The organism is Hydrogenovibrio crunogenus (genome assembly GCF_004786015.1).
GTDB lineage: Bacteria > Pseudomonadota > Gammaproteobacteria > Thiomicrospirales > Thiomicrospiraceae > Hydrogenovibrio > Hydrogenovibrio crunogenus.
This window is the reverse complement of the sequence record NZ_CP032096.1, coordinates 749,731-865,073: the sequence shown is the minus strand read 5'-3', so window position 1 is coordinate 865,073 and position 115,343 is coordinate 749,731. Positions and strand designations below refer to the sequence as shown.

Below are 115,343 nucleotides of genomic sequence, written 5' to 3'. Positions count from 1 at the left end.
ATGATGTGAGGGAATTATTTAGGGAGATTAATCTAAGACCATCCTTACTGATTCAAAAAAGTTCCCATTACTTCTCTGAAACCTTTGATTCCATCTATCGAAGCCTTGAAAAAAACACTCATGAACGTTCAAAATCATCCAAGAGCTCAAAGCCCATCAAACCTAGAACAAAAGATGAGGTTGATAAATTATGGAATGAAGTGCAGTGTTTCCTGTAAAAGATAGTGCCATGCTCAAAAAACGCATTGCTAAAGATGTGCCTTGTATACGCTGTGGCAAGAAAAAATATAAAAACCGCAAAAACACTGAATTGGGCCCCGTCTGTAATTCATGTTCAATTTATTTTCGGGAACCTAAAAAGTGTAGCTCTTGTGAAACTAAAAAACGTGATGTTTCTAATCGCAATCTAAATAATGGCTCAACCGCTGTACTTTGCCAAAGCTGTTATGGAAGATCTGAACAGGTTGCTTGTTCATTATGCACTAGACGCCAACATGAGTTTTTTTATGACTTATCTAGAAAACATATCTGCAAGAACTGCTTAACCTTGCCTCCTAGATACTGCAAGTATTGCTCCGTGGAAATACCCGCTGGCTCAGGACATATTTGTCGAGACTGCAGCTTTAGTCGAACTTTACAACGAAGAATGAATTATTTAAGCCCTCTTTTAAATGGAGAATTTCAAAGAATATTCAACGAATTTAGCCAATGGTTAATTGCTCGAAAAGGCATTAACTATACTGCTATAAAAATTGGATATTACTTCCAATTCATACATGAGTTAAATGACCTTGCTAACAGCCTAACTACATTCCCAACCTATACAGACATAGTTAACAGACTTTCAGTGGCTAGAACACGCCAATTTTTACTTGTAACAGTATTTTTGTCTGAGATTAAAGTCATTAAAATTGATTCTAAGATTAGAGATGAATTTTCTAATCTTGATATGATTGATAGGTACTTAAACTACTTTAAGCAAAATTCAAATTTTGGCCGAATGATTAATCGCTACTACAACCAACTAGAATTAAAACTAAAAGATGGGAGGACAAGCATTCGATCAATAAGATTAGCCTTGACGCCTGCCATGAATTTTCTAAAAAATTGTGTGCATTATAGTCTTAACAAACCATCACAGGACGTTCTTCGAGGGTTCCTTTGGGCTTCACCAGGCCAAAGAGCAGCTATTACTGGATTTATTAATTTCTTAAACAATTCTTACGGCAACGACATCTCTTTAGACTCAATACCAAAAACCATTACTTTTGAACGTCCTTACTTGAGCACAAAAATGCTAAAACAACGTTTTATTGACATACTAAGAGAATCAAAAGTGCGTGAGATACCCGACGAACAATTGCTTAGAACTTCCATTGCATATCTACATGGAGTTGAAATACCCGAATTCGTAAGGCTTTCTCGTCATGATATTTTGAAGAATAAGACTGGAGAATATTATTTACGACTTGCGAATGAAAATTTCTATATTATCCAACCGCTTACCCACAAAAAACACCCATAATTAAAGCTCAGTTTTTTATCAAATACAAAACTAAATGATAATATTGAGTACAAAAGTGTCATTTTCTACAAACTTAATTAATAACTTGGTTTACTAACTGATGAAATTGACAAGATTTCTCCAAAAATAAATGAGAAAGTTGCCGTGCCTGCAAGAAAAATTCCCTTGAACTATCGTAACATTACTGGTTACGTCCATAGCAATATAAGCGATGCCTATACCTATTTCGAATCAAGCTTAGAGCGTGACGCTCTCTTAATGTGCGAATTCAAGATGTTCTATTTCATCCGTTAGACATTGTTCATTGCACAGTTTGTGATTTTGATTTAAGGGAGACTTTATACAAAACTCCATCTTCTGCTGAATATGAAATGAATGCGGTTCATTTCATAATCAACGTAAATAGCTATGGAAAAGCAGGCCAGGTAGAATTTCAATATTCCAACCTGTATTTTGAAGGAATTAAACGTTGACTCTCACTATTGATTTGCAGCCCAAAAGGAGAAAAATTATTCCTTTATCTTAGAGCCCAACTTGATCTATATCAGCCTTACCACCGTGAACTAAGGGGCCTGTAAACCAAATTGTGTAAACGCTCATAGTTTAAAATTCCCCGAAAAGGAAAATCACTATGAGCAACATCGACCAAGAAAAACTCAAAGCCATGGCCGCTGAGCTGGCCAAGGATATCAAAACTCAGAGCGACTTGTCTGACCTCTCAGCCAGTCTGCTTAAAATGACCGTTGAAGCCGCCCTCGGTGCTGAAATGGAAGAGCACCTGGGCTATCCCAAGCACCACAGTTCCGACAGCGACAACAGCCGAAACGGCTATTCATTTAAAACCCTCAAAGGCGACCATGGCGAAGTGGAAATCGCCATCCCTCGGGATCGCCAGAGTGAGTTTAACCCCACCATTATCAAAAAAGGCGAAACCCGCCTGACCAGCATGGATGACCAGATACTGGCGCTTTATGCCAAAGGCATGACCACCCGAGACATTGTGGCAACGTTCAAAGAGATGTATGGCGCTGATGTCTCGCCAACACTGATCTCCAAGGTCACCGAAGCGGTCATGGAAAAAGTCACCCTCTGGCGTTCTCGTCCGTTGGACGAAGTCTATCCGCTGCTGTATCTCGATGGTATTGTCATCAAGGTCCGCCAGGACAAACAGGTGGTGCGAAAAACCATGTATGTAGCGCTTGGCGTCAATACCGACGGCCAAAAAGAATGCCTGGGCCTGTGGCTGTCTGAGACCGAGTCATCCAAGTTCTGGTTGAGCGTTTTAAACGACCTTGAAGCCCGAGGCGTCAAGGACATACTGGTCGCAAGCGTTGATGGCCTGACGGGCTTTCCTGAGGCCATCAATACCGTCTACCCTCAGGCAGATGTTCAACTTTGCATTGTGCACATGGTGCGCAATTCCCTGCGTTATGTTGGCTACAAAGAGCGCAAACAGGTCGCCAACGACCTCAAACAGGTTTACCAGTCAGTGACCGAAGAAGAAGCTCTGTTGGCGCTTGAGCAGTTCGAGACCAAATGGGATGACAAATTCCCCAATATCGGTCGTTCCTGGCGCAACAACTGGGACAATGTGGCCACGCTGTTCCAGTACCCTCAGGCGATCCGCAAGGTGATCTATACGACGAATGCGATTGAATCTTTGAACTCGGTGATTCGCAAAGCCACCAAGAATCGCAAGATCTTCAGCCATGATAACTCGGCCTTTAAAATCATTTTTCTGGCCATTGAATCGGCCTCAAAAAAATGGACCATGCCGATTCGAGACTGGAAATTAGCCATGAACCAGTTTATGATTCTGCATGAAGAACGCTTGAAACCTTATGTTTGATCAACCGAGCGTTTACACAGAATTATTTACAGGCTCTGAACTAATTGGACGACATGTAGAACCTGAACTGGATTGATTGCTCTAACAATACCTTCTAGTTTTGAAACATTACCAACGATTATTGACATCTTATACCTCATACTTGCCTTGACTTACAGGCTATTAAAATTCATAAGTACATAATACGCCCACAAAAAATAACTAACTACTGTACCAATGGACAATACAACCGATGATTGTCCAAATAAAATACTAAACACATTGATTGCAAAGTATCGCTATCCCTTTAATTCTGGCGTTTTCTTGCATATTTACAGATTAACTTTAATTTCCATATTTAATACCCCGTAATATACAACTCCATATTTTCTTCACATTTGAAAGAAAAACACTTTTGACAAGTTAATAAAACCTATCGCTTATTTGTGTAAAAGCTTCTAATTAAAAACGTTGATAAACTCTTTACTCAGTCATTATTGAAATTGAAAATGGGTTAAATGGAAGACAAATAAACAATATTGTTATAATTCTTATATACAATGAATTGATATTAAAAATAAGATATATAAAAGATGCCTAGCAATACACCTTTAGTGAACATGCCTATTTTAGACAATATGGATGGCCAGCCTTTTAATGAACAAGACTGGATGTCTGTACTACAAGCTGTGGAAGATTCATACTCACAGTCTTTAGAGTACCAAACACAGGTTGAGCAGCAGAACGACGAATTACAAAAAGCACATCAGTTCATTTCAGATATTATTTCGGCCATGTCTGACGTACTTATCGTAACCAATAAAGAATTAATGATTACGCAGGTTAATGACTCCTTTTTAACCATGACCGGCTACGATGAACAGGATGTAATTGGTAAACCCGTTAGAGATTTTCTAACGTCCAAAGACGTTCCAGAAATGGAGCCAATCTTAGCCTCAGAACAGATTCATGACAAATTAATGACTTTAAAAGGTCGTAACCAAGAACTGTCCATAACAATAAATTGTAATTGCCAAATAGACAAAGCCAAAGCATTTGATGGACGAGTCATTGTTGGCCGTCCTATTGGCGAGATTTTAGAAGCTTATGATGCGTTAAAAAAAGCACATGAAGAGCTGGCTTTAACAAAAGAAAAAATGATTCATTCTGAAAAAATGGCGGCTTTAGGACGCCTAGTTTCTGGCGTTGCGCATGAACTTAACACCCCTATCAGTGTTATTCAGGGTAATTTGTGGTCTTTACAACAATACTTTCAAGATGTTGAAAGCATTGTGCATCAAAATCAGAGTGTTCAAAACCAACTCGATACGACAGAACGTGAAACCTTTAATGAAATCATCAATGATTGTCCCGCCATATTTGAAGATAACAACAAAGCGCTAGACCAAATCTCTAGCATTGTTAAAGATTTAAAATCTTTTAGTCACCCAAACGGAGAAAAACAAGTTTTATTTAGTATTAATGATTCCGTAAACACAGCCATAAAATGGGTGGAAAGAGATACCGCGAATCAGCACAATATTAAAATTGAGTTTCAACCAAGCCAAGATATTGACTACCTGGCAATGGGCTCCACCAATCAATTTCAACAAGTCATTATTAACTTACTGCAAAATGCTGTTGATGAATTACAAAATTTAAATATTAAAGATAAACAAATTAACGTAAAAGTCACTGAATCAGACTCTGGAATATCTGTTCAAGTTCGTGATAACGGTAACGGCATACCAGAAGGTATGCTACCTAATATTTTTGACCCATTCTTTACCACGAAAGATGTAGGCAAAGGAACTGGATTAGGGTTAAGCATGAGTCATCAAATTATTGAAAACATGCATGGATCACTAACAGCCTGGAACAAGGTTGAAGGTGGTGCTGTCTTTGAAATTAAACTCCAAAAAAGTGCCCCAACATTATGAATATTCTTTGGATGCAGTCAGGCGGATGTAGTGGTTGTACGCTCTCTTTTTTAGGTTTAGAAGAGATGGATTTACTTAGCTGGTCACAAGAAATGGACTTAAACTGGCTATGGCATCCTTCTTTAACTGAACACTCGTCCGACGAAACACAAGCCATTTTACAGGATGTAATTAGCGGCAAAATTCCTCTCGATATCTTCTGCCTAGAAGGTTCCGTAGTTATGGGTCCGAATAATACTGGCCGTTATCACATGATTTCAGGTATGAATATTCCTGGTAAAGATTTAATTGAACAACTCGCCAAACAAGCCCAATACGTTTTAGCAGTAGGTACTTGTGCGGCTTACGGAGGAATAACCGCTTCTGGCGATAATATTATTGATGCAACAGGTCTGCAATATAATCAAAATATCTCTGGCAGTCTTTTACCAAGCGATTTTCTTTCTCATGCTGGCTTACCGGTCATCAATATCTCAGGCTGCCCTATTCACCCTGCTTGGGTAGCTGAAACAATACAATTAATTACATTAGGAAAATTGAAATCCACTGATTTAGATCCATTAAGTCGTCCTAGGTTTTATGCTGATAAACTGGTTCATCACGGTTGTAGTAGAAATGAATTTTATGAGTTCAAAGCAAGTTCAGTTAAATCGTCAGACTTAGGCTGCATGATGGAAAATATGGGGTGTGTTGGAACCGTTGCACACGCCGATTGCAATGAACGACCTTGGAATGGTTCTGGATCTTGTACTAGCGGTGGCTATCCATGTATTGACTGTACCTCTCCTGACTTTGGACATCTTAATCATTCTTATCAAGAAACCCCCAAAGTTGGAAACATCCCCGTTGGACTACCTACAGATATGCCTAAAGCTTGGTTTATTGCCTTATCTACTTTAGCAAAATCAGCAACTCCAAAAAGATTAAAAGAAAATGCAACGGAAGATCACATTGTTGTTAGCCCACAAATTAAAAGGAAAAAACTGTGAGCCGAATTATTGTTGGTCCATTTAACCGAGTTGAAGGTGACTTAGAAGTTCAATTAGAAATGGAAGGAAATCAAGTCGCCTCTGCCTTTATAAAACCAACTCTTTTCCGAGGGTTTGAAACCATGCTTGTTGGAAGAAATCCAAACGACACGCTAATTTATGCTCCAAGAATTTGTGGCATTTGTTCGGTTTCACAATCGGTTGCCGCAGCCAAATCTCTCTCCCAAATCTATGGCATAACACCAACCGATAATGGCCAAAAAGCCATTAATTTGATGCTTGCAAATGAAAATGCGGCTGACTTATTAACCCATTTTTATCTTTTTTTTATGCCCGACTTTGCTCGAGAAACTTACCGTGATACACCTTGGTTTAATAAAGTAGAGGAACGCTTTAAATCAGTAACAGGTAAAGCGGCAAGCAAAGCCGTTGAGGCAAGAGCCAACTGGTTAAAAATGATGGGCGTTTTAGCGGGCCACTGGCCACATACCTTAGCCATTCAACCTGGCGGCACGAGTCGCGCTATTTCAGAAAATGAAACCACTAAGTTACATTTAATGGCTCGTAAACTTAGACGTTTTTTAGAAGAACATTTAATAGGCGATAAACTTGAAACCTTTTTAAACCTTGAAAATGAAGGCGACTTTAATCAATGGCTTAATAATAAAAATGTCGCCCAGTCTGACTTTGGCCTTTTCTGTGAAGTGGCTAAATACCTTAACTTAGAAACATTAGGAAAAAGCCCTGGCAGATTAATGAGTTATGGCAGTTTTAGTCATGAAGAACATTTATCCTTTTTACCAGGCCTGTATATTGACGGAAAAATAAGTGACATAAATCCCAGCGCTATTACCGAAGATATTAGCCATTCTCACTACCAAGGAGCACCATCTGCAAGCCCTTGGAATTCTACAACTCAACCAGATATAGATAAACCAAACACTTACAGTTGGTGCAAGGCCCCGCGTTTAGATCAAAAGGTCATTGAAGTAGGCTCGCTGGCAAGACAAGTCGTTAATAAAACGCCTTTAATTGATGATTTAATGAAGCAATATGGCAGCACGGTTTACACTCGAATTGTGGCACGTGTTTACGAGTTAGTGAAAATTATTACCCTAGCCGAAAGTTGGCTCGATACAGGATTTACAAATGAAAAAGCATTTTGCCTGCAACCTCAAGGCATTCAATCTAACCGAGGAATTGGTCTGGTAGAAGCCGCAAGAGGAAGTCTAGGTCATTGGCTAGAGCTTGAAAATGATGTCATTAAAAATTTTCAAGTGATTGCACCAACCACTTGGAACTTTTCACCTCGTGATCAAAATGGAATACCTGGCCCCTTAGAACAAGCTTTAGTAGGCGCTTTAAAACGTCAAGATGAAACCAGCCCAGTATCTGTTCAGCATATCGTGCGATCATTTGATCCGTGCATGGTTTGCACGGTGCATTAAGCCCGTTGTAACAACAATAAAAACTAATGAAATTTATGACTTACGGCTTTTATAAACGTGTCTAAAAATGCCTCCATATAAGAAGGTAAAAAACGTTTTTTTAAATACGCATAATAGGTAGAAGAATAACCAACTTCTGCCCCTAGCCGATAGGTCTTAAAATGTTTAGCATCCAGGTCTTCTAATGCCATTTCAGCAATGATTCCTATGCCAAAACCATTCTTTACATAGGTTTTAATCACATCCGCATCTGAAGCCACAATATCAAACTCAAATCCTGGCTGAACCTCTCTTAATGCATGTAATACCTTATCACTGTGGGTAAAGCCTTTTATATACGACAAAATAGGATAATTCACACAACTTTCAATAGATAGATTCCTTTTCCATATAGGATGATTATGTGGCGCAATCATAACGTGTTCCCACTCATAGGCTTTTTGAGAAACCAAGTCATCCTGTTTAGAAATTAACTCTGAACAAATCGCAATATCAATTTGATCTCTCTGCAAAAACGAATATAGATTTTCTGGCGAACTCTCTTCAATATGCAATTTAGTTTGCGGATGTTTTGTTTTGTAATTCATTAATACATTTGGAAGAATATAACGTGCTTGAGTATGCGTGGTACCTAAACGAATACTACCCTCCATATTTGGATTAAATGAGTCAGATAACATTTTAATATTGCGTTCAGCCAAACAAATCATTTTTGCCTGTTCAAGAACTTGTTCTCCTGCCTGAGTAAATTCCGCCAATCTGTTCGCTTTTCTAATAAAAATGGGAAAACCCAATTCTTCTTCAAGTAGCTTTAACTGGCGACTACCTGCTGATTGAACGATATTTAATTTTTCAGAAGCTATCGATAAATTCAATCCGTTTTTATACAGCTCAATTAACAGCTTTACTTGATTTATAGTCACAACTTAAACCCTTTAGGTATCTTTTTATATTATTTATCATCTGAACCATCTAATAAAGTGATGGTTACATCTATATTCATCAATCACGCGTGAGCAAATTACCCATAAAATCCTCTCTACATTAAAGAGGAATATAAAATGATTTTTACAATTTATCACGCAACACCCTATAAAAAGTGGCTTATACCTATTTTTTTAATCACTCTATTTTTAAGCATTTGGCTATACACAGGTAACCAAGGCAAACTGCTTCTTACGGGCTTTTTAATTGGTTTGGTCTTTATACACTTTCACTTTGGCTTTACAGGTTACTGGCAAGATTTTTGGTTACACAAAAAAACCTTAGGCACTCGATCTCATTTATGGCTTTTGGCCTTAGGTTCTTTACTGTTTTTTCCTGCATTAAATCTTTTGCCCCAATTTGGGTTTAATGTTGCAGGAGCCATTAGACCAATAGGCATTAATGTTGCACTTGGCGCATTTATGTTTGGTATAGGCATGACCATAGCAAGTAGCTGTTCATCAGGCACGATTCGCTTACTTGGCGAATTTAAAATACGCTATTACTGGGTTTTCTTATGGATGATTATTGGTGGTACTTTTGCCGCCTCACACATAGAAAAATGGTTAAACCTTCAAACTTGGGGCGTATTCTCTTTTGCGACCAATATACCTTGGGGATTAGGACTTTTCGCTAACTTAAGTATTATCTCATTACTTTACTACGGCTTAGTTCAGTATGAAAAACATCACCACAATATTGTATCACCAATATTTAAAACCCAAAATACGTTGAAACAACTCAAGATATCTCCCGTATTTTGGGCTTCATTTTTATTGGTTATATTAAATTTTATTGTTTTACTCTTGTCCTCTCACCCGTGGTCTATTAGCTGGATTTTTCCTAAATTAGGCATTATCGCTATTCAAGAAACGGGGCTACCCATTGAATGGGATTTTTGGGAGTTCACGGCGATTAATGACGCTGCATTATCAAAGAACTGGACAAATGACAGCATCTTATTAACCACACTAGGAATGTTTCTTGGTGTGGCGAGCTATCACCTTTCAAAAAACTTAACGCAAGTTAAATCAAACGTTAAAACGCAGGGCGTTCGCAGCATTCGCTTTACAAATATTTTAATCCCAATCATTGCGGGTTCCCTAATGGGATATGGAGCAACTGTATCTTTTGGTTGTAACATTGGCGGTTTCTTTAGCGCCATTATTTCTGGTAGTTTGCACGGTTGGCTATGGCTTGTTAGTGCCTTTTTAGGCATGGGGTTTACAGTATTTATTAAACGCACGGTCCTTACAAAATGAACGTATTTACAAAATTATTATAAATCTTTGCAAGACCACCCCAGAACTTAGCCAGCTTTAATAGTTGGCACCTTTAAAACGAGCCTAAACGTTTGCAATGCAGTCACCTTTAGGCCTTATAAATAAACCATTAAAAAGTAAACTCTCGTAGTTATTTAAGTATTAGGCTTCCAAATTTGCCGCACTGGAATCCTTCTTAATAAAAATATGCGGCAATATTCAAAGGAGAATAAAGATGAGTAAAGTAGTTAATGAAGTCATCTCAGCAAATGCTGATTATGTGGCTAACTTCGGTGATAAAGGCAATCTTCCAATGCCTCCAGGCCGACAGTTTGCAATTCTTACCTGTATGGATGCTCGCTTAGACCCTGCTAAATATGCAGGCCTTGCAGAAGGAGATGCTCATGTAATTCGTAATGCGGGTGGTAGAGCCAGTGATGATGCAATACGATCCTTGGTAATATCATATAAGTTACTTGGCACTAAAGAATGGTTTGTTATTCATCATACGGATTGTGGGATGGAAACATTCAATAATGAAATTATGGGTGACCTATTGTCAAGCAGCCTAAAAACCGCAAGCGTAGATGCGTCTGGCTGGCATGATTGCAATGCAGGTGGCGGAACAACAGATGGCAAGTACATCGAGTGGCTTACCATTAGTGATCAAGCGAAAAGCGTCTTGGCGGATGTTCAACGAATTAGAAACAACTCAATGGTTCCCGGTGATATTCCTATCTATGGCTATATTTATGATTGTAAATCAGGAAGTCTTGTAGAAGTTCCTGAGGCAACCGAAGCCGGAAAGCCTGTTTAAAAATCGAACAAGTAACATTCACTCAAAGTGTCAAAAACTACCCTCCGTCACTATGGTAGTTTTTGACGTGTCATTCTTTACAATATTAATAGATCGTCAATATTGACAAAAGAGACCTTTTTTCGAGTCAAGATATAATTAAGAATGGTTAAAATTTCTTTCTATCTCAAACTTTACACATATAAAGGATCTTCCATAAAAAAGGGCTTGTAAAACGCCCTTTCTGTTTAAGCGTAATAAACTACACTTTTTCTGTCCAAGTATTTTCCGTTGATGATTGGCCTCTTAATGGCATTATCCACATCTGATATAAAGAGGTAAAAAGCATAATCGCAGATGCTAGGCTATATCCAAAACCGCCAATAATAACAAAGTAGGCAAAGTTTGGATTCATTTTGGTTAACCACCAAGAAGCGATATCTAAAATCAAGAAAGCAAACGGTATAAAAATAATAATGGCTTTAGTAATTCGATTAAAACCAACCGCCATTGAAAAAATTAACCCAACAAAAAAGAAGATAAACGAAATACCAAATAAATGAATATGTGAAACACGGGTTAAAGATGTGTAATCAGCCCCATGATCAACAGCAGCCACTTTTTCAAGCTCGTCAAATTTAGTGATATTAGGGATTGTTGGTATATGAGCATGACACATGGCACATTTAGCATCAACAATGGGTTTTATTGTTGTTTGCCATTCTGTTTTTTCTGCGCCGTTTCGTGCCCATTTAATCATGGTTAAGCGTTCTTCTGGTGTAGCGTGTTCTTTCATAGAACCATTCAATTTACTTTCTAATTTAGAGCCATCGCGGTTTCCATAATAACTGTACACAATATCATCAACAGATAAACCAAACTTACCGTCAGCCATACCATGGGTCAGCATAATTTGAGCACCTGCCATCATTAAGCCTAAACCAACAACAAATATATACCCTGTAAACAAAGCCTTAACAGGCATTGATAAACTTGGTAAATTTAACCATGAATTCTCTTTCATAAAATATACACCCTAAATAAAATTAAAAAACACCACTAGCCAAGCAACATTTTGCTACCTACAAAAACCGATACCAGGCCTGCTAAAGTAAAAATATTGCGAACATTCTTTTGACTCGTAAGTAATTTTTCATTAATCGCGGCAATAAATAATCCAAAGACCATGAACACTACAAAAACGCCTGCAGAAAAGCTAACAACCATCCATAAACTCACAACTTGACCAGATAGTGCTGCCAAAGTAATTAACATACCTCTTACTCCGCCAATCCCCATTAAAGCACCAATAGAGATCGCTGATGCCAGCATGGTTTTGTCTTTAGCTTGAGTATCATGTTTATGTTTGTTACCAAACCAAATATGTACATGTTCTTTATCACCGTGCATATGTTTATTAAGGTGAATCCTATTGGTAAAAACCATAAATAACAAATACGCGCCAATCCCTAAAATAACACTGGATGCAATTACATCGCCATAACCTAAAATGGTTTCAGATACTTCAAAAGTTTGTAAAATCTTAGCGAAAATAAATAACGATAAACCATGTGCAATAGCAAAACTGGCGGTTATCATTAGGGTTTTTTTACGGTTTTTACCAATCGCAAAATCCGCAATTGCCGTTAAATGGTCAGGCCCAAAAGCGTGTAAAATTCCGTAGTAAAAAATAACTAATAAACCAAATTCCATATCAATATTCCTTTATTTAACAAATTCTGGGCAGTTGTTCGCCAACGAGCATATCGACAACACGTTTACCGCCAAAGTCTGACTGCATCACCACTCGGCCAGCATGATCTTCTACAATTTCAGCCACAATACAGCTGTTTTGTCCTGCTGGATGTTTGCTCATGATTTCAACGGCCTTATCGGCATATTCAGCGGGTACCACAGCAGCCAACTTGCCTTCATTTGCTAAGTAAAGAGGGTCTAAACCTAAGACTTCACAAACGCCTCTTACCTCGGTTTTCATCGGTATTTGAGCTTCTTGAATAAGAACCCCCAAATTAACACCTTGAGCATACTCATTCAGTACTGTCGCTAATCCACCTCGGGTAACATCTCGCATGGCTTTAATTGGAATACCTTCCGCTAACAACGTCTGAATCAAACCATTTAAGGGCTGACAATCCGAAGTAATCGTTGTTTGTAAATCCAATTCACCACGAGCGGCTAAGATAGCTACGCCATGGTCACCGATATCACCATTAATAATGACTTTATCGCCCACTTCTATATTGGGAATTCGAATATTTAAGGAATTATTTACGACACCAACACCAGCCGTATTAATAAACAGTTTATCGCAACTGCCCCTGTCTACCACTTTGGTGTCACCTGTTACAATTTTTACTTTAGCTTGCTCTGCGGCTTCAGCCATATCGGCGATGACTTCAATTAATTCTTTAAAAAGCAGCCCTTCTTCGAGAATTAGTCCACAGGTTAAATACAATGGAATAGCACCTGAAACCGAAATATCGTTAACCGTTCCATTTACCGCTAAATGTCCAATACTACTACCAGGAAACTGCAAGGGCGTGACTACATAAGAGTCCGTCGTTAACGCAATAGAGTGATTAGGATAGGCCGATAAATCAAAAATCGCTTGATCTTCTAATGGGCCTTGGTTTGGTTGACCAAAGAATCCTAAAATAACTTGATCAATCAGCTTCTGCATTGCTTTACCACCACTTCCGTGTGCAAGCGTAATAATTTCAGATCCCATTTTTTCTATTAAGCTATTTTTTTTGTCTTCAATATCACTCATCTGCCAACCTCCGATAACGGAATTTCAATCTGCCCATAGTGATAGTGCGCTGCACACGCGCCTTCTGTTGAAACCATTAATGCGCCAATTGGCGTTTCTGGCGTACATGCTTTACCAAACAATTTACATTCATTCGGTTTAATCACACCTGTTACCACTTCTCCACACTGTGCGGAATCTGGGTCGGCAATTTTGAGTTTAGGTAGCTCATATTTCAGTTCAGCATCATATTGAGCATATTTAGGTTTTATACGCACACCAGAATGATCAATAGAACCTAAGCCCCGCCATTCAAAAAACTCTCTTAACTCAAAGACTTCTGCAATAGACTGTAAGGCCACTTTATTGCCTTCTGGTGGCACAATGCGTTTATATTGATTTTCTACCTCACAACGCTTCTCTAATAGCTGTTTAACGAGCATATATACCGATTGTAAGATGTCTAAAGGTTCAAAACCTGCATTCACCAATGGTCGGTGATAATCTCTCGCTATAAATTCATACGGCTGTGTGCCAATCACCATACTGACATGACCAGGCCCTAAAAATCCGTCTAAACGCATATCTGGCGAATCTAACATGGCTTTAATGGTTGGAATAATGGTTATGTGATTACAAAATAAAGCAAAGTTATTAATATTTTCTTTGTCTGCTTGCAAAATAGTTAAAGCGGTACTTGGCATGGTGGTTTCAAACCCTAAACCAAAAAACACAACTTCTTTATCTGGGTTATCTTTTGCTATTTGCAAAGCATCAAGCGGAGAATAGACCATTCGAATATCAGAGCCTTCTGCCTTAGCTTGCAATAAACTTTTTTTAGACCCTGGTACACGCATTGCGTCACCAAACGTTGTAAAAATAACATTGTCTCTTTCTGCAATAGAAACACAATCATCCACCACGCCCATGGGTAAAACACATACAGGGCAACCTGGGCCATGAACAAACTCAATTTCATCAGGTAAAAACTGGGTTAAACCATAGCGAAAAATTGAATGTGTATGTCCGCCACACACTTCCATAAACTGCAGAGGTTCTTTTTTAGATACGCCCAATTCTTTAACCAAGGCGCTGATTTTTTTGGCGATTTGACGAGCCTGTTCACCATCTCGAAATTCATCTACATATTTCATTATTTGTTTACCTGACTTTGTCGATCATTCGCAAGTAGTGAATGAACTAAATCCCATAAAATGTGATAGGTTGTTAAGTGGCTTTCTTGAATTCGATGAATACTACTTGAGCCAACAATTAAGTTAATATCCACAAACCGACTTTGAGCCATATCACCACCATCCATTCCAGAAAACGCAATGGTATGTAACCCTAATTCTTTGGCTTTTTTAAAACCATGCATTAAGTTTTCTGAACAACCACTTGTTGAAAAACCAATTAATACATCCCCTTCTCTTGAATGTGCAATAAGCTGTCTAACAAACGCATTTTTATAGCCTAAATCATTACTTGCCGCAGTCACCATTGTGGAATCTGCACCTAAATTTATAGCGGGTAATGCTGGTCTTCCTGCGGTAACTGGGTGTAAAAACTCAACCGCTAAATGAGAGGCATCGCAATTTGAACCTCCATTACCCATCGTTAACATTTTTCCTTTTTGACGGTATACATGGGCAATCAGTTTAGAAGCCTCTAACAGTGCCGTTTCATTCTCTTTAAAATAAGTCTTTTTAACGTCTAAACTTTCATTTACTTTTTCTTGAATTGACGTAATGAGTACCGAATCTTCAACTTCAAAATTACCAGGCCTGGTAATTTCATTTTGTGAATCTTGCAAAGTTTCTTTGCTACTTTCCTTTGGTTCTGCAAAAGGGTATAGCGCTTTAAGAATATCGGTTTCTTGAGACATCGTTCTATACTCTTAGAGATTCTTGGCTTTTATGCATCGCTTCTAACTCTTCTTGTACCTCGCCGAGCTCTTCAAGAATGGCCAATGTTTTTTTCGCTTCTTCTTCATCAATTCGGCTCATAGCAAAGCCAACATGAATCAATGCCCAGTAACCAATACAGCTTTCTACTGGCTGACCAGTTTCTACAACGCACGCAACATTCACCTCTCGCTTAACGCCTGAAACTTCAACCAAAGCCAACTGATTTTCTGAATCGGTAATTTCAATAATTTGTCCTGGAATACCTAAACACATGTTGTTCTCTCTTCTTTAAAGTAACCGTTAAACTGCAATAGCTTCTTGCTTGCCTTTAACTGAGGCCTTAGCTGTCTCTTCTATTCCAAAACGTTCCATTTTTTGTCTTAAACCAACACGAGATAACCCTAATTCTTCAGCCACTTTGGTTTTATTCCAACGAAGTCGAATTAAAGACTCTCTAATAATTTTTTCTTCTAGCTGTGCAACTTTGTCTTTTAATGAACCATTTACACCCGAAATCCAGTTCATTTCCATTTCCATTTCTTCTGGAACAGCCTGTAAAACTCTTGGCGTTAAAAACTCTGCTCTTAGTGGCTCATTGGCAGGCGTTAACATAAATGTTCTACCAATCTCATTTTGCAGTTCACGAATATTGCCAGGCCAGCGATAATCCATAAGACATTTCATGGTCTCTTCGGTAAAGCCGTGATTGTCGCGTCCATACTGTTGGCATAATTGCTCTAAGTAGCTTTTAGCTAATAATGGAATATCTTCTTTACGTTCATTTAATGAAGGTAAATTAATAACGTACCCCACTAAACGGTAATACAAATCTTCTCTAAAGCGACCCGCTTTAACTTCTTCTTCTAAATTACGATTGGTTGCTGCAACAATACGAATATTTACTTTTCTCGGTTTTGATTGACCAACAGGGCGTATTTCTCCCTCTTGAAGTACACGCAATAATTTCACTTGAAAAGCGGGGGAAACCTCGCCGATTTCATCTAAGAAAAGCGTTCCACCATTTGCTTGCTCAATTAAACCAACATGGTCCATATAAGCACCTGTAAATGCGCCTTTTTTATACCCAAACAGTTCACTTTCAAGCAACTGATCCGGCAAGGCTCCGCAGTTTTCGGCTAAAAAAGGTTTATTTGCTCTATGTGAGTTGTAATGTAAAGCTCTAGCAAACAACTCTTTACCCGTTCCTGACTTACCTGTTATTAAAATTGGCATGTCATAGTTAGTGACTTGGCAAAGTTTATCTATCGCTTTATCAAGCACGCCTCCCGTTGAACGAATAATGTCATCACAAGAATAGACTTGAGTCAGTTCTTCACGCTTACTTTCATTCTCTTTTTCTAATAAGGTCGGCGCTACTTTCAATTCAACAGAAAGTAACCGGTTTTCTCGTTGTAACTCGTAAAGCTCAATGGCGTTTTGAACCACCATGAGTAGTTGTTCTGGTTGCCATGGTTTTTCAATATATTGATAAATTCCAGCATCATTAATACCTGAAATAGTATCTTCAAGACTTGAATAACCAGAGATAAGCATACGAATCACTTCTGGCCATTTTTCTTTGACTCTAACAAGAAGTTCAACACCAGTTTCACCAGGCATTCTGTGGTCACTTATGACAACTTGAATATATTCTGCTCGTAAAATCTCTTCCGCGTCTTCAGCAGAGGTTGCTGTAAACACTTGATAATGACGTTTTAAAGTACGCTTAATAGTTTCAACCGACTTCATATCGTCATCGACAACGAGAACACTTGGCTTTTCTTGTAACATTTTAGGCCTCAATAGCTTGTTCTAAAGCATTCATTTGCGCTTTCATTTTTGATTTTTCTGCTTGCAAACGAGCTTTGCGTTTATTTAATAACCAGTTAACCCAGTCATCCATTCCTTCACCGCTCTTAGCTGATACTTGAATCACTTCAATTTCAGGATTCACTTTTTGTGCATAACGAATACACGCATCCACATCAAAGTCTAAATAAGGCAGTAAATCCACCTTATTCAATAACATTACGCTCGAAGCTGCAAACATATCTGGATATTTAATTGGTTTATCTTCACCTTCGGTGACAGAAAGAATCGCCACCTTATGATCTTCACCCAAATCAAAAGCAGATGGACACACTAAATTACCTACATTTTCAATAAACAATACACTGTAATTATCAAGGCCTAAATGTTCTGTAGCATGGCCAACCATATGAGCATCTAAGTGACATCCTTTGCCCGTATTAACTTGAATAGCGGGAACCCCTGTTTCTCTAATACGATCAGCGTCATTAGCCGTTTGCTGATCACCTTCAATCACCGCTAAAGGCAATTTATCTTTTAGGCGTAACATAGTGTCTGTTAACAACGTTGTTTTTCCTGAACCAGGGCTTGAAACAAGGTTTAGGGCAAAAATACCTTTATGCGCAAAACTATGGCGATTTTGGTGAGCATACTCGTCATTTTTAGACAGAATGTTTTGCTCAATTTCTACCATTCTGCTTTGACTCATTCCTGGAGCATGGGCATGCGCTGGACCTGCCCCGTAATTTAAATCACCATTTTCTTCTTGTGCATGGGTATGTTCATGACTATGTTCGTGATTATGATCATGTGAATGGTCATGATTGTGTGAATGATCATGATGATGAGCATGACTACCTTCAATTGAAACTTCGCCTTCACCGCATCCGCAAACTGTACACATAACTAATCTACCTCTAATTCTTTAATTTTAAGCTCTTCGCCACCCGTCACTTGAAGCATATGGCTTCCACATAAAGGGCAATCATCATATCTATTTACAATATCAACAGTGGTTGAACATCCAAGACACCACGCTTGACCCGCTATATCATTAATAATAAGTTCTGAGTCATGAGCAAGTGTATTTTTGGTAACCACTTCCCAGCCAAACAATAACGCCTGTTTTTCAACACCCGAAAAAGCCCCGATGTCTAACCAAACTTTTTTAACTTTTTTAAAACTTTGAACACTAGATTGCTCTTCTAATGTGAGCAAAATCCCTTCACAAATCGACATCTCATGCATAGCTTTTTTCCTCAATTTCAATGGGTACACATGGGTCAATTAATTGTGCAATCAAACGAGCATTTTTATTCCATTGTGGCCCTGCATCGAGTTGAGATAACCACTTATGTGCAACCCCATTAGAATGAAAATTCCATTCTGTTGGCGCACAAATCGCATAGTCTTTTACAATATTGGTTTGCTTATCAATTTTAGCTAAATGCATTAAACGGCCTCTTGCCGTTTCTACCCAACTTAATACAGCCTTTTCATTCTTAAGAACACCAAACAGATTACTATCAGACAAGGTGTTGTTATCAAATAAATCTACCTTTAATTCTTTAAAGATGTTTTGAGCATCAATGGCTTTGGCTAATACTCGGGCAAAAAAAGCATTTGTTTTTTCAATTTTTTCTATCCAAGCATGTCTGTTTTTTACTCTTGTAAAAACCGAATTTTCCATAGCAACACCGTCTAAACTTGGTTTAGCCACCCATATAGTCCAATCATTAGCATTTAGAATACTTTGCATAACCGTTTGATTTTCATAAAAAGAAACTACGTCAAATGCAATATTATTTAATTCATTATTATTCCAAATTTGTGCAAGTGGCCCTGTGTTATTAAGCAAAAATTTTAGTTCGTCATCAAAATCGACCTCAAAAACATCCATTTTTAATAAGTCATTAAATTGCACACGAATCTGTTTTAACAGCAATTCAAACTCTTTTGGTGTAGCACTTCTTTTTGCCGTTGCTGTCCAATGACCAACGCCTTTTAACGCTAAAGACAATTGTGCTGTCGTTAATATTCCCTGAGTATTAAAAAGTTGCGCGATGGATAGGTAGTGCTCTTTTAACACTTCAATACACACCAATTTTTTAAAGCTTCTTTTTTCACTCTCGGTAATGTCAAATAACGCTAAAGTAGATGCAAATTTTTGAGCTTCTCCGCACAAACTATATGCTAATCCCACAAATTCATTTACTTGTGCAGGGCTTTTCCCTGTAAATATTTTTTGTAACTTAAACGGCCTTCTTGATTCAATAGCCAAAGGAGAGCGTTCAATATTCACATGGCCTTGCATGATTATTCTCGGTTCTCTATTTCAGGGTTATCTTGACCTTTTAAACCAAACATCCCTCTTCTTGACACAGGCGTGTCTAATTTTTCTTGCACTGTTTTTGTTGGTTTAGGTTTAGGCTTATCGACAATTTGAATTTGACCATCTTGCGATTCCGCAATCATCGCTTGTCCCATTCTGATTTTTTTAATGGCTTGTTGTTGATTGGTTTGCTCTTTAGCCTCTTCATTAAAAATCAATTTAAAACACTCTAAAGCAAAATCAACAGCGACTTTATGGCTCTCTAGCGCGTGCATGTCAGACATTAAGGAGCAAGTATAAAAATAGCCAACCTCAGGTTGGTAATTCACAATAAACTCATATTGACCAGACGGAAACTTTAACGTAACACATTCAGAAACTTTGGCGGTAAATTGCGTTTTATGAGCATCATTACCTTCTTTATCTACTAACTTAAATACTGCATTAATAAACCAAGGGGTTACAATAACACCTAAATAACGGCCATCGGCAAGCTGTTGTAATACGGGTATTTCAATTAAAATGGTTGAGTTGCAAATGGGAATTGCTTTCATACTTTTCTGATAAACAGAGTCGTAATGCTTTTGCATTAAATTTACCCATTCATTAGCATCAAATCCATTTTGCATAACTAATCCTTAATAACCATAAACTGGTCTTTTTCGCCATCACATTCAGGACAACGCCACTCTGCTGGCAACTGAGTAAATGGTGTTCCTGGTTGCACCTGCCAATAATCATCACCTTGTGCAGGGTCATATACATACCAACAGATTTTGCATTCCATCTTGGTTTCATCGGTTATTTGTGAATCATCACCAAGATAAGAACCCTCAAAGCTTTTACTTATCATTTGTCTTTACCGACTCAACCATTTCAGTTATACGCCCGCTACTCTCTCTAATATCTTCTATTGAGGCTTGAGTGACGATTGGAACATCTACAACTTCAAGAGTATTTAAAATTAATTTATCTTCTGAATTAAAATATTGAACCCACCATACATGTTTTAAATTTGTTGAAGTCACTCGGCAGCTACCATAACCTCGGCTTAAAAAAACCGTTGGTCCTTCACCAAGGTATTCGCCTAACATATCCAAATCTTCTGGAGACTGAGGTAACAGTGTTAGATTAACAACATGTGCTTCATCGCCAACAAGGTATGCAAAAGATTTATCGCTCAACTCGGTTAATAGAGACGGCGCATTAATTGTGCCTGCAGGCTGCTCTTTAGGAAGCGTAATAATTGAATTTGCCTTTGCAAAAGTATCATTTCTAATGGCAACAGGAACCGTTCCAACTTCAATAGCTTGAATAATATTGCCATCTTCATGCCCTGCAATACGCCAAACACCGGCTAAAACCGTTTCTTGAATTCTTAACTGACGATTCTCTTCATTAAAAATAACAGCAACTTCACCCTCACCTAAAAACTTATTTATAAACTGAATGTCTTTTTCTTCAAACGTTGCAAAATCAAAACGAACAGCATCATCACCTTCTTTAAAATGAGTAAGCGCATTCATTAACTGATTCATTAGGTCTTCAACAACAGGGTAGGATTCGATATTATCGTCCATAATAATTGGGGCATTAAAGACACTCATATCATTTGGCATTTTCATATAATCTAGCTGCATGCCATCTTCTTCACTAGGCTGTGTGCCTGGCCCTACAACACTGACTGGTATACTTAAATCTGTGTACTGACTCATATCATTAGTTCCTTTAATTGACTTCTACACTAATACCAATTGATGGCGCATAAGACGGTTCTTTCTCTAAAATAATAGGAATCTCACGCATATAATCCGACCAATCTTGAATACGGGTCATCATGTCGATATATTTCCCATTTTTTAAAAAAATAAGAGCAGGCCACATATTAAAACCATATTTTTTAGATAACTCTTGTTCATCGTCCTCTGAAACAACAGCAACGCTAAATTGGTTCTTAAATGCTTTTTCAAGCTCTGGTAAAACAACAATAACGTCATTTGATTCAGGGTATCTTTTTGGATCACCGCCAAAATAAATAACAGAAACTTTTTGATTGTTTACAAATTCATCGTAGTTATCGCTATTTAAAACAGGGTAACCATAATCGCTTGTGATTTGTTTAATTAAACTTCTAGGCATAGTCTTTACTCTTATTTGTTCTTTAAAAAATCTGGCAATTCAGGCTCTCGACCAACAAGATCAGCAAAATATGCATCTACATCACCACCATTTAACGCTGCAAACATAGCCTTTCTTGCCTGAAGCACCGATTCTAATAAGTCTGGCTCAATAACTTCTCGAGCCGCCCCCATAAAGACTAAAACCCAGTCGCCTGCTTTTTGTGTCCCTATCAGGGATAAATCAACAGTTTCATCTCTATTTTCTTCATCATTACGACAAACAGCGACCAATTCATCACACGATAAAATTTTCATTGGAACACCAATACACATTACGACTTACTCTCAAAAAGTTTACGCCCATCAATCGGTACGCTTTTAACATTGCTAATACCTTGGTGTAACGGCTGGTCTCTTAACTTAAATTGATCATCAACAAGCACGCGTTCATCACCAACACGTAAAGCCACGTCTTCAGCAGGTCGCTCCTGTTCATACTTTGTTTTATCTAATTCTTTCTGCACAAGACTTAACTCAGGTTCTGGGCGCTTAATAACATCTACCCCCCAGCTTTTAACAATCTCAACAGCTATTTCAATACAGTTTTCCAATTGCGCTTCTACTTTAGGCGTTAAAGACCCACCAAAGTCTTCAATCAATTCTGGCTGCACCCCAATAAGTGCTATATTTTTTGGATAATTTTCCATCAATTTTGCTGTTGATAGAACTTCTTGAAATCCTGTTTGGTGCAAACTGACTTTTTTACACCCCATAAAATTAGGCACTTTATCATCACGAATCACCTTAACTTCGCCCGGCTCAAGTCCATAATCAATTGCATCAAATACAATTAAATTATCAGCATCTTGAACATGGTGAACTAAATAAATACCTTGGGTACCACCATCCATAAGCTCTACAGAGTCATCAAATTCATATAGTGCATCCATAGCTTCTACACAACGAATTCCAAAACCTTCGTCAGCCCAAAGCAAGTTTCCTATTCCGAGTATTAAAGTTTTCACTTTTATTCCAATATGTATACTTAGTTTTCACAATGATACGAATTAGTCTTTTTTTATTCCAATCAAAAGTTACTATACCCACATAAACAAAACTAAAACCTAAGTACAATTATAGAAATACAAAATTACGAATACTTAGTTACCGTTTAAAACAATAATTGGAAATAACTATCTCAATTTATTTTTGCCATTTTTACCATTTTTTAACCTATCTTATTGTTTTTTATAACTAAATAGACTTTTGGCACTTCCACTGCTGGATTACCTCCAGATTTTCAGATTTCATTCTGGAATTAATTCATGAGATGTCAGCACAAAAATAAACCGTGACTGGCATTCTAAAAAAATACTAGAGGATTACTTATGTCATCATCTGTTGAAACATTTTACGAAGTCATGCGCCGACAAGGAATTACACGTCGTAGCTTTTTAAAATATTGCAGCTTGACTGCCGCAGCGCTAGGCCTTGGACCAGCCTATGCAAACAAAATTGCCACAGCAATGGAAACCAAACCTCGTACTCCTGTTATTTGGTTGCACGGGTTAGAATGTACCTGTTGTTCTGAGTCATTTATTAGAGCAGCTCATCCTTTAGCTAAAGATGTTGTGTTATCAATGATCTCTTTAGATTATGACGATACGTTAATGGCCTCTGCCGGTCATCAAGCTGAAGCGATTCTGAGCGAAATCAAAGAAAAATATAAAGGCAATTACATTTTAGCAGTTGAAGGTAACCCACCTCTTAACCAAGATGGAATGTCTTGTATCATTGGCGGTAAACCTTTTTCTGAACAGTTAAAATGGATGGCTGAAGATGCCAAAGCAATCATCTCTTGGGGTTCATGTGCTTCGTGGGGTTGCGTACAGGCCGCTAAACCAAATCCTACACAAGCAACCCCAGTACACAAATTTTTAGGTGCAGGCTATGACAAACCTATTATTAAAGTACCTGGTTGCCCACCTATTGCAGAAGTTATGACAGGTGTTATTACCTACATGCTTACATTTGACCAGATTCCAGAACTTGACCGACAAGGTCGTCCTAAAATGTTTTATTCACAACGAATCCATGACAAATGCTATCGCCGCCCTCACTTTGACGCAGGTCAATTTGTAGAAGAATGGGATGATGAAGGTGCTCGTAAAGGTTACTGCTTATATAAAGTAGGCTGTAAAGGCCCTACAACATATAACGCATGCTCTACTGTACGCTGGAATGAGGGAACATCTTTCCCTATCCAAGCTGGTCATGGTTGTATTGGTTGTTCAGAAGATGGCTTCTGGGATAAAGGCTCTTTCTATTCTCGTGACACTGAAATGAATGCATTTGGTATTGAATCTACTGCCGACAAAATTGGTACCGCCGCTGTAGGTGTTGTTGGTGCCGCCGTTGTTGCACACGCTGCAATGAGTGCAGTCAAAGCTTCTCAGAAAAAGGGAGATGAATAAGCATGTCTATTTTAAAAACACCAAATAATTATGAAATGAATAACGGTGGACGCCGAGTAGTGGTTGACCCTGTTACTCGTATCGAAGGGCATATGCGCTGTGAAGTAAACGTTGATGAAAACAACGTTATTCAAAATGCCGTATCAACAGGCACTATGTGGCGTGGTTTAGAAGTTATATTAAGAGGTCGCGACCCTCGTGATGCATGGGCATTTGTAGAACGTATCTGTGGCGTATGCACAGGTTGTCATGCACTTGCTTCTGTTCGCGCCGTTGAAGATGCTCTAGATATAGAAATCCCTCAAAACGCCGTCTTAATTCGTGAAATCATGGCAAAAACATTACAAATTCACGATCACATCGTTCACTTTTATCACCTGCATGCACTTGACTGGGTTAACCCTGTAAATGCACTTAAAGCAGACCCTAAAGCAACGTCTGAGCTACAAAAAATTGTATCGCCATCACACCCAATGTCTAGCCCTGGCTACTTTAAAGACATTCAAACTCGTATTCAAAAATTTGTTGAATCTGGTCAACTGGGTATTTTTAAAAATGGTTACTGGGATAGTACAGCTTATAAATTATCGCCAGAAGCAGATTTAATGGCGGTTACTCACTATTTAGAAGCGTTAGATTTCCAGAAAGAAATTGTTAAAATTCACGCTATTTTTGGTGGTAAAAACCCACACCCTAACTATATGGTTGGTGGTGTTCCTTGTGCAATAAACATGGATGGAGATATGTCTGCAGGTGCGCCAATTAATATGGAACGCCTTAATTTTGTGGAAGCAAGAATTCAAGAAGGACGTAAATTCAACACAAACGTATATGTACCTGATGTTATTGCTATTGCCGCTTTCTATAAAGATTGGCTATATGGTGGCGGGCTTTCTGCTACCGATGTAATGGATTATGGCGCTTATCCTAAAGCGTATGGTGATAAATCAACTGATCAGCTACCTGGTGGTGCAATCATTGGTGGTGATTGGTCTACTGTTCACCCTGTCGATCCAAAAGATCCAGAACAAGTTCAAGAGTTTGTCACTCACTCTTGGTATAGCTACCCCGATGAAACCAAAGGATTACATCCTTGGGATGGTATTACTGAACCTAATTATGAACTTGGCGGAAATACCGTTGGTACAAAAACGGATATTAAAGAACTGGATGAATCTGCTAAATATTCATGGATCAAATCTCCTCGTTGGAGAGGCCATGCTGTTGAGGTTGGGCCTCTTGCTCGTTATATCTTGGCATACGCACAAGGTGTTGAGTACGTTACGAATCAAATTACAACGTCATTAGATCGTTTTAATGCTGTATGTCGTATTCTTGATCCAAACCATACTGACATCACTGATCTAAAAGTCTTTTTAGGTTCAACCATCGGAAGAACTTTAGCCCGAGCTTTAGAATCAGAATACTGTGGCGATATGATGCTTGATGATTTCAACCAACTTATTAGCAATATTAAAAATGGCGATTCATCTACAGCAAATACCGAGAAATGGGATCCTGTCACTTGGCCTAAGTTTGCTAAAGGGGTTGGAACGGTTGCCGCTCCACGTGGAGCACTGGCTCACTGGATTGTTATTGAAGATGGCAAAATCAAAAACTATCAAGCCGTTGTTCCAACAACATGGAACGGCTCTCCTCGTGATCCAGAAGGTAATATTGGGGCATTTGAAGCCTCTCTAATGGGCACTCCAATGGCTAATCCAGAACAGCCAGTTGAGATCCTTAGAACCTTGCATAGTTTTGACCCTTGTTTAGCTTGTTCAACTCACGTTATGAGTGAAGACGGCCAAGACATGGCAACAGTAACGGTTAGATAAAACGGATTGCTCTCTTAGGCAACTAAGAGAGCATAAAGGAGAATAAAATGTCTCATGAAAACTTAACAGGAGTTGAAAAGGTTTATGTCTATGAAGCTCCTGTACGACTATGGCACTGGATTAATATGCTTGCCATTCTTGTACTTGCGGTAACAGGTTACTTTATTGGTAATCCTTTACCAACTCTTAGCGGTGAAGCGTCGGACCATTATGTAATGGGAACCATCCGCTTTCTTCACTTCTCTGCAGCTTATATATTTGCCGTTGGCTTCTTAGGAAGAATCTATTGGGCGATTGTCGGTAATTCTCACGCTAGAGAATTATTCTACATCCCTATTTGGCGCGCATCATGGTGGGCCGGCTTTATTGACGAACTCAAATGGTATGCATTCTTAAAGAAAGAACCAACAAAACATGAAGGACACAACCCAATGGCGCAGTTTGCTATGTTCTTTATTTTTGTTTTAGGTTCAATCATGATGATTTTTACTGGCTTTGCTCTGTATTCAGAAGGTGCAGGCTTAGGCAGTTGGCAGGACACTCTTTTTGGCTGGGTAATTCCACTATTTGGTCAAAGCCAAGATGTCCATTCATGGCACAGACTTGGATTATGGATAATCACTGTTTTTGTCATTGCTCACGTTTACGTTGCCATTCGTGAAGATATCATGTCTCGTCAATCAATGGTTAGCACCATGATTAGCGGTTGGCGTTTCTTCAAAGATAAAAGATAGTCCCACATAATTAAAAATTAATAGTAGTACCCTCCCTCAGTCTTACCTCGTAGTTACTGCGAGGTTTTTTTATGTTTGATTTCAAATATTGGTATTAAAGATTTTACCAGGCCTGTAAAAAACAAACCTCCTCTTAAAAAACTTACTTAACGGCTTGGCCTATTGCTATTGACTGATCATTAGCAGGCAACATTCGATGTTTTAAAACAGCAATCTCTTTTGGCATTGCGTGTTCAATTAAATAAATTAACCAACTGTTTTGGCAAACCCCACCACTAAATACAACCGAATCAAAATCATATTCATTTTTTAGTTTACTAATCATACTCACGATTCCATTAGCAAAACCAATATGAAAACGACAAGCAATATCCTCTAACAAAACGCCCTGCTCAATATCAACTAAAACCGCTTTAAAAATAGAACCAACAGAAAGCAGGTAATTTAATTCCTGTTCACTTTCGCGACTATTACTCACAATCTCACATAAATAACCCAAGTCTTTATTTTTAAGAACGCCTTCTTTTGAAACATAAGCCTCAAATTCCGTCGCTGCTTGGCCTTCATAACTCACTTGTTCAAAACAGATATTACATAAAGCTGAAACGGCATCAAATAAACGGCCCGCTGATGAAGACATTGGTGAATTAATAGACTGTTTAAACATCTGTTCCAATAAATCAATCGGCTTGTTTTTGAGTTTTGCCAAACTTTGTGCCGATTTATATTCATTCAATAAAACATCTAACCCAGCAAAATCTTTTAAATCTCTTAAATAAGCATATAAATTTCGCCAAGGCTCTTTATTTGCTTTATCGCCACCCAATAACGGCTTAGCTTGAAGTGAAGCCACTCTGTTAACGGCATGATAATTACCATACAAAAACTCACCACCCCAAAAATGGTTTTCTTCACCGTACCCCAAACCATCAAGAATAACACCCAAGTAATTTGCACCAGAATCAGGTATACCATTTTCAACCATACAGGCATTAAAATGCGCGTGGTGATGTTGAACAGGATTGTTTTTTAAACCATGATTTCGACTAAAATCATCCATAAATCCACTTGAAAAATAACCTGGATGCAAATCCGTTTGAATTTTTTCAGGCCTTAATTGATACAGCTTAGTCAAATCATCCAACGCTTCTTTGTATGCGGTTTGTACATCAAAATTAGCTAAGTCTCCCAAATAATGAGACAGAATAATTTGCCCGTGATGCCTAATGGCTATTGAATTTTTTAAATCACCACCCGCTGAAATCGTAGCAGTATCTACTTCAAATCCTTTAGGTAAATTCACTTTAAAAGGCGAAAACCCTCTAGACTGCCGCAACACCAAAAAGTCATCATCTGGCGTAATTAAAACAACCGAATCTTCTAAACGTCTTACAATCGGACGATTATGAGTCAATAAATGATCTGCCAAATCTAATAAAGCCTTTTCATGTTCTTGCAAATAAGCTTGCGGCATGCCAGAACGGTTTGCAGAAGTAAAAACCAATACTCCATGCCCCGATTCTTTTTGCCACTTTTGCATTAATAAAATATGCAATGGATTACTCGGTAACATAAAACCAAGTTTTGATTGATTAGGAGCAATGGATTCTGAAAGGGAATATGGTGAAGTATTTTTGGTTAACTTAGGCATTAAAACAATGGGCGACTGTACCGAACTTAACCAAGTTTTAGCGCTGTTTCCAACATCACAATAATGGCCAACACTTTCAATATCTGCCGCCATTAAAGCAAATGGCTTAGCTGGACGATATTTACGTTCACGCAATAAATTGCAAGCTTTATCATTCATAGCATCACACACCAAGTGATAACCACCTAAGCCTTTTACAGCTAAAATCTTGCCTTGTTTTAAAAATAAGCAGGCCTGGTCAAACATTGAATCAGAATCTAAATCCTCAAATGACCAGGCCTGGTAATTTTGATTTTCTTTTATTTCGCCGTGTTTAGCCAAATACAATTTAGGCCCACAATCAGGGCAAGCATTGGGTTGTGCATGAAAACGTCTATCCGCAGGATTGTTATATTCAGCCAAGCATGCATCACACATTTCAAAATCAGCCATAGATGTCTGTGCTCGATCATAAGGCATGTTTTTAATAATGGAATATCTTGGCCCGCAAAGTGTGCAGTTGGTAAACGCATAACCATAACGTCTGTTTTTGGGATCATTTATCTCAGAACGACATAAATCACAAGTGGCCGCATCAGGCAATACAACAGTATTCATCACGCCTGTTTTACTTTCTACAATATCAAAACCACTTACCGTGTTTAGCTTTTCAATTTGTTGAGGGCTAACAATATTCGTTACGGCTACCGTTTCAACACTTGCCAAAGCCGGAGCATTTTTTTTAATCTCATCAACAAAGCGCTGTAACTGTACATTATGTATTTTGATATCAATCAAAACACCTTCCGAATCATTTAATACCCAACCCGTCGCTTCAAACTGTTTTGCTAACTGCCAAATAAACGGCCTAAATCCTACACCTTGAACACAGCCAGTTACTCGAATATTGCAAAAAGCAAACATCTAATAAGGCCTAACTATTGAACCGTTTGATGTTGCATATTTTCTATCAAACCAATCACTTCTTTAGCCTTGGCATTTTCTTTTAACGTTGTTGGTAACGCTTGAATAAGTTGGCTAGCCAAGTCGATAAGATTCATTTTTACCGCAATAGCTATTTCAATCAATTTTACTTCTTGATCTAGCGGGTATTTAGAGCTGTAAATTCCCACAATACTTTGCGCTTCTTCATACTGTTCTGAAGCCAGTAATATCTCAATTTGTTTTTCTAAAACATGAATACGATGTTGTTGCTCTGTTAAAACATAAGGCTCTAATAATTTATCTATTTGCACCTTAGACAACACACCCTTAGCTTGCGCCACCAGTTCTTTTTTATGAAACAGTTTTAAATCAGGAATCGACTCAACCTTACAGTCATCTAAAACTTGATCGACCTCTTTATCATCAATATCAATAACCGCAATATTAAGACGCTCTTCATATTCCTTGGCAACAGTTTCTAACAATGCATTCACTTCCTGACAAGGCTCGCACCAACTTGCCGTAAAAAAAACGGCTATTGGATTATGCAAAGAACTATCAATAACGGCTAGCTTAAAATCAGATGCTGGAATTTGTTTAATGCTCATAAAAAAACCTTAAAAAGTAAAAGAGCCTTAACTAAAAAGGCACCATATTAATACAACAAAATACCCTTAAATTTTAACAGAAACAGCATTTAAAAGCGCTGCTTTCCCAGCAAATAATTAATTAATTTTTAAGGATTTTTACCTCTCAAAACGACTGCTTCATAAAACAAATTTTAAGCCCTTAATTTTTTTCTAAAATTAATAAATACCAACACAATTTCAAGTTGTTTTTTTTAAAAAATAAGTAAACTCATGGCGTTTAGCTTAAGCACAATATTCCTCCTACCAAAGTTGCAAATTAACAAAGATTTTTGTTTTCGATTTGTCACTGATTTGTCACACAAAAAAATACAGAAATTTCTTCAAATAAAATTTGACACTTACAAAGCCCCTCTACACAATAAGCAAATTATATTTTGGCCACATAGCTCAGTCGGTAGAGCAAGCTTCAAAGCTTTTGGATGGTTAGGATTTATTTCAATAAGCTTATCTACAAAATACTTCGCCTCAACCATATTCCCTTTTTTCAACAAATCATGACAAAACTCAGTTAGATATTTCACTCGCTTTTTAGGGTTCTTAGTATTTCTAAAATTGTCTTCACTCTGAAGTTCTATTTTTTCAGACATAAATAACAACCTTTATTTACATTATGAGAATAGATGTCTTTAGTTAAATTACTAAAACTCTGTCATTAATTTTTACAACCGTTGAGCCAATGGCTTTGTACACTTAAAAACTCAAACCTGCACTAAAAGCTCTAACAATGCACTTTCGACTTCAAGAGGCTTTTCTTTCTTAACGTCTATACATTCTTTTTATGTCACATCATTTAGCTTTAATTTCATCATAATATTAACTTTTTTAATAAATCCCGCTTATTGCGATGCCTTACTTGAATAACCTATAAGTTCAAAAAGAATTTTATCCTCCCAAGTCCTTGAGCCTTTACGATGCTCAAAAATCACCGATTTTTTAATAAAACTAGGTAACTCTTTTCTCTGAGAAGTTTTTCGTTTTTCACCCTCTATCGTAGATGTGCTTTTAACACGACGACGAAACTTACCCTGATATTCAACAACTTTAGACAGAAACTCATATAGCTGGCTCGACGAAACGGTATTATCATAAGTTTCAAAAATTAACCCGCTAAAACCTTTTTCATTAGGCTTCCTCTGAATTTCAAAGAAAAATAATACCGTTCCATCAGGCATTGTCATTTTAACTAACAAGGCAACTCTCGTTATAACTTGGTTATACTGGTTTTTACAATAGACAGCCCAGCTACTGTTATTTTTTTGCCCAATTAATTTGGTTGGAAATGACACAAAAGCAGGCATTAAATTCAAGTTTGTGAGTGAATCTAAGAATTCTAATTCTTTAATTTTTTGGCTCGCGAATAAAGACAGGAGAGCATTTTTTACCGTATCAAGAATTTCAAGTTGGTTAACGTATTCAGTCGTATCGCCGCCTCTTTCAGATTGCTTTAATTGCCCAATCCCTTCAGAGTTCTTACTACTATTTAACTCTCCAGAAGAAAGACCTCTTAGTTTTTGCCCATCAGCTCTATTCTTATTTCTTCGCTTTATATCGCTCTGCGTTGTCTCTACAAAATCTTCAACATCTGGCGATTTACCTAAAATCATCACTTCACTTAAAATATGAGCACCAGCGGCGTTAACGTTTGGATCGGTACCAGGAATTATTGGCACATCCTGAAAGTTACCAATAGCACCTCCAGCTGTAAAGCCACCACCATTATTCTCACCAGTACCCTGGATTGGATCGTCTTCTAGTCCTGTATAAATCGTTTCCATAAGTACTTGATTAATCTTATGCGTTGTTGGCAAAGAACATCCTCTTACTCTTAACATCAAGAAAGTTTGGTCATCAATCCAAATTCCATCGCCACTCAACCGCATACTCTCAGGGTGATAAGGAAGAACATCCGGATGGCGGTCAGGATAATTACGTCCTGACGGGTCTTTATTAGCTTTAGTTAAGCTATTTCTTAGAACTCTGAGTCGTTCTTTAGTAACAGCATTGCCGTGGGCATACCCTAAAAATGCTAGGTTTGTTTGATGCTTTCTAGACTTCATATATAGGTCATATTCACCGAGCTTATTTTCACCTGATTCGTCCAAATCAATATAATCAGCTAACGCATCATCTAAGTTAAGGTTTACAACCTTGTTTCTCAGCTGTTGCTCTCGTGGGGTATAACAACTAGTTAAAAACTCAATGGAAGGAATTAAAACAGTACATTCATCATTCGAAATTAGTTTTGTTAATTTAGATTTAGACATTTGACCTAAATATACAGCTTGTCTTTTAAGGTCTCTTGTTTCCTCTTCATTCAAGTTATCACTACTTTTAAGTTTAGTATTTATTTTTGACTTGGTACCAAATGCCAATGAATAGGCAAATGGGGGTATTTGATAGTAGTCTGTCGATGGGTCTTTTTCGGAAAATTCGATTGAGGAAGGCGGAGAGTTAATAAAATCAAAATCAAAAACTACAGAGCGTTCATAAGTCTTAGAATATTGCGCCCAAAAACCTTCAACACGTCGTTGACCTAACCATACGGTACCGAGTCGAACAATATCCGCTTGAGCTAATGGGATTTTGTAAACTGTTTCATATTCATCAAGTCGATTATCTACAATGCTTCTCAATGAGACTAGGAAATGTGGAGCCGTGCTTAAATTGTGGCTTACATGTACAGAACCAAACCCCCAGACAACTCTTAATTGTTGGTCATTTGGAAAAGAAGCTATAGGAGGGTAATTCAAGATGCCGCCTTATATGAAAAATAAGGAACGGAACCAGCATGATTTTTATCAACAAAGCTTTGGTAGCGTCTTTTATGAAAAAGTAGCAGGTTTAGTGATAACTGACAGCATGTGTTTACCCTCTTATTTTTAATAATTTAAGCATTTGAATCTACTGCTGATTGACTAGCAGAACTGGAACTACTGTCACCCGGGCCTGAACTTACCTCTTTATTGGTAAGACTCGATGGTGCATTAGCATCCTGACCATCCGGTACGCCACCAGAACCACCTTCACCGCCAGCCCAGCGAATGACATTCTCTGGTAGCCATGTTACCAAACGCAGGCATTCCTAACAAAAAAATAATAAATTATGCGTACAAAATAAACTAATAAGTATGAGTTTTTATTTGAGAGTGATTGTTAGCGTTTTATCAGCTCGAGAGTATCTTAGTTTTGATTAGTTTTATACTGTCCCGAATGAACAAGAGCTCAATGAATGTGCGTGTTTGAGATCTCTACGAAGGTGAATTGTGCTTCTGTTGTCAATGTCATTGACAACACCTGATTGTTTAATAAGAAATTCATCAGAGTCAGTAAATTCAGTTTTTTTCATTAACGTCATTTCAACCAAGTCTGTAGAAGTACAGTCATTTAGTAATCTCTAAATATTGTGGTAAATTATCAGGCGCATAGCGTTCATTCATGATAGCGCTATTTAAAGCAACGTAACCGTTTTGCTCTGAACGACCGTAGCCACCATGAATATGCCCGAAAAGGTGAGCTTTCAGGGTATCTAATTCATTAATGCGTTTTAACAAAAATGGACAGCCAACAGATGAGATGCGAGGATCTTCTTTATTCTCTGCATATAAATCATCTAATATCCCTTTAGCGGGTCCATGGGTAATCAATACATCTACATCATCTGGAATTTTGGGCCACAACGTTTCAGCTTCGTGCTGATGAAGCTGAAAACCCCAATCATGAAACCAAGGTGTGTAAGGGCTTCCCCAAAATTTTATGCCATCAATCTCTACTGATTCGTTAATCAACAAATGCATACCTTTTGGAAAGAATTTATCTCTTTGCTCAGGCTTATTTTGAAATTCTTCACAAAGAATATCGTGATTTCCAGGCACCAGAATCTTGTGTTTAAATGGCAATGAGTCGAACCACTCAATAAAGTTTTTTAACTCATTCTCACAGAGTGAATGCGCCATAAAATCGCCACTATGAACCAGTACATCAATATCACCAAACTTATTTATTAAAAGGTCTAAACCTGTCGCTTGTGCTTGGTTTGAGCATGTAGGCGACCATAAAAGATTAGGTTGACATCCATGCGTGTCGCTAATGTGTGCAATCTTCATTTCCTTCACTCCTCAATCATTCGCTTCCAACTTCGTCTAACTCTAAAACATGTAACCCGGTTGCTGAGTTGGAATATTGAATGCCGTTGTCAGTCATTATGCCTTTTGCTTCATGAATATGTCCAAATAAGTGCGCTTTAAGGTTGTCTAATTGATCAATCCGCTCTGCTAGACTTGGGCAACCCAACCTTTGAGTTCTGTCATACTTCTCGACTAGATCTAAAGTTTTAAATTTAGGTCCATGTGTAATCAGAACATCCACATCATCTGGAATTTTTTGCCAAATCGTTTCACCTTCTCCCGGATAAAACGTAAAACTTCCTCCGAATGGAGAAGGCGTCCAGGGAGAGCCATAAAACGTCACGCCATCAATTTCAATCAGCTCATCTTGTAAATAATCAATCCCTGTTAAATCGAATTCCTTACTCACATTTGAAGAATGAAAGAACGTATCGTCATGATTACCTGCAATTAAAATTTTATGTTTGGCAGGCATCGATTTAAACCACTCAAGAAAAAATTCGGTTTCTTCTTTAATTCCGTAATCTGAAAAATCTCCAGAGTGGATTAACACATCAATCCTTTCAATGGCTTCTATGGCCTCTGTTAGATTTCTATGTCTTCCATGACTGTCACTAATATGTACAATTTTCATTATTAAATAACCCTAAAATGTCCTCAGCCTGAACAATGGTTAATGCTTCACCCAAATGTCCAGTATCTATCCAGACCTGATTACCCCATATTACAGGTGTTTTTACTGGAGTATGTCCATGCACTGTGGCAATCACCTCTTTTACAAACTTTGGTTCATCTTGAAACTCTGGTACCCAGTAACAATCCCGTTCAACACTCCAAACCGATTCAATCGCTAGTCGATTCCAAATGGCTTCTTCCTGCACTTTTTTGTTTTGGATGAGTCCATCAATAAATGCCGCCCAAGAATCAAACCTTCCAGGCACTTCTGCATGAACAAGTCCTATCTCTCCAAGCTCTGTTTCCAGCGTTATCGCATAAGGCAGTTGTGACAGGTTTTGATGAATACGTTGCTTTGCAACTTCGCTTGAAAGCTTATCAAACCACTTACCACCATTATTACGATGATCTTTTATCGCATCGGATTGTGTTCTTACAGCGCTCATATAAAGCGGCTTGGCAAATGGTAAATCAAAGCGCTCGATAAGCATTTGCTCGTGATTACCCCTGATTGAATAAAACCAAGGTTTTTCATAAAGCATTGTTAGCACTGCTAAGCTATTTTTACCACGATCAATTAAATCACCTAGTGCAAATAAACGGTCTTTTGATTCATCAAAGTTGACACTTTCTAATGCCTTAAACAATCGTTTTTTATGGCCGTGAATATCACCAATAATAAAGTCGCGACCCATCCTATTTTTATTTATTTTTTGATGAATGCTTATGTTTACTTGATTGTCCATTTAAATTAATCCACACACAAAATCCAAAAAATTTTACTCGTAACGTCAATACTCCTGACCAATAAACTTCTACTTTTATTTAATAGCAATACTATTTATTTATCACACTAAAGACTTAAACCAATCCATCAAACGCTGGAATTTGTTTTTTCTTGGTGCTCTTCTTCGCAGCTTATTAGTGAGTTCATTGATTCGCTTATCTAAACTTAAAAATTTATACGAAAACTCTTCGAACTGCTTGTGATAAAACTCATATAAATTATTCATACTCTCTTCAATCGCCGACATTGACTCATTTAATGTCTGTAACTGTTCTTGTTGATGAGTGTCTATTGATTCAAGCACCTTATGATTTTGATCCAGTGAATGCCCCATGAATGAAATTAAAAACAGAAGCGATTGATCATTTTCAAATTCGTATAATCTTTTCATCATTTCATCTCTATATGGATGTTTATCAATCATGTTTTTAATATGATATTGAAGATAATTTTGTGCTGTTTTGCGGTTACTGCGCATCATTTTCCAATATTGTTTTTGTGTATTCATGTTTCTTACGCCTAAAAATTATTGCTCTTCCAGCTTCAATACTTCAAAAAAGCCTTGGTTCTGAAGAGATTTAAAAAACTGTTCTACCTGAATTCTTTGCATTATTGGAAACGTTTTAAGAGCCTTTGCAAAATTTTGTCTGTCACCTAATTTTTCCATGACATTTTTATGTAAAACAGGAATTTCAAAACTTTCTAATAAACTTATTCTTGATGATAATTCAGGGATTCCAAAAAACGCATTTTTAACTAAATATAGTTCATCAGCGTGTTTAACCAAATTCCCCTCTAATACTAATTCAGCTTGTTTAACTGCAACTTCTGTTTTGAAAATGTTGTAAAAAATAACCAAACGATAACCTAGACTTTTACAAGCTAAACCGATTAATTCTCCAACTTGTTCAAGTGTTTCACTTGCACCAGCAGGGGTATTAATTACAATATGTTCAACATCTGTCTGCTCAATAATTTCAAAAAGATCAGCAATTAAATCTTCGGCTGATTCCTGACCTGAAATAGGCGCCATTACCACTTCAGCGTAATCATCATTCTCAAACCTAGGGGCAACATCTGGCTGACCACCCGACTGATTTGCATCAGCTTCTACTAGTAGTAAAGGCATTTTCTTTACTGATAAAATACTGGCAATAATCATTGCCAATAAACTCTTTCCACACCCACCTTTATCACCGTGACTTATATAGATCGTTTTACTCATAATTAATTCCTTTTTTAGAAAAACCTGTATCTTTACTAAACTTCATTTGTTTTGAAATCTTTGATTTGCCTTCTTTCGCAAAAGCATCAAAAATAACAAAATCATCCCTTTTTTCTCGATAAACCATTTTGTATAAATCTGAACCATCTTCTAAATCAAGTAAGAAGCTCTGTTTTGAATCAATAACCTTTAGCAGCGCTTCTAAACTTTGACTCAATCTCGTAACCGCTAAATCTGATTCATATACTTGCTGCCATTCCTGCATAGCGACTCGTTTTACAAGTGGCTTGTTAACCTCTCTATTCTTCTTCGAATAACTAATATGTTTACTCTCTACCTTGTTTTCAGCTCGCCTCAATGCGCCACGTAAAGCGAAATATCCGATGCCAAAACAATCTGCGAGCTGTCTTGTTGTAAAAGGGCCTGAACTCCCTTCTTTTCTAGTTCGCAACAAACTTTTTAAAGTTGAAAAGTTATTTATAACAATCGATTGAATCGAAGCACCGACTTCTAACTCTCGTTTAAACTTTTGCTTGAGTTCATTCAATTCTTCATAAAACCCCATATCCTCTCCTTTAACTCACGTAACCAATTTATCAATATCGTTTCTAACAGTTAGATAATCCATTTTGCAAAATCGAAAAAAAACAAATTAAGTTGTACAATCAATTCACTGTGAAAAGCTTGTACGCTTAATGTGCCCATTAATTACCGACCTTATGTTCTAGCTGAGTGCATTAGATATGCCACTTGTGTTTTTTTAGCGTGACAAACCGACTTCAATTTCACATTGTTTATCCTTATTCCTGTCATTTATCGCTTCCATATCATCACTAGAAGCACATACTCCAAAACCACCACTGCCATTAACTTTACGGCCATAAAACTTTTCATTCGTATCCTGTGCACCGTGTCCCATCAATGCTGCAATCTCTATTGGCTTTAATCCAGCAAGTTTTGCATTTGCTGCAAACTGATGGCGTCCTGAATATAAAGTGATTCGTTGACCTTTTTTAATGATTTTCTGTTGTTCTAATCGTGTATTTATTTGACCTAATAAAAACCTGCAAGCTCGTAGCTCAAGGTCAACTTGACGTCTATATTCTTCGTTTATCGGTTCAAGGTCTTCTGCACCATTAAGACCAACCTTTAGTTGATTGAAGTGTTCAAAAACTTCACCCACTGAAGAAACTGCTTCTTTAAACAAAGACATGTATTCATCTTGAACATCATCCATCACAACGACTCGATACTCCCCAAACGAACGATTTTGAGTTGCTTTGGCATTTCTGATATTAATTCCGCAACCTTTACCACCTGCTAATTCGAATACAAATTCTGAATAAGCCCATTCCACAGGTCTTAGCCCAAAGTAAGCGGATGCTTTTAATATATTTAATGTAAGATTTGCGGCTCTTGAGCGAGAGTTTTCTAATTCAAATCGAACGTGGCGCCAAACTTTAGGATTCATACTCTTTAATTTCTGGGCGGAAGTTCTTTTTCCGTGTTTTTTGCGGACTTCTTTTTTAGAAACATTTGACCGGAAACCCTGAGAAAAAATATTGCTATCCAATTCAATACCTTCCTGTTCACACCAAAAACTGAGCGCAGATTTATATTGCCTCCGTGTAGAGGGAGACCAATCCGAAGTATGATTCTCAATCCAGTCAAAAAAAGCTGAAATACTTTTATGTAAATCCTTTCCCGTCTCATTTTCAAAACGTTTCTTAATCGATTCTGCTCGCTCCAGATACGCTTTCTCAGTTCGCTTCATCATTGTAAAAACACCTTAAAATACTCGTTACATATATATTTCTTTAAATACCCTTTCGCTAATAAAATCCCATTGGAACAGTCTTATCTTGAATAATTTCTAGGTCATCAACGATCAGGTAACTACGCTTATTTTGATATGCATTAACGTAAGAATTTTTCAGACTTTTTTTGACCTGTCGAACTGATCTTTGATCTTTAATCAAGACATCAATAACCTCTTCACTTAATTTAGTATCAAAAAAACTACCCCAATCACTACCTTCTAAAATCGATACATGAATGTTTTGAATAATGGATTTCATGTGTTCGATAGTTGGCAAAGGAACTTCAAAGACATTTAAACGTGAAAGTAATGCTGGATGAATTCCTTCAGTGCTATTTCCAGAGGCCATAAAAATCAAAGCAGATGCATCAAATAAAACCGCACTTGTAAAAGCTTGATCGACAAACTGACTTGCAGAACGCTCTTCTAATAAGTCATAAAGAGCATTGAGCGGATTCCCGTTATTTCCACTGTGATTCACCTTTTCCAACTCATCCATAAAAAAAATAAAATTGGCATTTTCTGAACGCATCATCCCTTGAACAATGAGACCAGGTGCTGAATCAGACCATTGTGGTTCTGACCCTGCTAATGCAATTGCTCCACCAAGCTGTCCCGCATTGCACTTTTCTAAATCAACCCCAAACACCTCACTCAGTGCGAATACAAATTCTGTTTTACCAATCCCTGGCTCACCCCAAATATAAAGAGGATCAATTTGAATGTTCTTATTCCCTAGAGTTTTTAATGTCAGGTGGTTTTCAATATGCATAATCACTTCGATAAAATTTGGAAAACGTTTCTTAAGTTTATTAAGCTCTTTCAAAAGCTGTTGAGTCACTTTTGCCACTTTTTTATAGTGCTTCCCTTCGTAATAGAACTCCTTAATCTTTGCAAAGTTATCTTTTGCTCCCCTATTGCCAGACTCTTTTTTCATAAATTCGAAACTACTGTTAGAACTGATTATTGCAAACTTACCCTTTGAAGCTAATTGATTAGCTAATTCTTGTAATCTGTCATTTGTTGTACAGCCAGCTCTACCCCAAACCATTTCTGTTTCCATCATTTTCTCCTGTTACCAAACCCTCAAAAAAACTTACAAAACCAAATCTTATAAAGTCTTTTTGTTAATAGTTGGGTATATACTGTGATTTTCTTGAGTGCATGTCAATTATTTTTTAGTATCCACCCTACTATTTAAAATATAATTCAGTATGATTGCCACACATAGCAAAAGTTAATATCAATAAATTAGATTGAGAAACCAAATGAAACTAAAAGATTGTGTCACTGCTTTTACTGGAATCAACACCTCAAAAATCTCTAAAGATTCCTTTACAGATGGAGTTGAGATGGGACTCATAACGGGACAATCAATCAATGAATATGGAGAGTTTGAATCGGAACTGGCTCAGACAACATGGATAGTTCCAGGTTCTGCTGAGAAGTTCTTGTTACTCGATAACGACATCGTGATACAAATACGAGGAAATGTTTTTAAGGCAGGGTTATTTAAGCAAAGTGAAGCGGATACAAAGCAAAGCTATATTGCGAGCTCTAACTTTGTCATCATGAGAGTAAATACAGATTTCCTGCAACCTGAAATTCTGGTGTCTTACTTCAACTCCTCCTTTTTTAAGGAGAATGTCATTGCAGCAACGCGTTCTAACACGATGCTGATCACGTTAAAAAAACTGCTAGAGCATCCAATTGCAATTCCTTGTCAATCCGATCAAAAAGCGCTGGTTTCTATGTTTTATCGTTATGCTGATCTACAGAAGAAAACACTGGAATTATTCAATCAACAAAAAGTGGTTGCAGAAACCAAGCTATTCGATGTGTTGCAACGCTCGAATAAGGATACAAAGTAAATGGATAACAACTTTTCAAAAAACTTTAAGCAAGCGATTCAAAACCAAGACCCTTGTGAAATCGTGTATGTTTTACTGCAAATCAAGCTTGCCCTAGTCTCATTAAACGAACTTGATGAGACGAGCGTGGAATTAGGTTTAACTGAATTAATAAAAGGTCGTCATAACAATCGTTCTCATACCGAAATGGCAACACTGAAAGCAACTGAGACAAAAAATAGACTAAAAGATGAAGTGCATCGTTTTGCTAAAAGCAATGATTTATATACCGATTTATTCGATAACTTAGATGCAAAAATGATTGTTTCTTTAACAACGATTGCACTGACGACAGATAATCTTTCTTTAGAACTCAGAAAATTTATGGATGACAACCCAAGACGAACAGGGGTCAACTTTACGCCTGTCGTTATTAGGCGGTTAATGCAGTCTGTTTTGCTAAACCTAACTTCAGATAAAGAACAAACGAGCCTACTTGACCCTCTCTCTAGAACAGGAGACTTGGTATTTTCGTGGCCACCACTCCCCTTTTCTAAAATCGGTTTAAATTCTGACACTCAGCTTGAGAGAGAGGTAGCCAAATTATTTTGGAATGTAGTCATGCTTGATCAACATGACTTGCAATCTAATGAACCAAATATTGTTCAACAAACGGTGACTACAACACCTGTCAAACTTCTTCAAAATCACAAGCCAAAAAAAGAAAAATATGATGCCGTTTTAAGCTCAATTGCATCGTCGACTGGAACCGTTAATCACGACACGAGAAAAGCAAAAACACATTCAACAGCCTGGGTTGAGGCTATATTAGAAATCTTGAATGATAATGGCGTGGCGGTCTTGTTGATTGAAGATGGTTTTTTCCATCGAACCACTTTTGATTATGAATTTCGCGAACAGCTTGTTAAAAAAGATTTAGTTGAAATGATTATTGCTTTGCCAGCTAACTTGTATTTTAAAAACGCACATTTTAATGCCAGTATTTTAGTCATCAATAAAAACAAACCTGTCCATGCTAAAAATAAAGTAAAACTGTTTCATCTACATGAACTAAAGAATCTTAAGCTTGATGAAATAGAAAAATTAGCTGCGTTTACCAGTCATGCTGAAGCACATCATTCTAAAAAATTACCGCCTAACCTGATCAATGAGATTGCGAGCCTGTAAATAATTCTGTGTAAACGCTCGGTTGATCAAACATAAGGTTTCAAGCGTTCTTCATGCAGAATCATAAACTGGTTCATGGCTAATTTCCAGTCTCGAATCGGCATGGTCCATTTTTTTGAGGCCGATTCAATGGCCAGAAAAATGATTTTAAAGGCCGAGTTATCATGGCTGAAGATCTTGCGATTCTTGGTGGCTTTGCGAATCACCGAGTTCAAAGATTCAATCGCATTCGTCGTATAGATCACCTTGCGGATCGCCTGAGGGTACTGGAACAGCGTGGCCACATTGTCCCAGTTGTTGCGCCAGGAACGACCGATATTGGGGAATTTGTCATCCCATTTGGTCTCGAACTGCTCAAGCGCCAACAGAGCTTCTTCTTCGGTCACTGACTGGTAAACCTGTTTGAGGTCGTTGGCGACCTGTTTGCGCTCTTTGTAGCCAACATAACGCAGGGAATTGCGCACCATGTGCACAATGCAAAGTTGAACATCTGCCTGAGGGTAGACGGTATTGATGGCCTCAGGAAAGCCCGTCAGGCCATCAACGCTTGCGACCAGTATGTCCTTGACGCCTCGGGCTTCAAGGTCGTTTAAAACGCTCAACCAGAACTTGGATGACTCGGTCTCAGACAGCCACAGGCCCAGGCATTCTTTTTGGCCGTCGGTATTGACGCCAAGCGCTACATACATGGTTTTTCGCACCACCTGTTTGTCCTGGCGGACCTTGATGACAATACCATCGAGATACAGCAGCGGATAGACTTCGTCCAACGGACGAGAACGCCAGAGGGTGACTTTTTCCATGACCGCTTCGGTGACCTTGGAGATCAGTGTTGGCGAGACATCAGCGCCATACATCTCTTTGAACGTTGCCACAATGTCTCGGGTGGTCATGCCTTTGGCATAAAGCGCCAGTATCTGGTCATCCATGCTGGTCAGGCGGGTTTCGCCTTTTTTGATAATGGTGGGGTTAAACTCACTCTGGCGATCCCGAGGGATGGCGATTTCCACTTCGCCATGGTCGCCTTTGAGGGTTTTAAATGAATAGCCGTTTCGGCTGTTGTCGCTGTCGGAACTGTGGTGCTTGGGATAGCCCAGGTGCTCTTCCATTTCAGCACCGAGGGCGGCTTCAACGGTCATTTTAAGCAGACTGGCTGAGAGGTCAGACAAGTCGCTCTGAGTTTTGATATCCTTGGCCAGCTCAGCGGCCATGGCTTTGAGTTTTTCTTGGTCGATGTTGCTCATAGTGATTTTCCTTTTCGGGGAATTTTAAACTATGAGCGTTTACACAATTTGGTTTACAGGCCCTGAGATTGCTTCAATAACCGTTTCAACACAACAAATCAGCCAGAACAGTTTTAGTTTACGCCCTTTTGATTATCTCCAAATACAATCGACTTCAGGGACATTAAACCTAAATGCAGAAATTGATAAACTTGATACAATTAGACAGGAATGGCAATCTTTAGAACAAGACTTTAGACAATCCATAGAGTAAATCAATTTAGTATTACCAAATATTGATAGTTTGATAGTTGGTGGTATGAACCTGTAAAAATCTTTTTTTGGCCTAAGACTCAATTTAAAAGCTCTGCTTCTAAACAGAGAGCTCTCTAATTCAAATCAGATTGCTCTAATCTAAACTTAGTGTCAATCTTATCAACACTAAAATCCACATACCAATCAATAACTGACTTTATTAACTCTTGTCCAAGCATGGCTGTAGTTGATGATTCATCAATAAACTTATCCAATGATTTTTCAACATCCTCAGATGTTTTTTCTACAAAGCCATGAATAACACTATTTCGTTGTTTTCTCCAATCATCAAGCTTTCCGAAAAGGGAAATATCTTTAGATTCTTTAGTTAGCTGCTTTTCAGTTCTTAAAATTAACCCCTTTAAACTAACATTATTCAGTTTGATACTTTTTGACCTTAAATAACGGTTTAATAAATGACTAATCACACTTTCTTGCAATGCAATAGCTTCTAAATAAAAGTGTGATTTGATGGCATCTTGAGATCGCTGTTGTGCTGCCAAATAAGAGGCATGAATAGCCTTTAATTCCTGAGTAGCTTGCTCGAATGAAGAGCCATTTTGATAAGAATGATGCAAAGCTTCAATAAGAGAATATCCATTTTCATCAAAGCTATCAAGATCAACCTGCTTCATTAACTGCCAATAATCATTGTGGAGTTTTTCAATAAATGCCTTTACCAAAACCCATTCTGGCTTTATCCAACTGTAGTAAAAAGAAGACTCTGAGTTTCTTGGCAAACCTAGCAAAGAATGTCCAATTTCAGATATCCAAATTTCTAATACATTTGCATTAATAAGACCAGCTATATGAATAAGGGTTCTTTTTTTATCCGGGTAGACGGGGGCATATTCAAGATTCCAATCAATTAATTTTTGACTATGAACCCAAAGCTTCATATCTTCCTTACTGCCTTTAGATGCTAAAAGCTCCATCAATAGGGAAGCAATAGTTTCTGGAGATGGGACTTCTTTTTTACTTAAACCGTCATAAATAAAAAGCGTGCTAAGAAAAACTACAAAGTGGTTTAAATCAAGTTGACCTTGATCATTTATAAATTCGTAACGATTTATATCCTCAAGCAACAGTTCTTGCTCCCTTAGAAACCTTGGATCCAATCTGTTTATTTCGCTCATTCCGGCGCACCATCAATAAACGTCTTAATATAATCCAACATCTGATCTAGCACTCTTTGAGAAACGGTCTTTCGCTTCAAGATGGTCGGCTTTTGATTCATCGTTTTAACGACATCATCTCGATATGGAAGTTTTTCAGTAAATAGATAACTGGAAATCAACTTTTGAACCTTTTCAAGATCAAGGTTCTCTTCTTCACAAATCCGTTTGATCTCAGCAGAGTCTTGTTCTTTCCAAAACTGTTTAAACCGTTCCTCAACCTGACCACCGTTTTGCACCTCTGGCAAATTTTCATGAATGAACTTTTCAATCAGTTCTTTTTTGGAACGCATCTGCACATCCCCAGAGAGCATATCCATAATGTTTTTCTTACGGGCTTCATGCTCTTCTTTGGGTGCGTCTTTAAGCTGGCCGAGTAGTTTTAGAATGTAGGTGACATTGATTTCATCTCGGTGAATGAGCTCCAACTCAAAGTCCACATCATTCAGAATCGAGACCTTCTCTTTTTGGTTGTTACTTTTTACCTTGTCATACAGGTCAAGATATTTACTGCCGTAATCGGTATATTCTTGCTCTTCGATGGCCACATCATCAAACTCAAAATCAGTAAAGGTGACGAGCACGTTATAAACACGCATCAATTCGCGGTACGCCTTAATAAAAGCAAACTCGTCTTCTTCGCTTTGTAAGGCATTAACACTATCCACATCAGGGGCAATGGCCTTAAGCTGTTCTAACGCCTCATTGAACTGTTTTACATAGTTTTCATAAGGCTCCATGATAATAGTGTCTTTGGCGTTCTTATCTGAGAACAAACTAATCGCATCATCCGTGGCTTGCTTTAAGTTTCTAAAGCAAACAATATTACCCTGAGACTTCTTCTCACCCATGGTGCGGTTGGTACGAGAGAAGGCTTGAATCAATCCATGGTATTTGAGGTTTTTGTCAACGTAGAGCGTATTGAGTGGCGGAGAGTCAAACCCGGTTAAAAACATATTGACCACCAGAAGAATATCGACCTCTTTGTCTCTAACGCGTTTAGCAAGTTCGTTATAGTAGTTGTAAAACGATTTACTGTCCTTAGTAGTGTACTTGGTGCCAAACATCGCATTGTAATCACCAATGTAAGACTCCAACTTATCACGACTGTGTTGATTGACCTTCTTACCGGTCATATCGGTGGTTTCTTCAGTGATAAAGTCGTCTGCACCTTTATCTTCTTCATTCGCCGCGTAACTGAAGATAGTACCCACTTTTAGATTATGCTCTCCCGCCAGCTTTTTCTGTTGGAAGATATCGTAATACGTCGTTAGCACCTCCACAGAACTCACACACAACATCCCTGTAAATTCTTTCGCGTGGGTTTTCCGCTCATGGTTTGCAATAATGTAATCCACCACCGCTTCAATGCGCTGCGGCGACTCCATTACTTCTTTGGTATCGATGTCTTCGACTTCAATATCTCGAATCGTGTCATGCTGCTTAAAAGTATTAATGTACTCCACTGCAAACTTCAGCACGTTCTCATCTCGAATCGCGTCGGTAATCACGTATTTATGTAAACACTCACCAAACAAGTCCTTGGTCGTGCGTTTGCCATGCTGATTCTTGGCGACGTTCTCGACAAAGATCGGTGTCCCGGTAAAACCGAACATTTGATAATGATTGAAGTACTCGGTAATGCGCTTATGGGTATCCCCGAACTGACTGCGGTGACATTCATCAAAGATAAAGATAATGTGTTTATCTTTCAGAGGCTCCATCGCGGCTTTATACCGCTCTTTCATAATCGCGGTATTCAGCTTTTGAATCGTGGTGACGATCAGCTTGGTGTCATCACCCAGCTGCTTCACCAGTTTTTGGGTATTGTCGGTACTGTCCACACTGCCTTCACTGAACGCATTGAATTCTTTGGCGGTTTGATAATCCAAGTCTTTACGGTCTACACAGAATACCACCTTATCGACTTTGGGTAAGTTGGTCAGGATTTGAGCGGCCTTGAAGGAAGTTAACGTTTTACCCGAACCCGTTGTGTGCCAGATATAGCCGTTATGCACCGAGTTTTTCACTTTATCAATAATCGCTTCCACCGCGTAGTATTGATAAGGGCGTAACGCCATCAGGATTTTAAAGGTGTGGTTTAAGACGATGTATTTGGTAATCATCTTCGAGAGATGACACTTTTCCAAAAAGGTTTTGGCAAATTGTTCGAGCTGAGTGATTTGGTTATTGTCTTTGTCTGACCAGAAGAAAGTTTGCTTAAAAGACTGTTTTTTATTATTCGCGTAATACTTGGTATTCACGCCATTACTGATCACAAACAACTGAATGTATTGAAATAAGCCCGCACCCGATCCATAAGAGTGTTTGTCATAGCGTTTAGTCTGGTTAAAGGCCTCTTTAAGCTCTAAGCCTCGGCGTTTTAACTCAACCTGCACCAAGGGCAAACCGTTAATCAGAATCGTCACGTCATAACGGTTTTGGTATTCACCTTCCATGGTGATTTGGTTCGTCACTTGGTACTGGTTCTGGCACCACTCTATTTGGTCAATGAATTCCAAATAAAAGGGAGAGCCGTCATCACGAGTCAGGTTGAATTTATCGCGCAGGGTTTGCGCACGCTCGTATACATTGCCTTTGTTAAGGTGATTAACAATCTTCTTGAACTCAGTATCCGAAAACGTGGTTTTATTATGTTTTTCTAACTGGTGCTTGAGGTTGGTGAGCAGGCTGGCTTCATCTTTAATCACAACACGTTCATAGCCCTGGCTGACTAACTGCGCAATTAAATTATTCTCCAACTGCGCTTCAGACTGAAGCTGGCCCGAAAAATAAAAACCCTGTGAATCTGCTACTTTATTTGTCATACATCGCTTTCAATACACTTAAAATTTATTTATAAAACAGATTTACCAGGCCTGGTGACTATTCAGTCAAACCTACCTACTCATCTAAAAATGGCACTAAATTTGGAAAAATATAAGGCAACGCCCTTTCTGGTAACCTTAATTTTAAAGGTGCAAACTTGCTCTCATCATAAAGTAATCCGACCTCTACCAAACGCTTTGCAATGGTTCTGGCCTTGCGTTCAGAGCAGCCCAATAAGGCTGGCAAATCTGCCTTACGAATTTCACCGTCCACCAACAGCGTTGGAATAAGCTTCAGCATATCCACCGGCACGGTTAAACCAAACTGAGAAGCATTTTGGCTCAACATCACAAACTGCTTTAAACGCTCATGCAACTCCGGCAACTTTAGCATAGCGGCCATATAACTCACCTGATCCGTCGCCATCAAAATCATAAAACGGATAAACTCAATCAGCCCCGTTTCAGTCCGCTGCCCTCGACCATCCAAAGTCCCCTGCCTTATCTGATCGGCGCGTGCCAACCATTTTTTATAATCCGGGTTATGACGGGCTAAGCCGCGCGAAAGCGACCACAAGCCATACGTCTCGGGAAAAACCTGGTTTAACATACCATCCGTCATCAACCGCCCGGTGCGGCCATTACCGTCTAAAAACGGGTGAATAAACATAAAACGATGATGGGCCGCAAAAGTTTTAATAATTTTCTGATACATCAAATCATTCGGCATAAACCGATAATGTTGGTTAAAAACCCGAAATAACCCTTCTAAATCTTCGGCTGGTGGCGCAAGGTGTTGACCCACTTCAACCTGTGTTTGGCGAATCTGTCCTGGATAAATCGGATGCTTGGCTCCCTGCGCATCTAATACAACACGATGTTCATCTAGAATATGTTTAGAACCATAAAAAACAGAATGAACCTCTAAAATATTTTGCAAACAAGAAAAGTCATGGGACGAAGCATAAACAAACTCTTGCGCCTCACCATAAGCCAACGCCAAATGTTGTTTGCTCTTCTCCGCATCTTGTTGAGAAAAATCATTAATCATCGCTTTATAAATATCAACAGGATGCGTGCCTTCACTCTCTATCTGGTTTGAATAATAGTTATTTACCAAAAACGTGATACGCTTAATTTCACTTAAAATATTGACATGCAACCCCGCTGACAGACCTGCACACGCCATCACCAAATCATCTGCCTGCTTATAAAGCGCAGGTGTTTGAGCGTGTTCACTTGAAGGTAAGTAAGGCGTTAATCTCTGCATTTTGCCGTTTTCTCATTTTATCTAACTACTTATATTTCAATAGATTAAACCACATAAATGAAATAATATAAAATTATTTTGCCGATTGTTTTGCCGTTTAGTTTACCGATTGATCCAAACTCTTTTACGAAACCACCAGGCCTGGTGCTTATAAATAAACACCGACTGATGAAGTATTAAAGCACTTAACTAAAGGGAAGCATCCCCTTTTCCCTTCATAGTGATTTGGTTCGTCACTTGATACTGGTTCTGGCACCACTCTATTTGTTCGATGAACTCTAAGAAGAATGTTGTGCCGTCATCACGGGTTAGGTTGAACTTATCACCGAGGGTTTGCGCACGCTCTTATACGTTGGCTTTGTTTAGGTGATTAACAATTTTGGCAAATTCATTATCGGTAAAAGTGGTTTTATTATGCTTTTCTAATTGGGTTTTAAGGTTCGCCAATAAAGAAGCTTCATCCTTAATCACCACGTGGCTATAGCCCTGATTGGCTAACTGCTGCATTAAATTTTCTTCTAACTGCGCTTCAGACTGAAGCTGGCCAGAAAAATAAAATCCTTGTTGGTCTTCTACTTTATTTGTCATACATCACTTTTAAATACTTTTAAGAATCTCTTCACAAAAATAAACCTACCAGGCCTGGTCAATTATTAACCTACATTAATCAAATGGGTAGTATTTCATTATCCTAAGTCATTTCTCTAAAAAGGTTACTGTAAGTGCGACTAAAGCTAATAAAAAAGGAAAGAAATAATCAGTAAAGTAACTTCTGGCAACAAGAGTCAACAAACTTGCCTTGACAGCTTCCCACCAAATTTCTTTTAAAGAAACGATTAAATCTTTTGAAATAAAACCTCCCATTTGGTCTTTTTCTGCAGCCACCATAATTACCCAAGAAAATTTGCCTGCCTTCCTTACTCCAAGATTCTCATAAATTTCAAATCCTTTACCTGCAGGATATGTTCTATCTCTAAGACTAACAATTTTGGGATAGGCATAACGGTTTAGCTGGTTGAAAAACTCAGTGCTAATTTTAAATTCGGGTTCTTGCAAGAGGTACACTACATACCTATAAAAAAAATACAGTGTGATTACCGCCAAGGCATAAACAACTGCTTCCGGGCGGCCAAAAGTAGCACTGATACCAAGTACTTGAAAAGAATGAATGTCAGCTTGAGCAAAAGACAAAAATAATAGAATGGCGCTAGAGATCATCAAATTTCTTCTCTGCCTTAAGAGTCCTGGAGATAAATCATGTGCTTGTTTCACTATAGCTCCCTACTGCTTGAGCGCTTCTTTCTAATTGACTTGTATGTTTTAACTCTAATTTTTTTACACAAACATCTTCTGTAATAAGCCTTTTTTAAAGGCTTTGGTTTGTTCTAGGATTGACCAGGCCTGGTCGATTTTGTGGTCGATTTCGGTTAGGAAATTGGCTATTTTTTGTTGTTCTTCCAATATCGGTATTTGAAGATTAATTTTCTTCAAAATACTAAAATGTCGCTTGTAACCTTCTGCTGAAATATTGTTATACATCAAGTTATAGAATAAGTACCTTAAATCATCATTTGAGCAGGCATCTAAAACTTTAGTGCCGTCAGCACCAACAATAAAATCAAAATCTATAAATTTCACAACAGTCGTATGATCACCGTAAACAATCAAGCTATTCGTTTTTAATAACTTTTCTTCATAATCACTATAGCCTGCAATATTTTTCTGCCCTTGGTCAACAACAGGATATTTTCCCAAATCTTGAATTTCATTGCTTTTAATTTGAAATTTCTTAGTACTAACTGGACTTAATACATCAGTAAACGGCCTATGTTCCCACTCAGGATAGTCATTGCCTTGGTTGTCTTTAAAGCGGATTTGTTGGGTGAATATTTGTTGCATGACGCCTTTTTTGTATTCGGTGAGCAGGCGGTGTTTTTCGGTGAGCTGTTCGATTTTTTTATCGACCGAACTTAAAAAATCAGCGATTTTTTGTTGTTCTGGTAACTGTGGAAAATTTATTTCTAATGACCTGATTTGTCCCAATGCAATAAATTTCTGTGTTCCACCAACATTATTTACATAAAACTGCCTTGCAATATTGCTACCTGACAAATAATGAATAAGGAAATCATTTTTCAACTTTTCTTTTTCTTTAAGCAATGCAACATTTTTTATAGCAAAACCATCCTCTTTAAGTAACACGGGATTACCAATTGTGCCAATCATTCCAAATAAAATATCTCCAACTGAAACCCCTGAACGCTTGTTAATTGAAATGTAGTCTTCTCTGGAAATCAAATTAACATCATTTAAGTCTAAGGTTCCATCAGCCTTTAAGTTTTTGGAGGTTACCAATGGAAAACCTGAATCATAAAATTTAGGAGAATCATGTGTACCATCTCTCACATCAGATAATTCTCCTAATAGCCCTTGAAATAGATTTACTCCGTTAAAATCAGGAAACCTCAATTCTGGCTCCGCTTTGCTACGCACAGTCTTCGATTCAGGCACATTCTTAATATCACTCATTAAAACGGTGCCTCTATGCCAAGCTGTTTGCAGTAGTCGGCAATCACCGCGTCGGTTTGTTGCATTTCTTTATCAATGACTTTGATTTGTTGGGTTACCGCAGCTAAATCAACCGGTTCTTCTTCTTCAAAGGTATCCACATATCGCGGAATATTGAGGTTGTAGTCGTTCTCTTTGATTTCTGCCAGGCCTGCTACGTAGCTGTATTTATCAATCGTTTCACGGTTGTGATAGGTGGTGACGATTTTGTCGATGTCTTCCGGTCTTAGTCGGTTTTGGTTCTTGGCTTTTTCAAAGCCATTGGACGCATCAATAAACAGAATATCGTCTGGATTAGTTCGGCATTTCTTAAACACTAAAATACAGGTGGGGATTGAGGTGCCGTAGAAGATATTGGCAGGCAGACCTATCACGGCATCCAGATAATTACGGTCTTCAATTAGGTATTGGCGAATATGCCCTTCTGCCGCGCCTCTGAATAATACGCCATGCGGCAACACCACCGCCATGGTGCCGTTATCGGCCAGGTGGTGCACCATGTGCTGCACAAAGGCAAAGTCGGCTTTGGTTTTTGGGGCAAGCTTGCCGTATTGTGAAAAGCGGTCGTCACTTAAAAACAAAGGATTGGCAGACCAGTGAGCCGAGAAAGGCGGATTGGCGACAATGGCTTCAAACTGTTGGCCTAAGTGATGCGGGTGTTCCAGCGTATCGTCCTGGCTGATGTCGAACTGTTTGTAGTTCACATCGTGCAGAATCATGTTCATGCGCGCCAAGTTATAGGTAGTCCGGTTGAGTTCTTGCCCATAAAAATGCCCGACTTCTTTCACTTCTTTGGAAACACGTAACAACAAAGACCCCGAACCGCAGGTTGGGTCATACACCGATTTCAGATAGTTTTTATCGTCAGTGACAATCTTAGCGAGAATGCTAGAAACCGTTTGCGGGGTATAGAACTCACCGGCTTTTTTACCGGCGCCGCTGGCAAACTGCCCAATCAGGTATTCGTAAGAATCACCTAATACATCGGCATTGGCGTTTTCGAGCTGGAAATCGACTTGATCTAAATGCGAGAGGATTTTAGAGACCAGTTCGTTCTTTTGCTTTTCGGTTTTACCCAATTTGGTGGAGTTTAAGTCGAGATCTTCAAACAGTTTATTAAAGTCGTCTTCGGACTCCGTGCCCATAGTGGACTGTTCGATGTTATTAAGCGTGTTTTGCAGCTCACCCAAGATAAAGTTATCGGTCGATTCGCCTTCAATGGCCGAACCTTTCTTAGCTACGGCGGAAAAGAGTTCAGAGGGTTTTAACACATAGCCCAGCTTTTCAATGGTCTCTTGCGCGACCGCTTCAACAATCTCTTTGCCTTCTTCGGTGGTTTCATCGATAGAGGCATAATCAAAATCGTCTTCTAGGCTGTTGGCGTAAAGGCAGAGCTTTTCTGAGAGGTATTTGTAAAAGATAAACCCTAAGATGTAATCCCGAAATTCATCGGCATCCATCTTGCCACGCAAGGCGTTGGCGATATTCCAGAGCTGTTGTTCAAGTAGTCTTTTTTCTTCTTCTGACATGCTGGCCTTTTTTAAAAAGCCTTGCGGCTTATTAATTCAATTTCAAATATATTCAATGCGGTTTACTTTACGCATTTTAACCACTAATTTGTATTTTTTATTCTCACCGAGAAATTAAATTTTAATTTTTTCCTGGCATCATATCAAACGCCTGCCGTGCTAGGGCTTTATTTAGAGCTAATCTACTGACATCAATTTTTTTTGTTTTTTCATCATCAATGTAAAAAAACTATATCTTTTAAAAAATTAATTTAGACAATGAAATAAAAGAGCAAAAGTTCTTTATATATTTTATATAACTTATTTATACATCTTATATACATATAACTCATATAAAAAAGGAGATTTAAAATGAGTGAAGTATTTTTAAAGATTATTAAGGGTAAACGATTATCGGATATGAGCAATCAAAAAAAGTTAGTGGCTAGTAAAAAAAATTCTAACCTCAGTTCATATTCCCCGTTAAATACGATGTTGTACATTCTTCGTAGCCAACATTCGCAAACCAATAAAACTGATTTATTAGACTATGGAAAACTTAACCGACCCTTATGGGCTAAGAATTTCAGTGAATTCTGGGATGAATGTGATAAAAAAGAAAGAAAAGGCAGTGTCTTATTCCGCCATATCATTGTATTTTTGCCTCAAAAAATCACTTTAGAAGAATCTAAAAACGTTGCTAAAGTGTTTTCTCATCATTTAGCAGATTGTTTTTTTGGAACGCCCATACCAGTTATATGGGCTTTGCATGCAGGCGAAAATAGAAGATATAAACACATTCATATTCAATTTCATGATCGACCATCAAATGGCGGAACGAACAAAGATAATCACTTCAAGAAAACTAACCCCAAGGTTCCTTCTATAAACGAAAAAAGTTCACAATTTTTAGATAGAATTAAACTTAAATGGCTTGAATTCATTGACCAATACTACCCTGAGAGGCAAAAGCTCAAATTCAAGGGCAAATACCTAAAAGAACTTAATGAACCTGCAAAAGCACCTACAGAATTCCAAACGGCTCCGAGTAACAACCAACTTAAAAATAGTGAAACGTTAAGAAACTCATATGAGTTTGAACAGAGCCTGTAAATAATTCTGTGTAAACGCTCGGTTGATCAAACATAAGGTTTCAAGCGTTCTTCATGCAGAATCATAAACTGGTTCATGGCTAATTTCCAGTCTCGAATCGGCATGGTCCATTTTTTTGAGGCCGATTCAATGGCCAGAAAAATGATTTTAAAGGCCGAGTTATCATGGCTGAAGATCTTGCGATTCTTGGTGGCTTTGCGAATCACCGAGTTCAAAGATTCAATCGCATTCGTCGTATAGATCACCTTGCGGATCGCCTGAGGGTACTGGAACAGCGTGGCCACATTGTCCCAGTTGTTGCGCCAGGAACGACCGATATTGGGGAATTTGTCATCCCATTTGGTCTCGAACTGCTCAAGCGCCAACAGAGCTTCTTCTTCGGTCACTGACTGGTAAACCTGTTTGAGGTCGTTGGCGACCTGTTTGCGCTCTTTGTAGCCAACATAACGCAGGGAATTGCGCACCATGTGCACAATGCAAAGTTGAACATCTGCCTGAGGGTAGACGGTATTGATGGCCTCAGGAAAGCCCGTCAGGCCATCAACGCTTGCGACCAGTATGTCCTTGACGCCTCGGGCTTCAAGGTCGTTTAAAACGCTCAACCAGAACTTGGATGACTCGGTCTCAGACAGCCACAGGCCCAGGCATTCTTTTTGGCCGTCGGTATTGACGCCAAGCGCTACATACATGGTTTTTCGCACCACCTGTTTGTCCTGGCGGACCTTGATGACAATACCATCGAGATACAGCAGCGGATAGACTTCGTCCAACGGACGAGAACGCCAGAGGGTGACTTTTTCCATGACCGCTTCGGTGACCTTGGAGATCAGTGTTGGCGAGACATCAGCGCCATACATCTCTTTGAACGTTGCCACAATGTCTCGGGTGGTCATGCCTTTGGCATAAAGCGCCAGTATCTGGTCATCCATGCTGGTCAGGCGGGTTTCGCCTTTTTTGATAATGGTGGGGTTAAACTCACTCTGGCGATCCCGAGGGATGGCGATTTCCACTTCGCCATGGTCGCCTTTGAGGGTTTTAAATGAATAGCCGTTTCGGCTGTTGTCGCTGTCGGAACTGTGGTGCTTGGGATAGCCCAGGTGCTCTTCCATTTCAGCACCGAGGGCGGCTTCAACGGTCATTTTAAGCAGACTGGCTGAGAGGTCAGACAAGTCGCTCTGAGTTTTGATATCCTTGGCCAGCTCAGCGGCCATGGCTTTGAGTTTTTCTTGGTCGATGTTGCTCATAGTGATTTTCCTTTTCGGGGAATTTTAAACTATGAGCGTTTACACAATTTGGTTTACAGGCCCTTTGAACATGGCATGCCTGCTATAAATTTGAAGTCACTTTTCCATGATTTCATTGATAGCCATCCTGATTTAGGCGATGATAAAATAATCTACCTTCAGAAATGGCATGACCATCCTTTTGATGAAAATCGTAACTTTCCAAATAATTTTCATTAAGGCGGGAAAATTATCAAATAAACACTTATTTGATAAACCTCAACGAATCCACATAATCTCCCCACTTAACCATCATTTCATAACGCTCTTCAAGTCGCTCACTACGGTCATAAGCGGCTTGAACCTTTGATTTAACATTATGGTCTAGCTGAATCTCAATCAATTCACCCTCAAGCCTTAGCTTATCTCTTGCAAGGGTACTAAAAGTCGTTCTATAACCATGAAATACATGCTCATCTTTATCAATGCCATAATAACGCAACCGCTTATTTAATGAGTTCTCACTGATCATTGAGCCAACACTCATGCCACTGAACAAATAAAATCCATCTGTCATTTCAAGGGCATCTTCTATGATCTGAATTGCTGAGTCACAAAGTGGCACTATCATTTCACGATGATTCTTAGTTTTTGGAATAGAGAGCAGCCGGTTTTTTAAATCGACATCACCAGGCTTTATTAAGCGCATGCTTTCTGATCTTAAAAAAATGTAGGCTTGAAGTTGTAAAGCAAGCTTTATAGCGGGAACCCGCATAAATTCACCAGCATCTACTTTTTGGAGCAAATCTTTAAAAGGTTCTTCAGTTGTGATTGCAGGATGGTGCTTAACATTAGGTGCCTTGGTTGCACCGCTTAATATAAGTGCCGGATTCGTTTCACAGAGCAAATTAAGCGCACCATATTTAAAGATACCACTTAGTAATTGCTGAATACGTCTAGCAAGCTCTAAATGACCTCGCTTTTCGATTCTTTTTAAGATTGGGAGTATATCTTTAGGCTTAACATGATTAATTGGCATATTGCCAATAACAGGATTGATGTAATTCTCAATTCTGCTTCTAATGAGATCGTAATTTTTTTGAGACTTATACCCTTTCCACTCGAGCCACTTTAAAGCAACTTCACTGACCAGGTTATCCTTTTGAGAAGAATATTCTTCTCCCTTCCTAAAAGCATCTCGTGATTCCCGGGCCTGGTCAATATCCACTTTTGGAAATTCACCAAGAGATTTCATTGATTCTTTGCCGTCCGGCTTTTTGTATCGGTACCGCCAAAACTTTTTGCCATTAGGTTTGACCTCGATATAAAGCCCATCGTAATCAAGTTCACGATACGTTTTATCCGCAGCTTTCAGCCTTTTTACTTTTGTATTGTTAAGCATTTACGATACCCGTTATCAATTTTTGCGATACCCGTTAGAATACCCGAAAAAAAATTTTAGACAACAGATTAATAAGAATTAAAAAAAATGATAAAGAATTATAGAAAGTGCTTGAAGCCGCTCTATTCAAGGGTTTTTAGACGAAAAAAAAGGACATCAAATGATGTCCTTTTAAGAATATGGCGGTGGACTAGGGATTCGAACCCCAGGTAGGCTACTAACCTACAACGGTTTTCAAGACCGCCGCCTTCAACCACTCAGCCAGTCCACCGGAACAGGTGCGTATTATAGAGACCTCCCGCATAATTGCAAGCATTTCCCGGTTTTTTTACAAAAAAATTTCGAAAACAAAACTTTTCATTTTTCAATTGAATCATTCACTGAAACCCGTTTTTTCATTAAGGGCTTAGGAATCAAAAACTTACCATTTAAACGAAAAAACCACCAGGCCTGGTGGTTTTTTAAAGGAGGGTAAAGTGAACCTTGATAAAAAGGTTACAAAACTTCCACGCCACCTAAGTATGGTCGTAAAGCGGTTGGCACCGTAATCGAGCCATCCGCATTCTGATAGTTTTCCAACACAGCAACCAATGTACGCCCGACCGCCAAGCCTGAGCCATTTAAGGTGTGCGCTAGCTGAGGTTTATCTTGCCCTTTTCTAAAACGCGCCTTTAAGCGACGCGCCTGAAAATCTTCAAAGTTGGAGCACGAAGAAATTTCACGGTACGCTTGTTGGCCTGGCAACCAGACTTCCAAGTCATAGGTTTTTGCCGCTGAGAAGCCAATATCCCCCGTACACAAAGACATCACGCGATAAGGTAGCTCTAACTTCTGCAAAATCGATTCCGCTTGTTGTGTCAGGCCTTCCAGCGCTTCGTATGACTGATCGGGATGTACAATCTGAACCATTTCGACTTTTTCAAATTGATGCTGACGAATCAAGCCTTTGGTATCTCGACCGTAAGACCCAGCTTCTGAACGGAAACAAGGGGTATGAGCCGTAAATTTAAGCGGTAAAGAATCTTCATCGATGATTTCATCACGGAACAGATTGGTCACCGGCACTTCCGCCGTCGGGATTAAATATAAATCACGGTCAGAGGTGTCATGCTCTTCATGTTTATCAATCTTATATAAATCCGCTTCAAACTTAGGCAACTGCCCTGTACCGTGCAAACTGTCCTGATTCACTAGAAACGGCACATAAACTTCTTCATAACCGGCTTCCGTGTGTGAATCCAGCATCAATTGTGTCAAGGCACGTTGCAGCTTGGCCATCGGCCCTTTTAAAACAGAAAAACGGGAAGAAGCAATCTTGACCGCAGCATCATTGTCATACCAGCCCCGCGCTTCAGCCAAATCGACATGGTCTTTGATATCAAAGTCAAATGTCTTTGGCTCGCCCCATTGGCGAACTTCAACGTTATCGTCTTCAGAGTTACCAACTGGCGTCGAATCATGCGGTAGATTTGGAATACCAGCATAAATCAATTCGATTTCGGCTTGAATGGCATCCGATGCAAGTTTGGCTTCTTCCAACTGATCCCCCAGGTTAGCGACCTCATCCAATAGAGGTTGGATGTCTTCTCCAGCCGCTTTGGCTTTACCAATGCCTTTGGAACGGCTGTTACGCTCTGCTTGCAATTCCTGGGTTTTGACTTGCCAGTCTTTACGCTTGGCTTCCAGCTCATCGATTTGTGCCGTGTCCAGCACAAAGCCTCGCGTTTTCAGTTTGGCGGCGACCGTTTCTAAATCGGTTCTTAGCAATTTTGAATCTAACATGAATACATCTCTTTAAATAATAACTCTGTACTTGGAAGCCTAATGCACCCAAGATTTAAAAATAGGGTTTATTTTACGGACTGAAAAACTGTTTACCAGTCCAAATGCCTAACCAAACCGCAAATAATCCAGTCAGTACACTCACACCGATGTTCAGCATGGCTTTGGTGATTTCACCGGTCTGCAAAAAGGAGTAGGTTTCAAACGAAAACGTTGAAAAGGTGGTAAAGGCACCTAAAAACCCAACAATCAAGAAGGATCGCATTTCCACCGAGGCATGGAACTTATCGATCATCAAAATCATCAACAAGCCGATGGCGAAAGAACCAAGCGAGTTTACCACAAGAGTTCCCCAGGCAAAGTCTCGCCCCCACCAAGCATAAACCTGATTTGACACGACAAAACGCGCCATAGCGCCCAACGCGCCGCCAAAGCCTACGGCAACCAATTGTAATACGTGAAAGGACTGCATCAGTCTTGTCTCCGTTTGAGTGGTGAGGCCGCATCCATTTGCGCTAAACGCTGCATTTTATCGGCAATCTTAATTTCCAACCCACGGTTAACGGGTTGATAATATTCTCTTTCCAACATTTCTTCTGGGAAATAACTTTCTCCGGCCGCATAGGCTTCCGGCTCGTCATGAGCATAGCGGTAACCTTCTCCATAACTCAAATTCTGCATGAGCTTAGTCGGCGCATTTCGTAAGTGTAAGGGGACTTCATAAGAGCCATGCTCTTTAATATCTTTCAGGGCGGCTTTATAGCCCATATACACGGCATTCGATTTCGGCGCCACGGCCAGATAAACGGCAGCTTGCGCCAACGCCAAATCACCTTCTGGCGAACCCAAACGTTCGTAAGCTTCCGCAGCATTGACTGTGACATCCAACGCTCGAATATCCGCATTACCAATGTCTTCACTGGCCATACGGATCAGACGGCGAGCTAGGTAACGAGCATCGACCCCGCCATCCAACATGCGTGTTAACCAATATAGGGCCGCATTCGCATCCGAACCACGAATGGATTTATGCAATGCTGAGATCTGATCATAAAAGGCTTCGCCCCCTTTATCAAATCGTCGCACCCCGCCTTGAATCACTTCACGACAATTTTCAACCGTTAAAACCACCAGGCCTGGCGGATTTTCACCCGTCTCGGCATCCGGATCATTGCTCGGAATGACTTCGGCAAAATCGACTGCTTGTTCCAGTAAGTTTAATAAACGACGCGCGTCGCCGTCGGAAAACTGAATCAATGCAGCTTGCGCATCGGGTTCGATTCTCAATGGTTGCGACAGTTCTTGATTTAGCAACGCTGTCGCACGGTTCAACACCTGCTGCAAATCGTCTTCATCCAAAGAGCGAAGCACGTACACTCTGGCGCGTGATAACAAGGCGTTGTTTAATTCAAATGACGGGTTTTCAGTGGTGGCTCCGATAAAGATAAAGGTGCCATCTTCTACAAAAGGTAAAAACGCGTCTTGCTGGGCTTTATTAAAGCGATGCACTTCGTCCACAAACAACAAAGAACCTTGCTGAAACTGTTGACGATGTAATTTGGCTTGTTCCACCGCAGCACGCACTTCTTTAACACCATCCAATACTGCGGACAAATTCAGGAACTGTAAATCCGACTGCTTGGCAATCAATCTGGCCAACGTGGTTTTACCCGTGCCTGGCGGTCCCCAAAAAATCATAGAATGCATCCGCCCCGATTCAAACATCTTGGACAAGGCGCGCCCTTTACCCAGCAAATGCGTTTGCCCGACAAAGTCGTCTAGGCTTTGTGGACGCAGTCGATCCGATAAAGGTTGGTAAGCTTGGTACTCCATGCGTTCTCTCTAAGGCAAGGCTTGACCAATCACATCCACCCCTTTTGGTGGATGGAAGTCGAATTGTTGGTCACGAACCGGTTGGTTTTGCTTAATGTCGTTGAACACCACTTTAGTGACATTATCCGCATTTTGATACATCCAAATCTGCACCATTTTACCGTTGGCAATGGCCACTTCCAGGCTTTGAAAAAAGGTCCCTTCTTTCGGGGTTAAGTTATACCAACTCACACCATCTTTGACGGAACCTGGAATAATATTGAAACGTTCAGACAACGGCTCTCTGTAAAGCAACCAACTCAACGGAAAATCGGCTTCCACATTAGCTAAAGCTCTTACGGTTGCTTGATCCAAATCGACATCATAGACCCAGACATTACGACCATCGGCAATAATTTTCTGAGGCTCAGGTTTTTCATAGACCCAGAGTAATTGCCCTGGGCGTTTCATGGCAAAATAACCGGTTGAGCGGTTCAAGGCAAACAAACTTTCATCAGGTTGGGTTTGTTCAAACTTGGCACTGAATGTATCCAAATTAGCGACAAATGCATTCAAATCCGACAGTTTCGCGCGCTCATTCGCAGAAACGATGATGGGTACAATAAGCATGCAAGCCATACTCAAGCGTAAAATACTCTGTTTTAACAGTGCTTTCAAAAGCATATAAAGTTTCCTAAAATTTGGTTGATGGGGGGTGTCTGCCGAAGTTTTTTTAATCCGATACTTTAGGCGCGAGGACATCTCGGTTACCATTCGCTTTCATTGGCGACACTACCCCGGCGGATTCCATCGCTTCAACGATTCTGGCCGCGCGGTTATAACCGATTTTAAACTGTCGTTGAACCAACGAGACTGACACGCGTTGATTGTCAATCACGAATGCCACCACTTGATCGTAAAGCATATCTTGTTCGGCATCTTCTTCCAACGTTTTATTGTTGTCCATCTGATTGGCTTGTGTCACGCTTTCCAAATATTGCGGCTCGCCTTGTGATTTCACAAACTCCGCGACAGCATGGACTTCTTCGTCCGTCATAAACGCGCCATGAACACGCTTAGGATTCCCTGTTCCAGGTGGCATAAAGAGCATATCCCCCATTCCAAGCAGTTGCTCTGCGCCGCCCTGATCTAAAATGGTTCTTGAATCAATTTTAGTGTTGACCATAAAAGAAATACGCGTTGGAATATTCGCTTTAATCAAGCCGGTAATCACATTCACCGAGGGGCGCTGAGTCGCCAAAATCAAATGAATTCCGGCGGCACGGGCTTTTTGTGCAATACGGGCAATCAATTGCTCGACTTCTTTCCCGACTACCATAATCATATCGGCAAATTCGTCGACCACCACAACAATATACGGTAAGGGTTCTAACGTGGGAGGTTGCTCGCCTAACTCATGGCCAAAGTTCGCTGGCTGCTGGTAAAGCGGATCAATCAAAGGCTCCCCTTTATCAATTGCCGCTTTCACTTTCGCGTTATAGCCTGCAATGTTACGCACACCCAACTTCGCCATCAATTGATAACGGCGATCCATTTCATAGACACTCCAGCGCAAGGCATTCGCCGCTTCAGACATATCCGTCACCACTGGCGTTAACAAATGCGGAATGTCTTCATAAACCGATAATTCCAACATTTTTGGATCAACCATAATCAAGCGGACTTCTTCCGGAGTGCTTTTATAAAGCAAACTTAGAATCATGCTGTTGACCCCGACCGACTTCCCGGAACCGGTTGTCCCTGCCACCAACAGATGCGGCATCTTAGCAATATCAGCCACCACGGCTTTACCGGCAATGTCTTTTCCAAGTGCAACAGTCAACGGAGATTTCGACTTTTGGAATTCATCAGACGAAATCACTTCTCGGAAACTGACCACTTCTCGCTCATCATTCGGAATCTCGATACCGACCACTGATTTCCCGGGAATGACATCCACGACACGCACCGATTTAACCGATAAAACGCGCGCCAAATCTTTTGCCAAGTTATTGATTTGGCTGACTTTTACTCCAGGTGCGGGCAACACTTCAAAACGTGTCACCACGGGCCCCGGCTGAACCGCTTCCACTTTTACTGTCACGCCAAATTCTTTTAAACGCTGCTCTAGCAGTAACGACAAGGCGGTCAATTCATCTTCCGAAAACCCTTCTTCATACTCAGGGACCGGATTCAATAATTCTACGCTCGGAAGTTCTCCCGATTCCATAACAGGAACCAAGCTATTGGAAGCGGCCCGCTTACCGACTTTAACATCGGGTGTTGATTTATCTTTTTCAGCATTGGGTGCTTTTTGTTCCAATGCGATACGTGGCTCAACTTTGGCTTCGGTTTCAACTGCGCTTGAATCATTCTTGAGTTTATTCTTGGACTTCATTTTTTCTGCCAACGCTTCAAGCACTTTGGTTTTGCGCTTAGCCTGGGATTCTTCTGACGTTGATGTCGTTAAGATTGCAGGTGCCGACTTTTCTTCTCTTCGCTGAGATGATGGTAAACCCGCACTTTGAGTCTCGTGATCGTTTTTAAAATTATTAAGTTGCGCGACCAGTACATTAATCAATTTCCAAATCATCATGCCACTGTAGTCGATAATGGTAATCCAGGAAAAGCTGGTCAATAGACTGAAGGCGATGGCGAAAACCACTAACAAAAACAATGTGGCGCCCAATAAATCAACCATATCTACCAAAGCGTTACTGATTTCATATCCCAGCACGCCACCACCAGAATATGGCAGGTGGATCAGAAAATTGTTAGGTTCTAAATAGAGTGAAGAAAGCCCTGAACCGGCCATAATCAATAACAAAAGCCCCAACATGCTCAAAGCAAAATGCACATAATCCATTTCTGAGCCCGCTCGAATTTTCAATGTCACCATTCCTGCAAACAGCAGTCCGAATGGGATTAAGAATCCAAACAGACCAAAAAGATACAAAATAAAGGAAGAAACCCAGGCACCTGTTTGACCGCCGTAGTTCTTGACCTCTTGCCCTTCGTTGACCGTATCAAACCCTGGATCTGCCGGGTGGTAGCTGAACAGTACAATGAACAGAAAAAAAGCCAGGCCAATACAAGCAAGCAAAATAGCATCTTTAATGACCCAATGAAATCTGGGCTGATCGCCCCCCTCAGTCAGATCTGCTTCATGGGTGCTTGAGGAAGGTTTTGAGGGCTTAAAAGACATATTTAAATTATAGACCTTAGTGTATTCAACTCTTTGAGTAAATTTAATAGAATCTTTTATAAAAGAAAACCGTCTAAAAAGACAGTCATAATGATTCAATCATCCTTATTCCTTCGCAAATATAATTATGCAAAGCGCCATAAAAAACTGCTAGAATTTTAGCATATTTCAAAAATACCCGTTCATTCTATTCCTGAGCACAGTGACAGACAATTCAGGATTGTATTTGTCTTCACAACAATGGCAAGTTAAAGTGTCTCAACTAAAAGAATGCAACGCGGTGTTTTAAGAACACTCTTGATGACACCCAAAATTCAAACCGTTATCTGAACACTGAGTAGTCAGGTACACGATCAAACAAGAAAAAGGACAGAATGTTATGTCAACAAAGCATTGTAAACTCTTAATTCTCGGGTCTGGACCAGCTGGTTATACCGCAGCCGTTTATGCAGCACGTGCTAACCTGGAACCTGTGATGGTAACAGGGATGCAACAAGGCGGGCAACTTACCACCACCACTGAAGTGGATAATTGGCCGGGAGATGTTGAAGGATTAACAGGACCAGACTTAATGGTACGCATGCAAAAGCATGCCGAACGATTTGGAACTGAAATCTTGTTTGACCACATTCACACTGCGGAATTGAATCAACGTCCATTCAAATTAATAGGTGATTCCGGTGAATACACATGCGACGCATTGATTATCGCAACCGGCGCTTCAGCAAAATACTTAGGGCTTGAATCAGAAGAAGCATTTAAAGGAAAAGGGGTTTCCGCCTGCGCAACGTGTGATGGATTCTTTTACCGTAACCAGAAAGTCGCCGTCGTCGGCGGTGGAAACACGGCTGTGGAAGAAGCACTGTATCTTTCAAATATTGCCTCAGAAGTCACGGTTATCCACCGCAGAGATTCTTTCAGCTCTGAAAAAATTCTTTCTAAACAGTTGTTGGAAAAAGCCGAAAACGGCAACATCAACATTGAGTTCAACAGCGCTTTAGAAGAAGTGCTTGGCGATAAGATGGGCGTTACAGGACTGCGCATCAAAAACAACCAAACCAACGAAAGCAAAGAAATTGATGTGGCTGGTGTCTTTATCGCAATTGGTCACACGCCTAACACAGGGATTTTCGATGGCCAACTGGATATGGATCACGGCTATTTGAAAGTGCAAAGTGGTTTACAAGGTAATGCAACACAAACCTCTATTCCTGGTATCTTTGCTGCAGGTGATGTAATGGACCAAGTCTATAAACAAGCCATCACTTCAGCCGGCGCAGGCTGTATGGCAGCACTGGACGCAGAAAAATTCTTGGATCAACTTGAAGCGCAAGGCTAACCCTTTCCTTCAACATAGATCACTCTTCTAAAACTAGCCAGGCCTGGCTAGTTTTAGGCCTTACTACAGTTATCACTGTTAATTTTTGAGGATAATATGAAAAAAACAATATTGGCAACATTTCTTGTCACAGCTCTTTATGGTACGCATGTTTTTGCAGCTGACCCAAAACTGGAAACCGTTGATCAGAAAGCAAGCTACACACTGGGAACAGATTTAGCTAAAAACTTTGAAAAACAGGGAGTTACCATTGATATTCCTGCGCTTGTCTTGGGTATGAAAGATGTGATGCAAAAGCGCGAGCTACGCTTAACGGATAAAGAGATGCAAGAGGCCGTTAACCAAGTAAAAGAACAAGTCATGCAAAAACAAGCTGAAGCGCGTAAAAAGCAAGCAGAACAAAATGCTCAAAAAGGTGAAGCTTTCCTGAAACAAAACAAAAAGAATGATGATGTTCATGTCACCAAAAGTGGCCTTCAATATAAAGTGATCAAAGAAGGAAAAGGAACCCCTCCAACAGCAGACGATAAAATCACGGCACATTATCGCGGAACATTAATCGACGGGACAGAGTTTGATAGTTCTTACAGCCGAGGGATTCCGCTTGAATTCCAAATGGGAGATGTCATTACGGGCTGGGGCGAAGCACTTAAAAGAATGAAGCCCGGCGCTAAGTGGGAAATTTATGTACCGCCTTCTTTAGGGTACGGATCAAAAGGCGCTGGTGATGTCATCGGACCGAATGAAACACTGATATTTACTATTGAATTGATCAAAGTGGATAAAAACACGGATCAGTAGAAATAAAAAAGCCCAAGTACCATCCATGTACTTGGGCTGTATTATTTAATACTAAGGGAGGATTAGTTGAAGACTCAACTGCAGCTAGTATAATCACTAACATTACATTTTCCTAATATAAAATTCATCTATTCATATAGATAAAATTTATCTCTGGACACCCCCTGCTATTATTATTTAAAACTCCGTATGAATATCGACTACCGCCATCACGTCAAACGCGGGCTCTTCATAAGGATGGGCATCAAAAAACGCCGACAAAACCGCTTTCATTTTAGAAGGTTCCACCACCATTTCCACTCGATATTCTTCAACCTTTTCCAACTGATTCTGTTCACCAATATAAGGCTGACTTCCCGGTAAAGCTCGAAATTGCCCCTCCCCTTTTATTTGCCAACTACAACAGTCATAATCGCCGATACGACCCGCACCAGCTTCAAATACAGCCGACTTAACCGATTCAACGTGAGATTCCGGAACAAAAAAACAGAATTTATACATATTTATCCTTAAAACCTACTAGAATAAATGCCATTTCATCCACAAAGATTACGTTAGACGGAGGCATTACATGAAAAACATCCTAATTACCTACTCCATTATACTGGCTCTTGGCATCAGTTCGATGGTAACCGGCATTCATTATCTTGCTAACATTGCAGGGTTTATTTCTGCGGTTGGGTTTATGGTGGTGTTTTTCAAAGACCAACCGACCGATTTAACAGAAGAAGAGGCACAACATGCCGCAAAAATGAGACGCTATTGGTATATAGTTTTTGGGACAGGTATCCTCTTCAGCTTACTTTTTGGAAGCTTTTGGAACAGCGAAATGGGAAATATGGTTTAAGCCATTGTTTTCTTTCTAAAATAAAAAGCCCCTATAAAGGGGCTTTTTTAATATTAGGGTTCAACCAACGGATTTAGAACAGATCAATCTCACCTTCTTCCATTGAATCCGAAGAGACTCGTCTCATACGTTTCGATTCAATCTCTTCACGCTCTTGGTGAATGGTGTTTCTAAAACTCTCTAAGCGTGCCTTATGTTCAGCGACAGATTTCACCGGATCATTTTTGCTTTCTTCGATAAAGTGATTAATTTTGTGAGAGAAACCACTTAAGTTCTCAAGGTGATTAAGAACCTGTTCAACCAACTGACGAACAATATCTTCAAATTGCAATGAACGCATCGCATTGGACACACTGACTTCAATTTCAGAAATAATGCCTGAAACATCCCCCAGTTTATTAGAAATACCACTATTCATATCTTCAAGATCCGTAACAAGTACTGTTACCTGTTCCTGAGACGTATTGGCTTCCTGCATATCTTTTGCAGCGGTATCACTGACTAACTGACGGACATGATCAACCGTTTGTTTTGCTTTTTCCGCTTGCTTACGAATCTGCTCATTCAGTAAGTTGGAATTCAAAGACAGCTTTCTTACTTCATCAGCAACCACTGCAAAGCCTCGCCCGGCTTCACCTGCTCGGGCTGCTTCAATAGCCGCGTTCAATGCCAGCAAGTTGGTTTGATCCGCAATCCCTTTGACGTCTTCCAGCAAAATAAAGATAGATTCAATCTGCTCGACCATATCATCGATTTTACCGACAGTTTCATTACTGCGTTGACTGGAGCTTTTTAACAGTGAAATCAAATAGCTTAAGACTTCTTTAATTTCAGAAGAGAATTTTTGGATACTCATCCCTTCTCCGCTGCCACCAAGATTATCCAGTAACGAAACAACCAGCTGATATTCAGCTTGCGTTTGACTGTGCAACCCAGAGAAACTGTTGTTCAAGGTTTCAATCGCTTCTGCAACCAATTCCTTAACCTGCAATAACTCACCACGAACAACTTCCACTTCTTGATCAACGACGGCATCAATATCATTCATGATGACCTGTAATGCATCATCAATCACTTCGGCATCAAAGTCGTTTGCATGGGAAGCAACTGACGGGGTCGTAACTTGCTGAGGCTGCTTTTCTAACCTGGCAATTCTTGCCACGGTCAGTGTCCATGTCACCGACACCAAAACCGCCACAATGGCGCCAATAAATGGAATCTCAACAAACGTCAGCCCGACACCTACGATGGTAACTAGCCAAGCACCCCAATATTGCTTCATAATCTGCAACATGTATCTTTTCCCCAATCAAAATATTTTGAATATACAAAGCATATTACATGCCAAGAAAATTCTATAAAAAAGTGTTTGAGTCATTATATAAAACTTATTGAAAGATTAGGATGTGTTTCCATTAAACACACGTATAAGGCAAGGGTTTAAGCTCTCTAAAAACAGGAAGCTTAAACGCAAAGATATTTAAACAACTCAACTCAAAGGCGAGATTATTTTTTAATGAGTGACAGAATTTTTTCAGGGATTGATCCCAAGGGTAAAACATAATCAGCCGCACCGAGCTTAACAGCCTCTCCAGGCATCCCCCAAACAACACAGGTTTTTTCATCTTGCGCAATCGTCGGAACACCAATCTCTTGCAACTCTTTCATTCCCTTAGCACCATCGGCTCCCATTCCTGTCAATAGCACGCCGACCGCATTTTTGCCAACACTTTGCACAACGGTACGAAACATCACATCTACCGACGGCTTGTGACGGTTTACTGGCGGGCCGTCATTTAAACGGCAGATATAGCCAGAAGATGTCCGCTCAACCAATAAATGTTTATCGCCCGGTGCAATATAAACATGCCCCGCCAAAATAGGTTGACGATCCTCTGCCTGCGTCACTTCCATTTCTGAAATGCTATTCATTCGTTGCGCAAAAGGCAAACTAAACGACGCCGGAATGTGCTGTGTAATAACGATAGCAGGGGTTGTTGATGGCAAGCGCATCAAGACTTCTTTAATGGCTTCTGTACCACCGGTTGAAGCCCCTAACGCAATCACTTTATGTGAGGGTTTGGAAAAATCCGAAGGGGCTTTTTTGGGAACAATGGCATCCGTTGTAAATTTCTCAACAACTTTAGAAACCAAAGACCCAGGCTTGGACAACACTTTGGGCTTGCTTTCCTTGTTAGCGACATAACGTGCATATTGTCTTTCAAGCTGCCATTTGGACACCTTGGAAGCGGTTTTTACTTTGCGGCAGATTTCATCGGTATAGTCTTCAAAGGTATGTTGTAAATCAATCTTAGGTTTTGCAACAAAGTCAACCGCGCCCAAATCAAGTGCTTCAAACGTGATATCCGCCCCTTTCTCGGTCAAGGTCGAAATCATCACCACCGGCAAAGGATGCAATCGCATTAAATTTTTTAAAAACGTCACGCCATCCATACGAGGCATTTCGACATCCAGTGTCAATACATCCGGATGAAGTTGCTTCACTTTTTCTCTTGCATCATAAGGGTCAGATGCCGTGCCGACCACTTCAATCTCTGGGTCTGACTTCAACATCTCTTGTAACATTTGTCGAACTAAAGCAGAATCATCAACGATTAATACCTTCACCTTTGACATCTTCCCCCCTTCTTTACATTCATCACACTCTTTTGCAGAGCGTTTGTGTGTTTATCTTATTTTTTTATAAATCGTTTGACCAAGAAGCTCAAACCGATCGCAGACTTTATAAAGTGACTCCGAATGCCCAATAAACAAATGCCCATTATCCGGCAGTAAATTAGCATAGCGGTCAAATAACCTTGCTTGGGTTTCTTTATCAAAATAAATCACGACATTTCGACAAAAAATAACATCTATGGCATCTTTGATTGGCCATTCATTCATTAAATTGATTTGGCCGAAGTCAATAATCTGCTGTAGTTCAGGTTTAACCCTGACATACCCTTCCATCGAGCCACTTCCCTTTAAAAACCAACGTTTTTTGCGTGCCTCGGAAACGCCTTTCAGGCGATCCATTTTATAAACACCTGTACGTCCCGTTTCAACAACATTGGTATCCAAGTCTGTCGCTAATACACGGGCATCCCATCCTGCAGGAACAGTCTCTTTTAATACAATCGCTAAAGAGTAAGGTTCTTCGCCAGTGGAGCAGCCTGCTGACCAAATTCGAATTTTTTTACTACCTTTATTGCGCTCTATAATGGCCGGAATAACGGTATTTGCGAGGTATTCAAAGTGATGATCTTCTCTAAAAAAGAAGGTTAAGTTAGTGGTGATAGCGTTAATCAGGTGAACGAATTCTGACTCACCCTGCTCTTCAACAAAGTTTAAATACTGTTTGAAGGAGTTCAGTTCCAAAAAACGAATGCGTTTCGCTAACCGGTTGTAAACTAAGTTTTTCTTAGAATCGTTTAAATCGATCCCTGCGAAGTCATATACAAGTGTCTTAACTCTCGTGAAATCTTGCTCTGTAAAGTCAAATTCTCTTTCACTCACCCGGGGTTTCCTTCCATTATCAACACGACTGTGCTATCAATAATTATAATTGCTTCACTTAACGGTTACAGTTTATTATTTAATTTTGTGAAACGCAATTATAACCGGACCGATACGCTATGGCACTTACTCCAACAGGGGCCTCTCCAAATTTAACGCTAAATGCGACCTCTGCACAAGCGTTAAAACTCGCCATTGGCAGTACCTATACTGTTAATATTACAAAAGTGGATGGAAATCAGGTTAACTTTACTTTAGCCGGCAAACCTTTAACCGCCACCACTCAACAACCGTTAACCGAAGGAAAACCTTTAACGGTTAAGGTCACACAAACGCAACCGAATCTTGTTTTACAAATCCAACCGAAATCCTTACCTGTGGACACTGCCGCAAAAAATCAGGCTTTGATGCAGTCAGCCTTTCGCCAATTGCTGCCTAATCAAATCCCGATTGCACAAGGAGTACAACAATTAACCTCATTAACGAATACGGGGTTGTTACCTTCAGCCATACAATCACAGCTTTCATCTTTACTGGAACAATTATTCAAACCCAGCGCCCAAACTTCAGCCAAAGAATTGAAAAGACAACTCCTATCAAGTGGTCTTTTCCTAGAAAGCAGTTTGTCAAAATCCGGCAAACCACATCCTGGCGACTTTAAAGCCAAACTCTTGCAACTGCTTCAAATGGTGAATCAAACCCCTTCAAACAAACAACCGGAACTGAGCAGACTGTCAACTCTTCTCAATCAAACCTTAAACCGCTTAACACTGCAACAATTACAAACCATCGAAAGCGCTCACTTGACGAACATTCAATTGCCTCTCGCACCCAACGATCATTTACAAGAGATTTCGATTGATATTCGAAAGCAAAAGAAAGCGACACCGCCTCTTTGGGAAGTAATTATGAATTTACAGCTTCCTGCTGGCGAGCTTTCAAGCAAATTGGTGATTCAAGAAGATGTGGTTTCAATCATGCTCTGGGCGGACAATACAACCTTAGAAAACACTGTCTCTGACAAACTGCCTAAGTTAAAAGAGCAATTTCATGAAGCGTTGATTCCTTTAAAGCACATAATGATGTCAAAAGAAAAACCGACCAATACCACACAAGCAGAAAAAGTCGCTTTAATTGACATTCATATTTAATCAACCTATTTGGCTAATTAATTGCTTATCGGTACTTAATTTTACGTCTATTTTTTAAATAAAATATCCAAAAATAGACTGGATTAAACTAGACGTTTTAGAGTAAATAAGGTAACTTAATGCAAATATTAATGAACATACTGAATATTATAACTGTGGGGCTGAATAGATGAGTGCTGAAGTGGAGGCGATTCAAGAGCAAATTGAGCAGAATGAAGGCTCAGATGATCAAATCTTAAGCTTTATCCTTGGCGGCGAAGAATACGGCGTTGATATTTTGAGAGTACAAGAAATCAAAGGCTGGGAGCGCACCACCACCATTCCAAATGCACCAGATTACGTCAAAGGTGTCATCAACCTGCGGGGCGCAGTGGTTCCTGTTGTCGACCTAAGAATTCGATTTGGACTTCAAGACATTACCTATGACGAAAGCACGGTTGTCATTATTTTACGTGCGACCGACGCGTCATCCAACACGCAAAAAATTATCGGAGTTGTCGTAGATGGCGTATCTGATGTGCATGCCATTGACTTAAGCAGCCTACAGGCCTCACCAGAAATCAATGGCACGATTCATACCGAGTATGTAAAAGGCCTTGCGACAGTAACAGATAAAATGGTCATCGTATTGCATGTTGACGAACTCGTCTCATCAGGCATCTTAAGTGAAATCAAAAAAAGCCTGAATATTGACGAATAATTGTATAATGACGACAAATTTAATTTAAGTTTTAAAGAGATAGTGAGAGGGTAACAATGTCCAAAATTCTTGCAGTAGACGATTCAAAGTCAATGCGCCAAATGGTGAGTATGTCACTAAAATCTGCCGGTCACGATGTGACAGAAGCGGAAGATGGAGCAATGGCATTAGATATTGCTAAAAAAGAACAGTTTGACTTAATCGTAACCGATATTAACATGCCTAATATGAATGGCATCGAACTCATTCAAGCCGTTCGTACTACTCTACCGAACTACAAATTCACTCCTATTTTATGTTTAACAACCGAATCGTCCGGAGACATGAAAACAAAAGGGAAAGAAGCAGGAGCGACGGGATGGATTGTAAAACCATTCAGCCCAGAAAAATTGCTATCCGTCATTAATCGTGTTTTGTAAAACACCTCACCTAAATGCATAGAGGTTCTTATGAGTGAAAATACGATCGAATTACCTGAAAACCTGACCATTCATCATATTGAAGAAGAGTTTGGTAATTTAAAAATCGCTTTTCAGTCCGATGCCGAGACTTATAAGTTAGTGGCTGGAAATGTTGAATCCATTGATACCTCCGGTTTACAAGCTTTACTCTCACTTATCAAAAGTGCCATGGCGAACCAGAAAAAAATTCAATGGGAATCGCCAACAGATACTTTAAAAATGGGGGCTGAAAAACTCGGCCTCACCGAGAAACTCGGCCTCACCTCTTAGTCATCAAAAAAGCCACTGTTTTCAGTGGCTTTTTTATTCATAACGCCAAAACAATGACAAAAGAGACGCCTCGCAATACCACGCTAGATCAAAAAGTTGCCATTACATTGGAATATGACGGTGAGTCTGCCCCTAAAGTAACGGCAAAAGGATCTGGTACCCTGGCCGAACAAATCATTAAGGTTGCAAAAGAAAATAATATTCCGATTACCGAAGATCACGAACTGGTACAACTTCTCGCTCAGGTAGAATTAGATCAAGAGATACCGGAGCTACTCTATGAAGCAGTTGTGCAGGTATTAATCTTTGCATACCAACTCTCTGAGAAAGAAATCCCATCCCCCTCTAGAGAGTTAGAAACCAACGAATCATCTAATGAATAAAAACAAAAAACGACCAGGCCTGGTCGTTTTAGAATGCTTTAACTATAAAACTTACAAAGCTTTAGGTTTGACCTGAAAACATACTGTCCACATCAATAAGAACAATCACATCACCATTGTAATGTGCAATCCCTTGCAAGTATCGAGACGCTCCCTCTTTGGTCGCTGACATTGGTTCGAATTGGGATTCTGGAATATCTTTTACTTCCATCACACAATCGACCATCATTCCAACAATATTATCAGTATCCAGTTCGACAATGATAATACGTGATAAATCATCAACGGGTTTCGTCGGTAATCCATAGGTAAGACGGGTATCCACAACCGTGACAATGACGCCACGAACATTAATAACACCGAGTACACTAGGTGCGGAACCTTCCACTTTACGAATCGCACCGACTCTTAAAACTTCTCGAATTTTCTTAACATTGATTCCGTAGACTTCAGAATCTAAGTTAAACATCACGCAACGAATACTGGGACCAACATACTTTTCATCATCTTCATCCGTGATGACCCCGTCTAACAAATTATTAGTTGACTGCATATTCGATTCAGAGTCCATTTCTACTCTCCGTTTTAATATTGAAAGCGTTGAATCACGCCCGGTAAATCTAAGATCAAGGCAATGTTTCCGTTACCCGTAATGGTCGCCCCTGCATATCCTTCAAGATGCTTCATCATAACGCCTAACGGTTTAATGACAACTTCTTCCTGGCCGTTTACCTGCTCAACCACCAGACCGGCCCTTTGATTTCCGATCGAAACGATAATGACTTTATCGCCCTCATAGTTTTCTTTTACCTGGTCAGGCGCCAGCCAATCTGATAAGAATAGTAAAGGAATGCTTTTCTCTCGTAAGCGAACCATCATTTGACCGTCAATTCGATTGATCTGAGACGCATCATAATCAAATATTTCTTGCACGCTGGTCAAAGGGATTGCATAACTATCGTCTTCAAAAGAGACCATTAGTGTCGGCAATATTGCCAAAGTTAAAGGCACTCGTATTTTAATTTGTGTGCCTTCTCCTAAAACAGAGTTAATATCAATACTGCCGTTCAGCTTGGTAATCATGCTTTTAACCACGTCCATCCCGACACCACGTCCGGAAATATCACTGATCTGATCGGCTGTTGAAAACCCAGCGGACATGATTAATTCAAAAGCAGCCTTATCATCCAGCTGATTCGCTGAGACTTCATCCATCATGCCTTTTTCAACGGCTTTACGACGCAAAACATCAGGGTCCATTCCTTTACCATCATCTGTAATCGACAACAGAATATGATCCCCTTCCTGCTCGGCTGCTAGAATAACCGTACCTTTACGTGGTTTCCCGGCTTGCTCACGCACATCCGGCATCTCAACCCCGTGGTCAACCGAGTTTCGAACCAAATGAACAAGCGGATCCGCTAAGGCTTCCACTAAATTCTTATCTAAATCGGTTTCTTCCCCTTTCAGCTCAAGCTCAATTTCCTTCCCAAGTTTACGGGCAAGGTCTCGAACAACTCGAGGGAAACGCCCAAACACTTTTTTAACAGGCTGCATACGAGTTTTCATCACCGATGCTTGCAAATCGGTTGTCACATGATCCAAATTCCCCACAGCATTTGATAATGCCTCTTCTGGACCTTCACTCGACCTTAACGTCAGCAAGCGATTTCGAACGAGAACCAACTCCCCAACTAAATTCATAATTTCGTCGAGTCGTCGAGTATCAACGCGTACGGTCGACTCTGCCGTAGCTGCCTTAGCAGCTTCCGGCTTAGGTACTTCAGGCTTTGATTCTTTTTTAGGCGCTGGCGGAGGGGTTGGTTTAGCTGGCTCGGGAGCAGGTGGTGTTGGAGGCGCTGCTTCCTGAGGTTCTTGCATACCTTCCAACATATCTCTTTGATTTAAAAGTGCTTCAAACTCATCATCCGTAATATCACCATCAGGGTCCACATCATCTGGCAACGCTAATTTGACTTCTTCTGCGTCTGGCTCATTAGAATCCGAGCTGGTTAACGCGTCACGTTGATTTAACAGGGCTTCAAATTCATCATCTGAAATTTCACCATCAGGATCGACACCTTCCGGCAATTCCAACTTAGGATGAGCTACTGCTTCTTCTTGAGCAGGTTCAGAAGTATCTTGTGGAGCTGCACCCCCTTTCCAAAGTGCATCCAATTCGGACAACAATCCGTCATCAGCATCTTCCAGTTCACGGGCACCGTCGTTAAGCTGTTGAATATAATCGGAAATAGCATCAAAGGCGCGCATAATGACATCTGCAGCCGTTGAATCATATTCAACATCACCGTTTCGAATTTTATCGAACACATTTTCAGCACGATGACACACTTCAATTAACGGTGTGACGCCTAAAAACCCGGCTCCCCCTTTAATCGTGTGAAACCCTCTGAAAATGGCATTCAATAAATCCGAATCCGATGGAGAGTTTTCTAGTTCAACAAGCTGTTCATCAAGCTGTTCAACCAACTCTGACGCTTCGACTAAAAAGTCCTGTAAAATTTCCTCATCCACAATGTGAACCCTCTTAAAGCTTTATCGTGTGGCTGCAATGTGTCAAAAACCCACCACTCAAATCATCTATTTTTAACTGCTAAACATTAAGCAATGACCATGCCACCAAACAATCCACAAAAGCCTCTAAATCCCTAAATCTCCTAAAAGGTCATCCACCTCATCTTGAGAACTAACCGCATTCTGTTGACTGGATTTTGTCACATTAGGTCCAATTCCTTTCATTTCTTGTGCTTTACGTTCCTCTTCCGAATCGGAAGGATCGGGAATATCATCAATATGAATGCCTGATTTATCAATCAGTTCCATCAGACTCTGCTCAAGGCTGGTCACCAGCATGATGACACGGTTTAGCACTTGGCCGGTAAGATCTTGAAACGATTGAGCCATCATGATTTCAGTTACTTCGGATTGAGCTTTAGAGATTAACTCTTTCTGAGAATCATCTGTCGCTTGTGATTCCAACGTTTCCAATAAAGCGATGGCATTTTCTGCCGCTGACAGTGTTTTATTGCTTGCTTCTTCGGTCGTTTCAATTACATATTCTAATCGTTCTGTGGCATCCGGCAATCCATGTTTTGTATGCTGAAGCAACAAAGAATCTGTGCCAAACTGTTCTAATGTATCATGTAAATTTTGAGCAATTTGCTCAACTTGCTCCAATAAATTGTCATCTCTAGTCGCGATAATCTCATCCAAGGCTTGGGATGCTTTATCGTAATCTTCTTTTTCCATGGCCTTCAATAAAGTTTTTATTTGTTTTATTTTTATATTTTTCACAGTTCCCCCTCACTCAAAAAAAAAGCCTTATGCACTAGTAAGTGCATAAGGCTTTTTCAACTTCTTCTTATCAAAAACTTGCAAATCAAGCACCCGCTGCTTTTTTTCGCTCTTCAACACGCTCAAAAATCTTTTGAATTTTACCATTCAGTGTTGCTGCAGTGAACGGCTTAACAATGTAACCATCAACCCCAGCTTCAGCGGCCTCTAATATTTGGCTTCGCTTTGCTTCTGCCGTAATCAGCAAGAAAGGCGTTTCTTTCAGTTTTTCATCAGCTCTCACATGACGAAGTAAATCAATCCCTGTCATTTGCGGCATATTCCAATCACTGACAATAAAATCATACTTACCACTTTGAATCATCGGCCAGGCTGTTGACCCATCATCCGCTTCATCAAACTTGCTAAACCCTAACTCTTTCAATAGGTTTTTGACAATTCTTCTCATCGTCGAAAAATCATCCACTACCAAAATATTCATATCTCTATCGATTTGCATCTTTTTTCCTCAAATCTACTTTAAATCCAATCTCTAAGTCTTGATTTCAAACGTTTTATCGCTTGACTGTGAATCTGGCTCACACGAGACTCACTGACTTCTAAAACTTCACCAATTTCTTTTAAATTCAGCTCTTCATCATAATAAAGTGCCATTACCAGCTGTTCTTTCTCTGGCAAGTCTTTAATTTGTTCTGCCAACGCACCCTGAAAATCGGACTCTACCAATTCTGTAATAGGCGTTTTAATTGTCCCGACCATTCGGTCTTCTGCCAGCTCATCATGGTCTGGCTCGTCAATGGATAACAATTGCGCTGAATTGGTATCCTGAAGAATATGGTAATACTCTTCAAGCGAAACCTCCATGACCTCAGCAATTTCTTCATCACGAGCCTCACGTCCCTTTTCCGATTCCACTTTTAAAATCGCTTCAGACACTTCTCTGGACTTTCGATAAACCGATCGCGGCGTCCAGTCCCCTTTACGAATCTCATCCAGCATCGCCCCACGAATTCGGATTCCAGCATAGGTCTCAAAACTCGCACCTTGAGTCGCATCAAATTTTTGAGATGACTCAATCAGCCCTATAATGCCAGATTGAATGAGATCATCCACCATAACACTATCTGGTAATCGTCCTTTCAGGTGATAAGCAATGCGTTTTACTAAAGGCAAGAAAGCCTCTATATTCATTGCTGCACCCGATGTTTGTTTATGGACATTGGCGTAAGCTTCCGTGCCAGTCATAAAGAGTACATTCCCTATCTAGTCAGACGTTGTCTGAAATAAGCTTTCTACAAAAAACTGTAAATATCCCGTTACTCCGCTTGGAATGGGCCAGTCTTCAATTTTTTGTGCAACTTCTCGGAAGGCTTTTGCAGATTCACTCATTGGCTTCCCAATGGTAACAGGTGACTGTTTTTGAATCGCCTCTCTTAGATCATGGTCAAATGGAATGGTTCCTAAATAATCAATTGTAACATCTAAGAACTGTTCACAAACTTGGGAGAACTTATCATAAAGCATTCTACCGTGTTTCTCCGAACGCGCCATATTCGCAAGTAACTTAAAGTTAGTTAATTTATACTCACGACTTAAGACTTTAATCAAAGCATAGGCATCTGTCATTGAAGCAGGTTCGTCTGTAACCACTACCACCACTTCTTGTGACGCTCGACAAAAACTGACCACACTATCAGCAATCCCCGCAGCCGTATCGATAATTAAAACATCCAGAATTCCATCTAACTCAGAAAACGCGTTAATTATTCCAGCATTTTCCATCGGGGTCAATTGAGCCATTCTTTTTACACCCGAAGCAGCAGGAATGATTTTCAAGCCTCCCGGAGCATCCACCATGACTTCTCTTAATGTTTTTTCCCCATCCAGAACATGCGATAAATTATACTTGGTTTGCAGACCTAACATAATATCAACGTTTGCCAACCCCATATCAGCATCCATCAACAAAACGCGATTTCCCATTTTACTTAAGGAGACCCCTAAATTAACTGATACATTGGTTTTGCCAACGCCGCCTTTACCACTGGCAACGGCAATTACTCTGACAGGTTTTTTCTTACGCTCTGGTTTCACTTTTGATTCACCATTTTTATTGGTTTGCATTGCTCTTAATCCAGCTGCTTGATCATTGAGCATCTGAAATCTCCTTCCCCATTCCCATGCGGAATGCTTCATCTTCTTTTAAATGCTGGTTTTGATGCCCAAGTACCATTGCTTTATCCAGTAAATCTCTTGCTTTTACAGGCTCTAAGTCTTCTGGCACTCTTTGCCCTCCTGATAAATAAGATAACGGTAACTGGTTTTCAATCAATACCGTTAAAATATTGCCTAGTTGTAATGCTTCGTCAACTTTTGTCAATATGCAGCCCTTCAGCCCAACTTGTTCAAATGACCGCACAATATCTTTCATCACACTGAGCTGCGTTGCTGCAGACATCACCAAATAGTTCCGGATATGATTTAATCCTGCCTTCTGTTTGGTCAGCTGCTGTGTCAATAAAATATCTTTCTGACTGATACCAGCGGTATCAATCAAAATAAGCTTTTTAGTCGCTAAAGAACTTAACAGGCTATACATTTCACCTTCTGAGTTCACAACATGAACGGGCACGCCCATCAAGTCGGCAAATGTTTTCAATTGAGCCTGTGCGCCAATTTTGTAACAATCCGTTGTCACCAGTGCAATTTGGTTTGAACTGTTTCGCATCACAAAGCGACTGGCCATCTTGGCAATCGTCGTGGTTTTTCCCACACCGGTCGGTCCAACTAAAGCAACAATCCCACCGGATTCAATAATATCTTTTTCATCAACAGGTAACATGGCCTCAATCGAAGCCAAAACTTCTGACCAGGCCTGGTCGTTATTTGCATTAATATCCGACACTAATCGCTGAGCAAGATCCCAACCAATACCAAGCTTCACCAATCGTTTAATCAGGTGAATTTTATTTGGGTCCTGTGTTTCTGTCTGATTCCACGCCAAGCCTGAAAGCTGATTTTCTAACATCTGCTTAACGGCTTTCAGCTCATCCGCCATTTTGGCAATTTCAGTGTTGCTCTGTACCGCAGCACCGGCACTATATTGCATATCAGGCTCTGGCGACTGATAGCTTGAACGTGCCTGTCCCTGCGCAGGAACCTCTTCTTTAAACTGCTGCGCTTCAGGATCAATTGCCGCCACCACTTCGACGCCGTCATCCGTGTTACGGGTTGACATAATCACCGCATCGTCGCCCAATTCGTCTCTTACCAGGATCATTGCTTTTCGCATATTGGGCGCAAGATATCTTTTGAGCTTCATCTATCCCCCTTGCCCCACATTCGCGACCACACTGATGCGACGGTTTTCTGGCACTTCTGAATAGGCTAAAATATGCAAATTCGCTAAGCTAAACCTAAACAATCTTGCTAACTGCGCTCGAATCTGAGGCGCGACCAATAAAACCGCTGATTGTCCCGTCATTTCTACTTTCTGCGCTTCTTCTTTTAACGTCGTATGCAACCTTTCAGCTAACCCTGGCTCAATGGCCAATTGTCCCTCAGGTGCTCCTTGTGAAGCTTGAAGCAACAACTGTTCCAATCCTGGCTCTAATGTAATCACTTTCAATTCATCATTTGAACCGACAATCCCTTGAACAATAGACCGGCCTAATGCGGCTCGAACATGCATTGTTAACTCCATTGGGTCTTGAGTTGAGGACGCTCGCTCTGTCAATGTCTCTAAAATGGTTCGCAAGTCTCGAATAGACACTTTTTCCATTAACAAGTTTTGTAGCACTTTCACAACAACCGCTAAAGACATGCGATCAGGCACCAACTCATCCACCAATTTAGGTGAATTCTGCTTCAGCTTATCAAGTAGTTTTTGCGCCTCATCATGCCCCAATAGTTCAGAAGCATAGTCTTGAATGATTTGACTGATATGCGTAGCAACAACCGTACTGGAATCAACCACTGTGTAACCAAGTGCTTGTGCTTGTTCTCGATCAGACGGGTCAATCCAAACCGCGTCAAGACCAAACGTAGGATCTTTGGTCTGTGTCCCCGCTATTTCACCAAAAACTTGTCCAGGATTGATTGCCAATTCTTTATCGGAAAAAACTTCCCCTTCTCCCGATGCGACGCCCATCAGCATAATTTTATATTGATTGGGTTTTAAATCCAAATTATCACGAATATGGACAGGAGGCACCAAGAAACCTAGCTCTTGCGAGACTTTACGGCGCACCCCTTTGACCCGCTCAAGTAACTGACCATTTTGTGCTTGGTCAACCATTGGAATCAGACGATACCCTACTTCCAACCCTAACACATCGACAGCCTGAACATCGTCCCAACTCAGTTCTGGCGCACTGGTTTCTTCCTCCTCAGATTCCTCTGCTGAAACCGCTTCTGGGAGTGGGGTTTCCTGTTGTTTCTTATAAATTAAGTACGCCCCTCCACCTGCGATTGCCGCAAAAGATAAAAACGCTAAGTTTGGCATACCGGGAATCACACCGAATACTGCAACAATACCTGCTGTCATTCCCAGTGCTTTAGGATTGGCAAACATCTGCGTTTGCACTTGTTGCGTCATATCCTCTTTATCACCCGATACACGTGTGACAATAATGGCGGTAGCTGTTGATAAGAGTAAGGAAGGAATCTGAGCGACCAATCCATCCCCTAATGTTAAAAGGGTATAGACTTCAATCGCACTGGAAAAGGTCATATCATGCTGCCCCATCCCGATTGCAAACCCACCAATCAAGTTGATAAATAAGATTACAATACCGGCAACTGCATCCCCTCGGACAAACTTACTGGCACCGTCCATGGAACCATAGAAATCGGCTTCAGAAGTCACTTCTATTCGTCTAAGCTGCGCCTCTTCCTGTGTAATCAGGCCTGCATTTAAATCTGCATCAATAGCCATTTGCTTCCCAGGCATCGAGTCCAAGGTAAATCGTGCACTGACTTCTGCGACACGACCTGCCCCTTTCGTGATAACGACGAAGTTAATGACGACAAGAATTGCAAACACAACCAGCCCCACAGCGAAGTTCCCTCCAATTACGAACTCACCAAAGGCTTCGATAACATTACCGGCTGCACCAGGTCCACTATGTCCTTCCAATAAAATAACGCGAGTGGAGGCAATATTTAACGCTAATCTAAAAAGGGTGGCTAATAAGATGATGGTTGGAAAAACAGCGAAATCTAAAGGACGTTTGGCATATAACGTCACCATCAAAACGACAAGGGACAGCGCGATATTAAAAGTAAAAAAGACATCGAGTAAAAACGGAGGCAACGGCACAACCACCATTGCCAATAAGGCTAAAATGGCAATAGGAATCCCCAAACCATTTTTGAAAGATGTTTTTATTTGATTCAATATCTGATTAAAATCCATTCAAACTCAGCTTTTATTCACTTCCGCCTGGCACTTCATCGGTTTTCATTTCCTCTGGAATAGGAAGGTTGTCAAAATCTACACGATCGGCTCGTTTACCATCCCGTAACTGATATACATAAGCCAGTATCGCAGCTACCGCTCTAAATAATTCATACGGAATTGGACGATCAACTTCCGCATTATAGTATAAAGCACGCGCTAGAGGGGGAGCTTCTATTAACGGAATATTATGTTCTTTTGCTAAGGTCCTGATTTGGGCGGCCATAAAATCCGATCCCAGTGCTAAAACCATCGGTTCAGCCATTTCGTCAGGCGCATACTTCAATGCGACTGCAAAATGCGTTGGGTTCGTAATCACCACATCCGCCTCAGGCACTTTTTGCATCATCCGCTTTTGCGACATCTCTCTTTGAAGTTGTCGAATACGCCCTTTAACCTCAGGACTCCCTTCTTGCTGCTTATGCTCTTCCTTAACTTCCTGCTTGGTCATCTTAAGCTGTGTCACATGCTGATGAACCTGAAACGGAACATCAATGGCGGCAATCACTATTAAAGATAAGCTGACAAAAATAAACGCTTCCACAATCAACTGACCCGCATGCGCTAAAGCCTGCTTAGGTGGTTCTATTCCGATACTGATAATTTCTTCATAGGAATACCACAAAAAGAAACCTGCAACGACCGAAACCAATGTAAATTTCGCGAAGGCCTTAAATAACTCCATCAGCGCATTCATCGAAAACATTTTCTTAATCCCACTCACGGGATTTAACTTGCTGATTTTGGGTGCCAATGCTTGCGTGCTGAAATTCCATCCCCCTAACAACATAGGTGAAACAACAGCAATCAGAACCATCAGCAGCAAAAAAGGTACAATCATATAGATTGAGTGAACAACCAACCCCAAAATAAGGTTAGTCGCCATCTCGAAATCATAAGCATGAGAACGATCAAAACTTAACCCTTTAACGAATAGGGTTTCAAAGTCCTGCATCATTTGTGCGCCGAAAAAATACAAGAAGACCGCCGCCCCTAATGTCATCAACAGCGTTGTCAACTCCCTAGAACGAGGGACCTGCCCTTTTTCACGAGCTTCCCGAAGCTTTTTCTCGGAGGGTTCTTCGGATTTTTCTGTACCGTCTTCGTTTTCAGCCATACTTTAGAAAACCTATTCTAGGCAGCCGCCTAAAAATCCATTCATGAATTTAATTTCAACTGAGCCAACAACTCAACACTTGCTCTCATTAGAATTTGTAAGTTCGGATACAACAACGGCGTAATAAAGACCAACATAATCAAGCCCGCCAATAACGTAACCGGAAACCCGACTGCAAAAATATTTAACGCTGGTGCTGCCCTCGCCACGATCCCAAATGCGATATTGACTAAAAGCAAAGCCGTTACTAGAGGCAATGCAATCGTCACCCCTGATTCAAACATCTGGCTACCAAAGCCGTAAATCAACTTTAAACTGTCTTGCGTAAAAAAGTGCAATCCAATCGGCAAAGTTTCAAAACTTTGTAAAACAGCTTTAAAAACCAATACATGGCCATTCATCAACAAAAACAGCAACGTGGCTATAATCGTAAAATAGCGCCCAATGATGGGAGTATTCACCCCCGTCGCGGGGTCAACCATACTCGCCATTGCCAGCCCCATTGACATAGAAGCCAAATGCCCGGCTATAACAAAGGCTTGGAAAACAAGTGCAAAGATCAGCCCAATCGTTACCCCAATCCCCAGTTGCTGCACAATCAACAAAATACCATGCCAAGTAAATGGATCAACTGGTGGAGGCAACGTCATAGAAGGCGCAATGGCAAGCGTGATAAACACAGCAACCAACAATCGAACATTTATCGGGACATAACTACCCGATAAAATCGGAACCATTAATAGCATGCCGCTAATACGGATAAAAGGCCAAAAATAAAGCCCCAACAATTGAAGAAACTCCGTATAGCTAAAGCTCATACACTCCGTCCGTCAATAACGTTTATAGACACTGAAAATAGGCTTTAACCGATAAAGGCCGGAATATTTTCAATCAACTCTCGTGAAAAAGAGATTAATGTCGTTAGCATCCAAGGCCCTGCCAAGACCAAAACAAGCCCAACTACAGCAACTTTTGGAATAAAACTCAAGGTCATTTCGTTAATCTGAGTAGCGGCCTGAAACATACCGACCAGTAACCCAACCGCCAAAGCCGGCAACAACAAAGGGGCTGCTAACATAGCAACCACTTCTAACATTTTTTGACCAATCGTCAATACAAATTCGGGTGTCATCAGATACTTCCCCCTGATACAACAAAGCTATTAGCGAGCGTTCCCATAATCAAAGCCCAGCCATCAATCAGCACAAACAGCATAATCTTGAATGGCAATGAGATAATCATCGGCGACAACATCATCATCCCCATCGACATCAATAGGGTCGCCACCACCAAATCAATAATTAAAAATGGGATAAAAATCATAAACCCAATCTGGAAAGCCGTTTTCAATTCACTGGTCATGTAGGCCGGAATCAAAACCTTAAAAGGAACCGATTGAGGATCCGTCAACTGAATGTCAGCCATTTCGGCAAACATCCCTAAATCATCAGCTCGGGTCTGTTGAATCATAAACTGGTGGACAGGGGTTTTCGCGATATCAATGGCTTCTTTAAACTTAATTTGTTCCTCTAAATAAGGACTGACTGCCGTGTCATAAATTTTATCCAACACCGGAGACATAATAAATAAGGTTAAAAACAAGGCCAAACCTATCAGAACCTGATTGGATGGTGTCTGCATGGTTCCCAAAGCTTGGCGGAGTAACGCCAACACCACCACAATTCGCAGAAATGACGTCATGGCAATCAGCGCTGCCGGCAACAGGGTCAACCCCGTCATCAACAACAATATCTGCATGGTGAGGGTATAGTCTTGATTCCCTGACGCATCCGTTTCTACAGTAAAGGCAGGAATCCCCGGTTCAGAAAAAGCCAAAATAGGAAAAAGTAAAAGACCAATGCCAAACAAGGAGTGAAGGTATTTTTTCATTTATTACATGCCTTAAGAACTTTCTTTTCTATTCAACGCTTCTTGTAAACGTTTTGCAAAAGCGTTTCCGACAGGTTGTGTTTCTTCAACCTCAACCCGCTCTTCAAGTTCATGAAGCAAAGAAACACGGCTTGCGGTCACACCAATCAATAACTGTTTTTGACCAACTTCCATCAATACCACTCGCTCTCGCTGCCCTAGGCTCATAACCCCTAACACTTTCATTTGAGAACCTGCCAAACCGTTAATTCTGCCAAAGCGTTTCAATAACCACGCCGCAGCAAAAATTATCAGCAATATAAAAATAAGTGACAGGGAAATTTGGGTGATATAACTACTCGGTTCAAGCGTAGAGGAAAGAGGTTGCGTTTCAGCGGTTGCTGAAAAAACAGAAAAATTAGCCCCTAAAAGAGCAAAAAACAACCAGGCCTGGAAGATTTTATGATGTAAATATTTCATACCTTCAATTGTAAAGGATAACGCCCTAAAGTGTAAGAAATTTCACGAAGCCTTTTATTCGCACCAGGCATCCTTTCTAACAGAGGTTAAGCGTGATTTTCAGCAATGACAAAAGCCACTGCGTAATGGACTTCATCGCTGATACTGATGGACCAAGAATTGATTCCCAATTGCTGGGCGATATCTGCTGTTTTTCCCGTCAACTCAACAAGTGGCTGACCTTGGTCTGTATGAGTGATCATCATATCGGTAAAGGACACCCCTTGCGTAAACCCTGTCCCCAGTGCCTTAGAAATGGCTTCTTTTGCCGCCCATCGCTTGGCTAAAAATTTTTCAGGTTGTGCATGCTGTTCAAAGCACTCCAGTTCGCTTTGTACCAGAATGCGCTTTGCAAACACCTCATTTCTTTTCGCCATCAAAGCAGCTATTCTAGCGATTTCGACAAGGTCTGTTCCGATACCGACAATCATATTCCTATCCCAGATACGCCTGTTGACGAGCCTCGATCATCAAGCGCTTCATCTCTGAAACTGCTCCAGGCAACCCGGAAAAAATAGCTTGCGCGATAATCGCGTGCCCAATATTAAGCTCTTCGATCTCTTTAATCGCCGCAATAGCTTGAACATTATGGTAATGCAGACCATGCCCGGCGTTAACTGTCAGCCCTAAGGAAACAGCTAAATCAGTGGCTTTACGAATCCGATCCAGTTCCATGTTGATTGCGACAGGATCCGTGAGTTCGGCATAGGTCCCTGTGTGAATCTCAATCACAGGCGCACCGACCTCTTTCGCCGCATAAATTTGATCATCATCCGCATCAATAAACAAGGAAACACGTGTTTTATTGTCTGCTAACTGCGCGCAGTAATCCGTCAACCAGGCTTTCTGGGAAACCACATCCAAGCCGCCTTCAGTAGTCAACTCTTCTCGCTTTTCAGGAACCAGGCAGACATCTTCCGGTTGACACTTTAAAGCAATTTCCAGCATTTCTTGCGTCGCTGCCATTTCCAAATTGACTTTCGTCTGGCGCAGTTCAGACAAGCGATAAACGTCCGCATCCTGAATATGTCTACGATCTTCACGTAAGTGCAAGGTAATACTGTCCGCTCCTGCCATTTCTGCATCTAGAGCCGCCTTAATCGGATCTGGATAACGCGTGCCTCTGGCCTGGCGTAATGTAGCAACATGATCAATATTTAAACCTAAAAAAATAGGATTCATAGTTTTTCCTTCGTACTGATGCATAAACCCAATAGGTTTATTACATTATGATTGAAACAATGATCGGGTCTGAATAGGCTTTTGCCCTAAGTATGGTGTGAGAACATATCGAAACAACCGCTTCCATTCAGTCAAACATGATTCACAATACGTTTTTTGTGCGAACAACAACAGACATTGGCCCGAAATAACAACGCCCTGATTTTGATCCAACGAGATTTGAGAAAAAGGCTCCGGGAAGAGACCTAACTCTAAATGAAAAAGGTATTTTTTGTCGGCCTGAATTGGTTGCTGATAATAATCGACTTCCGTCTGAAACGCATATCCTAACTCTGACAACAAAGCAAACTCAAACTGCCTTAAAACCCAAGCTTGCTGGTAACGATCTTCAGCAAGCGCCAAATCATAAAGTGCCTGCTGATACTCTTCAAACAGTCCGGTTACCTCCAAGGAAGGGTACAATAACCGATACAACAGTTCATTTAGGTACAGACCACAAATACTGCCCTCGCCCCCCAATGGAAAGCGAACATGATTTGGTTCTAACTGTCTTAGGGAAACCAAATCCGATGAATGATTGGTTTTTTCTCGCCAACTGATATTCAAACCTTGAAAAGGTTGTAACCAAGCTTGTTTGGCCCGAGCTGTTTTACTGCTTGAACGTACCCCTTTAATCACCGCATTCTGTTTACCATAGTCAGGGGTAAAAAAAGTGACCAGTAGACTCGTTTCACGATAAGGACGACGATGTAACACAAAAGCCTGTTGTTCGATATCTGTCGCCAAGTCGCTCTCCTACTCAGTACTGGCTTCGAGATGATTAACGGTGATCTTCGGTATATCCTAAGCTTGCCAAAGCGCGTTCATCATCTGACCAATTTTCCTTCACCTTGACCCACAACTCAAGATGCACTCGGCTATCCAATAAGTGCATCAAGTCTTTTCTGGCCTGAATCCCCATTTGTTTGATTTGCTCACCTTTCTTCCCAATCACAATTTGTTTTTGACCAGGTCTTTCCACCAAAATCAAGGCATTGATATGCCAACGATTTTCTTCTTCGTCAAATTTAAACTGTTCGATCTCAACTGTCGCTCCATAAGGCACTTCATCACCCAAGGTACGCATCAATTTCTCACGTACAATTTCTGATGCCAAAAAACGTGTCGATCGATCAGTGATATAGTCTTCAGGAAAAATAGCAGGCTGCTCAGGTATATGCTTTAGAATTTCTGTTTCAATGGCATCAAATCCAGATTTGGTATAGGCTGAAACCGGAATCAATGCTTCAAAAGGCACTTTTTCTCCCACTTTTTGTAGAAAAGGAAACAATTCTTCTTTCTGCTTGAACTTATCAATTTTATTGACCAGCACAATCACAGGAACATCTAAGTTTTGACACTTATCCGCGACGGCTTGATCTTCTTTTGACCATCGTCCTGCCTCTACAACAAATAAAACAGCATCAACGTCCCCAAAAGCACTGTTAGCCGCTCTGTTCATATAACGATTAATTGACTTTGAAGCTCCCAAATGCATGCCCGGTGTATCCACAAATACAATTTGAAAGTGCTCTGTCGTATGAATGCCATGAATTCGATGGCGTGTGGTTTGCGGCTTGGGTGACGTAATACTTAATTTTTGCCCCAACAATCCATTCATGATGGTCGACTTACCGACATTTGGACGCCCAATAACCGCCACAAAACCTGCATGATAAGGCGAGCTCATAGCCGTATTTTCTGGAGTGTTTATTTCTTCAGTCATGATGATTGTTCTCCAAAATATCTAAGGCTTCTTGAGCAGCGACTTGTTCAGCTTTTCTACGATTTGTCGCTGTGGCTTCAAATTTTCTATTTAATTTTGCCACATAACACGACACAGTAAACTCTTGTGCATGTGCCGGACCATTCACCGTCATCACACTGTACTCAGGCAGTTGTTCACGATTTGACTGCAAGAACTCTTGTAATCGTGTTTTTGGATCTTTTCCAATTTTAGAGGGGTCTAATTCTTTCAATCGATTTTCATAAAGGCGCATTACAAAAGCACGGCAAGCATCTAACCCACCATCTTCGTAAACAGACGCAATAATCGCTTCAACGGTATCGGCAATGATCGATTCACGGCGATAACCGCCACTCTTCAACTCGCCAGGTCCTAGCATCAAATAATCAGATAACTGATACTCTTTTCCAATTTTAGCCAATGTCTCACCTTTAACTAAAAAAGCTCGAATTCGACTTAAATCTCCTTCTGAAATCTTATGAAATTGGTGGAATAATGCATCTGCAATCATAAAGTTAACCAGGCTGTCTCCTAGAAATTCTAGTCGCTCGTTATTCTTGGCTCCCATACTTCTATGCGTCAAAGCTCTTTGCAGAAACTCAATATTCTTATATTGATAACCTAATGATTTAGAAAGCCGATTAAGCTTGGCCTGCTTTTCCACTTCAGACATCTTATTCGATTCCCTTTCCAATACGGTCAAATTGAATACCATCATCCCAATTCATCCATATCCCAAAAGCTTTCCCTTTAAGATTTTTTTCAGGTACAAACCCCCAAAAACGACTGTCATTACTGTGATCTCGATTATCGCCCATCATGAAATAATGACCTTCAGGCACCACGACAGTATTCATATCCTGGCTGGTTTTTTCTCGATCAGATAAAATCAGATGCGAAGCATCTCCTAAATTTTCTTGCATTAAAGAAGCGCCATTCATTACTTTACCGGACCCTTCTCCTTGGTATTCACTCAAAAAAGTTTGCTTAGCAGGCTTTCCGTTAATGAAAACCGTTCTACCGATATACGTAATTTCATCTCCAGGCAATCCAACGACTCTTTTAATATAGTCCACATCAGGATCTTTAGGATATTTAAAAACCACGACATCCCCGCGTTTAGGCTCGCCAATCGGTAAAATCTTCGTTTGCGTTACAGGTAACTTAATGCCGTAAGCAAATTTATTCACGACAATAAAATCGCCAATCTCTAACGTTGGGTACATCGAACCAGAAGGGATTCTAAAAGGTTCGATCACAAAAGAACGAAGTACTAGAACAATTAAAAAAACAGGAAATAAGGAACGCGAATACTCAACAAGAATCGGTTCTTTTTCGGTTGTAACCGAGCGCTCTCTTTTTGGACGCCAAACGGTTCGATCTACATAAACGACAACACCTGTAATGGCCGTGATAATAACTAAAATTAACTCAAAACTCATTGGGATATTTCTCTTTAATCTTCTTCTGAAGTATTTAACACGGCTAAAAACGCTTCCTGTGGAAGCTCAACACTCCCGATGGATTTCATTCGTTTTTTACCCTCTTTTTGTTTCTGCAGTAGTTTTTTCTTACGTGAAACATCGCCCCCATAACATTTTGCCGTTACATTCTTGCGCAATGCCTTCACATTTGTTCTGCCGATAATTTTAGCACCAATTGCTGCTTGTATCGCAACATCGAACATTTGACGAGGAATAATCTTTCTCAGCTTCTCAATCAACACCTTGCCTCGTTGTACTGCCGTGGCTTTATGAACAATAATCGCTAATGCATCAACAGGTTCACTGTTCACCAAGAATTCAAGCTTCACAAGGTCATCTGCTTGGAAACGTTTGAAATCATATTCCATCGAAGCATACCCTCGACTGGTTGATTTCAAACGATCAAAAAAGTCTAGAACCACTTCATTCAAAGGCAATTCATAATGGATAGATACCTGGTTCCCGACATACTGCATATCTTTTTGAACGCCACGTTTCTCCAAACATAGCTTCATCACAGCACCCACATACTCGTTCGGCACTAAAATATTAGCTTGGATGATCGGCTCACGAATCTCTTCAATCAAACTCGGGTCAGGCAAACTTGAAGGGTTATCAATATCTAACAACTCACCTTTTTTCGTTAACACTTCATAAATAACAGTCGGCGCTGTCGTGATCAGATCCAGGTTATACTCACGTTCAAGCCGTTCCTGAATGATCTCCATATGCAGCATTCCCAAAAAGCCACAACGAAAGCCAAAACCAAGTGCATCGGAACTTTCCGGTTCAAAATGAAGCGCCGCATCATTCAAGCGTAACTTACGCAAAGCCTCTCTTAAATCTTCAAAGTCTTCTGAACTGATCGGGAAAAGACCTGCAAAAACGCGCGGTTTGACAGGCTTAAATCCAGGCAAAGGATCAGACTCATTTCCGGAAATGGTAATCGTATCCCCAACAGGTGCGCCGTCGATATCTTTAATACCTGCAATAACATATCCTACTTCACCCGCTGACAATGCCTCTCTAGGCGTACGTTTCGGTGTGAAAATCCCCACCTCGTCAACAACATACTCTTCCTTTGTTGACATGATTTTCATTTTGGTTTTCTTACTGATTTTACCGTCAATGACTCGAACCAGTGACACAACCCCTAAATAATTATCGAACCATGAATCAATAATCAACGCCTTTAATGGTGACTCTAAATCGCCTTCTGGAGATGGGATTTTTCGCACAATTTCTTCTAGTGTCTCTTTGATGCCGATTCCTGATTTAGCACTGGCATGCACGGCATCATGGGCTTCAATCCCAATAATCTCTTCAATTTCATCCACCACACGTTCAGGCTCTGCCGCTGGCAAATCAATTTTATTAAGCACAGGTAAAACTTCCAACCCCTGCTCAATCGCAGTATAACAATTAGCTACGGTTTGTGCCTCAACCCCTTGCGAGGCATCAACAACCAGTAAAGCACCTTCACAAGCTGCCAGAGAACGAGAAACTTCATAAGAAAAATCCACATGGCCTGGCGTATCGATAAAGTTCAATTGATATGTCTGACCATCATCCGACAAATAATTCAATGTCACACTTTGTGCTTTAATGGTGATGCCTCGTTCACGCTCCAGATCCATTGAATCTAAAACCTGAGCAGCCATTTCCCGGTCTGTTAAACCACCGCACAAATGAATAAATCGATCTGCAATGGTCGATTTACCATGGTCGATATGAGCAATAATTGAAAAGTTACGAATATGTTCAAGCTGGTTTGACATTTATGCCTCAATTTTTAAACAGTAATCGATTCATTAAAAACAAACTTAAAAAAGTTACAAAAAAGGGTGTCTAGTTCTTTTAAGCTAGACACCCTTCGCATCAAAAACATGAATGAATCGTTTGATAACAAATATCCGCGTATTTTACGCTAAATTGTTATAAATCTCACTTGTTTATAAGATTTAGTTCTCTCAAACCCAATCATAATTAATTTAATACCAGAGGAAGGAACACGGAACGTTTCCCTCTAACCACCCTGACAGGAAGCGAACGACCTTTCGGAGCTGCAGAAACAATTTCATTCAAAGCCTTAACGGATTTAATGGGTTTGAAATTAATTGTTACCAAAATATCTCCCGGCATAATGCCTGCACGGTCTGCTGCACTGCCTCGTTTGACTTTAGAAACACCGACACCAAAAGGCAAATTCAATTTATCAAGCACCTTCGGATCGATTTCTTTCATCATCACACCCAAAGTCGTATTTTCAGCCTCTGCACCAGCAGAAGCCAACTTCATATCATCTAACGACTTCAAGCGAACTGTCAGCGTTTTATAATCTCCATTCCTTAAGATTTTAACTTTGATTGACTCTCCCACAGCGGAGTTCCCTACAATGGGAGGTAAATCTGCTGACTTTTGGATTGTTCGACCGGCAAATTCAATAATAATATCACCCGGTTGAATCCCCGCCTCACTGGCTGCCGAACCTTTTTCCGTTGAGGTAACTAACGCTCCCATCGGTCTTTTCATATCAAATGATTTGGCTAAATCACCTGACACTTCTTGAACACCAACTCCTAGATAGCCTCGTTCAACACGCCCTTTGGTTTTAAGCTGATGTGCAACATCCATCGCAATATCGATTGGAATTGAAAATGAAAGCCCCATTGAACCGCCACTATTACTGTAAATTTGAGCATTAACACCAATGACTTCACCGCTTGTGTTTAAGAGCGGCCCGCCAGAGTTTCCAGGGTTTATCGCAACATCAGTCTGGATAAACGGCACATAAGTATCATCGGGAAGTGAGCGACCCAAAGCACTGATAATGCCATGCGTGACGGTGTAATCCAACCCAAAAGGTTCACCAATCGCCATTACCCATTGACCCACTTTTAAATCTTTAGACGTTCCGATTTTGGCAACCGGCAGATTTTTGGCATCCACTTTTATCACGGCAATATCTGAACGCTCGTCACTACCAATCACCTTCGCTTTCAATTCTCGGCGATTGCTCAGCTTCACAACAATATCATCTGCATCCGCGACCACATGGTGATTGGTAATGATGTAGCCATCCGATGAAATAATAAACCCTGACCCCAACGAGCTCACCTGTTCTTGATGACCGCCCCTAGGATCTTGCCCTTCAGGAATTCCAAAGAAGTAACGCAACATCTCATCAGGCATTCCTCTTAATTGAGGATGGTCAGGTCTTTCAACTTTCTTCAAAGTACTGATGTTCACCACTACTGGGCTATTTTCAGAAGCCAACTGAGAAAAGTCGGGGAGTGTAACTGTCGGTCCAGAGGCATGTACTGAAGAAAAGCTCAGTGCCAGCACCAGAGCCACCCAAATACCATACAAAGATTTTAGTTGTATTTTCATTTTGTCTCCTTACGAAGATTGAACTATTTGTTTTAAAACAGGTAACTGGGGCCGATAATATTTTTTTGTGATTCCCCACCCAAGGAGCAACCCTATAACACCACCGACAATCGCAACACCATCTTGCGACGATACTTCAAATAAAAAAGCGATGGCAACTTTGAACAAGATTGCACCAATAAAAAGTCCTAATAATGGTAAGCCATATCCCATTAAAGAATGTTTAATTAACTGTGACTCATCCATTGAGAGAATAACTTTATCACCTTCTCTCGCTCCTAATGTATTAATGACCTGGATTGGCGCTGTCGCTTTAGGCGAAAACAATTGTGCCAGTACCGAGGTACCGCAACTTTTTTGCGTCTGACACCCGCTACAGCCTGTTTCACGTTGTGTTGAAACATAAGCCATGCCATCCTTAACTTTTTCTACTGTGCCCTGAGCAAGCAATTCACCGAGTTCGGAAACAGATTCCGCCTCCGCCTCAGTTTGTAACAAGTTCCGACCTTTCATCTTTCAACAACCCCGCCCTTTTATTCTTAAGATTATGGTAACATTATTTGGTTTTTCAAGAAGGATCAGGCAGGAATTTCATTGAACGCAACGAACGCACAAGAAACAGATGTACTCGTCATCGGAAGCGGCATTGCAGGGTTATCAATCGCCCTTAAGTTAGCACGTCATTATTCAGTGACTTTAATTGCGAAAGCTTCATTGCAAGAAGGCAGCTCGGCTTATGCGCAAGGTGGCATTGCAGCGGTTCTGGATCCTTTTGATTCGGTTGAATCCCACATCAAAGACACAATGAATGCGGGCGCAGGTTTATGTGATAAAAAAACCGTACGCATGGTGGCTGAAAAAGGCGTTCAATCCATCTATGAATTAATTGAAATGGGCGTTCCTTTTAGTAAGCAAGCCCAGTCTGATCGTTACCACCTCACAAAAGAAGGCGGCCACAGCCATCGTCGCGTCATTCATGCAGCGGACCATACAGGAAAAACGGTTACGGAAACCTTAGTAGATCTGGTTAAAAACACACCAAATATTACAATGATGCCCAACCATATGACGGTAGATTTGATTTTAAATTCCAGCCGCACTCGTTGTATTGGTTGCTATGTTTTGGATCAATCGAACAACCATGTCAAAACCCTTTTGGCACATTACACGGTTTTAGCCACAGGGGGAGCCAGTAAAACGTATCTGTATACCAGCAACCCAGACACCTCGACAGGCGATGGTATTGCCATGGCGTGGCGTGCCGGGTGTTCTGTTACCAATATGGAATTTAACCAATTCCACCCGACTTGTTTGTTTCATCCAAAAGATCGTTCCTTCTTAATTTCAGAGGCGGTTCGAGGTGAAGGCGGTATTTTGAAACTGCCATCTGGCGAAGCCTTCATGCAACAGTACGACGAACGTGCAGACCTGGCACCTAGAGACATAGTGGCACGAGCCATTGACCAGGAAATGAAAAAACATGGTGTGGACTGCGTCTATTTAGACATTTCGCACAAACCTACGGAATTCATCATTCATCACTTTCCAACCATTTATGCTCGTTGCTTAAAAGTCGGTATTGATATTACCAAAGAAGCCATTCCAGTTGTGCCGGCGGCACATTATACCTGTGGTGGCATTTCAACCGACCTCAATGGACAAACCGACATTCAAAACTTATTCGCCATCGGTGAAACCGCTTACACTGGCTTACACGGTGCAAACCGCTTAGCCAGCAATTCGTTGGTTGAAGGGTTAGTCTTTGCTGAAACCGCCTATCAATCGATTCATAAAGCATTTAACAAGCAACCCCCTATTCAAAAAGACTGCATCAAAGATTGGGATGATCGATACGTCACCGTTCCGAAAGAAAAAATTCTAATCAGTCACGATTGGGACGAAGTTCGCCGATTGATGTGGGATTATGTTGGTATCGTCAGAACCGACAAACGCCTCAAACGCGCTCTAAAACGTATCAAGGTCTTGAAAGAAGAAATCAACGAGTACTATCGAGCACATACCCTGAACTCAGACTTACTTGAACTCAGAAATCTCACCCAAGTAGCCGAACTAATGGTTAAAAGCGCACTGCGCCGTAAAGAAAGCCGCGGACTCAACTACAACCTCGACTACCCTGATATGAAAAAACGCAGTCGACCGACGGTACTGAGGCCTAAAAAAACAAAACCCACTTAAAAGTGGGTTTTATTAGCCGGTTAAACCATCTTCACGTTTTAGCCATTGCGCAACGGAATGGACTCATCCGCATTTGCGACTTGCTCAATTAAACCTTCAGACGCCAACTTATCTATATCAATCACAATGACCATGCGTCCCTTAGAACTCTTCGACATCGCAATCTCTTTAGTGTCTTCTTTGTCTTTATCTGCTGCTTCTGGGTCTTTAATGGTGGTTAACCCTTGGATATATTGACTGTCAATCGAGTTTGAAATATCAGGCGGCGACTGCAAGGCATTCATATCAAACTGGTGTACGTCAGAAACGGCATCCACGACCAGCCCAACAATTCTTTCACCTTGACTGGTAGCGATATTCACCACAATGACCACAGTGGTTGCACTGAATTCCGCAGCCATCTTAAACCGCTCACGTAAATCTAAAATCGGTACAATCGTTCCACGGATATCAATCACCCCTTTGACAAAAGCCGGAACATTCGGAAGCGGGTTCGGCTCCTGCCAACCGCGGATTTCTTGCACACGATCAATCGCGATGGCAAACTCTTCTTTCCTCAGTTTAAACGTTAAAAACTCTTTATTTTGTTCCGACACTGCATTTCTCCAAAATCCTACTTTATTTAAGAGATATTACCGACTCAGCTTGAGATTATCAATCACTAATTTTTTATCATTTCAAATGACACCAAGGCATGAGAGTGGTTCAACAACCTCGCCTTATCAATGTATAATAAGCCTAACACTCAATCCAAGGAAGAATTATGAATGTAGATTGGAAAGCTTTTTTAGCCGATAAAGGCGCGATTTTTAACGATAAAGAAGAAATCATCACCTTTGGTCAACCCGAAATCGAACGATTCATGGTAAAGAATGGACCAGTCATCGCCAGCTTGGCACATCAGGCATTAATTAAAGTGACCGGTGAAGAAGCATTTGATTTTCTTCAAGGTCAGCTAACCAATGATTTAAAAGACATCTCTGAACAACAAGCACAACTATCTGCTTATTGTGAACCGCAAGGTAAAGTACTTGCGATCATGACCGTCTTTAAACATCAAGGCGCGCTTTACCTCAGTTTTGATGGTTCTTTAAAGCAATCCATCTTGCAACGCCTAACCATGTTTAAAATGCGCTCCAAAGTAGAACTGGAAGACGTTTCGGAACAAATGATTCAAGTCGGTTATGCAGGCGATTTCGCAGACTTGGATGTGCAACGTTTGCTTTCAACCAAAATCAAAAATATTTATGAAGTAGAGCAAGTTCAAGATGAGACGCTTTCGGATATCATCGCGGTCAAGCTGCCTGGACCTTACCACTGCTATAGTTTCTTTGGTCCGGTTGAACAAACCAAATTACTTTGGAACACCTTGAAAAACAACGGTGAATTCACCAACACCCAAGACTGGAACTTGCTCCATATTGTCAGCGGACAACCGCAAGTCAATGACACCACATCCAATGAGTTCATCGCCCAATTCTTAAACTTAGACAAACTCGATGCCATTAACTTCAAAAAAGGCTGCTTTCCAGGGCAGGAAGTCATTGCACGCATGTTTTACCGTGGTAAGGCCACCAAGCGTATGATGCGACTTCACTTGGAAGAAGTGTTGCCTCTCGAGACTGGTGAAACCTTTAAACTGGTGGATGAGGCAGACAAAAACTATAAATTCACCACCGTTTTGTCTGCACCAGATATTTATGAGGGCACCGTTTGCTTGGCGGTCACCACGATAAAACCATTGGAAAGCATACAAGGTCAGTTAAGAACTGAAAATGGTGCGGTTGCAAATATCGAACCCCTACCTTACGATTTAACGGAAGAGTAAGATCGGATAAATAAAAACAGCCAGGCCTGGCTGTTTTTATTCAATCTTTTCCTTGTCTCTTGTAGACAGTCAGAAACAAAAAAGCCGCATTGTCTGCGGCTTTTTTATTGCTTTAAGGCAGCTAAATTAATCTGCTTGCCTCATATGCGGGAACAACAAAACATCTCGAATCGTTGGTTTGTCGGTAAACAACATCACCAAGCGGTCAATCCCGATTCCTTCCCCTGCGGTTGGCGGCATACCATGCTCAAGCGCCACAATATAATCTTCATCATAATGCATCGCTTCGTCATCTCCGGCATCTTTCGCTTCAACCTGTGCTTTAAAGCGTTCCGCTTGATCTTCCGCATCGTTCAACTCGTTAAAGCCATTCGCCAACTCTCGTCCACCAATGAATAATTCAAAACGATCAGTAATAAACTGATTATCGTCATTACGACGCGCCAGAGGCGACACTTCTGCTGGATATTCTGTAATGAACGTTGGGTCCATCAGCTTTTCTTCCACGGTTTCTTCGAAAATTTCCGTCCAGACCTTGCCTAGCCCATAGCTGTCTTCCACATGCACATTCAACGACTTCGCCAATGCACGAGCCGATTCTAAGTCATCCAGGTTTTCGGCTGTGGCACTTGAGTTGTATTTCAAAATTGCATCTTTCATGGTTAAACGCGCAAACGGTTTACCGAAATCAAACACCTGACCTTGGTAAGGCACCTGAGAAGAGCCAACCGTCATTTCTGCCAACTCTTTTAACAATTCTTCCGTGTAATCCATCAATTGATTGTAATCGGTGTAGGCAGAATAGAATTCAACCATCGTGAACTCTGGATTATGACGAGTTGACAACCCTTCATTACGAAAGCTTCGATTGATTTCAAAAACTTTTTCAAACCCGCCCACAACCAAGCGCTTTAGATAAAGCTCAGGCGCAATTCGTAAATAAAGCGGCATATCCAACGCGTTATGATGCGTATGGAACGGTTTGGCCGTTGCTCCACCCGGAATCACATGCATCATCGGCGTTTCAACTTCCATAAAACCTTTTTGAATCAAAAAGTTGCGAACATGTTGTACGATTTTTGAACGAACCATAAAAGTGTCACGACTTTCTTCGTTCACAATCAAATCCACATAGCGTTGACGATATTTGATTTCCTGATCTTGCAGGCCGTGAAATTTATCCGGTAAAGGACGCAACGATTTGGTAATCAGCTCAATATGCTCAACATGAACAGACAACTCGCCGGTATTGGTTTTAAATAAATACCCTTCTGCACCAACTATATCCCCTAAGTCCCATTTTTTGAATTGCGTATTGTAGAACCCTTCAGGCAACTCATCACGTGTCACATAAATCTGAATACGACCATGTGTATCCTGCAAAGTAGCAAAACTGGCTTTCCCCATAATACGACGCAATAACATACGACCAGCGACTTTGACACGAACAGGTTCCATCTCAGCCAGTTCTTCTTTACTGAAGGCGTCATATTGTTCATGAAGGTCACTCGACACATCGTTACGTCTAAACGTATTTGGGTAAGAGTGGCCGGCTTCACGCAGTGCCGCTAATTTCGCACGTCGTTCCGCAATGATTTTATTTTCATCGACTTCAGGAGTTGGGTTTTCAGGGTTTGCCATGTTGCTTCCTATTCAATACTTGTAGTTAGTTAGGGTTGAATTCTATTGTTATAATTAATCTTCTTTTACTTTAGACACCGGCCTTTAAACTAGGGATGATAAACTGATCCAAATCCCCATCCAATACGCCATTGGTGTTACCGGTTTCGACGTTGGTACGTAAATCTTTAATCCGTCCGGAATCCAGCACGTAAGAACGGATCTGACTTCCCCAGCCAATGTCCGACTTATTTTCTTCCATTTCTTGTTTCTCAGCGTTGCGGCTCAACATTTCCAGCTCATATAACTTGGCACGTAACTGCTTCATTGCTTCAGCCTTGTTTTGATGCTGAGAACGACCGTTTTGACACTGTGTCACCGTATTGGTTGGTAAATGCGTAATCCGTACCGCCGATTCGGTTTTGTTGACATGCTGCCCACCCGCACCACTGGCACGATACACATCGATGCGTAAATCAGCTGGATTGATTTCGACTTCAAAACTGTCATCAATTTCTGGCGAAATGAAAACCGATGCAAATGAGGTATGACGTCGATTCCCGGAATCAAATGGTGACTTACGTACCAGACGGTGTACCCCGGTTTCCGTTCTTAACCAACCGAAAGCATAATCGCCTTGCACATGAACGGTAGCTCCTTTGATACCAGCCACATCTCCGGCCGATATTTCTAAAATCTCAGCCTTAAAGCCATGACTTTCCGCCCAGCGCAAATACATACGAAGGATCATATTCGCCCAGTCCTGCGCTTCGGTGCCACCTGAGCCAGATTGAATCTCTAAATAACAGTTATTGGCATCCAATTCACCGGAAAACATACGTTGAAATTCAAGTTGCTCCAGCTTTTCTTCCAAACGCGCCAACTCAGACACCACTTCATCGACCATTTCCTGATCGGCATCCATTTCCGCCATTTCCAAAATCTCATGTGCCGACTCCAGACTGCTCTCCAAGTCCTGAATGGTGGTCACCACATTATCGAGTTGAGATTTTTCTTTTCCTAAGGCTTGTGCACGCTCCGGTTCATTCCAAACACTAGGGTCTTCTAATTCGCGTTCAACTTCAACCAATCGTTCTTGCTTGGTATCATAGTCAAAGATACCCCCTAAGCACTTCGGTGCGCTCAGTAAAATCTTTGATTTGGGTGTAAATTGGATTTAATTCCATAACTTTTAATAGGCTTTCATCTTAAAAGCGAAATAATACCATTTTTCACCTTTATTATCAGCAGTGTAACGCGACAATTTTTCGCTTAGCCCCGAAACAATCGCTTTTATTTTCGACGCATCCATTTTTACTTAAGTTTTTACCAAAACGGCCGTTACCCAGATTAGAGAAAATGCTTTCTTAAACATTAAATTACCGATAAGATAAGCACTAAACACAACAAATACAAAAACTTATAAGAATTCTCTATTTGAAATGGAACAGAGACTTGAACCAAATCACTTTCCATTTGTTTTTTTACATTGCCAGAAAAGGAAATTGTTATGCCCATCTCAAACATCCCTCCCGGGTTAATGGCTTATCAAAAACTTGCGGGACACGACAACCGAAACGAGCAAGCACAATCCGCTAACAAGTCTGAACAGCATCCTGGACAAGGCCAAATCAAAGCCGATCAAATGACCATCCGAAATGAGCGACAAGCCAGCTTGGTGGCGCACTTATTTGGCGATTCAAGCAAAGCCATTGAAAACTCGCTCAAAATGACCTTTCAGGCGGCGATTGAAAAACTGAATGAAACCTTGACGCCCGAACTGGGTGAAAACGCCATCAGTCAGGAAGCACTGAAAAAACAAGGTGGCATGGAATATTGGACGCCGGAAAATACCGCTGGCCGAATCGTCAGTGGCGCCACCGCTTTCTTGCCGGCTTTTCAAAAAGCTCACCCTGAACTGGAAGGCGAAGCTTTAATGCAGGAATTCATGAGCGTTGTTGGTGGCGGACTGCAACAAGGGTTTGATGAAGCACAAGGCATTTTGAGTGATTTGAATGTATTTGATGGACAGGTCAAAGACACGTTTTCGGCGACGACCGATTTGGTCTCAAAAGGCATGGAAAACTTCAGACGTGAATTTTTAGGCTTACCGCCTTTAGAAGAAGCGGAAGTGACTGACTCTGCTGAAGAAGAGCAAGTGCCTTCTGAGCCTAACACTTAAAATTTAAACAAGACAGCAACATCAAAAAGCCCTCAATATTGAGGGCTTTTTGATATCAAACTTTGTTGATCCCAAAATAGCCAGGCCTGGCTATTTTTACACAACACTACACAACGCTAATTACACTTATGCTTTTACGCCATAAGCAGCTTGTAAGGTATTCTGCAACAATGTTGCGATCGTCATCGGGCCAACCCCACCCGGAACCGGCGTAATCCAACTGGCTTTTTCTTTGGCAACATCATACTCAACATCACCGCACAGCGAACCATCATCCAGACGGTTTATCCCCACATCAATGACTATGGCGCCGTCTTTAATCCAGTCGCCTTTCACCATGTTCGGAATCCCGACACCGACGACCACCAAATCCGCTTCCGCAACTTTCTGAGGTAAATCTTTGGTTGCACTGTGGCAGACTGTGACCGTTGCACGTTCATTTAACAGTTCCAACGCCATTGGCACCCCTACAATATTCGAAGCACCGACCACAACCGCATTCAAACCACGCAGTGGAATGCCCGTTTTTGCCAGCATCGTCATCACGCCATGTGGTGTACAAGGGGCTAATTCAGGCAAGCGTGTCGCTAAACGTCCCATGTTATATGGGTGAAACCCATCCACATCTTTTTTCGGATCAATTCGTTCAATAATTTCTTCCGGATCAATATGGTCAGGCACAGGCAACTGAACGATGATGCCATGCACATCGTCTCGTGCATTCAGCTCATCAATCTTAGCCAACAGTTCGGCTTGAGACGTTTCAGCAGGCAACACCATCGACACATCGTTAAACCCAGCTTTTTCACAAGCAATCTTCTTATTCTTAACATACACTTGTGACGCAGGGTCTTCCCCGACCAGAATAACCGCAAGCCCAGGAGGCATTTTTCCTTCTGCCACCTGCGCTGCCACTTCTTTTTGAATCGAGTCTCTTAATTCCAATGCGATGGCTTTTCCATCCAAGATCTGTGCTGACATATTGATATCCTTATTAAAAGTCACGGAATACGCGATATGATAACTGATTTCGATTTCCGTGTAACAAAACTCAGAGCAAAAAATTTTTAATAAAAGCGAATTTTAGTTATTGACAGCTTTGCTTTCGCTCTATACAATACGCCGCATCTTTTCGGAGTATAGCGCAGTTTGGTAGCGCACCTGTTTTGGGTACAGGTGGTCGGGGGTTCAAATCCCTCTACTCCGACCAATTTTTATCTTGTTGATGCTTATTGATTGTCTATCAACACGGTATCGAGAGGTTCGATAGAGCGCCCATAGCTCAACTGGATAGAGCATCGCCCTTCTAAGGCGAGGGTTTCAGGTTCGAATCCTGATGGGCGTGCCATTTACGGTATGTCTTTCACACCACTATGGCGGATGTAGCTCAGTTGGTAGAGCCCAGGATTGTGATTCCTGTTGTCGCGGGTTCGATCCCCGTCATTCGCCCCATTTTTCTTCCCCCCTTACTTTTCAAACTAAAGCAACCATTATCTAACTACGTTAGTTTCTAAAACGTCATTAGTTTAACGCCTCAAAACATTCACCGTTGATATAACTGCTTTTTATAATGCTAGGCTTGGTAATTATTGGCCAACAAAGAATACAACTCATCTTCTTGAGCAAAGTGCAATTTTAAAATAGCTTCCAACCCATAAAGCACGCCAATCATAGCATTGCGTTGATGTTCGTCCCGCGGTTGATTCACCAGCGACAAATATTGATTACATAACTGAAGAATTTCTCCATGAGTTCGACTTAACATGGCCATTGGATCATTCCCCACCATTTTATGGGCCAACTCAGGATGTAGCTTTCGTTCATCTATTTGTTCATGTGGTATCAGTTTTTGTTCAATCAAACGTGCTAATTCAGCTATTTCTTCAGCCGTCACTTGTTGATGGCTGGCTAAACGGTCTGCCAGTTGACGCATTTGATCGAGCGTAGGCTGTAAGTCAGCATGCTGTTTTTGCAGTTTTTCTTGTTGCTCAACATTCAGAATACTGTCATGCGTTACAGGAAAACGCAACGCTCGAAGCGCATTAATAATGACTAATACATCAATCCCTTCTTGCAGCAGTGCTCCAACCAAGGGGGTAAGATACCCAAATGCAGCAAACAGCATGGCAATCAAGGACAACGTCATCCCCACCACCACACTTTGTTTGGCAATTGCTTGACTGCGCCTAGCAATTTGCACCCCATCGGCTAGCACATCAATCCGTTCAACCATTAATACAGCATCTGCGGCCTCTGAACTCGCCCCCGCGCCTTCTGCTCCCATTGCAACCCCAATATCAGCGGTGGCCAGCGCTGGCGCGTCATTAACACCATCTCCCACCATCATTGTGGTGCCTTGCTGGCGTTCCTGACGAATAATCTTTACTTTATCACCAGGATGAAGCCCTGCATAAACGTGATCCATCCCGAGAACGTGACCGATACTTTTTGCAATCTCAACTTGATCACCACTGGCCATTGAAAGGCTTTGGACGCCCGAAGCTCGAAGACTTCTTAAAGCTCTCGGAGCATCAGTACGGATTTCGTCTTGCAAAATCAGAGCGCCGCGAACCTGATGGTCTACAGATAACAGCAATAGCATTTGACCGTTATGACTGGAGCGTTTAAGCAATGAAACCACCCAATCAGAGGTAGGCGTTTGCATTGAGTCCAGCACCCATGAAGGTTGACCAATCATGATCTGTTGATTATTCAACATTCCCTGCACGCCTTTTCCAGCGACATCTTTAACCTGTTTTGGTATTAAGAGAGCTATATTCCGCTGTTTAGCAGACTCGACAATCGCATTTGAAACCACATGGAAAGAGGCTTGTTCCAGAGAAGCAGCCAACTGGAGAATGTCTTCATAAGTTAAACGGCCATCCGACTTAATATCAAGTAACCGTGGATTTCCCGTCGTTAAAGTTCCAGTTTTATCTAAAATAATCCGTTCACTGTTAGCCAAAGCTTCCAGTGCTGCGCCATTCTTAATCAACAAACCTTGTCGAGCTGCGGTAGATATGCCTGCGACCATCGCAATTGGTGCTGCGAGAATCAGAGGGCAAGGCGTTGCCACCACCAAAACGGCTAGCGCCCTGACAGGATCTCCGGAAAACAACCAAGCTCCCCCTGCCACCATTAGTGTTAAGGGAATGAACCATAAAGCATAACGATCAGCCATGCGGGTAAAAGGCGCTTTGCCCTTTTGTGCTTCCTGCACAAGGCGAATAATTCCTGCATAAGCACTGTTAGCAGCATCATGCACCGTTATTAAATCAAAAGGCTGTCCCATATTCAGCGTACCACTGCTGGCGGCTTGCCCTTCGGCATGTGTCACGGGAAGTGATTCTCCTGTTAAAGAAGACTCATCGAGTATTGCAGGACCACCTGAAACATAACCATCAACAGGCAGCACGGCACCTGTTTTAATCATCAGCCGATCTCCCGGTTGAAGCTCTGCAACCGGGACACTTTTTATGGTTCCATCCACATAACAATCCGCCATTGTTGGCACTCGACTGAGTAATTTGGTCAATTCCTGCTTGGCACGGTTGGCGGCATATTGCTCTAGCGATTGCCCACTGGCATACATAAGTGTAATAACGGCTGCTGCAAGGTATTCCGTTAACAGAAAAGCACCGGCAATTGCGAGGGCTGCTATAACATCCACACCGATTTTTTTATAGTGTAGACTTTTTATGATATCCCAGACCACCCAAATGAAAATTGGGATAGCGCCGATAATCCAGACTTTATCGGCCAAGTTCGCTTCATCAAAAGCATAAAGCGCTACCACACCGAATAGCGTTGTTAAAAACACCCACAGTAAAATTACATGTTTTAATAGATGCACTTAAAAGCCCTTTAATCAAGTGTGAATGGATTAAACCATAAAGAAAAAAAGATAATATTCATAATCATTGCCCGTGATTCTTCAGCCTTTAACAATACAATCGTTGATAACCATTCAAACAAATGCCTACTTTGCGGTTCCATTAGACTTTATCAAAACTAACAGCAATATTTACTTTTTCCTCTCACTTTTTAACTACTATCAATTTTTGTATAAAAAACAATGAGTAATAACGTAAAAACACGACATCAAAAACTTAAACAAAAACGTGGTTAATCAATATTAAAAAGTTTCCACTTCAAAAACGACAATAAATTATAATTTAAAATACGTATAAAAGAACTTAATATAAAGGGCGGTATTTTCTATGCTTACAGCAAAAAACCTTAATAGTATTCGAATCAAAAGTTCTATACCAATAATCACTCTGGCGGTTTCAATTATCCTTTTACTGGTCATTTTTTCTTGGATGCTTAAAATGCAAGAACATTCCATCCAGTTACAGGCAGAAAAATTTGTTCAGTCAATATCTTTAACTCTCAATGCAGACCGTGATCTATATCAAGCAAAAGAAGCCGAGCTAAACTTATTAGCTCACTATGGTTCATTCGAGGAAGAAAATAAATCTCGCCTCGAAAATGCTCAACAGGTTTTCGATCGTTATGCGAAATACCAAGAAAACATGCATGATTACCCTGATGTGTTAGCCAAATCGGCGAATTTTAAGTCTGATTTTGATGCTTGGAAAAAGCAATCGGACAATCTGGTGGCTGCGATAGAACAACAGGCTAGTCAAGCAGAAATTCTAGCCCTGCGAAAGAAGGCTGATCATCATTTCTCCGCACTACGAGACAATTTGGATAAAGCCGGCGAAGCAGCTCTATCCAAATCAATTGAAATGCGCGAACATTTAGCACAACAGCTTGATCAATTTCAGAACATTGCCACCGCGATACTAGGTGTGATTCTACTCGGTGCTCTATGGCTTGGTTATTCAATTCCAAAAAACATCTCCCGACAATTACACCACTCCATCGACACAGCCAACACCATTGCTAATGGTAATTTATCCACCCAGATCAACATCGAAACTAGAGATGAAACCGGCCAAATGCTGGGCGCAATGAAACATGTACAAGACACCCTAAAATCTTTATTAGAAGATATGCAACATATGTCTCAACAACATGATGCCGGCAACATTGATGTCAATCTTGACGAAAATAAATTCCAGGGCGATTTCCGAAAAATGGCCATAGGTGTCAATACAATGGTCGGTGAACACATTAACGTCAATAAAAAAGCCATGGCTGTTTTTGAATCTTTCGGAAAAGGTGACTTCAATGCCCATATTGAAAAACTGCCCGGTAAAAAAGCTTTTATCAATGAAGCCATTGAAGCGGTTCGCCACAACCTTAAAACCATTACCGATGATACCAATATGTTGATTCAGGCAGTCACGAACGGAAATCTTGATAAACGCGCAGATGCTAAGCAGCTCCAAGGTGACTGGAAACAAATGATTGAAGGGATTAACCGGATATTAGACGGTATCGTTCATCCCCTTAATGAAGCCATTAGCGTACTCAGAGAAATTGAACAAGGTAACCTGACCCAGACTGTCACCGGAGATTACAAAGGTCATCTGAATGACTTTAAGCAAACCGTCAACAATACGGTCATTAAGTTGTCGGACGTCATTGATCAGACAACATATGCATCACAAATTGTCTCTCAAGGTTCTCAAGAAGTGGCTCAGGGCGCAATGGATTTAAGTCAACGCGTACAGCAACAAGCAGCAGCCATTGAAGAAACTTCTTCGACCATGGAAGAAATGACGTCCAGTGTCAAAAGCAATGCTGAACAGGCAAAAGAAGCAGCAGATGTGGCACAGACGGTACAAGGCCAATCCAACACCGGTTCTACGGTTATGAAACAAACTATTGAAGCAATGAGTGCCATCCAGGAATCCAGTCATAAGATTTCGGATATTGTCACGTTAATTGACGGCATTGCCTTCCAAACTAACTTACTGGCACTCAATGCAGCGGTGGAAGCCGCACGAGCCGGTGACCACGGACGTGGTTTTGCAGTGGTGGCAGGAGAGGTGCGCTCTCTGGCGCAAAAATCAGCCGATGCCGCCAAAGAAATTACGGGCTTAATCACCGAAAGTGTTACACGTATTGATCAAGGCACACAACTGGCATCCGAGTCAGGTGAAGTTTTGTCTGGAATTAATCAATCGATCAATGAAGTCACACAGATGATTGAACAAATCGCTCAGGCATCAAGCCAACAAATGGAAGGCATCGTTCAAGTTCATAAAGCAGTTAACCAAATCGATGAAGTAACTCAACAAAATGCGGCATTAGTAGAACAAACAGCTGCCGCCGCTGACAGCATGAACGAACAAGCTGAAAGCTTAGACAGAAACATGACCTTTTTCAAAACCAATCAAACAATGAAGTTGACTCAAGCAGCCAAAAGAGAAACCCTTACCAAGGCTGTAGCGGAGAAATCTGTTCCTTCACAACCTCAGTCCACCAGCCCATCAAAGTCGGTAGCCAAGCCTGCCAGTTTGCCTTCAACTAAAAAACAAAACGAGTCAAAGACAGAAATGACAAAAGCTTCTGCCTCCTCTTCAAATGAGTGGGATGAGTTTTAAACAACTGTTTTTTGAGGTAAGCAACACATCTAAAACCACCAGGCCTGGTGGTTTTTTATTAGCGATACAACCGCTGATAAGTTCCGCCCGACACAACCAAATCTTCATGACTACCGGATTCTATAATATGACCATCTTCAAACACCAAAATACGATCGGCTTGTTTAATCGAACTTAAACGATGCGCCACAATAAGCGTTGTCCGCCCTGCCAGGAACGGTGCCAAATCAACATATAACTTACGCTCGGTTTCCATATCCAATGCAGAGGTGGCCTCATCCATAATCACCACTTTAGGGTCTTGTAAAATCATTCTTGCAATCGCGAGTCTTTGTCTTTGACCCCCGGAGAGTTTAATGCCATTTCGGCCCACCACTGTTTCAAGCTGATATTCCAATGCCTCAATGACCTCTTTTAACTGAGCCATTTCTAATGCTTGCCACAGCTTCTCATCCGGTAAGTCCTGACCTAAAGACAAATTAAACCGAACACTCTGCTGAAATAACACAGGCTGTTGCAATACGGTTGCGATATTTTCACGCACACGCTGTTGACCAATTTCTTTAATAGACACACCGTTATAGCAAATATCTCCAGACTCTTGTTCATAAAAGCCGAGTAACAACTGTACCAACGTGGTCTTACCGCCACCGCTGGCTCCAACAAAAGCTAATTTCTCCCCAGGCTCAATGGTAAAGTTCAGGTTATGCAATACCGCTTCTTCTTTACCAGGATAGTGGAAAGAAACATTTTTAACTTCAACAGATACTTCTTTGGCATCAAAAGGGTTTTTCAACGCTGGATAACGCGGTTCCTGTTTTAAATCCAATACTTGATTGATACGCTGCAAGGCACCACTCCCGGCACTGTAAGAGTATTGAATCGCTAAAATTTCCTGAACAGGCCCCATCATAAACCAAAGATAACCGAACACGGCCATCATCTCCCCAATGGATAAATTAGAAAAGACCACCATCAGAAAACTGACACCACGGAAAATATCAAACCCAATCAAGAAAATGAGAAAAGAGAGTCGACTGGCCGCTTCTGATTTCCAGGTAAACGCTTCTGAATGACGCTTAATTTCATAAGCACTCCCACGGATGCGCTGGAAAAAAGGACTGTCCTGATTCGCTGCTCGAACTTGCTGCAAAGCATCCAACGTTTCGGATAAAGACTGTTGAAAGGCATCCACCGCACTGTTTTCATCTTTTTTCAGCGTTTTTACCTTACGCCCCATACGCATCGTAAAATACACTACAACAGGGTTCATAAATAAAATAAACAGCGCCAGTTCCCAGTGTAACCATAATAGAACGGCGGTTACCCCAACCAGAGAAAAGACCGCTAAAATGAGTTTTCCAACGGTTGTCCCCAAAAAGGTGTCCAACGTATTGACATCGTTCACCATCGTCGCAGTCACACTGCCACTGCCCATCGTTTCATACTGAGACATGGCTACGCCTTGAATACGCGCTAAAAGATCGGTGCGAATACGATACGTGACGTCTTTAGAAATTAGAGTGAATTGCTGAACCTGCCAGACTCCAAAGGCCACACCGAGGATGCGTAGCAGAATCGTGGCCAACGTCACGATTAGGATATACCCCAGTGCCGTTTGCCAGCTTTCTGGAATAATATGGTTGAGTGAGTGAACAATCCATCCTGGTTGTTGAAGCAACACTTCATCTACCAAGAGCGGTAATAACAAAGGGAGCGGCACCGTGGCCATCATTGCCAAGAACGCAATAATATGGGCTTTAATCAAACGTGGTTTATGCTGCACCACCAAATCAAAAATACGCTGCCAGCTATAGGCTACTTGAGTCGGCTGGGTATCGTTTAAGTAAGAGTCATTTGCTCCCTCAACATTTCTATCTAGAGATGACTCATTCGATGAAATGTTGCTGGATGCTTGACTCATAATTTAAAGAGCCTTTTGAAATTCTCGGTGGTCGCGTTGGCCACTTCTTCGACAGATAACTCTCTGAGATGAGCAATTTCTTCAACCACATAGCGTGTATAACCGGGTTGATTGGTTTTACCGCGATAAGGAACAGGAGCTAAATAAGGCGCATCGGTTTCCACTAAAATTCGATCAAGCGGAACCATTTTTGCAACTTCTTTAAGCTCTTTGGCATTTTTAAAGGTAACAATTCCGGAAAATGAAATATAAAACCCTAAGGCCATGGCGGCTTCTGCGGTTTCAATATCTTCCACAAAGCAGTGCATAATGCCTCCGACCTGGTCGGCACCTTCTTCTTGCAAAATTTGTAAACAATCTGGAGTGGAATAACGGGTATGAATAATCAAAGGCTTGTTGAGCTGAATCGCCAACCGAATCATTTGGCGGAACCGATCTGCCTGCCAAGTCATATCTTCCTTTTCAGCATCAAAGTGATAATAATCCAGCCCCACTTCACCAATGGCCAACACCTTTGGGTGCTTTGCAGCTTCCAGCACTGCTTCATCAGTCACCACAACATCTTTCGTCTCACACGGGTGCACCCCAATTGCAGCGTACACCTCTTCATGAGTATCGGCCAGGGCGAGCACTTCATGCCATTGATCAGGTCCAATCGCAATACACATCATTTTATCAACGCCCAAATCATGAGCCTGTTGAATCACTTCTTCAGTGGTACCAATATCTTCTGGCAAAATATTTAAATGACAGTGAGAATCAATAATCATAAATGGTTTTGTCTTCCTTAGTTTTTGATTAAACTTGGGTGCCTCGAATCCAACGTTGTTGAAAAACATCACTTGGTTCATAGTTATCCTGTTGATGCTGCAACCATTCCAGGCAAACCCCTTCCAGTAATAAATCTTTATTCACATTTTGATGCCAAAATTGACGGGCTTGTAAGACCGACTTTTGAAACATCAACCAATTCGGATTATAAGGAATTTTATTGAGATACAAGGCCGCTCGAACCACATTGACCGACCAGGCATAAAAGTAGTCCAGCACCACTTCGGGGTGCGGATATTTTTTCCATTTTTCAACCACTTGAGACACTGTAAATCGACCTTGTTGCAGCCCTTTGATATCGTCTTGCCAGGCGGCCTCCAACTCAAAAGATTTTTCTTCAATCCAAGTTTTGGCTTTCAAAGGCCCACCCCAATTAATTTTCAGGGCTTTTTTCAGTAAAGGCATATCTGCTTGAGGCAATGCCTGTTGTAACCAAGCCAAAGCCTCTTCCCGTGGCGGAGAAGCGAAGGATATTTGTCGGCAACGGCTGATAATCGTCGCTGGCAACAAACTGGTTTGATAAGAAGTTAAAATCAATATCGTCTTTACAGGCGGCTCTTCCAGAGTTTTCAACAACGCATTAAACGCTGACACATTGAGTAATTCAACTTGTTCAATCAAGGCAACTTTATAACCGCCTTGATGAGAGGTGGTATAAATTTTATCCGTTAAGGCACGAATTTGATCAATAGAAATTTCTTTTTTATCTTCTAAGACCTTTAACTGAAAAAAATCAGGATGTGTTGATTGAGCAAACTGGTGGCAATGCACACAATTTTGACACCCTTGAAGCGCATTCGTTTGACACAATAAACCTTCTGCCATCGACATCGCAAATTCAGATAAACCAATACCTTCTGCCCCTGAAAGCAAATACCCTTGGCCTAAGTGACCGGTTTGCTGTATCCATTGTTGCCATTGTTGTGTTTGCCACGGCAAAATCATAGAAAACCCTTAATAAAAAATTGTAACTTTTTCTAAAGCAATAAATCCTGCAATCGAAACACCCAACAGGAGATTTCGGTTAAATCATAACAAGGATTCTAACTGACTCGCCAACTTCTCTTGTACTTCCGTTAAGGGACGAGCAGCATCCAGCACACAATATCGTTGCGGTGCCTGCTCAGCACGATACAGATAAGCCGCCCGAACTTTCTCAAAAAAATCCTTTTTTTCTTGCTCGAAACGATCAATGGCTTGTCCCGATACTTGTGAGCGCGCGGCAACTCGCTTCATGCCTTCTTCGATGGGTAAATCAAACACAAAAGTCATGTCTGGATAACATCCTTGTTGCACCCAATTTTCAATCTCAGCAATCCGATTGTAAGCAATTCCCCTGGCGCCCCCTTGGTAGGCATAAGAAGCATCTGTAAAACGATCCGAGACCACCCATTTTCCAGCCGCTAAAGCCGGTAAAATCTTTTCCTGCAAATGTTGATTACGCGCAGCAAACATCAACAACAATTCCGTTTCAGGCGTCATTTCACTGTACTGTTTATCCAGTAAAATTTCACGAACGGCTTCACTGATTGCTGTGCCACCCGGCTCTCTCGTGACCACGACGTCAATATTGTGATCGGCAAGCCACTGCTGAATAAACACGAGGTTGGTCGACTTCCCCCCTCCTTCGGTGCCTTCTAAAGTTAGAAACTTACCGGAATAAGACGTGTTTGACTGAGTGTTTGTCATGCATGAGCCCAATGATTAAGTAATTAGTTTTGGTTCAAAATATAATGGCGAACCGCTTTATTGTGTTCGGTTAGGGTATTAGAAAAAATATGCTGTCCATTACCTTTAGAGACGAAATACAACGCACTGGTTTTTGCAGGATTCAAAACCGCTTGAATGGCATCAGCACTGGCAAGAGCAATCGGTGTTGGTGGCAAGCCATTAATACGGTACGTATTATAGGCTGTCTTAGTCAACAAATCTTTCTTACGAATATTGCCATCATAGGACTCACCAATTCCATAGATTACCGTCGGATCCGATTGAAGTCGCATGCCTTTTCTCAGGCGATTAACAAATACGCCTGCAATCATCGGCCGTTCAGGCGCATACCCAGTTTCTTTTTCAACAATGGATGCCAAAATCAATGCTTCATAAGGCGTTTTAATCGGTAGATTCTCTGCACGGTTTTTCCAAGCTTCATTTAGCACCGTTTTCAATGCTTCATGAGAACGCTTTAAGATGGAAAGGTCGGTTTCATTGGCAGCATAAAAATAGGTTTCCGGAAGAAACTGACCTTCCAGAGATCGCTCTAAGCCAAGTTTGGATTGAATATTTGAGACGTCATCAGAAATGACGACAAACTTCATTTTGGGAGATTCTGCCAAAGAGGCCAAGCTTTGTTTCACTGTTTCACCAGCGATAAACGTAACCGGATAGGTGACCACTTTGCCTTGAACCAAAGCATCAATCAACTCTTCTAGCGTCCATTGCGGTTGAATTTCAATTTCACCTGCCTTGACCTGTTCCGCTTTTCCTTCCCATTTCAATATCCAAACCAACCACTCTGGGTGACGAACCAACTGTGCCTGATGCAGTAGATAAGCAACTTTTTTAGCCGATGCCCCTTTCGGAATAGACACTACCTTAGGTTCCTGCAATGAAGAAATCGGCTGTGTTAAAAATTGTTTGAACGCCCATCCTTCAACGGACAGCCAAATAACAAATAGGCTGACAAAAAGCGTTAATAAAAAAGTCTTGGTTTTTTGAATCATGATTTTAGTTCTTTAACATCTGTTAAGTGTGCACCTTGCCATTCTAACCAGGCCTGGGCGATTTTTGTCCCTTTTTCCGTTTCAAAGTGCTTGTGCTGAAACTGCCGAACCGGCATCACGCCACGAACCGCATTACAACAAAAGATTTCATCGGCTGTGGCCAAATCTGCCAGAGAGATATGGCGCGATTCAAGAGTCCACCCGTCCTTCGATAACGCCTCTGGCAAAGATGACAAGCAGGTTCCTTGCACCCCGCTCTGATCTAAAAAAGGTGAAATTAATTGCTGGCCTTCAATCAACACCAAGTTCGATTGCGTGGCGGAAATGACCAGCCCGTTTTGTGTCAGCATGACAGCTTCATCAAATTCGGTGTTCATTAGTTCCTGGCGAGCCAAGACATTTTCCAAACGGTTCAAATGTTTCATGCCGGCTAATTGTGGTTGCTGACAGCAAAGCGTGTCGGATACCGTCATCGTCACGGTAAAAAATGGCCAGGCCTGGTCGTTTTTAAGCACCGTTTTGGCTCGCTCTTGTGGAAAAGGCAACCGCTGTATATAAATACTCGGTACACTTTTTTCTGCGGGTTGATAGCCCACACCGCCTTTGCCACGAGTAATCAATATTTTTAAAATTTCGAACGGCTCTGCTGGACGCGACTTAATGATACTGATTAAGTCATTCAGCAAATTGGCTTGATTCAAAGCCGGAAACTTTAATCGTTCAGCACTGTTTTTCAACCGTGCCCAATGTTGGTTCCAATTGGCTAACTGTCCATCAACCAATAAAATAGTGGTGAAAAAACCATCTCCATACAACAATCCACGATCTAATTTATCCGTTGAAATCGGATCACCATCCAGCCAGGTATGTACAATATCACTCATCACGACTCTCCTCTTTAAAAAGCGTTAAGGCATTCAACATTCCTTTGGCTTTGTGACGGGACTCTTCTAATTCCCGTTCCGGAATAGAGTCTGCGACGATGCCTGCCCCCGCTCTAAAAGAAACTTGGTTATGTTGTTTCAAAATGGTTCGAATCAGAATATTAAAATCTAACGAACCATCTCGATTAATGTAACCGAGTGAACCAGTATACGCCTGACGAGGCATCTTCTCTAGTTCTGCGATGATTTCCATACATCGAATTTTAGGACACCCTGTTATCGTGCCGCCGGGGAAGGTGGCATGAATGATTTCAAGTGGTGTCATCCCCTCTTTTAAATGCCCTCTGACATTTGAAACGATATGATGCACATGCTCATACGTTTCCACCCCCATCAACTCATTGACCTCAACCGATCCTGATTGACAGATACGCCCTAGGTCGTTTCTTTCTAAATCAATCAGCATGATGTGTTCAGCAATTTCTTTAGGGTGAGAAATCAACTCTTCAATCAATGCCTTATCTGCGGCGTCATCCTGGCTTCGTTTCCGTGTTCCGGCAATCGGACGGGTTTCTACCCAAGGTGCTTGATAGCGCACCAATCGTTCAGGTGAAGAGCTTAAAATTTGCCAATCTCCCCAATTGACACAGGCAGCGAAAGGCGCTGGATTATGCTCTCTCAATGATTGATACAGCGGCAGATACTCATCATTTTCTAGTGACAGCTGCCATTCCCGTGACAAATTCACCTGAAAGATGTCGCCTGCCAAAATATATTCCTTGATGGCCTCTATACCCTCTAGGTATTTTTGTTCAGGCTCTTCGGATTGTTGTTGAATTTGAATTTTCTGGCGTTTGAGCGGCTCGACTTTCGCATGGTTAAAATCACGCTGCATTTCATCCAATAAATGTGAAAAATCGGTTTCGACAATGAAATGAAGTTGCTCTGTCTGATGATCATAAATAATGGCCGCGGGCACACGCACTAAAATAGCGAGTGGCAATTCAGAGACAGGTAGGGATAAGGAGGGTTCAACCACCTGAGCATAATCATAACTGAAATAGCCAAACCACCCGCCGGTAAAGGGTAAATCGGTTTCAATTGTTTCGCATTTTACCGCTTTAAAAGAATCTTCAAACTCGGTTAAGAACTTTTCAGCCGACTCGAACGAAGACAAAATTTTCTTGTCTTGTGGGAAAGCAAACAGAATGTCATAACGACCCAAAGCGCCATGAGCAACACTTTCAAGCAAAAAAGGATAACGGTCAGAATGAAACTGATGAAGTTGAAGAAGATCGACAGCTGTACAAGCCTCAGAACGGACTTGAAACAACTGTGACGACATATCGGCCATATTAACGATTCTCTGACCTTACTTTAGGCTTAAGATTGAATAATCAATCTGCATCAAACCTTTCCAAAAACCAGGGACGCATTTGTTCCACCGAATCCCAACGAGTTGGAAACAGCGTAAGTCACCTTGGCTTGGCGTGCCTCACCAGGTACAAAATCTAAGTCACACCCTTCAGCAGGTGTTTCTAAGTTGATTGTGGGGGGTAAGACTTGTTCTTTGATGGCTAATGCCGTAAAGACTGCTTCCATAGCGCCTGCAGCACCTAGAGCATGCCCTGTCATGGATTTGGTTGAACTGACAGCCAAACGGTGGGCATGTTCACCAAACACCGATTTAATGGCACTGGCTTCGCAGACATCTCCAGCAGGTGTAGAAGTTCCGTGCGCATTAATATAATCTACTTGCTCTGGCGTAATGCCGGCATTATTCAGCGCATTGGTTACACAACGCGCTCCGCCTTCTCCGCCATCAGCCGGTTTTGTCATGTGGTAAGCATCTCCACTCATGCCGAACCCGACAATTTCACAATATATTTCTGCACCACGGGCTTTTGCATGCTCGTACTCTTCTAACACGACGGCACCAGCACCATCACTCAGTACAAAACCATCACGCCCTTGAT

110 protein-coding genes, 4 tRNA genes and 1 pseudogene (2 of these 115 only partly in view) are annotated in these 115,343 nt (G+C 40.8%); 30 read left to right on the top strand and 85 right to left on the bottom strand.

Annotated elements, in window-relative coordinates; genetic code table 11:
* The 6 genes from GHNINEIG_RS04075 to GHNINEIG_RS04050 form a co-directional block, all read left to right on the top strand.
* On the top strand, positions 1 to 218 hold the end of the coding sequence (locus tag GHNINEIG_RS04075) for a TniQ family protein (protein WP_135795461.1). 856 nt of this gene lie to the left of the window's left edge; 218 of the gene's 1,074 nt are visible here — the last part of the coding sequence; its start codon lies off the left edge, out of view; its stop codon occupies positions 216 to 218.
* Positions 206 to 1,525, top strand: a complete 1,320-nt coding sequence (locus GHNINEIG_RS04070; RefSeq protein ID WP_135795460.1) for a hypothetical protein — start codon at positions 206 to 208, stop codon at positions 1,523 to 1,525. The genes GHNINEIG_RS04075 and GHNINEIG_RS04070 overlap by 13 nt, the downstream gene beginning before the upstream one ends.
* A 640-nt stretch (positions 1,526 to 2,165) precedes the next feature.
* Positions 2,166 to 3,374 (top strand): IS256 family transposase, encoded by a 1,209-nt coding sequence (locus GHNINEIG_RS04065; protein WP_135796803.1) that lies wholly within the window; start codon positions 2,166 to 2,168, stop codon positions 3,372 to 3,374.
* Positions 3,375 to 3,973: 599 nt separating this feature from the next.
* Positions 3,974 to 5,293 (top strand): ATP-binding protein, encoded by a 1,320-nt coding sequence (locus GHNINEIG_RS04060; RefSeq protein WP_189636925.1) that lies wholly within the window; start codon positions 3,974 to 3,976, stop codon positions 5,291 to 5,293.
* Positions 5,290 to 6,282 (top strand): NADH-quinone oxidoreductase subunit B family protein, encoded by a 993-nt coding sequence (locus tag GHNINEIG_RS04055; RefSeq protein WP_135795458.1) that lies wholly within the window; start codon positions 5,290 to 5,292, stop codon positions 6,280 to 6,282. Before GHNINEIG_RS04060 ends, GHNINEIG_RS04055 begins: the two co-directional genes overlap by 4 nt.
* Positions 6,279 to 7,730: a nickel-dependent hydrogenase large subunit gene (locus tag GHNINEIG_RS04050; RefSeq protein WP_135795457.1), complete on the top strand. Its 1,452-nt coding sequence runs from the start codon at positions 6,279 to 6,281 to the stop codon at positions 7,728 to 7,730. Before GHNINEIG_RS04055 ends, GHNINEIG_RS04050 begins: the two co-directional genes overlap by 4 nt.
* A 23-nt stretch (positions 7,731 to 7,753) precedes the next feature.
* Here the strand turns inward: GHNINEIG_RS04050 and GHNINEIG_RS04045 are convergent, their stop codons facing one another.
* Positions 7,754 to 8,653, bottom strand: a complete 900-nt coding sequence (locus tag GHNINEIG_RS04045) for a LysR substrate-binding domain-containing protein (protein WP_135795456.1) — start codon at positions 8,651 to 8,653, stop codon at positions 7,754 to 7,756.
* 138 nt (positions 8,654 to 8,791) lie between these two features.
* On the opposite strand from GHNINEIG_RS04045, the gene GHNINEIG_RS04040 reads away from it, so the two are divergent.
* Together GHNINEIG_RS04040 and GHNINEIG_RS04035 are read left to right on the top strand one after the other, a co-directional pair.
* Entirely contained in the window at positions 8,792 to 9,976 is a 1,185-nt protein-coding gene (locus tag GHNINEIG_RS04040; RefSeq protein WP_135795455.1) for a YeeE/YedE thiosulfate transporter family protein, read from the top strand.
* A 235-nt stretch (positions 9,977 to 10,211) separates the two neighbouring features.
* Positions 10,212 to 10,793 carry a beta-class carbonic anhydrase gene (locus GHNINEIG_RS04035; protein ID WP_135795454.1) on the top strand — a complete coding sequence of 194 codons (582 nt, stop codon included), beginning with the start codon at positions 10,212 to 10,214 and terminating at the stop codon, positions 10,791 to 10,793.
* 241 nt (positions 10,794 to 11,034) lie between these two features.
* Here the strand turns inward: GHNINEIG_RS04035 and GHNINEIG_RS04030 are convergent, their stop codons facing one another.
* From GHNINEIG_RS04030 to GHNINEIG_RS03955, 16 genes are read right to left on the bottom strand one after another with little or no spacing between them, the layout of a single operon-like run.
* Complete coding sequence (locus GHNINEIG_RS04030) at positions 11,035 to 11,796, bottom strand: elongation factor-1 alpha (RefSeq protein ID WP_135795453.1); 762 nt, start codon at positions 11,794 to 11,796, stop codon at positions 11,035 to 11,037.
* Between the two features lie 35 nt (positions 11,797 to 11,831).
* Positions 11,832 to 12,485: a hypothetical protein gene (locus GHNINEIG_RS04025; protein ID WP_135795452.1), complete on the bottom strand. Its 654-nt coding sequence runs from the start codon at positions 12,483 to 12,485 to the stop codon at positions 11,832 to 11,834.
* A gap of 16 nt (positions 12,486 to 12,501) precedes the next feature.
* Positions 12,502 to 13,563, bottom strand: coding sequence for a hydrogenase expression/formation protein HypE (hypE, locus tag GHNINEIG_RS04020; protein ID WP_135795451.1), 1,062 nt, complete (start codon positions 13,561 to 13,563; stop codon positions 12,502 to 12,504).
* Complete coding sequence (gene hypD / locus GHNINEIG_RS04015) at positions 13,560 to 14,696, bottom strand: hydrogenase formation protein HypD (protein ID WP_135795450.1); 1,137 nt, start codon at positions 14,694 to 14,696, stop codon at positions 13,560 to 13,562. The genes hypE and hypD overlap by 4 nt, the downstream gene beginning before the upstream one ends.
* Entirely contained in the window at positions 14,696 to 15,427 is a 732-nt protein-coding gene (locus tag GHNINEIG_RS04010; protein WP_135795449.1) for a D-sedoheptulose-7-phosphate isomerase, read from the bottom strand. Before GHNINEIG_RS04010 ends, hypD begins: the two co-directional genes overlap by 1 nt.
* A gap of 4 nt (positions 15,428 to 15,431) precedes the next feature.
* Positions 15,432 to 15,722 carry a HypC/HybG/HupF family hydrogenase formation chaperone gene (locus GHNINEIG_RS04005; RefSeq protein ID WP_135795448.1) on the bottom strand — a complete coding sequence of 97 codons (291 nt, stop codon included), beginning with the start codon at positions 15,720 to 15,722 and terminating at the stop codon, positions 15,432 to 15,434.
* Between the two features lie 27 nt (positions 15,723 to 15,749).
* Positions 15,750 to 17,240 (bottom strand): sigma-54-dependent transcriptional regulator, encoded by a 1,491-nt coding sequence (locus tag GHNINEIG_RS04000; protein ID WP_135795447.1) that lies wholly within the window; start codon positions 17,238 to 17,240, stop codon positions 15,750 to 15,752.
* Between the two features lies 1 nt (position 17,241).
* On the bottom strand, positions 17,242 to 18,162 hold the full coding sequence (hypB, locus tag GHNINEIG_RS03995) for a hydrogenase nickel incorporation protein HypB (protein WP_135795446.1): 921 nt from the start codon (positions 18,160 to 18,162) through the stop codon (positions 17,242 to 17,244).
* Positions 18,163 to 18,164: 2 nt separating this feature from the next.
* Positions 18,165 to 18,506, bottom strand: coding sequence for a hydrogenase maturation nickel metallochaperone HypA (gene hypA, locus GHNINEIG_RS03990; protein ID WP_135795445.1), 342 nt, complete (start codon positions 18,504 to 18,506; stop codon positions 18,165 to 18,167).
* On the bottom strand, positions 18,499 to 19,572 hold the full coding sequence (locus tag GHNINEIG_RS03985; protein ID WP_135795444.1) for a hypothetical protein: 1,074 nt from the start codon (positions 19,570 to 19,572) through the stop codon (positions 18,499 to 18,501). The genes hypA and GHNINEIG_RS03985 overlap by 8 nt, the downstream gene beginning before the upstream one ends.
* A 2-nt stretch (positions 19,573 to 19,574) precedes the next feature.
* Positions 19,575 to 20,219, bottom strand: a complete 645-nt coding sequence (gene hybE / locus GHNINEIG_RS03980; RefSeq protein WP_135795443.1) for a [NiFe]-hydrogenase assembly chaperone HybE — start codon at positions 20,217 to 20,219, stop codon at positions 19,575 to 19,577.
* Between the two features lie 2 nt (positions 20,220 to 20,221).
* A complete protein-coding gene (locus GHNINEIG_RS03975; RefSeq protein ID WP_135795442.1) occupies positions 20,222 to 20,443 on the bottom strand; it encodes a rubredoxin in 222 nt (73 codons plus the stop codon).
* On the bottom strand, positions 20,433 to 21,305 hold the full coding sequence (locus GHNINEIG_RS03970; RefSeq protein WP_135795441.1) for a hydrogenase expression/formation protein: 873 nt from the start codon (positions 21,303 to 21,305) through the stop codon (positions 20,433 to 20,435). Before GHNINEIG_RS03970 ends, GHNINEIG_RS03975 begins: the two co-directional genes overlap by 11 nt.
* 13 nt (positions 21,306 to 21,318) lie before the next feature.
* Positions 21,319 to 21,729, bottom strand: coding sequence for a thioredoxin domain-containing protein (locus GHNINEIG_RS03965; RefSeq protein WP_135795440.1), 411 nt, complete (start codon positions 21,727 to 21,729; stop codon positions 21,319 to 21,321).
* Between the two features lie 11 nt (positions 21,730 to 21,740).
* Positions 21,741 to 22,043: a HypC/HybG/HupF family hydrogenase formation chaperone gene (locus tag GHNINEIG_RS03960; protein WP_135795439.1), complete on the bottom strand. Its 303-nt coding sequence runs from the start codon at positions 22,041 to 22,043 to the stop codon at positions 21,741 to 21,743.
* Complete coding sequence (locus tag GHNINEIG_RS03955; RefSeq protein WP_223260932.1) at positions 22,043 to 22,735, bottom strand: HyaD/HybD family hydrogenase maturation endopeptidase; 693 nt, start codon at positions 22,733 to 22,735, stop codon at positions 22,043 to 22,045. Before GHNINEIG_RS03955 ends, GHNINEIG_RS03960 begins: the two co-directional genes overlap by 1 nt.
* A 363-nt stretch (positions 22,736 to 23,098) precedes the next feature.
* Between GHNINEIG_RS03955 and GHNINEIG_RS03950 the strand changes: the two genes are divergently transcribed.
* Genes GHNINEIG_RS03950 through cybH form a run of 3 tightly spaced genes read left to right on the top strand, consistent with a single transcriptional unit; the run spans position 23,099 to position 26,756 of the window.
* Positions 23,099 to 24,184, top strand: coding sequence for a hydrogenase small subunit (locus GHNINEIG_RS03950; RefSeq protein WP_135795437.1), 1,086 nt, complete (start codon positions 23,099 to 23,101; stop codon positions 24,182 to 24,184).
* A gap of 35 nt (positions 24,185 to 24,219) precedes the next feature.
* Positions 24,220 to 26,022 carry a nickel-dependent hydrogenase large subunit gene (locus tag GHNINEIG_RS03945; RefSeq protein WP_223260931.1) on the top strand — a complete coding sequence of 601 codons (1,803 nt, stop codon included), beginning with the start codon at positions 24,220 to 24,222 and terminating at the stop codon, positions 26,020 to 26,022.
* A 47-nt stretch (positions 26,023 to 26,069) separates the two neighbouring features.
* Positions 26,070 to 26,756, top strand: a complete 687-nt coding sequence (gene cybH, locus GHNINEIG_RS03940; RefSeq protein WP_135795435.1) for a Ni/Fe-hydrogenase, b-type cytochrome subunit — start codon at positions 26,070 to 26,072, stop codon at positions 26,754 to 26,756.
* Between the two features lie 142 nt (positions 26,757 to 26,898).
* Here the strand turns inward: cybH and hypF are convergent, their stop codons facing one another.
* The 13 genes from hypF to GHNINEIG_RS03875 form a co-directional block, all read right to left on the bottom strand.
* Complete coding sequence (gene hypF / locus GHNINEIG_RS03935) at positions 26,899 to 29,310, bottom strand: carbamoyltransferase HypF (protein ID WP_135795434.1); 2,412 nt, start codon at positions 29,308 to 29,310, stop codon at positions 26,899 to 26,901.
* A 14-nt stretch (positions 29,311 to 29,324) separates the two neighbouring features.
* Positions 29,325 to 29,939, bottom strand: a complete 615-nt coding sequence (locus tag GHNINEIG_RS03930; protein ID WP_135795433.1) for a thioredoxin family protein — start codon at positions 29,937 to 29,939, stop codon at positions 29,325 to 29,327.
* A 380-nt stretch (positions 29,940 to 30,319) separates the two neighbouring features.
* Positions 30,320 to 30,568 carry a hypothetical protein gene (locus GHNINEIG_RS03925; protein WP_135795432.1) on the bottom strand — a complete coding sequence of 83 codons (249 nt, stop codon included), beginning with the start codon at positions 30,566 to 30,568 and terminating at the stop codon, positions 30,320 to 30,322.
* A gap of 249 nt (positions 30,569 to 30,817) precedes the next feature.
* The gene (locus tag GHNINEIG_RS03920; RefSeq protein ID WP_135795431.1) at positions 30,818 to 32,731 is read right to left on the bottom strand and encodes a hypothetical protein; all 1,914 of its coding nucleotides are present in this window, start codon (positions 32,729 to 32,731) and stop codon (positions 30,818 to 30,820) included.
* Positions 32,732 to 32,868: 137 nt separating this feature from the next.
* Positions 32,869 to 33,051, bottom strand: a complete 183-nt coding sequence (locus GHNINEIG_RS03915; RefSeq protein WP_135795430.1) for a hypothetical protein — start codon at positions 33,049 to 33,051, stop codon at positions 32,869 to 32,871.
* 310 nt (positions 33,052 to 33,361) lie between these two features.
* Positions 33,362 to 34,084: a metallophosphoesterase family protein gene (locus GHNINEIG_RS03910; protein WP_135795429.1), complete on the bottom strand. Its 723-nt coding sequence runs from the start codon at positions 34,082 to 34,084 to the stop codon at positions 33,362 to 33,364.
* Positions 34,085 to 34,100: 16 nt separating this feature from the next.
* Positions 34,101 to 34,739, bottom strand: coding sequence for a metallophosphoesterase family protein (locus tag GHNINEIG_RS03905; RefSeq protein ID WP_135795428.1), 639 nt, complete (start codon positions 34,737 to 34,739; stop codon positions 34,101 to 34,103).
* Complete coding sequence (locus GHNINEIG_RS03900) at positions 34,720 to 35,526, bottom strand: metallophosphoesterase (RefSeq protein WP_135795427.1); 807 nt, start codon at positions 35,524 to 35,526, stop codon at positions 34,720 to 34,722. Before GHNINEIG_RS03900 ends, GHNINEIG_RS03905 begins: the two co-directional genes overlap by 20 nt.
* A 102-nt stretch (positions 35,527 to 35,628) precedes the next feature.
* Positions 35,629 to 36,075 (bottom strand): hypothetical protein, encoded by a 447-nt coding sequence (locus tag GHNINEIG_RS03895; protein ID WP_135795426.1) that lies wholly within the window; start codon positions 36,073 to 36,075, stop codon positions 35,629 to 35,631.
* Between the two features lie 18 nt (positions 36,076 to 36,093).
* Positions 36,094 to 36,792, bottom strand: a complete 699-nt coding sequence (locus GHNINEIG_RS03890) for a ParA family protein (protein WP_135795425.1) — start codon at positions 36,790 to 36,792, stop codon at positions 36,094 to 36,096.
* A complete protein-coding gene (locus tag GHNINEIG_RS03885; RefSeq protein ID WP_135795424.1) occupies positions 36,785 to 37,357 on the bottom strand; it encodes a hypothetical protein in 573 nt (190 codons plus the stop codon). The genes GHNINEIG_RS03890 and GHNINEIG_RS03885 overlap by 8 nt, the downstream gene beginning before the upstream one ends.
* Positions 37,358 to 37,552: 195 nt before the next feature.
* Complete coding sequence (locus GHNINEIG_RS03880) at positions 37,553 to 38,569, bottom strand: site-specific integrase (RefSeq protein ID WP_135795423.1); 1,017 nt, start codon at positions 38,567 to 38,569, stop codon at positions 37,553 to 37,555.
* A gap of 55 nt (positions 38,570 to 38,624) precedes the next feature.
* A complete protein-coding gene (locus GHNINEIG_RS03875; RefSeq protein WP_135795422.1) occupies positions 38,625 to 39,677 on the bottom strand; it encodes an AAA family ATPase in 1,053 nt (350 codons plus the stop codon).
* Between the two features lie 202 nt (positions 39,678 to 39,879).
* On the opposite strand from GHNINEIG_RS03875, the gene GHNINEIG_RS03870 reads away from it, so the two are divergent.
* Together GHNINEIG_RS03870 and GHNINEIG_RS03865 are read left to right on the top strand one after the other, a co-directional pair.
* Positions 39,880 to 40,482: a restriction endonuclease subunit S domain-containing protein gene (locus GHNINEIG_RS03870; protein ID WP_135795421.1), complete on the top strand. Its 603-nt coding sequence runs from the start codon at positions 39,880 to 39,882 to the stop codon at positions 40,480 to 40,482.
* Positions 40,483 to 40,545: 63 nt separating this feature from the next.
* Positions 40,546 to 41,649, top strand: coding sequence for an N-6 DNA methylase (locus GHNINEIG_RS03865; RefSeq protein WP_189636924.1), 1,104 nt, complete (start codon positions 40,546 to 40,548; stop codon positions 41,647 to 41,649).
* 26 nt (positions 41,650 to 41,675) lie between these two features.
* On the opposite strand, the gene GHNINEIG_RS03860 is transcribed toward GHNINEIG_RS03865, so the two are convergent.
* Positions 41,676 to 42,884: an IS256 family transposase gene (locus GHNINEIG_RS03860; RefSeq protein ID WP_135796803.1), complete on the bottom strand. Its 1,209-nt coding sequence runs from the start codon at positions 42,882 to 42,884 to the stop codon at positions 41,676 to 41,678.
* A gap of 40 nt (positions 42,885 to 42,924) precedes the next feature.
* Here GHNINEIG_RS03860 and GHNINEIG_RS03855 point away from each other — a divergent pair, with 40 nt between their 5' ends.
* Positions 42,925 to 43,146 (top strand): hypothetical protein, encoded by a 222-nt coding sequence (locus GHNINEIG_RS03855; RefSeq protein WP_135795419.1) that lies wholly within the window; start codon positions 42,925 to 42,927, stop codon positions 43,144 to 43,146.
* Positions 43,147 to 43,261: 115 nt separating this feature from the next.
* Here GHNINEIG_RS03855 and GHNINEIG_RS03850 read toward each other — a convergent pair whose 3' ends face one another.
* The 7 genes from GHNINEIG_RS03850 to GHNINEIG_RS03820 form a co-directional block, all read right to left on the bottom strand.
* A complete protein-coding gene (locus tag GHNINEIG_RS03850) occupies positions 43,262 to 44,323 on the bottom strand; it encodes a hypothetical protein (RefSeq protein ID WP_135795418.1) in 1,062 nt (353 codons plus the stop codon).
* On the bottom strand, positions 44,320 to 47,190 hold the full coding sequence (locus GHNINEIG_RS03845; protein ID WP_135795417.1) for a type I restriction endonuclease subunit R: 2,871 nt from the start codon (positions 47,188 to 47,190) through the stop codon (positions 44,320 to 44,322). Before GHNINEIG_RS03845 ends, GHNINEIG_RS03850 begins: the two co-directional genes overlap by 4 nt.
* A 76-nt stretch (positions 47,191 to 47,266) precedes the next feature.
* Positions 47,267 to 48,460, bottom strand: coding sequence for a Fic family protein (locus GHNINEIG_RS03840; protein ID WP_135795416.1), 1,194 nt, complete (start codon positions 48,458 to 48,460; stop codon positions 47,267 to 47,269).
* Between the two features lie 345 nt (positions 48,461 to 48,805).
* Positions 48,806 to 49,048 (bottom strand): hypothetical protein, encoded by a 243-nt coding sequence (locus GHNINEIG_RS11745; RefSeq protein ID WP_223260930.1) that lies wholly within the window; start codon positions 49,046 to 49,048, stop codon positions 48,806 to 48,808.
* 108 nt (positions 49,049 to 49,156) lie between these two features.
* Positions 49,157 to 49,732, bottom strand: a complete 576-nt coding sequence (locus tag GHNINEIG_RS03830) for a hypothetical protein (RefSeq protein WP_135795415.1) — start codon at positions 49,730 to 49,732, stop codon at positions 49,157 to 49,159.
* A gap of 63 nt (positions 49,733 to 49,795) precedes the next feature.
* Positions 49,796 to 50,989 carry a restriction endonuclease subunit S gene (locus GHNINEIG_RS11665; protein WP_189636923.1) on the bottom strand — a complete coding sequence of 398 codons (1,194 nt, stop codon included), beginning with the start codon at positions 50,987 to 50,989 and terminating at the stop codon, positions 49,796 to 49,798.
* A complete protein-coding gene (locus tag GHNINEIG_RS03820; protein ID WP_135795414.1) occupies positions 50,989 to 52,557 on the bottom strand; it encodes a type I restriction-modification system subunit M in 1,569 nt (522 codons plus the stop codon). Before GHNINEIG_RS03820 ends, GHNINEIG_RS11665 begins: the two co-directional genes overlap by 1 nt.
* A gap of 351 nt (positions 52,558 to 52,908) precedes the next feature.
* On the opposite strand from GHNINEIG_RS03820, the gene GHNINEIG_RS03815 reads away from it, so the two are divergent.
* Positions 52,909 to 53,649: a hypothetical protein gene (locus GHNINEIG_RS03815; RefSeq protein WP_135795413.1), complete on the top strand. Its 741-nt coding sequence runs from the start codon at positions 52,909 to 52,911 to the stop codon at positions 53,647 to 53,649.
* Between the two features lie 26 nt (positions 53,650 to 53,675).
* Here the strand turns inward: GHNINEIG_RS03815 and GHNINEIG_RS03810 are convergent, their stop codons facing one another.
* From GHNINEIG_RS03810 to GHNINEIG_RS11815, 8 genes are all read right to left on the bottom strand, one after another.
* The gene (locus tag GHNINEIG_RS03810; RefSeq protein WP_135796803.1) at positions 53,676 to 54,884 is read right to left on the bottom strand and encodes an IS256 family transposase; all 1,209 of its coding nucleotides are present in this window, start codon (positions 54,882 to 54,884) and stop codon (positions 53,676 to 53,678) included.
* Positions 54,885 to 55,137: 253 nt separating this feature from the next.
* Positions 55,138 to 56,274, bottom strand: a complete 1,137-nt coding sequence (locus tag GHNINEIG_RS03805) for a tyrosine-type recombinase/integrase (RefSeq protein WP_135795412.1) — start codon at positions 56,272 to 56,274, stop codon at positions 55,138 to 55,140.
* A 180-nt stretch (positions 56,275 to 56,454) separates the two neighbouring features.
* Positions 56,455 to 56,545, bottom strand: a tRNA-Ser gene (locus GHNINEIG_RS03800).
* A gap of 224 nt (positions 56,546 to 56,769) precedes the next feature.
* On the bottom strand, positions 56,770 to 58,056 hold the full coding sequence (gene serS / locus GHNINEIG_RS03795; protein ID WP_135795411.1) for a serine--tRNA ligase: 1,287 nt from the start codon (positions 58,054 to 58,056) through the stop codon (positions 56,770 to 56,772).
* 73 nt (positions 58,057 to 58,129) lie between these two features.
* On the bottom strand, positions 58,130 to 58,528 hold the full coding sequence (gene crcB, locus GHNINEIG_RS03790) for a fluoride efflux transporter CrcB (protein ID WP_135795410.1): 399 nt from the start codon (positions 58,526 to 58,528) through the stop codon (positions 58,130 to 58,132).
* Complete coding sequence (locus GHNINEIG_RS03785) at positions 58,528 to 59,889, bottom strand: replication-associated recombination protein A (protein WP_135795409.1); 1,362 nt, start codon at positions 59,887 to 59,889, stop codon at positions 58,528 to 58,530. The genes crcB and GHNINEIG_RS03785 overlap by 1 nt, the downstream gene beginning before the upstream one ends.
* A 9-nt stretch (positions 59,890 to 59,898) precedes the next feature.
* Positions 59,899 to 60,552 carry an outer membrane lipoprotein chaperone LolA gene (lolA, locus tag GHNINEIG_RS03780; RefSeq protein WP_135795408.1) on the bottom strand — a complete coding sequence of 218 codons (654 nt, stop codon included), beginning with the start codon at positions 60,550 to 60,552 and terminating at the stop codon, positions 59,899 to 59,901.
* Positions 60,553 to 60,601: 49 nt separating this feature from the next.
* On the bottom strand, positions 60,602 to 63,073 hold the full coding sequence (locus GHNINEIG_RS11815) for a DNA translocase FtsK (protein WP_135795407.1): 2,472 nt from the start codon (positions 63,071 to 63,073) through the stop codon (positions 60,602 to 60,604).
* Positions 63,074 to 63,452: 379 nt separating this feature from the next.
* On the opposite strand from GHNINEIG_RS11815, the gene trxB reads away from it, so the two are divergent.
* Entirely contained in the window at positions 63,453 to 64,412 is a 960-nt protein-coding gene (gene trxB, locus GHNINEIG_RS03770; protein WP_135795406.1) for a thioredoxin-disulfide reductase, read from the top strand.
* A 96-nt stretch (positions 64,413 to 64,508) separates the two neighbouring features.
* Complete coding sequence (locus GHNINEIG_RS03765; RefSeq protein WP_135795405.1) at positions 64,509 to 65,213, top strand: FKBP-type peptidyl-prolyl cis-trans isomerase; 705 nt, start codon at positions 64,509 to 64,511, stop codon at positions 65,211 to 65,213.
* A gap of 177 nt (positions 65,214 to 65,390) precedes the next feature.
* On the opposite strand, the gene GHNINEIG_RS03760 is transcribed toward GHNINEIG_RS03765, so the two are convergent.
* On the bottom strand, positions 65,391 to 65,714 hold the full coding sequence (locus GHNINEIG_RS03760) for an NGG1p interacting factor NIF3 (protein WP_135795404.1): 324 nt from the start codon (positions 65,712 to 65,714) through the stop codon (positions 65,391 to 65,393).
* A 70-nt stretch (positions 65,715 to 65,784) separates the two neighbouring features.
* Here GHNINEIG_RS03760 and GHNINEIG_RS03755 point away from each other — a divergent pair, with 70 nt between their 5' ends.
* Positions 65,785 to 66,060, top strand: a complete 276-nt coding sequence (locus GHNINEIG_RS03755) for a hypothetical protein (RefSeq protein ID WP_135795403.1) — start codon at positions 65,785 to 65,787, stop codon at positions 66,058 to 66,060.
* A 73-nt stretch (positions 66,061 to 66,133) separates the two neighbouring features.
* Here the strand turns inward: GHNINEIG_RS03755 and GHNINEIG_RS11810 are convergent, their stop codons facing one another.
* The 3 genes from GHNINEIG_RS11810 to GHNINEIG_RS03740 all read right to left on the bottom strand — a co-directional run bounded on the left by GHNINEIG_RS11810 (position 66,134) and on the right by GHNINEIG_RS03740 (position 69,576).
* Positions 66,134 to 67,354: a methyl-accepting chemotaxis protein gene (locus tag GHNINEIG_RS11810; protein WP_135795402.1), complete on the bottom strand. Its 1,221-nt coding sequence runs from the start codon at positions 67,352 to 67,354 to the stop codon at positions 66,134 to 66,136.
* Between the two features lie 212 nt (positions 67,355 to 67,566).
* Positions 67,567 to 68,697, bottom strand: a complete 1,131-nt coding sequence (locus GHNINEIG_RS03745; RefSeq protein WP_135795401.1) for a protein-glutamate methylesterase/protein-glutamine glutaminase — start codon at positions 68,695 to 68,697, stop codon at positions 67,567 to 67,569.
* 51 nt (positions 68,698 to 68,748) lie between these two features.
* Positions 68,749 to 69,576 (bottom strand): CheR family methyltransferase, encoded by an 828-nt coding sequence (locus GHNINEIG_RS03740; RefSeq protein WP_135795400.1) that lies wholly within the window; start codon positions 69,574 to 69,576, stop codon positions 68,749 to 68,751.
* 119 nt (positions 69,577 to 69,695) lie between these two features.
* Between GHNINEIG_RS03740 and GHNINEIG_RS03735 the strand changes: the two genes are divergently transcribed.
* The 5 genes from GHNINEIG_RS03735 to GHNINEIG_RS03715 all read left to right on the top strand — a co-directional run bounded on the left by GHNINEIG_RS03735 (position 69,696) and on the right by GHNINEIG_RS03715 (position 72,541).
* Positions 69,696 to 70,727 carry a hypothetical protein gene (locus GHNINEIG_RS03735; RefSeq protein WP_135795399.1) on the top strand — a complete coding sequence of 344 codons (1,032 nt, stop codon included), beginning with the start codon at positions 69,696 to 69,698 and terminating at the stop codon, positions 70,725 to 70,727.
* A 169-nt stretch (positions 70,728 to 70,896) separates the two neighbouring features.
* Entirely contained in the window at positions 70,897 to 71,427 is a 531-nt protein-coding gene (locus GHNINEIG_RS03730) for a chemotaxis protein CheW (protein WP_135795398.1), read from the top strand.
* 56 nt (positions 71,428 to 71,483) lie between these two features.
* On the top strand, positions 71,484 to 71,846 hold the full coding sequence (locus tag GHNINEIG_RS03725; RefSeq protein ID WP_011370177.1) for a response regulator: 363 nt from the start codon (positions 71,484 to 71,486) through the stop codon (positions 71,844 to 71,846).
* A gap of 30 nt (positions 71,847 to 71,876) precedes the next feature.
* Positions 71,877 to 72,158 carry an STAS domain-containing protein gene (locus GHNINEIG_RS03720; RefSeq protein WP_135795397.1) on the top strand — a complete coding sequence of 94 codons (282 nt, stop codon included), beginning with the start codon at positions 71,877 to 71,879 and terminating at the stop codon, positions 72,156 to 72,158.
* A 53-nt stretch (positions 72,159 to 72,211) separates the two neighbouring features.
* On the top strand, positions 72,212 to 72,541 hold the full coding sequence (locus tag GHNINEIG_RS03715; RefSeq protein WP_135795396.1) for an EscU/YscU/HrcU family type III secretion system export apparatus switch protein: 330 nt from the start codon (positions 72,212 to 72,214) through the stop codon (positions 72,539 to 72,541).
* A gap of 61 nt (positions 72,542 to 72,602) precedes the next feature.
* On the opposite strand, the gene GHNINEIG_RS03710 is transcribed toward GHNINEIG_RS03715, so the two are convergent.
* The 22 genes from GHNINEIG_RS03710 to GHNINEIG_RS03605 form a co-directional block, all read right to left on the bottom strand.
* Positions 72,603 to 73,112, bottom strand: coding sequence for a chemotaxis protein CheW (locus GHNINEIG_RS03710; RefSeq protein ID WP_135795395.1), 510 nt, complete (start codon positions 73,110 to 73,112; stop codon positions 72,603 to 72,605).
* Between the two features lie 14 nt (positions 73,113 to 73,126).
* Positions 73,127 to 75,076 (bottom strand): chemotaxis protein CheA, encoded by a 1,950-nt coding sequence (locus GHNINEIG_RS03705; protein ID WP_135795394.1) that lies wholly within the window; start codon positions 75,074 to 75,076, stop codon positions 73,127 to 73,129.
* Positions 75,077 to 75,202: 126 nt separating this feature from the next.
* Positions 75,203 to 75,856, bottom strand: a complete 654-nt coding sequence (locus tag GHNINEIG_RS03700; RefSeq protein ID WP_135795393.1) for a protein phosphatase CheZ — start codon at positions 75,854 to 75,856, stop codon at positions 75,203 to 75,205.
* Positions 75,857 to 75,941: 85 nt separating this feature from the next.
* Positions 75,942 to 76,355 (bottom strand): chemotaxis response regulator CheY, encoded by a 414-nt coding sequence (locus GHNINEIG_RS03695; RefSeq protein WP_011370171.1) that lies wholly within the window; start codon positions 76,353 to 76,355, stop codon positions 75,942 to 75,944.
* A 20-nt stretch (positions 76,356 to 76,375) separates the two neighbouring features.
* Positions 76,376 to 77,101 (bottom strand): RNA polymerase sigma factor FliA, encoded by a 726-nt coding sequence (locus GHNINEIG_RS03690; protein ID WP_135795392.1) that lies wholly within the window; start codon positions 77,099 to 77,101, stop codon positions 76,376 to 76,378.
* An 18-nt stretch (positions 77,102 to 77,119) separates the two neighbouring features.
* Positions 77,120 to 78,013, bottom strand: coding sequence for a MinD/ParA family protein (locus GHNINEIG_RS03685; protein ID WP_135795391.1), 894 nt, complete (start codon positions 78,011 to 78,013; stop codon positions 77,120 to 77,122).
* Positions 78,003 to 79,178 carry a flagellar biosynthesis protein FlhF gene (gene flhF, locus GHNINEIG_RS03680; RefSeq protein ID WP_135795390.1) on the bottom strand — a complete coding sequence of 392 codons (1,176 nt, stop codon included), beginning with the start codon at positions 79,176 to 79,178 and terminating at the stop codon, positions 78,003 to 78,005. The genes GHNINEIG_RS03685 and flhF overlap by 11 nt, the downstream gene beginning before the upstream one ends.
* Positions 79,179 to 81,272 carry a flagellar biosynthesis protein FlhA gene (gene flhA, locus GHNINEIG_RS03675; RefSeq protein ID WP_135795389.1) on the bottom strand — a complete coding sequence of 698 codons (2,094 nt, stop codon included), beginning with the start codon at positions 81,270 to 81,272 and terminating at the stop codon, positions 79,179 to 79,181. It lies immediately after the preceding gene.
* A 13-nt stretch (positions 81,273 to 81,285) separates the two neighbouring features.
* A complete protein-coding gene (gene flhB, locus GHNINEIG_RS03670; protein ID WP_135795388.1) occupies positions 81,286 to 82,431 on the bottom strand; it encodes a flagellar biosynthesis protein FlhB in 1,146 nt (381 codons plus the stop codon).
* 41 nt (positions 82,432 to 82,472) lie between these two features.
* Positions 82,473 to 83,249, bottom strand: coding sequence for a flagellar biosynthetic protein FliR (gene fliR, locus GHNINEIG_RS03665; RefSeq protein WP_189636922.1), 777 nt, complete (start codon positions 83,247 to 83,249; stop codon positions 82,473 to 82,475).
* 44 nt (positions 83,250 to 83,293) lie between these two features.
* Positions 83,294 to 83,563, bottom strand: a complete 270-nt coding sequence (gene fliQ, locus GHNINEIG_RS03660) for a flagellar biosynthesis protein FliQ (RefSeq protein ID WP_135795387.1) — start codon at positions 83,561 to 83,563, stop codon at positions 83,294 to 83,296.
* Positions 83,563 to 84,321 (bottom strand): flagellar type III secretion system pore protein FliP, encoded by a 759-nt coding sequence (gene fliP / locus GHNINEIG_RS03655; protein WP_135795386.1) that lies wholly within the window; start codon positions 84,319 to 84,321, stop codon positions 83,563 to 83,565. Before fliP ends, fliQ begins: the two co-directional genes overlap by 1 nt.
* A gap of 12 nt (positions 84,322 to 84,333) precedes the next feature.
* Positions 84,334 to 84,780, bottom strand: coding sequence for a flagellar biosynthetic protein FliO (gene fliO, locus GHNINEIG_RS03650; protein WP_135795385.1), 447 nt, complete (start codon positions 84,778 to 84,780; stop codon positions 84,334 to 84,336).
* Between the two features lie 86 nt (positions 84,781 to 84,866).
* A complete protein-coding gene (gene acpS / locus GHNINEIG_RS03645; RefSeq protein WP_135795384.1) occupies positions 84,867 to 85,250 on the bottom strand; it encodes a holo-ACP synthase in 384 nt (127 codons plus the stop codon).
* A 4-nt stretch (positions 85,251 to 85,254) separates the two neighbouring features.
* On the bottom strand, positions 85,255 to 86,001 hold the full coding sequence (pdxJ, locus tag GHNINEIG_RS03640; protein ID WP_135795383.1) for a pyridoxine 5'-phosphate synthase: 747 nt from the start codon (positions 85,999 to 86,001) through the stop codon (positions 85,255 to 85,257).
* Between the two features lie 45 nt (positions 86,002 to 86,046).
* Positions 86,047 to 86,787 (bottom strand): DNA repair protein RecO, encoded by a 741-nt coding sequence (recO, locus tag GHNINEIG_RS03635; RefSeq protein ID WP_135795382.1) that lies wholly within the window; start codon positions 86,785 to 86,787, stop codon positions 86,047 to 86,049.
* A 34-nt stretch (positions 86,788 to 86,821) separates the two neighbouring features.
* Positions 86,822 to 87,766: a GTPase Era gene (era, locus tag GHNINEIG_RS03630; protein ID WP_223260929.1), complete on the bottom strand. Its 945-nt coding sequence runs from the start codon at positions 87,764 to 87,766 to the stop codon at positions 86,822 to 86,824.
* Positions 87,759 to 88,460: a ribonuclease III gene (rnc, locus tag GHNINEIG_RS03625; RefSeq protein WP_135796818.1), complete on the bottom strand. Its 702-nt coding sequence runs from the start codon at positions 88,458 to 88,460 to the stop codon at positions 87,759 to 87,761. Before rnc ends, era begins: the two co-directional genes overlap by 8 nt.
* 1 nt (position 88,461) lies before the next feature.
* A complete protein-coding gene (lepB, locus tag GHNINEIG_RS03620) occupies positions 88,462 to 89,229 on the bottom strand; it encodes a signal peptidase I (RefSeq protein ID WP_135795381.1) in 768 nt (255 codons plus the stop codon).
* A 14-nt stretch (positions 89,230 to 89,243) separates the two neighbouring features.
* Positions 89,244 to 91,049, bottom strand: a complete 1,806-nt coding sequence (gene lepA, locus GHNINEIG_RS03615) for a translation elongation factor 4 (protein WP_135795380.1) — start codon at positions 91,047 to 91,049, stop codon at positions 89,244 to 89,246.
* A gap of 208 nt (positions 91,050 to 91,257) precedes the next feature.
* The gene (locus GHNINEIG_RS03610; protein WP_135795379.1) at positions 91,258 to 92,661 is read right to left on the bottom strand and encodes a DegQ family serine endoprotease; all 1,404 of its coding nucleotides are present in this window, start codon (positions 92,659 to 92,661) and stop codon (positions 91,258 to 91,260) included.
* 9 nt (positions 92,662 to 92,670) lie between these two features.
* The gene (locus tag GHNINEIG_RS03605; RefSeq protein WP_135795378.1) at positions 92,671 to 93,174 is read right to left on the bottom strand and encodes a SoxR reducing system RseC family protein; all 504 of its coding nucleotides are present in this window, start codon (positions 93,172 to 93,174) and stop codon (positions 92,671 to 92,673) included.
* An 81-nt stretch (positions 93,175 to 93,255) separates the two neighbouring features.
* On the opposite strand from GHNINEIG_RS03605, the gene nadB reads away from it, so the two are divergent.
* Entirely contained in the window at positions 93,256 to 94,857 is a 1,602-nt protein-coding gene (nadB, locus tag GHNINEIG_RS03600) for an L-aspartate oxidase (RefSeq protein WP_135795377.1), read from the top strand.
* Between the two features lie 38 nt (positions 94,858 to 94,895).
* On the opposite strand, the gene GHNINEIG_RS03595 is transcribed toward nadB, so the two are convergent.
* A complete protein-coding gene (locus GHNINEIG_RS03595; protein WP_135795376.1) occupies positions 94,896 to 95,453 on the bottom strand; it encodes a chemotaxis protein CheW in 558 nt (185 codons plus the stop codon).
* A 167-nt stretch (positions 95,454 to 95,620) separates the two neighbouring features.
* On the opposite strand from GHNINEIG_RS03595, the gene ygfZ reads away from it, so the two are divergent.
* Positions 95,621 to 96,685: a CAF17-like 4Fe-4S cluster assembly/insertion protein YgfZ gene (gene ygfZ, locus GHNINEIG_RS03590; RefSeq protein ID WP_189636921.1), complete on the top strand. Its 1,065-nt coding sequence runs from the start codon at positions 95,621 to 95,623 to the stop codon at positions 96,683 to 96,685.
* Between the two features lie 126 nt (positions 96,686 to 96,811).
* Here the strand turns inward: ygfZ and lysS are convergent, their stop codons facing one another.
* Positions 96,812 to 98,326 carry a lysine--tRNA ligase gene (gene lysS / locus GHNINEIG_RS03585; RefSeq protein ID WP_135795374.1) on the bottom strand — a complete coding sequence of 505 codons (1,515 nt, stop codon included), beginning with the start codon at positions 98,324 to 98,326 and terminating at the stop codon, positions 96,812 to 96,814.
* 70 nt (positions 98,327 to 98,396) lie between these two features.
* Positions 98,397 to 99,492 (bottom strand): peptide chain release factor 2 gene (gene prfB, locus GHNINEIG_RS03580; RefSeq protein WP_135795373.1). Its coding sequence is split into 2 segments (ribosomal slippage): positions 98,397 to 99,419 and positions 99,421 to 99,492, totalling 1,095 coding nucleotides; the frame shifts between segments, so codons are not numbered across the junction.
* A gap of 323 nt (positions 99,493 to 99,815) precedes the next feature.
* Here prfB and GHNINEIG_RS03575 point away from each other — a divergent pair.
* Entirely contained in the window at positions 99,816 to 100,487 is a 672-nt protein-coding gene (locus tag GHNINEIG_RS03575) for a DUF5610 domain-containing protein (RefSeq protein ID WP_135795372.1), read from the top strand.
* 126 nt (positions 100,488 to 100,613) lie between these two features.
* On the opposite strand, the gene folD is transcribed toward GHNINEIG_RS03575, so the two are convergent.
* Positions 100,614 to 101,468, bottom strand: coding sequence for a bifunctional methylenetetrahydrofolate dehydrogenase/methenyltetrahydrofolate cyclohydrolase FolD (gene folD / locus GHNINEIG_RS03570; RefSeq protein ID WP_135795371.1), 855 nt, complete (start codon positions 101,466 to 101,468; stop codon positions 100,614 to 100,616).
* Between the two features lie 152 nt (positions 101,469 to 101,620).
* Here folD and GHNINEIG_RS03565 point away from each other — a divergent pair.
* From GHNINEIG_RS03565 to GHNINEIG_RS03555, 3 genes are all read left to right on the top strand, one after another.
* Positions 101,621 to 101,697: transfer RNA gene (locus GHNINEIG_RS03565), tRNA-Pro, on the top strand.
* 61 nt (positions 101,698 to 101,758) lie between these two features.
* A tRNA-Arg gene (locus tag GHNINEIG_RS03560) sits at positions 101,759 to 101,835 on the top strand.
* A 28-nt stretch (positions 101,836 to 101,863) separates the two neighbouring features.
* Positions 101,864 to 101,939, top strand: a tRNA-His gene (locus tag GHNINEIG_RS03555).
* Between the two features lie 121 nt (positions 101,940 to 102,060).
* On the opposite strand, the gene GHNINEIG_RS03550 is transcribed toward GHNINEIG_RS03555, so the two are convergent.
* Entirely contained in the window at positions 102,061 to 104,340 is a 2,280-nt protein-coding gene (locus GHNINEIG_RS03550; RefSeq protein ID WP_135795370.1) for a heavy metal translocating P-type ATPase, read from the bottom strand.
* Between the two features lie 1,069 nt (positions 104,341 to 105,409).
* Between GHNINEIG_RS03550 and GHNINEIG_RS03545 the strand changes: the two are divergent.
* Positions 105,410 to 107,005: pseudogene (locus tag GHNINEIG_RS03545) on the top strand (methyl-accepting chemotaxis protein); the annotation flags it as partial.
* 58 nt (positions 107,006 to 107,063) lie between these two features.
* Here GHNINEIG_RS03545 and GHNINEIG_RS03540 read toward each other — a convergent pair.
* The 8 genes from GHNINEIG_RS03540 to fabF form a co-directional block, all read right to left on the bottom strand.
* Positions 107,064 to 108,929 (bottom strand): ABC transporter ATP-binding protein, encoded by a 1,866-nt coding sequence (locus tag GHNINEIG_RS03540; protein WP_135795369.1) that lies wholly within the window; start codon positions 108,927 to 108,929, stop codon positions 107,064 to 107,066.
* Positions 108,926 to 109,699: a TatD family hydrolase gene (locus tag GHNINEIG_RS03535; RefSeq protein WP_135795368.1), complete on the bottom strand. Its 774-nt coding sequence runs from the start codon at positions 109,697 to 109,699 to the stop codon at positions 108,926 to 108,928. The genes GHNINEIG_RS03540 and GHNINEIG_RS03535 overlap by 4 nt, the downstream gene beginning before the upstream one ends.
* Positions 109,700 to 109,727: 28 nt before the next feature.
* A complete protein-coding gene (locus GHNINEIG_RS03530) occupies positions 109,728 to 110,705 on the bottom strand; it encodes a DNA-directed DNA polymerase (RefSeq protein ID WP_135795367.1) in 978 nt (325 codons plus the stop codon).
* 84 nt (positions 110,706 to 110,789) lie between these two features.
* On the bottom strand, positions 110,790 to 111,449 hold the full coding sequence (gene tmk / locus GHNINEIG_RS03525) for a dTMP kinase (RefSeq protein WP_135795366.1): 660 nt from the start codon (positions 111,447 to 111,449) through the stop codon (positions 110,790 to 110,792).
* A 23-nt stretch (positions 111,450 to 111,472) separates the two neighbouring features.
* A complete protein-coding gene (gene mltG / locus GHNINEIG_RS03520) occupies positions 111,473 to 112,483 on the bottom strand; it encodes an endolytic transglycosylase MltG (protein WP_135795365.1) in 1,011 nt (336 codons plus the stop codon).
* Complete coding sequence (pabC, locus tag GHNINEIG_RS03515; RefSeq protein WP_135795364.1) at positions 112,480 to 113,367, bottom strand: aminodeoxychorismate lyase; 888 nt, start codon at positions 113,365 to 113,367, stop codon at positions 112,480 to 112,482. The genes mltG and pabC overlap by 4 nt, the downstream gene beginning before the upstream one ends.
* Positions 113,360 to 114,721 carry an aminodeoxychorismate synthase component I gene (locus GHNINEIG_RS03510; RefSeq protein ID WP_135795363.1) on the bottom strand — a complete coding sequence of 454 codons (1,362 nt, stop codon included), beginning with the start codon at positions 114,719 to 114,721 and terminating at the stop codon, positions 113,360 to 113,362. Before GHNINEIG_RS03510 ends, pabC begins: the two co-directional genes overlap by 8 nt.
* A gap of 53 nt (positions 114,722 to 114,774) precedes the next feature.
* Positions 114,775 to 115,343 carry the 3' portion of a beta-ketoacyl-ACP synthase II gene (gene fabF, locus GHNINEIG_RS03505; protein WP_135795362.1) on the bottom strand. Its footprint extends 670 nt past the window's final position, so only the last 569 of its 1,239 coding nucleotides appear in the window; its start codon lies off the right edge, out of view; it ends in the stop codon at positions 114,775 to 114,777.

Excerpts from the sequence above, each read along its gene's own strand:
- GHNINEIG_RS04060 (WP_189636925.1), top strand. The coding sequence starts at position 3,974 with ATGCCTATTTTAGACAATATGGATGGCCAGCCTTTTAATGAACAAGAC.
- GHNINEIG_RS04055 (WP_135795458.1), top strand. The coding sequence starts at position 5,290 with ATGAATATTCTTTGGATGCAGTCAGGCGGATGTAGTGGTTGTACGCTC.
- GHNINEIG_RS04040 (WP_135795455.1), top strand. The coding sequence starts at position 8,792 with ATGATTTTTACAATTTATCACGCAACACCCTATAAAAAGTGGCTTATA.
- GHNINEIG_RS04035 (WP_135795454.1), top strand. The coding sequence starts at position 10,212 with ATGAGTAAAGTAGTTAATGAAGTCATCTCAGCAAATGCTGATTATGTG.
- GHNINEIG_RS04030 (WP_135795453.1), bottom strand. The coding sequence starts at position 11,796 with ATGAAAGAGAATTCATGGTTAAATTTACCAAGTTTATCAATGCCTGTT.
- GHNINEIG_RS04025 (WP_135795452.1), bottom strand. The coding sequence starts at position 12,485 with ATGGAATTTGGTTTATTAGTTATTTTTTACTACGGAATTTTACACGCT.
- hypE (WP_135795451.1), bottom strand. The coding sequence starts at position 13,563 with ATGAGTGATATTGAAGACAAAAAAAATAGCTTAATAGAAAAAATGGGA.
- hypD (WP_135795450.1), bottom strand. The coding sequence starts at position 14,696 with ATGAAATATGTAGATGAATTTCGAGATGGTGAACAGGCTCGTCAAATC.
- GHNINEIG_RS04010 (WP_135795449.1), bottom strand. The coding sequence starts at position 15,427 with ATGTCTCAAGAAACCGATATTCTTAAAGCGCTATACCCTTTTGCAGAA.
- GHNINEIG_RS04005 (WP_135795448.1), bottom strand. The coding sequence starts at position 15,722 with ATGTGTTTAGGTATTCCAGGACAAATTATTGAAATTACCGATTCAGAA.
- GHNINEIG_RS04000 (WP_135795447.1), bottom strand. The coding sequence starts at position 17,240 with ATGTTACAAGAAAAGCCAAGTGTTCTCGTTGTCGATGACGATATGAAG.
- hypB (WP_135795446.1), bottom strand. The coding sequence starts at position 18,162 with ATGTGTACAGTTTGCGGATGCGGTGAAGGCGAAGTTTCAATTGAAGGT.
- hypA (WP_135795445.1), bottom strand. The coding sequence starts at position 18,506 with ATGCATGAGATGTCGATTTGTGAAGGGATTTTGCTCACATTAGAAGAG.
- GHNINEIG_RS03985 (WP_135795444.1), bottom strand. The coding sequence starts at position 19,572 with ATGCAAGGCCATGTGAATATTGAACGCTCTCCTTTGGCTATTGAATCA.
- hybE (WP_135795443.1), bottom strand. The coding sequence starts at position 20,219 with ATGCAAAATGGATTTGATGCTAATGAATGGGTAAATTTAATGCAAAAG.
- GHNINEIG_RS03975 (WP_135795442.1), bottom strand. The coding sequence starts at position 20,443 with ATGATAAGTAAAAGCTTTGAGGGTTCTTATCTTGGTGATGATTCACAA.
- GHNINEIG_RS03970 (WP_135795441.1), bottom strand. The coding sequence starts at position 21,305 with ATGAGTCAGTACACAGATTTAAGTATACCAGTCAGTGTTGTAGGGCCA.
- GHNINEIG_RS03965 (WP_135795440.1), bottom strand. The coding sequence starts at position 21,729 with ATGCCTAGAAGTTTAATTAAACAAATCACAAGCGATTATGGTTACCCT.
- GHNINEIG_RS03960 (WP_135795439.1), bottom strand. The coding sequence starts at position 22,043 with ATGTGTATTGGTGTTCCAATGAAAATTTTATCGTGTGATGAATTGGTC.
- GHNINEIG_RS03950 (WP_135795437.1), top strand. The coding sequence starts at position 23,099 with ATGTCATCATCTGTTGAAACATTTTACGAAGTCATGCGCCGACAAGGA.
- GHNINEIG_RS03945 (WP_223260931.1), top strand. The coding sequence starts at position 24,220 with ATGAATAACGGTGGACGCCGAGTAGTGGTTGACCCTGTTACTCGTATC.
- cybH (WP_135795435.1), top strand. The coding sequence starts at position 26,070 with ATGTCTCATGAAAACTTAACAGGAGTTGAAAAGGTTTATGTCTATGAA.
- hypF (WP_135795434.1), bottom strand. The coding sequence starts at position 29,310 with ATGTTTGCTTTTTGCAATATTCGAGTAACTGGCTGTGTTCAAGGTGTA.
- GHNINEIG_RS03930 (WP_135795433.1), bottom strand. The coding sequence starts at position 29,939 with ATGAGCATTAAACAAATTCCAGCATCTGATTTTAAGCTAGCCGTTATT.
- GHNINEIG_RS03925 (WP_135795432.1), bottom strand. The coding sequence starts at position 30,568 with ATGTCTGAAAAAATAGAACTTCAGAGTGAAGACAATTTTAGAAATACT.
- GHNINEIG_RS03910 (WP_135795429.1), bottom strand. The coding sequence starts at position 34,084 with ATGAAGATTGCACACATTAGCGACACGCATGGATGTCAACCTAATCTT.
- GHNINEIG_RS03905 (WP_135795428.1), bottom strand. The coding sequence starts at position 34,739 with ATGAAAATTGTACATATTAGTGACAGTCATGGAAGACATAGAAATCTA.
- GHNINEIG_RS03900 (WP_135795427.1), bottom strand. The coding sequence starts at position 35,526 with ATGGACAATCAAGTAAACATAAGCATTCATCAAAAAATAAATAAAAAT.
- GHNINEIG_RS03895 (WP_135795426.1), bottom strand. The coding sequence starts at position 36,075 with ATGAATACACAAAAACAATATTGGAAAATGATGCGCAGTAACCGCAAA.
- GHNINEIG_RS03890 (WP_135795425.1), bottom strand. The coding sequence starts at position 36,792 with ATGAGTAAAACGATCTATATAAGTCACGGTGATAAAGGTGGGTGTGGA.
- GHNINEIG_RS03885 (WP_135795424.1), bottom strand. The coding sequence starts at position 37,357 with ATGGGGTTTTATGAAGAATTGAATGAACTCAAGCAAAAGTTTAAACGA.
- GHNINEIG_RS03880 (WP_135795423.1), bottom strand. The coding sequence starts at position 38,569 with ATGATGAAGCGAACTGAGAAAGCGTATCTGGAGCGAGCAGAATCGATT.
- GHNINEIG_RS03875 (WP_135795422.1), bottom strand. The coding sequence starts at position 39,677 with ATGATGGAAACAGAAATGGTTTGGGGTAGAGCTGGCTGTACAACAAAT.
- GHNINEIG_RS03870 (WP_135795421.1), top strand. The coding sequence starts at position 39,880 with ATGAAACTAAAAGATTGTGTCACTGCTTTTACTGGAATCAACACCTCA.
- GHNINEIG_RS03855 (WP_135795419.1), top strand. The coding sequence starts at position 42,925 with ATGAGCGTTTACACAATTTGGTTTACAGGCCCTGAGATTGCTTCAATA.
- GHNINEIG_RS03850 (WP_135795418.1), bottom strand. The coding sequence starts at position 44,323 with ATGAGCGAAATAAACAGATTGGATCCAAGGTTTCTAAGGGAGCAAGAA.
- GHNINEIG_RS03845 (WP_135795417.1), bottom strand. The coding sequence starts at position 47,190 with ATGACAAATAAAGTAGCAGATTCACAGGGTTTTTATTTTTCGGGCCAG.
- GHNINEIG_RS03840 (WP_135795416.1), bottom strand. The coding sequence starts at position 48,460 with ATGCAGAGATTAACGCCTTACTTACCTTCAAGTGAACACGCTCAAACA.
- GHNINEIG_RS11745 (WP_223260930.1), bottom strand. The coding sequence starts at position 49,048 with ATGACAAATAAAGTAGAAGACCAACAAGGATTTTATTTTTCTGGCCAG.
- GHNINEIG_RS11665 (WP_189636923.1), bottom strand. The coding sequence starts at position 50,989 with ATGAGTGATATTAAGAATGTGCCTGAATCGAAGACTGTGCGTAGCAAA.
- GHNINEIG_RS03820 (WP_135795414.1), bottom strand. The coding sequence starts at position 52,557 with ATGTCAGAAGAAGAAAAAAGACTACTTGAACAACAGCTCTGGAATATC.
- GHNINEIG_RS03815 (WP_135795413.1), top strand. The coding sequence starts at position 52,909 with ATGAGTGAAGTATTTTTAAAGATTATTAAGGGTAAACGATTATCGGAT.
- GHNINEIG_RS03805 (WP_135795412.1), bottom strand. The coding sequence starts at position 56,274 with ATGCTTAACAATACAAAAGTAAAAAGGCTGAAAGCTGCGGATAAAACG.
- serS (WP_135795411.1), bottom strand. The coding sequence starts at position 58,056 with ATGTTAGATTCAAAATTGCTAAGAACCGATTTAGAAACGGTCGCCGCC.
- crcB (WP_135795410.1), bottom strand. The coding sequence starts at position 58,528 with ATGCAGTCCTTTCACGTATTACAATTGGTTGCCGTAGGCTTTGGCGGC.
- GHNINEIG_RS03785 (WP_135795409.1), bottom strand. The coding sequence starts at position 59,889 with ATGGAGTACCAAGCTTACCAACCTTTATCGGATCGACTGCGTCCACAA.
- lolA (WP_135795408.1), bottom strand. The coding sequence starts at position 60,552 with ATGCTTTTGAAAGCACTGTTAAAACAGAGTATTTTACGCTTGAGTATG.
- GHNINEIG_RS11815 (WP_135795407.1), bottom strand. The coding sequence starts at position 63,073 with ATGTCTTTTAAGCCCTCAAAACCTTCCTCAAGCACCCATGAAGCAGAT.
- trxB (WP_135795406.1), top strand. The coding sequence starts at position 63,453 with ATGTCAACAAAGCATTGTAAACTCTTAATTCTCGGGTCTGGACCAGCT.
- GHNINEIG_RS03765 (WP_135795405.1), top strand. The coding sequence starts at position 64,509 with ATGAAAAAAACAATATTGGCAACATTTCTTGTCACAGCTCTTTATGGT.
- GHNINEIG_RS03760 (WP_135795404.1), bottom strand. The coding sequence starts at position 65,714 with ATGTATAAATTCTGTTTTTTTGTTCCGGAATCTCACGTTGAATCGGTT.
- GHNINEIG_RS03755 (WP_135795403.1), top strand. The coding sequence starts at position 65,785 with ATGAAAAACATCCTAATTACCTACTCCATTATACTGGCTCTTGGCATC.
- GHNINEIG_RS11810 (WP_135795402.1), bottom strand. The coding sequence starts at position 67,354 with ATGTTGCAGATTATGAAGCAATATTGGGGTGCTTGGCTAGTTACCATC.
- GHNINEIG_RS03745 (WP_135795401.1), bottom strand. The coding sequence starts at position 68,697 with ATGTCAAAGGTGAAGGTATTAATCGTTGATGATTCTGCTTTAGTTCGA.
- GHNINEIG_RS03735 (WP_135795399.1), top strand. The coding sequence starts at position 69,696 with ATGGCACTTACTCCAACAGGGGCCTCTCCAAATTTAACGCTAAATGCG.
- GHNINEIG_RS03730 (WP_135795398.1), top strand. The coding sequence starts at position 70,897 with ATGAGTGCTGAAGTGGAGGCGATTCAAGAGCAAATTGAGCAGAATGAA.
- GHNINEIG_RS03725 (WP_011370177.1), top strand. The coding sequence starts at position 71,484 with ATGTCCAAAATTCTTGCAGTAGACGATTCAAAGTCAATGCGCCAAATG.
- GHNINEIG_RS03720 (WP_135795397.1), top strand. The coding sequence starts at position 71,877 with ATGAGTGAAAATACGATCGAATTACCTGAAAACCTGACCATTCATCAT.
- GHNINEIG_RS03715 (WP_135795396.1), top strand. The coding sequence starts at position 72,212 with ATGACAAAAGAGACGCCTCGCAATACCACGCTAGATCAAAAAGTTGCC.
- GHNINEIG_RS03710 (WP_135795395.1), bottom strand. The coding sequence starts at position 73,112 with ATGGACTCTGAATCGAATATGCAGTCAACTAATAATTTGTTAGACGGG.
- GHNINEIG_RS03695 (WP_011370171.1), bottom strand. The coding sequence starts at position 76,355 with ATGCAAATCGATAGAGATATGAATATTTTGGTAGTGGATGATTTTTCG.
- GHNINEIG_RS03690 (WP_135795392.1), bottom strand. The coding sequence starts at position 77,101 with ATGACTGGCACGGAAGCTTACGCCAATGTCCATAAACAAACATCGGGT.
- GHNINEIG_RS03685 (WP_135795391.1), bottom strand. The coding sequence starts at position 78,013 with ATGCTCAATGATCAAGCAGCTGGATTAAGAGCAATGCAAACCAATAAA.
- flhF (WP_135795390.1), bottom strand. The coding sequence starts at position 79,178 with ATGAAGCTCAAAAGATATCTTGCGCCCAATATGCGAAAAGCAATGATC.
- flhA (WP_135795389.1), bottom strand. The coding sequence starts at position 81,272 with ATGGATTTTAATCAGATATTGAATCAAATAAAAACATCTTTCAAAAAT.
- flhB (WP_135795388.1), bottom strand. The coding sequence starts at position 82,431 with ATGGCTGAAAACGAAGACGGTACAGAAAAATCCGAAGAACCCTCCGAG.
- fliR (WP_189636922.1), bottom strand. The coding sequence starts at position 83,249 with ATGAGCTTTAGCTATACGGAGTTTCTTCAATTGTTGGGGCTTTATTTT.
- fliQ (WP_135795387.1), bottom strand. The coding sequence starts at position 83,563 with ATGACACCCGAATTTGTATTGACGATTGGTCAAAAAATGTTAGAAGTG.
- fliP (WP_135795386.1), bottom strand. The coding sequence starts at position 84,321 with ATGAAAAAATACCTTCACTCCTTGTTTGGCATTGGTCTTTTACTTTTT.
- fliO (WP_135795385.1), bottom strand. The coding sequence starts at position 84,780 with ATGAAATATTTACATCATAAAATCTTCCAGGCCTGGTTGTTTTTTGCT.
- acpS (WP_135795384.1), bottom strand. The coding sequence starts at position 85,250 with ATGATTGTCGGTATCGGAACAGACCTTGTCGAAATCGCTAGAATAGCT.
- pdxJ (WP_135795383.1), bottom strand. The coding sequence starts at position 86,001 with ATGAATCCTATTTTTTTAGGTTTAAATATTGATCATGTTGCTACATTA.
- era (WP_223260929.1), bottom strand. The coding sequence starts at position 87,766 with ATGACTGAAGAAATAAACACTCCAGAAAATACGGCTATGAGCTCGCCT.
- rnc (WP_135796818.1), bottom strand. The coding sequence starts at position 88,460 with ATGTCTGAAGTGGAAAAGCAGGCCAAGCTTAATCGGCTTTCTAAATCA.
- lepB (WP_135795381.1), bottom strand. The coding sequence starts at position 89,229 with ATGAGTTTTGAGTTAATTTTAGTTATTATCACGGCCATTACAGGTGTT.
- lepA (WP_135795380.1), bottom strand. The coding sequence starts at position 91,049 with ATGTCAAACCAGCTTGAACATATTCGTAACTTTTCAATTATTGCTCAT.
- GHNINEIG_RS03610 (WP_135795379.1), bottom strand. The coding sequence starts at position 92,661 with ATGAAAATACAACTAAAATCTTTGTATGGTATTTGGGTGGCTCTGGTG.
- GHNINEIG_RS03605 (WP_135795378.1), bottom strand. The coding sequence starts at position 93,174 with ATGAAAGGTCGGAACTTGTTACAAACTGAGGCGGAGGCGGAATCTGTT.
- ygfZ (WP_189636921.1), top strand. The coding sequence starts at position 95,621 with ATGAATGTAGATTGGAAAGCTTTTTTAGCCGATAAAGGCGCGATTTTT.
- lysS (WP_135795374.1), bottom strand. The coding sequence starts at position 98,326 with ATGGCAAACCCTGAAAACCCAACTCCTGAAGTCGATGAAAATAAAATC.
- GHNINEIG_RS03575 (WP_135795372.1), top strand. The coding sequence starts at position 99,816 with ATGCCCATCTCAAACATCCCTCCCGGGTTAATGGCTTATCAAAAACTT.
- folD (WP_135795371.1), bottom strand. The coding sequence starts at position 101,468 with ATGTCAGCACAGATCTTGGATGGAAAAGCCATCGCATTGGAATTAAGA.
- GHNINEIG_RS03540 (WP_135795369.1), bottom strand. The coding sequence starts at position 108,929 with ATGAGTCAAGCATCCAGCAACATTTCATCGAATGAGTCATCTCTAGAT.
- GHNINEIG_RS03535 (WP_135795368.1), bottom strand. The coding sequence starts at position 109,699 with ATGATTATTGATTCTCACTGTCATTTAAATATTTTGCCAGAAGATATT.
- GHNINEIG_RS03530 (WP_135795367.1), bottom strand. The coding sequence starts at position 110,705 with ATGATTTTGCCGTGGCAAACACAACAATGGCAACAATGGATACAGCAA.
- tmk (WP_135795366.1), bottom strand. The coding sequence starts at position 111,449 with ATGACAAACACTCAGTCAAACACGTCTTATTCCGGTAAGTTTCTAACT.
- mltG (WP_135795365.1), bottom strand. The coding sequence starts at position 112,483 with ATGATTCAAAAAACCAAGACTTTTTTATTAACGCTTTTTGTCAGCCTA.
- pabC (WP_135795364.1), bottom strand. The coding sequence starts at position 113,367 with ATGAGTGATATTGTACATACCTGGCTGGATGGTGATCCGATTTCAACG.
- GHNINEIG_RS03510 (WP_135795363.1), bottom strand. The coding sequence starts at position 114,721 with ATGGCCGATATGTCGTCACAGTTGTTTCAAGTCCGTTCTGAGGCTTGT.